Annotated in this window: 90 protein-coding genes and 1 tRNA gene (2 of these 91 running past the window's edge); 56 read left to right on the top strand and 35 right to left on the bottom strand. The window is 39.2% G+C overall.

The window, feature by feature from the left end; all coding sequences use genetic code 11:
* The 4 genes in view from RCC89_17480 to RCC89_17465 are tightly spaced (at most 13 nt apart) and all read right to left on the bottom strand, a layout consistent with a single transcriptional unit that may run on beyond the window.
* On the bottom strand, window positions 1–668 hold the beginning of the coding sequence (locus tag RCC89_17480; GenBank protein ID WMJ74940.1) for a proton-conducting transporter membrane subunit. Its footprint begins 880 nt before the window's first position; the window shows 668 of its 1548 coding nt (coding positions 1–668); the start codon lies at window positions 666–668; its stop codon lies beyond the left edge, outside the window.
* 13 nt (window positions 669–681) lie between these two features.
* Entirely contained in the window at window positions 682–1032 is a 351-nt protein-coding gene (locus RCC89_17475; protein WMJ74939.1) for a Na+/H+ antiporter subunit C, read from the bottom strand.
* 3 nt (window positions 1033–1035) lie between these two features.
* A complete protein-coding gene (locus tag RCC89_17470) occupies window positions 1036–1443 on the bottom strand; it encodes a Na+/H+ antiporter subunit B (protein ID WMJ74938.1) in 408 nt (135 codons plus the stop codon).
* Window positions 1440–3767, bottom strand: coding sequence for a putative monovalent cation/H+ antiporter subunit A (locus RCC89_17465; GenBank protein ID WMJ74937.1), 2328 nt, complete (start codon window positions 3765–3767; stop codon window positions 1440–1442). Before RCC89_17465 ends, RCC89_17470 begins: the two co-directional genes overlap by 4 nt.
* A 132-nt stretch (window positions 3768–3899) precedes the next feature.
* Here RCC89_17465 and RCC89_17460 point away from each other — a divergent pair, with 132 nt between their 5' ends.
* The 3 genes from RCC89_17460 to RCC89_17450 all read left to right on the top strand — a co-directional run bounded on the left by RCC89_17460 (window position 3900) and on the right by RCC89_17450 (window position 7062).
* A complete protein-coding gene (locus RCC89_17460; protein WMJ74936.1) occupies window positions 3900–4574 on the top strand; it encodes a response regulator transcription factor in 675 nt (224 codons plus the stop codon).
* 9 nt (window positions 4575–4583) lie between these two features.
* Complete coding sequence (locus RCC89_17455; protein ID WMJ74935.1) at window positions 4584–5951, top strand: HAMP domain-containing sensor histidine kinase; 1368 nt, start codon at window positions 4584–4586, stop codon at window positions 5949–5951.
* A gap of 184 nt (window positions 5952–6135) precedes the next feature.
* Entirely contained in the window at window positions 6136–7062 is a 927-nt protein-coding gene (locus RCC89_17450; GenBank protein WMJ74934.1) for a hypothetical protein, read from the top strand.
* Between the two features lie 56 nt (window positions 7063–7118).
* On the opposite strand, the gene RCC89_17445 is transcribed toward RCC89_17450, so the two are convergent.
* The 3 genes from RCC89_17445 to RCC89_17435 all read right to left on the bottom strand — a co-directional run bounded on the left by RCC89_17445 (window position 7119) and on the right by RCC89_17435 (window position 11745).
* The gene (locus tag RCC89_17445; protein WMJ74933.1) at window positions 7119–9815 is read right to left on the bottom strand and encodes a glucosidase; all 2697 of its coding nucleotides are present in this window, start codon (window positions 9813–9815) and stop codon (window positions 7119–7121) included.
* A gap of 299 nt (window positions 9816–10114) precedes the next feature.
* The gene (locus tag RCC89_17440) at window positions 10115–11302 is read right to left on the bottom strand and encodes a phosphoglycerate kinase (protein ID WMJ74932.1); all 1188 of its coding nucleotides are present in this window, start codon (window positions 11300–11302) and stop codon (window positions 10115–10117) included.
* Window positions 11303–11397: 95 nt separating this feature from the next.
* Window positions 11398–11745 (bottom strand): 4Fe-4S dicluster domain-containing protein, encoded by a 348-nt coding sequence (locus RCC89_17435; GenBank protein WMJ74931.1) that lies wholly within the window; start codon window positions 11743–11745, stop codon window positions 11398–11400.
* Window positions 11746–11833: 88 nt separating this feature from the next.
* Here RCC89_17435 and RCC89_17430 point away from each other — a divergent pair, with 88 nt between their 5' ends.
* Window positions 11834–12829, top strand: coding sequence for an acyl-CoA reductase (locus RCC89_17430; GenBank protein WMJ74930.1), 996 nt, complete (start codon window positions 11834–11836; stop codon window positions 12827–12829).
* 94 nt (window positions 12830–12923) lie between these two features.
* Here the strand turns inward: RCC89_17430 and RCC89_17425 are convergent, their stop codons facing one another.
* Window positions 12924–21410: a gliding motility-associated C-terminal domain-containing protein gene (locus RCC89_17425; GenBank protein ID WMJ74929.1), complete on the bottom strand. Its 8487-nt coding sequence runs from the start codon at window positions 21408–21410 to the stop codon at window positions 12924–12926.
* A 9-nt stretch (window positions 21411–21419) separates the two neighbouring features.
* Window positions 21420–21962, bottom strand: coding sequence for a hypothetical protein (locus RCC89_17420; GenBank protein ID WMJ74928.1), 543 nt, complete (start codon window positions 21960–21962; stop codon window positions 21420–21422).
* Between the two features lie 281 nt (window positions 21963–22243).
* On the opposite strand from RCC89_17420, the gene RCC89_17415 reads away from it, so the two are divergent.
* Window positions 22244–24514 carry an aconitate hydratase gene (locus RCC89_17415; GenBank protein WMJ74927.1) on the top strand — a complete coding sequence of 757 codons (2271 nt, stop codon included), beginning with the start codon at window positions 22244–22246 and terminating at the stop codon, window positions 24512–24514.
* Window positions 24515–24563: 49 nt separating this feature from the next.
* Here the strand turns inward: RCC89_17415 and RCC89_17410 are convergent, their stop codons facing one another.
* A complete protein-coding gene (locus RCC89_17410) occupies window positions 24564–25472 on the bottom strand; it encodes a DUF58 domain-containing protein (GenBank protein WMJ74926.1) in 909 nt (302 codons plus the stop codon).
* A gap of 200 nt (window positions 25473–25672) precedes the next feature.
* On the opposite strand from RCC89_17410, the gene RCC89_17405 reads away from it, so the two are divergent.
* From RCC89_17405 to cas6, 3 genes are all read left to right on the top strand, one after another.
* On the top strand, window positions 25673–26011 hold the full coding sequence (locus RCC89_17405) for a DUF3276 family protein (GenBank protein ID WMJ74925.1): 339 nt from the start codon (window positions 25673–25675) through the stop codon (window positions 26009–26011).
* A 217-nt stretch (window positions 26012–26228) separates the two neighbouring features.
* Window positions 26229–27326 (top strand): redox-regulated ATPase YchF, encoded by a 1098-nt coding sequence (gene ychF / locus RCC89_17400; GenBank protein ID WMJ74924.1) that lies wholly within the window; start codon window positions 26229–26231, stop codon window positions 27324–27326.
* A gap of 89 nt (window positions 27327–27415) precedes the next feature.
* On the top strand, window positions 27416–28207 hold the full coding sequence (gene cas6, locus RCC89_17395; protein ID WMJ74923.1) for a CRISPR-associated endoribonuclease Cas6: 792 nt from the start codon (window positions 27416–27418) through the stop codon (window positions 28205–28207).
* 28 nt (window positions 28208–28235) lie between these two features.
* Here cas6 and RCC89_17390 read toward each other — a convergent pair whose 3' ends face one another.
* Window positions 28236–29591, bottom strand: a complete 1356-nt coding sequence (locus tag RCC89_17390; protein WMJ74922.1) for a DUF5103 domain-containing protein — start codon at window positions 29589–29591, stop codon at window positions 28236–28238.
* Entirely contained in the window at window positions 29536–31455 is a 1920-nt protein-coding gene (locus RCC89_17385; GenBank protein ID WMJ74921.1) for an ABC-F family ATP-binding cassette domain-containing protein, read from the bottom strand. Before RCC89_17385 ends, RCC89_17390 begins: the two co-directional genes overlap by 56 nt.
* A 236-nt stretch (window positions 31456–31691) precedes the next feature.
* Between RCC89_17385 and RCC89_17380 the strand changes: the two genes are divergently transcribed.
* Both RCC89_17380 and mgtE read left to right on the top strand, forming a co-directional pair.
* Window positions 31692–32180, top strand: coding sequence for a dCMP deaminase family protein (locus RCC89_17380; protein WMJ74920.1), 489 nt, complete (start codon window positions 31692–31694; stop codon window positions 32178–32180).
* Window positions 32181–32199: 19 nt separating this feature from the next.
* Complete coding sequence (gene mgtE / locus RCC89_17375; protein ID WMJ74919.1) at window positions 32200–33591, top strand: magnesium transporter; 1392 nt, start codon at window positions 32200–32202, stop codon at window positions 33589–33591.
* A gap of 53 nt (window positions 33592–33644) precedes the next feature.
* Here the strand turns inward: mgtE and murB are convergent, their stop codons facing one another.
* Window positions 33645–34661: a UDP-N-acetylmuramate dehydrogenase gene (gene murB / locus RCC89_17370; protein ID WMJ74918.1), complete on the bottom strand. Its 1017-nt coding sequence runs from the start codon at window positions 34659–34661 to the stop codon at window positions 33645–33647.
* A 2-nt stretch (window positions 34662–34663) separates the two neighbouring features.
* A complete protein-coding gene (locus RCC89_17365) occupies window positions 34664–36511 on the bottom strand; it encodes a sodium:solute symporter family protein (protein ID WMJ74917.1) in 1848 nt (615 codons plus the stop codon).
* Window positions 36512–37196: 685 nt separating this feature from the next.
* Between RCC89_17365 and RCC89_17360 the strand changes: the two genes are divergently transcribed.
* The 18 genes from RCC89_17360 to RCC89_17275 all read left to right on the top strand — a co-directional run bounded on the left by RCC89_17360 (window position 37197) and on the right by RCC89_17275 (window position 61036).
* Complete coding sequence (locus tag RCC89_17360; protein WMJ74916.1) at window positions 37197–38420, top strand: c-type cytochrome; 1224 nt, start codon at window positions 37197–37199, stop codon at window positions 38418–38420.
* Between the two features lie 41 nt (window positions 38421–38461).
* Window positions 38462–41536, top strand: a complete 3075-nt coding sequence (locus RCC89_17355) for a TAT-variant-translocated molybdopterin oxidoreductase (GenBank protein ID WMJ74915.1) — start codon at window positions 38462–38464, stop codon at window positions 41534–41536.
* 9 nt (window positions 41537–41545) lie between these two features.
* Window positions 41546–42913, top strand: a complete 1368-nt coding sequence (gene nrfD / locus RCC89_17350; GenBank protein WMJ74914.1) for an NrfD/PsrC family molybdoenzyme membrane anchor subunit — start codon at window positions 41546–41548, stop codon at window positions 42911–42913.
* Between the two features lie 2 nt (window positions 42914–42915).
* On the top strand, window positions 42916–43443 hold the full coding sequence (locus tag RCC89_17345) for a DUF3341 domain-containing protein (GenBank protein WMJ74913.1): 528 nt from the start codon (window positions 42916–42918) through the stop codon (window positions 43441–43443).
* A gap of 19 nt (window positions 43444–43462) precedes the next feature.
* A complete protein-coding gene (locus RCC89_17340; protein ID WMJ74912.1) occupies window positions 43463–44071 on the top strand; it encodes a cytochrome c in 609 nt (202 codons plus the stop codon).
* 29 nt (window positions 44072–44100) lie between these two features.
* Window positions 44101–45396: a quinol:cytochrome C oxidoreductase gene (locus tag RCC89_17335; protein ID WMJ74911.1), complete on the top strand. Its 1296-nt coding sequence runs from the start codon at window positions 44101–44103 to the stop codon at window positions 45394–45396.
* Window positions 45397–45442: 46 nt separating this feature from the next.
* The gene (locus RCC89_17330; protein ID WMJ74910.1) at window positions 45443–46654 is read left to right on the top strand and encodes a cytochrome c oxidase subunit II; all 1212 of its coding nucleotides are present in this window, start codon (window positions 45443–45445) and stop codon (window positions 46652–46654) included.
* Between the two features lie 42 nt (window positions 46655–46696).
* Window positions 46697–48559, top strand: a complete 1863-nt coding sequence (locus tag RCC89_17325; protein WMJ74909.1) for a cbb3-type cytochrome c oxidase subunit I — start codon at window positions 46697–46699, stop codon at window positions 48557–48559.
* Complete coding sequence (locus tag RCC89_17320; GenBank protein WMJ74908.1) at window positions 48546–49628, top strand: COX15/CtaA family protein; 1083 nt, start codon at window positions 48546–48548, stop codon at window positions 49626–49628. Before RCC89_17325 ends, RCC89_17320 begins: the two co-directional genes overlap by 14 nt.
* Window positions 49625–50524 carry a heme o synthase gene (cyoE, locus tag RCC89_17315; protein ID WMJ74907.1) on the top strand — a complete coding sequence of 300 codons (900 nt, stop codon included), beginning with the start codon at window positions 49625–49627 and terminating at the stop codon, window positions 50522–50524. Before RCC89_17320 ends, cyoE begins: the two co-directional genes overlap by 4 nt.
* Entirely contained in the window at window positions 50521–51111 is a 591-nt protein-coding gene (locus tag RCC89_17310; protein ID WMJ74906.1) for a cytochrome c oxidase subunit 3, read from the top strand. The genes cyoE and RCC89_17310 overlap by 4 nt, the downstream gene beginning before the upstream one ends.
* A 19-nt stretch (window positions 51112–51130) precedes the next feature.
* Window positions 51131–51853 carry a cytochrome c oxidase subunit 3 gene (locus RCC89_17305; GenBank protein WMJ74905.1) on the top strand — a complete coding sequence of 241 codons (723 nt, stop codon included), beginning with the start codon at window positions 51131–51133 and terminating at the stop codon, window positions 51851–51853.
* 18 nt (window positions 51854–51871) lie between these two features.
* Complete coding sequence (locus RCC89_17300; protein ID WMJ74904.1) at window positions 51872–52231, top strand: cytochrome C oxidase subunit IV family protein; 360 nt, start codon at window positions 51872–51874, stop codon at window positions 52229–52231.
* A gap of 47 nt (window positions 52232–52278) precedes the next feature.
* Window positions 52279–52941 (top strand): SCO family protein, encoded by a 663-nt coding sequence (locus tag RCC89_17295; protein ID WMJ74903.1) that lies wholly within the window; start codon window positions 52279–52281, stop codon window positions 52939–52941.
* Window positions 52922–53515: a DUF420 domain-containing protein gene (locus tag RCC89_17290; protein WMJ74902.1), complete on the top strand. Its 594-nt coding sequence runs from the start codon at window positions 52922–52924 to the stop codon at window positions 53513–53515. Before RCC89_17295 ends, RCC89_17290 begins: the two co-directional genes overlap by 20 nt.
* A 40-nt stretch (window positions 53516–53555) precedes the next feature.
* Window positions 53556–53858, top strand: coding sequence for a hypothetical protein (locus RCC89_17285; GenBank protein WMJ74901.1), 303 nt, complete (start codon window positions 53556–53558; stop codon window positions 53856–53858).
* An 18-nt stretch (window positions 53859–53876) separates the two neighbouring features.
* Window positions 53877–57572: a HAMP domain-containing sensor histidine kinase gene (locus tag RCC89_17280; protein ID WMJ74900.1), complete on the top strand. Its 3696-nt coding sequence runs from the start codon at window positions 53877–53879 to the stop codon at window positions 57570–57572.
* A 119-nt stretch (window positions 57573–57691) separates the two neighbouring features.
* Window positions 57692–61036 (top strand): hypothetical protein, encoded by a 3345-nt coding sequence (locus RCC89_17275; protein ID WMJ74899.1) that lies wholly within the window; start codon window positions 57692–57694, stop codon window positions 61034–61036.
* Here RCC89_17275 and RCC89_17270 read toward each other — a convergent pair.
* The 3 genes from RCC89_17270 to RCC89_17260 form a co-directional block, all read right to left on the bottom strand.
* The gene (locus RCC89_17270; protein ID WMJ74898.1) at window positions 61028–61768 is read right to left on the bottom strand and encodes a hypothetical protein; all 741 of its coding nucleotides are present in this window, start codon (window positions 61766–61768) and stop codon (window positions 61028–61030) included. The two genes, RCC89_17275 and RCC89_17270, sit on opposite strands and share 9 nt — an antisense overlap.
* Before the next feature lie 169 nt (window positions 61769–61937).
* Complete coding sequence (locus RCC89_17265; GenBank protein ID WMJ74897.1) at window positions 61938–62702, bottom strand: ATP-binding cassette domain-containing protein; 765 nt, start codon at window positions 62700–62702, stop codon at window positions 61938–61940.
* Between the two features lie 3 nt (window positions 62703–62705).
* Entirely contained in the window at window positions 62706–63434 is a 729-nt protein-coding gene (locus RCC89_17260) for an ABC transporter permease (GenBank protein ID WMJ74896.1), read from the bottom strand.
* An 83-nt stretch (window positions 63435–63517) separates the two neighbouring features.
* Between RCC89_17260 and RCC89_17255 the strand changes: the two genes are divergently transcribed.
* A complete protein-coding gene (locus RCC89_17255) occupies window positions 63518–64225 on the top strand; it encodes an SDR family oxidoreductase (protein WMJ74895.1) in 708 nt (235 codons plus the stop codon).
* Window positions 64226–64631: 406 nt separating this feature from the next.
* Window positions 64632–66638, top strand: coding sequence for a (E)-4-hydroxy-3-methylbut-2-enyl-diphosphate synthase (gene ispG / locus RCC89_17250; protein ID WMJ74894.1), 2007 nt, complete (start codon window positions 64632–64634; stop codon window positions 66636–66638).
* 130 nt (window positions 66639–66768) lie between these two features.
* On the opposite strand, the gene RCC89_17245 is transcribed toward ispG, so the two are convergent.
* The 3 genes from RCC89_17245 to RCC89_17235 are packed head-to-tail and all read right to left on the bottom strand — an operon-like array spanning window position 66769 to window position 69972.
* Window positions 66769–67980, bottom strand: a complete 1212-nt coding sequence (locus RCC89_17245; GenBank protein ID WMJ74893.1) for an alanine dehydrogenase — start codon at window positions 67978–67980, stop codon at window positions 66769–66771.
* Window positions 67970–68413 carry a tRNA (adenosine(37)-N6)-threonylcarbamoyltransferase complex ATPase subunit type 1 TsaE gene (gene tsaE, locus RCC89_17240; protein ID WMJ74892.1) on the bottom strand — a complete coding sequence of 148 codons (444 nt, stop codon included), beginning with the start codon at window positions 68411–68413 and terminating at the stop codon, window positions 67970–67972. Before tsaE ends, RCC89_17245 begins: the two co-directional genes overlap by 11 nt.
* Entirely contained in the window at window positions 68410–69972 is a 1563-nt protein-coding gene (locus RCC89_17235; GenBank protein ID WMJ74891.1) for a bifunctional response regulator/alkaline phosphatase family protein, read from the bottom strand. The genes tsaE and RCC89_17235 overlap by 4 nt, the downstream gene beginning before the upstream one ends.
* Before the next feature lie 69 nt (window positions 69973–70041).
* On the opposite strand from RCC89_17235, the gene RCC89_17230 reads away from it, so the two are divergent.
* The 9 genes from RCC89_17230 to RCC89_17190 all read left to right on the top strand — a co-directional run bounded on the left by RCC89_17230 (window position 70042) and on the right by RCC89_17190 (window position 78007).
* Window positions 70042–71271, top strand: coding sequence for an HD domain-containing protein (locus RCC89_17230; GenBank protein WMJ74890.1), 1230 nt, complete (start codon window positions 70042–70044; stop codon window positions 71269–71271).
* 17 nt (window positions 71272–71288) lie between these two features.
* Window positions 71289–72329, top strand: coding sequence for a UDP-3-O-(3-hydroxymyristoyl)glucosamine N-acyltransferase (gene lpxD, locus RCC89_17225; GenBank protein ID WMJ74889.1), 1041 nt, complete (start codon window positions 71289–71291; stop codon window positions 72327–72329).
* A gap of 9 nt (window positions 72330–72338) precedes the next feature.
* Window positions 72339–73742 (top strand): bifunctional UDP-3-O-[3-hydroxymyristoyl] N-acetylglucosamine deacetylase/3-hydroxyacyl-ACP dehydratase, encoded by a 1404-nt coding sequence (locus RCC89_17220; protein ID WMJ74888.1) that lies wholly within the window; start codon window positions 72339–72341, stop codon window positions 73740–73742.
* A 3-nt stretch (window positions 73743–73745) separates the two neighbouring features.
* Complete coding sequence (gene lpxA, locus RCC89_17215; GenBank protein WMJ74887.1) at window positions 73746–74525, top strand: acyl-ACP--UDP-N-acetylglucosamine O-acyltransferase; 780 nt, start codon at window positions 73746–73748, stop codon at window positions 74523–74525.
* Window position 74526: 1 nt separating this feature from the next.
* The gene (locus RCC89_17210; protein ID WMJ74886.1) at window positions 74527–75141 is read left to right on the top strand and encodes an ATP-binding cassette domain-containing protein; all 615 of its coding nucleotides are present in this window, start codon (window positions 74527–74529) and stop codon (window positions 75139–75141) included.
* 3 nt (window positions 75142–75144) lie between these two features.
* Window positions 75145–75831: a hypothetical protein gene (locus RCC89_17205; GenBank protein WMJ74885.1), complete on the top strand. Its 687-nt coding sequence runs from the start codon at window positions 75145–75147 to the stop codon at window positions 75829–75831.
* Between the two features lie 268 nt (window positions 75832–76099).
* The gene (locus RCC89_17200) at window positions 76100–76261 is read left to right on the top strand and encodes a hypothetical protein (GenBank protein WMJ74884.1); all 162 of its coding nucleotides are present in this window, start codon (window positions 76100–76102) and stop codon (window positions 76259–76261) included.
* A gap of 138 nt (window positions 76262–76399) precedes the next feature.
* A complete protein-coding gene (locus tag RCC89_17195; protein ID WMJ74883.1) occupies window positions 76400–77266 on the top strand; it encodes a hydroxymethylglutaryl-CoA lyase in 867 nt (288 codons plus the stop codon).
* A 3-nt stretch (window positions 77267–77269) separates the two neighbouring features.
* Window positions 77270–78007: a (Fe-S)-binding protein gene (locus RCC89_17190; protein WMJ74882.1), complete on the top strand. Its 738-nt coding sequence runs from the start codon at window positions 77270–77272 to the stop codon at window positions 78005–78007.
* Between the two features lie 90 nt (window positions 78008–78097).
* Here the strand turns inward: RCC89_17190 and RCC89_17185 are convergent, their stop codons facing one another.
* Window positions 78098–81328 carry a M1 family aminopeptidase gene (locus RCC89_17185; protein ID WMJ74881.1) on the bottom strand — a complete coding sequence of 1077 codons (3231 nt, stop codon included), beginning with the start codon at window positions 81326–81328 and terminating at the stop codon, window positions 78098–78100.
* A 585-nt stretch (window positions 81329–81913) separates the two neighbouring features.
* Between RCC89_17185 and RCC89_17180 the strand changes: the two genes are divergently transcribed.
* The 9 genes from RCC89_17180 (at window position 81914) to RCC89_17140 (ending at window position 91039) form a co-directional block, all read left to right on the top strand.
* Window positions 81914–82111: a hypothetical protein gene (locus RCC89_17180; protein WMJ74880.1), complete on the top strand. Its 198-nt coding sequence runs from the start codon at window positions 81914–81916 to the stop codon at window positions 82109–82111.
* Window positions 82102–82413, top strand: coding sequence for a type II toxin-antitoxin system RelE/ParE family toxin (locus RCC89_17175; GenBank protein WMJ74879.1), 312 nt, complete (start codon window positions 82102–82104; stop codon window positions 82411–82413). The genes RCC89_17180 and RCC89_17175 overlap by 10 nt, the downstream gene beginning before the upstream one ends.
* Window positions 82414–82598: 185 nt before the next feature.
* A complete protein-coding gene (locus RCC89_17170; GenBank protein ID WMJ74878.1) occupies window positions 82599–85781 on the top strand; it encodes an RHS repeat-associated core domain-containing protein in 3183 nt (1060 codons plus the stop codon).
* Window positions 85782–86467: 686 nt separating this feature from the next.
* A complete protein-coding gene (locus RCC89_17165; GenBank protein WMJ74877.1) occupies window positions 86468–87067 on the top strand; it encodes a hypothetical protein in 600 nt (199 codons plus the stop codon).
* Window positions 87064–87495: a hypothetical protein gene (locus RCC89_17160; GenBank protein ID WMJ74876.1), complete on the top strand. Its 432-nt coding sequence runs from the start codon at window positions 87064–87066 to the stop codon at window positions 87493–87495. Before RCC89_17165 ends, RCC89_17160 begins: the two co-directional genes overlap by 4 nt.
* Before the next feature lie 37 nt (window positions 87496–87532).
* On the top strand, window positions 87533–87706 hold the full coding sequence (locus tag RCC89_17155; GenBank protein WMJ74875.1) for a hypothetical protein: 174 nt from the start codon (window positions 87533–87535) through the stop codon (window positions 87704–87706).
* Window positions 87706–88758, top strand: coding sequence for an RHS repeat-associated core domain-containing protein (locus RCC89_17150; protein WMJ74874.1), 1053 nt, complete (start codon window positions 87706–87708; stop codon window positions 88756–88758). Before RCC89_17155 ends, RCC89_17150 begins: the two co-directional genes overlap by 1 nt.
* A gap of 15 nt (window positions 88759–88773) precedes the next feature.
* Window positions 88774–89349 carry a hypothetical protein gene (locus tag RCC89_17145; GenBank protein ID WMJ74873.1) on the top strand — a complete coding sequence of 192 codons (576 nt, stop codon included), beginning with the start codon at window positions 88774–88776 and terminating at the stop codon, window positions 89347–89349.
* 352 nt (window positions 89350–89701) lie between these two features.
* Window positions 89702–91039: a transposase gene (locus RCC89_17140; protein WMJ74872.1), complete on the top strand. Its 1338-nt coding sequence runs from the start codon at window positions 89702–89704 to the stop codon at window positions 91037–91039.
* Window positions 91040–91391: 352 nt separating this feature from the next.
* Here RCC89_17140 and RCC89_17135 read toward each other — a convergent pair whose 3' ends face one another.
* The 6 genes from RCC89_17135 to rfaD all read right to left on the bottom strand — a co-directional run bounded on the left by RCC89_17135 (window position 91392) and on the right by rfaD (window position 97212).
* A complete protein-coding gene (locus RCC89_17135) occupies window positions 91392–91574 on the bottom strand; it encodes a hypothetical protein (protein WMJ74871.1) in 183 nt (60 codons plus the stop codon).
* A 119-nt stretch (window positions 91575–91693) separates the two neighbouring features.
* Entirely contained in the window at window positions 91694–92011 is a 318-nt protein-coding gene (locus RCC89_17130) for a transposase (GenBank protein ID WMJ74870.1), read from the bottom strand.
* A gap of 526 nt (window positions 92012–92537) precedes the next feature.
* A complete protein-coding gene (locus RCC89_17125) occupies window positions 92538–92909 on the bottom strand; it encodes a hypothetical protein (protein WMJ74869.1) in 372 nt (123 codons plus the stop codon).
* Between the two features lie 604 nt (window positions 92910–93513).
* Window positions 93514–94752: a hypothetical protein gene (locus RCC89_17120; protein ID WMJ74868.1), complete on the bottom strand. Its 1239-nt coding sequence runs from the start codon at window positions 94750–94752 to the stop codon at window positions 93514–93516.
* A gap of 257 nt (window positions 94753–95009) precedes the next feature.
* Window positions 95010–96245, bottom strand: a complete 1236-nt coding sequence (locus RCC89_17115; protein ID WMJ74867.1) for a M48 family metallopeptidase — start codon at window positions 96243–96245, stop codon at window positions 95010–95012.
* 1 nt (window position 96246) lies between these two features.
* Entirely contained in the window at window positions 96247–97212 is a 966-nt protein-coding gene (gene rfaD / locus RCC89_17110; protein ID WMJ74866.1) for an ADP-glyceromanno-heptose 6-epimerase, read from the bottom strand.
* A gap of 191 nt (window positions 97213–97403) precedes the next feature.
* On the opposite strand from rfaD, the gene RCC89_17105 reads away from it, so the two are divergent.
* From RCC89_17105 to lpxB, 4 genes are read left to right on the top strand one after another with little or no spacing between them, the layout of a single operon-like run.
* The gene (locus tag RCC89_17105) at window positions 97404–98198 is read left to right on the top strand and encodes a helical backbone metal receptor (GenBank protein ID WMJ74865.1); all 795 of its coding nucleotides are present in this window, start codon (window positions 97404–97406) and stop codon (window positions 98196–98198) included.
* On the top strand, window positions 98188–99204 hold the full coding sequence (locus RCC89_17100) for an iron ABC transporter permease (GenBank protein ID WMJ74864.1): 1017 nt from the start codon (window positions 98188–98190) through the stop codon (window positions 99202–99204). Before RCC89_17105 ends, RCC89_17100 begins: the two co-directional genes overlap by 11 nt.
* 1 nt (window position 99205) lies before the next feature.
* Entirely contained in the window at window positions 99206–99622 is a 417-nt protein-coding gene (locus RCC89_17095) for a 6-carboxytetrahydropterin synthase (GenBank protein ID WMJ74863.1), read from the top strand.
* A 27-nt stretch (window positions 99623–99649) separates the two neighbouring features.
* On the top strand, window positions 99650–100762 hold the full coding sequence (gene lpxB / locus RCC89_17090) for a lipid-A-disaccharide synthase (protein ID WMJ74862.1): 1113 nt from the start codon (window positions 99650–99652) through the stop codon (window positions 100760–100762).
* Between the two features lie 48 nt (window positions 100763–100810).
* On the opposite strand, the gene RCC89_17085 is transcribed toward lpxB, so the two are convergent.
* From RCC89_17085 to RCC89_17050, 8 genes are all read right to left on the bottom strand, one after another.
* Window positions 100811–101758: a hypothetical protein gene (locus RCC89_17085; protein ID WMJ74861.1), complete on the bottom strand. Its 948-nt coding sequence runs from the start codon at window positions 101756–101758 to the stop codon at window positions 100811–100813.
* Window positions 101759–102020: 262 nt separating this feature from the next.
* Window positions 102021–104081: an OmpA family protein gene (locus RCC89_17080; GenBank protein ID WMJ74860.1), complete on the bottom strand. Its 2061-nt coding sequence runs from the start codon at window positions 104079–104081 to the stop codon at window positions 102021–102023.
* A gap of 3 nt (window positions 104082–104084) precedes the next feature.
* Window positions 104085–105464 carry a DUF5723 family protein gene (locus RCC89_17075; GenBank protein ID WMJ74859.1) on the bottom strand — a complete coding sequence of 460 codons (1380 nt, stop codon included), beginning with the start codon at window positions 105462–105464 and terminating at the stop codon, window positions 104085–104087.
* Window position 105465: 1 nt separating this feature from the next.
* Window positions 105466–107073 (bottom strand): hypothetical protein, encoded by a 1608-nt coding sequence (locus RCC89_17070; GenBank protein WMJ74858.1) that lies wholly within the window; start codon window positions 107071–107073, stop codon window positions 105466–105468.
* A 564-nt stretch (window positions 107074–107637) separates the two neighbouring features.
* Window positions 107638–108867: an ATP-dependent Clp protease ATP-binding subunit ClpX gene (gene clpX, locus RCC89_17065; protein ID WMJ74857.1), complete on the bottom strand. Its 1230-nt coding sequence runs from the start codon at window positions 108865–108867 to the stop codon at window positions 107638–107640.
* Window positions 108868–108891: 24 nt separating this feature from the next.
* Window positions 108892–109587 (bottom strand): ATP-dependent Clp protease proteolytic subunit, encoded by a 696-nt coding sequence (locus RCC89_17060; GenBank protein ID WMJ74856.1) that lies wholly within the window; start codon window positions 109585–109587, stop codon window positions 108892–108894.
* A gap of 106 nt (window positions 109588–109693) precedes the next feature.
* Window positions 109694–111034 (bottom strand): trigger factor, encoded by a 1341-nt coding sequence (gene tig, locus RCC89_17055; protein ID WMJ74855.1) that lies wholly within the window; start codon window positions 111032–111034, stop codon window positions 109694–109696.
* 78 nt (window positions 111035–111112) lie between these two features.
* Window positions 111113–111194: transfer RNA gene (locus RCC89_17050), tRNA-Leu, on the bottom strand.
* 194 nt (window positions 111195–111388) lie between these two features.
* Between RCC89_17050 and RCC89_17045 the strand changes: the two genes are divergently transcribed.
* The 4 genes in view from RCC89_17045 to RCC89_17030 are tightly spaced (at most 52 nt apart) and all read left to right on the top strand, a layout consistent with a single transcriptional unit that may run on beyond the window.
* Window positions 111389–113575 (top strand): bifunctional (p)ppGpp synthetase/guanosine-3',5'-bis(diphosphate) 3'-pyrophosphohydrolase, encoded by a 2187-nt coding sequence (locus RCC89_17045; protein ID WMJ74854.1) that lies wholly within the window; start codon window positions 111389–111391, stop codon window positions 113573–113575.
* Between the two features lie 52 nt (window positions 113576–113627).
* A complete protein-coding gene (locus RCC89_17040; GenBank protein WMJ74853.1) occupies window positions 113628–114095 on the top strand; it encodes a transcriptional repressor in 468 nt (155 codons plus the stop codon).
* The gene (locus tag RCC89_17035; GenBank protein WMJ74852.1) at window positions 114095–114436 is read left to right on the top strand and encodes an STAS domain-containing protein; all 342 of its coding nucleotides are present in this window, start codon (window positions 114095–114097) and stop codon (window positions 114434–114436) included. The genes RCC89_17040 and RCC89_17035 overlap by 1 nt, the downstream gene beginning before the upstream one ends.
* Window positions 114436–115343 carry the 5' portion of an adenylosuccinate synthase gene (locus RCC89_17030; GenBank protein WMJ74851.1) on the top strand. 379 nt of this gene lie beyond the right edge of the window, so 908 of the gene's 1287 nt are visible here — the first part of the coding sequence; its start codon is at window positions 114436–114438; its stop codon lies off the right edge, out of view. Before RCC89_17035 ends, RCC89_17030 begins: the two co-directional genes overlap by 1 nt.

Below are 115343 nucleotides of genomic sequence, written 5' to 3'. Positions count from 1 at the left end.
ATCCCAAATGTAAGCAGGAACAACATGCCTGCTACTGTAATCATGGTCTGGTTTTCCGCCTCTGCTACTTTGATATGAAGGTCTGCAAAATTTAATGTTCCGGTGACTCCGTATAAAATACCTATGGCCGCCAGAAATATGGTGGACGAGATAATGTTGATGGTTACGTACTTGATTGTCCCTTCTAACTGCGCCTTTGTTCCGCCTAGTGATAGAAGCACAAATGAGGATATCAGCATTACCTCAAACCATACAAACAAGTTGAAGATATCTCCCGTTAGTACAGAGCCACAAATGCCCGTAAACATTATGTTGAGCAGTGGGTAAAAGCCAAATTTGGCTCTTTTGGTATCTATAGAAATAACGGCATATATGGCAATTCCAAATGCCAGAAGCCCCGTCATAAGTACCATAATGGCACTAAACATGTCTGCTACCAATGAGATACCAAAAGGTGCTGGCCAACCTCCTGACTGTATGGTGATAATGCTTTCCTGACGAACGGTATGCACTAACACTAGCCCTGAAACCAGAAAACCAAAAGATAAAATGATGTTTAGCCACTGCTGCACTTTTACATGCTTTAAGAAAAACATCAATAGGACTCCTGTTATTAATGGAGCTAAAACAGGTGTTAAAAGTATGATATGTTGATTAAGTATGGTCAATTTTTTAGTAAAGTTAAAAAGTATCGGTAGAAGTCATTTTGTCTAGGTCATCGGAGCCTGTAGCTTGATATACCCGCTTGATCAAAATGATGGAAAATGCAATAAGGCCAAAGCTGATTACAATGGCTGTCAAAATCAGTGCCTGCGGTAAAGGGTCTGCTAATGCACCTTCTATTTCTGTTTTTCCGGCTGGGATAATAGGTGTTTTACCCCTTGTTAGTCGGCTGCATGTAAAAATCAAGAGGTTGGTGGCATTGGATAGTAATATAAAGCCTATAATAAGCTTTACAATGCTGCGTCTCAGTAACATGTACACTGCCATGGCATATAAGCCACCTGTCATTATCGCAAAAACTAACTCCATAAACTATTCTTCTGCAAGTGTAAATACTATATTCATTGTGACTCCGATTACTACTAAAAAGACACCAATGTCAAACATCAGCGGCGTGCCCAGTGGCCCGACAACCGGAAAGTCGAAGTTAAGCCATTCGCCTTTAAAAAAAGTTTCATTGGTAAAAAGGCTGACCAGTCCACTGCCAAGTGCTATGACCAAACCTGTTAGCGTCAACTTTGAAGGTCTGGCAGGAAATAAATCCCGTGCTTTTTCGACTCCATTGGAGATGGTATATAGTGCAAAAGCTGCTGCTGCTGCCAAGCCTCCTACAAAGCCTCCTCCTGGCTCATAGTGTCCCCTTATAAGCATAAACAATGCGAACATGATCAATATCGGCAGGAGGTATTTAGTTGCCGTTGATAGTATTAATGAAATCATTTTTTCCCTGTTTTACTCAAGCGAAGTTTTAACAATGTATATACCCCTATAGACGCAACTGCCAACACCACTATTTCTCCCATAGTATCTAAAGCCCGAAAGTCTACCAGTATCACATTGACGATATTTCTTCCTTTTGCTAAAATATAACTGTTTGCAGCAAAGTATTCGCTGACTTGTGGTTCCATGGGCTTGCTTATGGTGAACAATATAAGAAAGGTCGCAATAAGTCCTGTTAAAATGGCTATGGCTCTGTCTCTGACCCGTAGCATCTTACTGGATATGTAGGAGAGTTTTGGCAGCTTATAGATGACCAATACAAACAAGATGACTGTCAGCGTTTCTACAGATAGCTGCGTCATGGCCAAATCGGTGGCACCATAAATAATAAACAACAATGAAATTCCATACCCGACGATGCCAAGTGCAGCTATCGCAGCTAATACTGATCGTGAGGTAATAGCTACAAAAGCTGCTAGCAAGACTACCAAGCATAGCACTACCTCATAAAAATAAATGTCCTCAAAACTAAGAGTGACTATAAAGTCTTCGATTCCAAAATTGAAAAGTGCCAGAAATACCAAAAATGCAAGCATGACCAGTACCCAAATAATGTAATTCCTTAAGTATCCACTTTGGAAAATTTTGGTTTGAAACCTCGCAAAGTTCAGCATGCCCGACAAGGCTAATTGATACAGGTTCTCAGGGTCAATTTTCCTGAAAAAGGCATTGTAGGTAAATACTTTGCTATAGCTGTTTCTGAATGCATAAACCAATATGCCTGTGCCTAAAGTAATCACACTTAGAAATAAAGCAAGGTTTAGTCCATGCCAAAGCTCTAGTTTTACTGTAGTAGGGGCACCTTTGATGGACGATACGGCCGGGCCTACCAAATAGGTGGAGGCAAACTGTGGAAATACACCAAAGACTAACCCAATAGTCCCTAAAACCAAAGGACCGAACCATAAGCTAAATGGTCCTTCGTGTGGTTGCTTGGGTGTGCCGGTATACTTTCCTGCAAAAGGTTTATAAACTGCAATCAGCGCTGTGGCTACGATAAGCATATTGGTTAGGACTGTCACTGTGGGAATAAAACCTCCCAGGTCATTCTCAAACCTTAAAGATGCTTCATAGATTAGTTCTTTTCCTATAAACCCAAAAAATGGGGGAATGCCTGCATTGGATAAGCCGGCAAAGATCGCTGCTAATCCCAAAAGGGGCATGTATTTGTATAAACCTCCGAGCTTGGATATTTCTCGTGTGCCTGTTTCATGGTCTATGGTGCCTGTAACCATGAAAAGTGTACCTTTATACAGGGAGTGTGTCACAAGAAATCCCATGGCGGCCATCATGGCAAAGGGCGTGCCCATTCCTATTAAAAACACCAATATACCTAGTGAGCTAATGGTGGTATATGCCAGTACTTTTTTTAAGTCGGTATGCCGAACAGCGATAATGGCGCCTAATAGCATCGTGATACCGCCTGCTATCATTAAAATATATTGCCATTGCATGGTGCCACCCAGCATGGGGTTCATTCTTGCCAATAGATAAACGCCTGCTTTTACCATGGTCGCAGAGTGCAGGTAGGCGCTCACAGGAGTAGGGGCTTCCATGGCATTGGGTAGCCAATAATAAAAAGGAAATTGAGCTGACTTGGTAAAGGCTCCTAAAAGTATGAGTATGAGAAAAACATTATAAGCAGGGTGTGCTTGAAGCGTGCCCGCAAGTGCTGATAAATCGGTAAGTAAGAAAGAACCGCCTGCTTGCGATAATAATATGAACCCGGCCATCATGGCTAATCCTCCACTACCAGTGGTAAGTAATGCTTGCAGCGATGCATACCTTGACCTTTCCTGTTCGTGGTTGAATCCGATTAGTAGATAAGAGCTGATACTGGTCAATTCCCAGAAGATAAACAACAATATTAAGTTGTCTGCTATTACCAAACCGAGCATGGCAGTCATGAACAATAGCAGGTAGCACAAAAAGTTGCCTAGTTTCGGATGTCCATAAAGATAGCCCCAAGCGTATAAAACGATCAATGTTCCTACACCACTGATGAGCAGTACAAAAGTAAGGGACAGCCCGTCCAAGAAGAAGTCGAAGTTGATCCCCATATCTGGAAACCAGTTGACTGAGTAGGAGATTGGCTCATGGTTTGCAATAGATGGTAAAAAGAAGCAACTGACCGTAAAAATAGCCAGAGGGAATAGTGTAAGAATGGCTCCGGAAAATTTAGGTGCTGCTTTTTGTAGGTAAGGCGCTAAAAATGCAGCGACTAAACCTGGTAAAATTATTGCTAAAATCAGAGAGTCAGCCATTAGGGGAATAACGTTAAAAATGTCCCGACAAAAATCAGGTTTATTTTCGGAACTTCCAATTTATTCAATTTAAACTCATTTAGAAATATATTGTTAATTAAATATGGAAGGACTTTATTAAATTTTTTTTACATGAAGATACTTGTAGTTGAAGATGAACCCAAAGTAGCGTCTTTTATTAAAAAGGGACTTGAGGAAGAGCTGCACGAAGTGGAAGTCGCTTATGACGGTTTTGTGGGTAAAGAAATGGCTTTGTCTAATAGTTTTGACCTGCTTATCCTTGATATAAACCTGCCCCATATGAACGGGATTGACTTGTGCAAAACCATTAGAAAAGAAAATGTAAAAGTGCCCATACTAATGCTTACCGCCCTTGGTACGACAGATAATAAGGTATTGGGGCTTGAAAGTGGGGCTGATGACTATTTGGTAAAACCTTTTGAGTTTAGGGAACTTGTTGCACGTGTTAGGGCTTTATCCAGAAGAAGCGCTCAAGAAGATAGCAAAGTATATAAAATTGCTGACTTGGAAATGGATCCTTCGGCAAAAGTGGTGAAACGCAGTGGAAAACAAATTGATTTGACAGCTAAAGAGTTTTCCCTGCTTGAGTATTTGCTAAAAAATAAAGGAAAAGTAATTTCACGTGTTGATATTGCAGAAAAAGTTTGGGATATAAAATTTGACACAGGCACTAATGTGATTGATGTTTATATCAACTTTTTAAGAAAAAAGATAGATAAAGGGTTCTCCCCTAAGTTGATTCATACCCTTGTTGGAATGGGGTATGTTTTGAAAGAGGGGGATTGATATTGGTTTATGCAAATAAGAAACAAACTTACCCTTCAGTTTACAGGGATTGTTGCTTTAATTTTACTAGTATTTTGTGTTGCCGTTTATAATCTTTCTGCACGGTACACATCTTATCAGTTTGAAGAAAGGCTTAAAGAGAAGGCTTTGAACACTGCTCAACTACTTTTGGAAGTTGAGGAGATTGATGAAGGCCTGCTTAAATCAATCCGGCGGAAGTACCTTCAGACTTTGTATCAGGAGTTTGTACGTATATACGACAAAAATAACGATCCTATTTTTCAGGATGATGTATATACCGTTGATATTGATGAAGAAGACCTTAATTACATCCGATACCATGGTGAACTGGGTATTAACTTAAATAACCGCCAGATTTATGGGGTGAGCTATATAGATAGGCAAAAAGAGTTTGTGGTGATTGCTTCTGCGGTGGACCGCTATGGAATTACGAAAATCAAAAACCTTAAACTGCTGCTTATATTTGGATATATAGTTTCCTTGATCATTATCTACATAGGAGGGAAGCTTTTCTCTTTTGCCGCCTTGCGTCCAATAGCTAAAGTGGTAGACCAAGTAGAAAAGGTGGATGCTTCTACTTTAGATACCAAACTGGATGAAGGAAAAGGCAAGGATGAGGTAGAAAAACTGGCTGTTACTTTCAATAAAATGTTTTTAAGGCTTAAAAAGGCCTTTGACTTGCAGAAAATGTTCGTTTCTGGAGCTTCTCACGAACTGCGGACGCCTCTAACGGCTATAACCGGGGAGGTTGAAGTTGCTTTGATGAAAGACCGGGAAAAGGATGAATATAAGCGGGTACTGCATTCGGTTTTGGATGAAACCCGAAAACTTACCTTTCTCTCCAATGGCTTATTGGAACTTGTTCAATCTGGCGCTGAAGATAAAATGGTTACTTCGGAGCCTATAGATGTAAAGTCACTGGTTAAGGGTACAATTAAAGAAATTGAAAAAAGAAGCGCAGGGTGTCAGGTATGCATTAGGACAAAATTTCAAGAGCCTAATGTTGAAGAAGGGCTGAAAGTCTCAGGTAGCCAACCTCTGCTTCAGGCTGCACTACTGAATGTCCTAGAAAATGCCTGCAAGTTTTCTGATTATAAACCTGTTTTCATTACCTCTGAAAGGATCTCTGAAGATAAAATAAGAATCACTATAGAAGATCAAGGTATTGGGATGTCTGAGGGTGATATAAAAAATGCGTTTCAGCCTTTTTATCGCTCTGAGAATGTTCAGTCTATTCCTGGGTACGGAATAGGAATGTCACTGACCGATAAAATTGTTCGTCTTCACAAAGGAGAAATTAAAATTGACTCTTCGCCAGGCAATGGCACAAAAGTGGAAATGATTTTTCCTGGTTAACAAAGGTCATTGCTAGTGCATTAGATTATGTCATGAGGAGTAAAATACCAAGCGGATGATTTGGAGTTATTTTGCTTATTAATAGAAAGTTATACTGCATATTTCAGGTTAAATAACCTTTTAATTTTGATTTAATCAGACCTTAATCTGCCTACTATATCTTTGGCACATAAATAAACTGTACATGGACCATAATCTAAAATCACGAAGAGCGCTTGCCTACTCGGGCGGCGGAATATTAGCCGGACTTTTATTGATCGGCAACACCTATTTTTATTTAGGTAATAGTGAGTTAAAGGAGGAAAACCAGAAGCACCTCTACAAAGTAAATTCCTTGTCTGCCAGTAATAATCGCTTGGAGAATAACCTTAGCAATAAAGTGGATGAGGTGGAAAAGTTATCTGCCGAAAAATCTAAGGTTGAGTCGCTGTTGGAAAAAACTACGAAGTCTCTCAAAGAAAGCCAAGCCAAAGTTGCTGCCCTTACCAAAGAAAACAATGCATTAAACTTTCTTAAAAAAGAGGTGGCTGACCTAAAACGGGAAAAACAAGGTTTCCTTGGCCAGATTAGTGATTTGCATAAAAGGGTTATGCAGCTTAACGCTAGTGTGTCTATTTTGAATAGTGAAAATGCAAGTTTAAAGGAACAGATTGAGGAACTTCAAAGTAGGAATGGGACTTTGGAGAAGAAGGTTGCTTTGGGAGCGGTCATAAAAACAGAAAACATTGTTGGTGAAGGACAAAGGTATACCAGAGGGGATAAGCTTGTAAGCGTAAAAAGAGCTAAAAAGGCAGCGCAATTAGCTGTTTCTGTTGATTTGGCTGAGAATTTAATTGCCGATCCAGGTGCTAAAACTGTTTATATGCGGGTAATTGATCCAAGAGGAAAACTAATTTATAACTTGGAGAACAATTCTGGCTCTTTTGTAAATATGGATGTTGAGAAAGAAATGGATTATACAGGCAAGCAAGTAATTGACTATGATAATGGCAAACAAAGCATTGATTTTTTCTATGCTCCTAAAAATAACACTTTGGTAAAAGGGGAGTACAAAGTAGAAATTTACACGGACGGGTATTTGTCAGGGGTTTCTAGTTTTTCTTTAAAGTAACAACATAAAAAAAAGCCTCCTATTCTGGAGGCTTTTTTTATGAAATGGCTTTAAATTTATTTTGCACTCGAAATTATCTTCTTCAGAATTGCGTTTTTCTTCTTCACTTTCTCGCTAATAACTTCTTCTTTTTTGTGATAATGGAAATGGATAAGGTCGGCAACCAAGGCAGTCCAGCCTGTTTGGTGCGATGCGCCTAAACCTCTTCCGTTATCTCCGTGGAAATATTCGTAGAAAAGAATATTATCAACAAAATGAGGATCTTTAAACTTTTCATGACCGCCAAAAGCAGGGCGTTTGCCTTCTTCATCTTTCATAAAGAGCTTAATTAAGCGAAAACTCAGTTCTTCAGCTACTTCTTTAAGGTTCATTAGATTGCCAGAACCTGTAGGGTGTTCTATCGTAAACTCTTCCCCATAGTAGTTGTAAAACTTCATGAGCGACTCAATGATCAAATAATTGATAGGGAACCATATTGGTCCACGCCAGTTAGAATTTCCGCCGAACATGCCACTGTCAGATTCACCCGGATTATAGCTTACCGAATAAGTGCCATGCTCTGTATGGAATTCATAAGGGTTGTCTTTATGGTGTTTGGAAAGTGCCCTGATTCCATACTCTGACAAGAACTCGTTTTCGTCCAGCATTCTTGACAAGATCTTTTTAAGCTTGGCTTCCCGTAGTAAAGAAAAGCGTCTTCTTATTCCGAGGTAAGGCACTTCTCTTGTAGACACCAAAGAGTCCAGATGCGGACGGTAATTTAGGAACCACTCCAGCCTTCTTTTGAAGTGTGGATACATTTCTATATTATGTGGCTCTAATGTCTCCACAGCAAAAAGAGGTATAAGCCCAACGATAGACCGGACTTTCATAGGGATATATTCTCCATGGGGTGTGTGGAGTACATCGTAGAAGAACTCATCTTCATCGTCCCAAAGGTTCAGGCTTTTATTGTCCAAGTTGGCAATGGCTCCTGCTATATATAAAAAGTGCTCTAGAAATTTTGAAGCGGTGTCTTCGTAAGAAGAGTTGTTTTTACTAAGCTCCAGGGATATTCTTAGCATATTTAGAGAGTACATAGCCATCCAGCTAGTAGCATCGGCTTGCTCTATATGTCCACCTGTTGGCAAAGGACTACTTCTGTCAAATACACCTATGTTATCAAGTCCAAGGAATCCCCCTTCAAAGATGTTATGGCCTTCACTGTCTTTGCGGTTTACCCACCAGGTAAAGTTTAGCATGAGCTTATGGAATACCCGCTCAAGGAAGTTGGTATCTCCCTTGCCATTGTTCATGTCGCGTTCAATTTCGTATACCCGCCAAGTAGCCCAAGCGTGCACAGGAGGGTTTACATCACTAAAGCTCCATTCATAAGCAGGTATTTGTCCATTCGGGTGCATATACCACTCTCTTAAAAGTAAGATGAGCTGTCTTTTAGCAAAGTCTGGATCTATACTGGCATAAGCGATGCAGTGAAACGCCAAGTCCCAGGCTGCGTACCATGGATACTCCCATTTGTCAGGCATGGAAATAATTTCCATGTTGTTGAGGTGCTTCCAATCTTTATTCCTACCGTGCAACCTTTCTGGAGGCGGCGCTGTTCCTGGATCGCCATTGAGCCAGAGGTTGACATCGTAATAATAAAACTGTTTGCACCACATTAAGCCTGCAAAGGCCTGCCGCTGGATCATTTTTAGCTCGTCGCTATCCACGTTTGAAGCGTATTCATTATAAAAAACGTCGGCTTCATTTAACCTAGTCCTAAATATATAAGGATGGTCCTCTAATGGCTTTTCATGTGTTTTGTCGCTCAGGCGCAAGCAAACTTCTTTTGTTTCGCCTGGGTTTAAGGTAAGTTTATAATGAGCGGCTGCTTTGGTTCCTGTTTTCTCAGGGTTGACAGCGTCCTTATTGCCCTCTACCACATAATCGTTTATGCCGTCTTTCCAGTATCCTGGCTCTGGTGGATGGTGGTAAACTTTATGGTGGTTGGTTTCGTTGTTGCAAAACAAAGTCTCATCTGCGCCTTCAAAATAAAGCTGGTAATTCCCTAATTCCCTATGCTCTACATTAATACAATTATCCCCATCTGCTGATAGGGAAGGAGTGTAGTCTTCTTGAGCAAAACGCCAAAAGTTCCTAAACCAAATAGTTGGAAGGACATGCAGGTTGGCCTTTTCTGGCCCTCTGTTATGAATTGTTGCTTTGATACATATATCATCGGTGTCTGCTTTTGCATATTCGATGTATATGTCAAAGTATTTGTCGTCTTTGAATAAATCGGTGTCAACAAGTTCATACTCAAGTTCATGTTTCCCCCGGATTTTGTTTTCAAGTACCAGGTTAGAATATGGGTACTCTCCTTGAGGATACTTGTAGAGCATTTTCATGTAGGAGTGGGTAGGGGTAGAGTCTAGGTAGTAATAGTACTCTTTAACATCCTCTCCATGATTGCCTTGATTTCCTGTAAGACCGAAAAGACGTTCTTTTAAAAAAGGGTCTTTTTCGTTCCAGAAGGCGAAAGCAAAACAAATCCATTGCTTGTTGTCACTTATTCCCCCTAGTCCATCTTCGCCCCAACGGTAAACCCTGCTTCTTGCTTGCTCATGCGGGAAATTTTCCCATGCTGAACCAAACGGGCTGTAATCTTCTCTTACAGTTCCCCATTGCCTATCGGATAGGTAAGGACCCCATTTTTTCCATCCTCTGTTGCTTCTCGTCATCGAGACGCGGTCTTTTTCGAAATTAGACATTCTGCTGTATCTATTTATTATAAGCTTGTTGTGTTAATAATATTATGTAAAATGTTCAAACTTAACCTGTTTGATAGAAAAATAATGACAAAAGAACTTTTTTATATCCCAAATGCTTGGTTTTTAGTTTGGTTTGTGGACGTATTATAGTTGGAATTTTCAACGATAATAACGGATAAAGGTTCTTTGGCACTGTAAAACCTGAAGACTTTTTTTGAAAATTTTATAAATATATCATTATTAAATAAAAAAGCCGGAAGAGTTTCGTCCGGCTTTATATTTATAGCTGAGTGCTTACATTATGACTGTAAAGCGGCAACTCCTGGCAATGTTTTTCCTTCCATATACTCCAGTAGTGCGCCACCGCCAGTAGAAACATAAGATACTTTGTCTCCAAAACCAAGGTTGTTAATAGCAGAGGCAGAATCTCCCCCTCCTATAAGTGAGAACCCTCCTTTAGTAGTGGCGTCAACTACAGCTTCTGCAATAGCAATGGTTCCTTTAGCGAAATTGGTCATTTCAAAAACGCCCATAGGACCATTCCAAAGTACAGTTTTAGAGTTGCTGACAACATCTTTAAACAATTTGATGGTTTCAGGGCCAATATCAAGTCCCATCCAGCCATCAGGAATGTTGTTTTTGTCTACAACCTGGGTGCTAGCATCATTTTTAAAGGCATCTGCAATAACAGTGTCAACTGGAAGTATTAGGTTTACACCTTTAGCTTTAGCTTTTTCTATTAATTCAAGTGCTAGAGGCATTTTATCTTCTTCAAGTAGAGAGTCTCCTATATTGCCGCCCATAGCTTTGGTAAAGGTATAAGACATACCACCGCCAATAATAAGGTTGTCAACTTTTTCAAGAAGTCTTTCGATGATAAGGATTTTGTCTGAAATTTTAGCTCCTCCCATAATGGCAGTAAACGGCTTATCGGCTTTTTCCAAAACCTTTTTGGCATTGTCAAGCTCAGCTTGCATTACATAACCGCATACTTTTTCTTGGAAAAATTTAGCTATAACAGCGGTAGATGCATGGGCTCTGTGTGCTGTACCAAAAGCGTCATTTACATATACATCGCCATACTTAGAAAGCTTTTCAGCAAAGGCTTCGTCTCCCTTTTCCTCTTCTTTGTAAAAACGTAAGTTTTCAAGTAGGAGAATTTCACCTGGCTGTAGAGATGCAGACATGGTTTTAGCATCTTCTCCGATACAATCAGAAGCGAATTTTACTTCTGTGTTGAAAGTTTTTTTCAAGTACCCTGTTAGGTGTTTTAGTGAGAATTTTTCAGCAGGACCTTCTTTAGGTCTTCCAAGGTGAGACATTAATATGGCTGAACCACCATCTTTTAAAATTTTGTTAACGGTAGGTATAACTGCTCTTAGACGAGTATCATCAGTAATTTCAAACTTGTCGTTTAGAGGGACGTTAAAGTCAACTCGAACAAGTGCTTTTTTCCCAGAGAAGTTAAAAGTATCTAATGTTTTCATAAAAATGAGTTTATTTAATTCCTAATGAAGTTCAATATTAAACAAAAAAGGTGATAAATGAATTATCACCTTTTTTGTTTTTGCATAAAAAAACATTATTCGCCGTGAAGCCATGCTTTTTTATTGAGAAGCTCTTCTTCTGTTTCCCTCACGTCAGGGTCATCTACACAGCAATCTACAGGGCATACTGCGGCACATTGAGGTTCCTCATGGAAGCCTGTACACTCAGTACATTTAGTGGAAACTATATAGTAAAATTCTTCTGAAATCGGATCCTGCTGAGCATTGGCATCCATTGTACTGCCGTCTTCCAGTTGTATTTCCGTAAGACTAGTACCGCCTGCGTATGTCCATGGAGCACCGCCTTCGTAAATAGCGGTATTCGGGCATTCCGGCTCGCACGCTCCGCAGTTGATGCACTCATCTGTTATGATTATTGCCATAATACCTGTATATTTTATTTTTTTGTAACTGCAAAATTAACTACAATTACATTCAGTACAAATCAAAAGTTTTAAAAAATATTATTTTATGGATCTTGATCATAGGATAAAGGCCTTTGCGGAGTTAGGTGAGCAATTGAGAACGGAAGGGCTTCCTGAAGAATATATTAGACAAGCTGTGAATGTAAATAATTGGTTTACATTTGGTTCTGTTAAGGATGCTGTCGCCTCCATAGGTGAATGGCTTACATTGGAAAATCTAAAGAGGTGGGTTGAACCTTATGGTATTTCGGATAAGGTAAATCCTCAAAAAGTTGGGGTGGTGATGGCTGGAAATATTCCTTTGGTTGGATTTCATGATGCTCTTTGCGTTTTGTTGAGTGGACATAGCTTATATGCCAAATTGAGCTCGGACGACAGGGTGCTGCCTGATAAAATTTTTGGTATGCTAATGAAAATTGCTCCAGCCTTTGAAGAAAAGGTGAATGTGGTAGACAGAATGAAAGGCATGGATGCAGTCATTGCTACAGGAAGCGACAACACTTCTAGGTACTTTGAATATTACTTTAGAAACATACCCCATTTGATTCGAAAGAACCGAACATCTGTAGCTGTTTTGACAGGAAACGAAACACCAGCACAACTTGAAGCTCTAGGAAAGGATATTTTTCAATATTACGGCTTGGGTTGTAGAAATATTTCTAAGCTGTTCATTCCATCTGATTTTGAACTCAAGCATATTTTCGAAGCGATAGAACCCTTCTGCTATGTAGCCGATCATCATAAATATTTTCACAACTATGAGTATAACCGTGCCATTTACTTGCTAAATAAGGATGTCTTTTGGGACAATGGCTTTGTAATGCTTAAAGAAGACGAGGGTATAAGTTCGCCAGTCTCTGTCTTGTTTTTCGAAAGGTATAAAGATAGTTCCGATGTTGAGCGTGTGTTAAGGAATAATGAAGAAAAAATTCAAGCTATAGTAGGTGAAGAGCATATTCCTTTTGGGGATGCGCAATGTCCTGGAATTGATGATTATGCTGATCGGGTTGATACGATGGAGTTTTTGTTAAAGCTTTCTTAGGTATAGTCTAACATGCTAGAATAGGCTATGGGTCTAAAGTATCAGTGTATTGATTATTCAAATACACTGATACTGATTTTGGGCCGATTTTATATTATCTTTTAACTTCTACCCATCCTTTGACCAAACGTTTGTCTGGGAAGGTAATGTCATAGTAGTAAACCCCATCAGGAACACCATCTCCATCCCAACTATTGTTATAGTTTTCGTCATGGTATACTTCAGAGCCCCATCTGTTGTAGATAGTTACTGTCGTATTACGCGGTATTGAAACGATTTCAAAATAGTCATTTAACCCATCGTTGTTAGGGGTGATAAGGTTCGGTATCAGTATTGGTTTGTCAACAAAAACGCTTAAACTGATGGTACATTCGTTTGAATCCTTCAGAAAAACAGTTTGCATACCTCTGTCAAACCCTGACACAATAGCTGTATCACTTGTTACAGGGCTAAACTCTTGGTTGTCGCCACTGAAGTAATATGGTTCTATTCCACCCGAGATATCAATTATCCCAACAGTTCCATTAGATTGGTTTCTGACTGAAGGTGTCGAGAATACCGCAGCTTCAAGCTGGTTTGGTTGTCCCAATACAAAATAGTCCCGTTTTAAGGTGTCCCATTCTTGTGTTGCATTGTTGAACGAATAGAATGGGTGCTTGTCCAAGTACACGCACTCCTGGTCTTTGATAAAGAGCTGGAAGGTGTCTGCGGCAAGCCCTGTGAACAAGGAATCTCTGATCCAGTTAATGCTGTCAAGACTGTACTCAAAATATGGTTTCTCTGTTTGTGCGTCCATAAAAGGCAGGCCGCCAGAAACAGAATCTATGACTACCGACCCGTCTTCTAAGTCAAAACAGGTAACGTCATTCTTGGTAATATGAACGTCAGGCCCTTCTTTTCTTCTAACGGTATCTGGCTGGCCGGCACTGCACCCTTTGGAATCCATTACAGTTATATTGTGGTAAGTTCCTGCCGCTAACCCAGTAAATTCTGGGTTGTTGCCAAAAGATGATCCATTTACACTATAGGTGTAAGGAGGAGTACCCCCTTGTGGATTGTTAATAGTGATCTCACCATCTCTGTTTTGACAAGACTCTTTGGAGGTTCTGGTGAAAAAGGTGATAGGCTCTGGTTGTCCTATGGTAAACGGATGCCTAAATTCACAGCCATCACTGTCGGTTATTACTATATTAAAGTCGCCTCCAAAGATTTCAGTAAACTCAGGAACTTCTTTGGTTTCTCCGTCAAAAGTATACGTATATGGCGGTTTAGCACCTGTTACCGAACTGGTGTCCAAGGTGATCTCTCCCTCTTTTTTCCCATGGCAGACATTATCTTTGATATCTGCTGTAATCCCATCAATTTTAACAGCGTCTGGTTCTTCTATGAGAACTGTTTGTTCTGCAACACAGCCATTTTGGTCTATGACCGCTACCGTATGTTCATAAGCTGGTACTTCTGTAAATGTTGACTCCTCTTGTGGTTCTTCACTGTTATTTATTGTATACATGTACGCAGGAGTTCCTCCCGAAGCTTCCAAGACAATTTCTCCATTGTCATCTCCTGCACATGGGCCAACGTGTGTTACAGATAATACCTCTAGAAGTAATGCTTCTGGCTCTGTTATAGTTACTGGTAATAAGAACCGGCAATCAGCATCATTAATAATGGTTATGTCATAGTCTCCAGCAGCCAAGTTTGTAAAGATATTGTCAGGCTGAAACTCTGTGCCATTTATTGAAAATTGATATGTGCCTGTTTCGCTTCCAGATACTTCAACAATGGCAGCACCACTCTCTTCCCCAAAGCAGGATACTTGCTCATGTTGCGATGCTGTTGCGTCAATGCTTTTAAGGTTAATTTCATGTTCAATGGTATCGCTGTAGCATTCATTAGAAGCAAGTAATAGGATGTTTATGATGGTATCTGAATATACATCACTAATGAATAGCTCGTTGGTGTTTTGGAAGGTTTGTCCACCATCAAATGAATATGCCATGCTTTCGTGTGGCGTAAACCCTTCGTTGAAAGATGCGCTGACAGTTATTTCATCACCTAAACATAAAGATTCCGGGTTGTTGGTGATACTACCTTCAGGTAAAGGTTTAATATTTACCTGAACACTATCTATGTTTTTACAGCCATCTTGATCTATGACAGTAACAGTATAAACAGTGGTATCTGTCGGGGTAACTTTTATTGTTTCTCCTTCATAGTCTCCTGGTGTCCAAGTATAGGAGGTGCCACCAGAAGCAGTTAATTCTGTAGAGTCTCCAAAACAAATGTCTTGGTCTGCTCCTGCATCCACTTCTATATAAGTTACATATATAGTTACCTCATCCGTATTGGTACAGCCTAAGCTATCTGTTACAGAAACAGTGTAGGTGGTAGTAGTATTTGGTGATGCTTCTGGATTTTCGATATCATACTCAGATAAGCTTTCCTCTGGTGACCATAGGTAAGTTTCTCCGCCCGATGCTTGCAGTTCGGCGCTCAACCCATTACAAATAGTTTGGTCTTCCCCTGCATCTGCAATTGGAGGGTCGGTAATGTATACGGTCATGGTATCTGTGTTGATACAGCCATTTTCATCTGTAACAATTACTGAAAAGTCTGTAGTTTCGGAAATGCTAGCAACAGGTTCCTGTATATTGTTGATATTGACCAGTTCATCAGGGAACCAAGTAAAGCTAACTCCGCCCGAAGCAGACAGTTGTACAGAGTCGCCTGCACCTTCACAGATATACTGGTCTGGTCCAGCGCTTACTTCAATGAAGGTTACATTGACACGCACCGTGTCTGTGTTGACACAACCCTCGGCATCGGTAACAGTGACAATGAAGTCTGTGGTGTCGGAAGGGGCGGCTGTAGGATTGCTTATGCTGTTGTCTGACAGCTCGTCTTCAGGTGACCATAAGTAGCTGGCGCCTCCACTGGCTTCCAGTTGTACTGTGTTTCCAAAACAGACATCTTGATCTTCGCCAGCACTTACTTCTATATAAGTCACGGAGACTATAATTGTGTCAGAATTTATACATCCATCTGCATCGGTTACCTCTACTGCATATTCTGTGGTTTGTTGAGGGGTTGCCACAGGATTGGCTGTAGTTGGGTCTGATAAAGTTTCAGAAGGTGTCCAATTATAGGAAACCCCGCCAGAGGCGTTTAGCTGCGCTGATACACCGTTACAAATTACTTGGTCTTCGCCTGCGTCTACTTCAATAAAGTTTACGCTGACGGTTACAGAGTCGGTGTTTTGACACCCGTTAGCATCTGTCACGGTCAAGGTGTAAACAGTAGTTTGTGAAGTGGTGGCTACCGGGTTTTCAATATCTGTAGCGGAAAGGGTTTCCTCCGGTGCCCAAAGCAGGTCACCGTCACCAGAACCGCTGAGCTGGGCAGAAAGTCCGTTGCAAACTTCCTGATCGTCTCCCGCATCTACCATTGGCAGTTGATTCACCGTTACAGTCAAGGTATCGGTATTCATACAGCCATCTTCATCAGTGATGGTAGCTACATAATCTGTAGTAGTTTCCGGCGAAGCATAAGGGTTGCTTACATTGGCATCCGAAAGGGTTTCTTGGTTGTTCCATGTGTATGTTGTTCCGCCAGTTGCCTCGAACTGAACAGAATCCCCAAAACAAATGGTTTGGTCCTCGCCAGCGTTCACTTCAATTTGCTCAATGGTTACAGTAACCTCATCGGAGCTGGAACAACCATTTTCATCGGTAACGGTTACCGTGTAGGTAGTGGTTTCTTGCGGTGTAGCTTCTGGGTCGGCAACGGAGGCATCAGACAAGGATTCAGCCGGTGACCAAGAGTAGGTATCTCCACCGGTGGCATTTAGCTGGACAGGTACGCCTTGGCAAGATACTTGGTCGTCTCCCGCATCAGCTACAGGAACAGGGTTTACCTGTACCGTAATGGAATCCATATTGACACACCCTTCAGCATCGGTAATGGTCACGATGTACTGGGTGGTTTCCGTAGGGTCAGCGACAGGGTTGGCAATTTCAGCATTGTTCAATGAGCCTGCAGGAGTCCATGAGTAAGTCTCGCCGCCAGAAGCTTCAAGCTGTGCCGAATCCCCAAAACAAATTACTTGGTCTTCGCCCGCGTCTACTTCAATATAGTCTACGTTGACAGTTACAGAATCAGTGTTTTGACACCCGTTGGCATCTGTCACGGTCAAGGTGTAAACAGTAGTTTGTGAAGTGGTGGCTACCGGGTTTTCAATATCTGTAGCGGAAAGGGTTTCCTCCGGTGCCCAAAGCAGGTCACCGTCACCAGCACCGCTGAGCTGGGCAGAAAGTCCGTTGCAGACCTCCTGATCGTCTCCCGCATCTACCATTGGCAGTTGGTTCACAGTTACGGTCAAGGTATCGGTGTTCATACAGCCATCTTTATCAGTGATGGTAACTACATACTTTGTAGTAGTTTCCGGCGAAGCATAAGGGTTGCTTACATTGGCATCCGAGAGGGTTTCTTCGTGGTTCCATGTATATGATGTGCCGCCTGTTGCCTCGAACTGAACAGAGTCCCCAAAACAAATGGTTTGGTCCTCGCCAGCGTTCACTTCAATTTGCTCAATGGTGACAGTGACCTCATCGGAGCTGGAACACCCATTTTCATCGGTAACGATTACCGTGTAGGTAGTGGTTTCTTGAGGTGTAGCTTCCGGGTCGGCAACGGAGGCATCTGACAATGATTCAGCCGGTGACCAAGAGTAGGTATCTCCACCGGTGGCATTTAGCTGGACAGGTACGCCTTGGCAAGATACTTGGTCGTCTCCCGCATCAGCTACAGGAACAGGGTTTACCTGTACTGTAATGGAATCTGTATTGACACATCCTTCAGCATCTGTAATAGTCACGATGTACTGGGTGGTCTCCGTAGGGTTAGCGACTGGGTCGGCAATTTCAGCATTGTTCAATGAGCCTGCCGGAGTCCATGAGTAAGTCTCGCCGCCAGAAGCTTCAAGCTGTGCCGAATCCCCAAAACAGATCACTTGGTCTTCGCCCGCGTCTACTTCAATATAGTCTACGTTTACAGTTACAGAATCAGTGTTTTGACACCCGTTGGCATCTGTTACGGTTACAAAATACGTGGTGGTATCCGAAGGAGTTGCTATAGGGTTAGCAATATTTTCATCAGAAAGTGTTGGGTTAGAAGACCAACTATAGTTATCGCCGCCAGTTGCTTCAAGTTGAGCAGAGGTGCCATGGCATATAGTTTGATCTTCGCCTGCGCTCACTTCAATATATGTAACCTCTACAGTCACCTCATCGCTATTGCTGCAACCATTATTATCTGTTGTAATAACTGTATAGGTTGTTGTTTCTGATGGGGTAGCAGTAGGGTTAGAGACTTCTGCATCAGAAAGACCGGTAGCAGGTGTCCACAGGTAGTTATTGCCACCACCATTTGCGTTTAGTTGGGCAGAAGTTCCAAAGCATATACTTTGGTTCTCCCCGGCATCCAATACAGGTATCGGATTGACAACTACAGTTACAGAATCATAGTTTACGCAGCCTTCTGTATCTGTTATGGTCACATAATAAGTGGTTGTTTCCTGTGGTGTTGCTATCGGATCCTCTATTTCTGCATTGTTTAAAGTCTCAGTGGGAGTCCAAGAGTATTGAGACCCTCCTGAAGCTGTAAGCTGCACAGAATCACCAAGGCATATTTCCTGATCGTCTGAGGTGGATACTTCTATAAGTGTTACCTGTACTTCAACACTATCCTTATTCTCACAGCCGTTTTCGTCAACCCCCAATACGGTATAAACAGTTGACTGCTCAGGAGAAGCTATTGGGTCAGCAATGTTGTCTTCAGACAAAGTTGCTGATGGAGACCATTGGTAATCAATACCACCTGTGGCTGTTAGTTGTGCAGAGTTTCCATAACAGATTTCCTGATCTTCCCCCGCATCAATGGTAGGTTTAGGGTTGACAACTACAGTGACGGTATCATAGTTGATACAGCCTTCTGCGTCTTCTACTGTGACTATATAAGCGGTTGTTTCTTCAGGAAAAGCAGAAGGTGTAGCAGTATTTTCATTTAACAAGCTTTCAGAAGGAGTCCAAGAGAAATTTGTGCCGCCAGTTGCTTCCAGTTCTACGGTATCTCCTTCGCAAATAGTCTGGTCATCACCTGTGGTAATATCTATAAAATATACATCAACGGTAACAGTGTCACTGTTGATACAACCATTTTCATCAGTTACGTTCACGATGTATTCGGTTGTTTCCTCTGGTGACGCTTCTGGATTTGCAATGTTTTCATCAGACAGATGTGTTGACGGAGACCATAGGTAATCAACACCACCTGTGGCCGTTAGCTGAGTAGACGTTCCGTAGCAAATCTCTTGATCCTCGCCCGCATCTACTTCTATGTAAGTTACATTTACAGTAACTTCATCGTGAGAGCTACATTCAAATTCATTGGTAGCAATGACAGTATAGGTAGTCGTAACAGATGGTGACGCTTCTGGATTTTGAACATCTGTGGCAGATAAACCTTCACTTGGACTCCAAGACCATGAAGATGCTGTGCCTGATGCGTTAAGTTGTGTCGTAAGGCCATTACAAATTGTTTCATCTTCACCAGCATCAATGTTCGGAACAGGGTTTACCTGAACCAAAACAGTATCGTAGTTAACGCAACCTTCATCATCGGTCACAGTAACGATATACTCAGTTGTTTCTAAAGGTGAAGCTTCTGGGTTATATATTTCTGCATTGTTCAACCCTGCGGTAGGTGACCATGAATATTGAGAACCACCTTGCGCTTCTAATTGCGCAGTGTCACCTTGGCAAATGATAACATCTTCGCCTGCACTTACTTCAATATAAGATACTTGGATTGTAACACTGTCATAATTAATACAGCCGTCTTCGTCAGTGACAGTTACTGTATATGTTGTTGTTTCCTCTGGTGAAGCGGTAGGGTCAGCAACATTGTTTGTAGAGAGTGTACTGCTAGGAGACCATGAGTATTCCACACCGCCAGAAGCTTCAAGTTCAGCCGTTGTGCCATAGCAGATATCTTGGTCTTCGCCTGCATCCACTTCTATGTAATTAACAGTGACCGTTACAGAGTCTTGGCTTACGCAGCCGTTTTCTCCAGTTACTGATACTACATAGGTAGTTGTCTGGTTTGGAGAGGCTACAGGGTTTGCAATATCAGTATCGCTTAACCCTTCTGCAGGCGACCACTCGTAAGCAATACCACCAGAAGCATTTAGCTGGGTTGTTAACCCATAGCAAATAGCTTCATCTTCACCTGCATCTGCTACAGGTGGGTCAAAAACAGAAACCGTCAGTGAATCATAATTGATACAGCCATCCTCATCAGTGATAGTCACCTGATAGGTGGTGGTTTCGACTGGAGAAGCACTTGGGTTGTAAATATCATTTTGGCTTAAAGAGCCGTTGTCAGGAAGCCACTGGTATTCGACACCTCCCGAAGCTGAAAATTGTACCGTGTCGCCTGGGCAAACTTCATGATCATCACCTGCGTCTACATCTATATAAGTAACTTCTACTGTAACAGTGTCAGTGTCGACACAGCCAATATCATCGGTTACTGTTAACACATAATCTGTGGTTTGAGTAGGGGAGGCTACTGGGTTGGCAATGTTTGCATCGCTTAGTGATTCGGAAGGAGTCCAGGAGTAGGAAACTCCTCCAGCGCCACTTAACTCAGTGTTTATCCCATAGCATATACTTTGATCTGGTCCAGCATCAGCCATATCGGGAATGTCGATATCGACCTGTACGCTGTCTTCATCTATACAAGAACCGTTATCTATAGTCAACTTGACCCAGTATGAACCAGGTTCGTCGTAGGTGTGGGTCGCATGTTCAGAAGTATCGGTATTTCCATCGCCAAAGTCCCATAAATAAGACATTTCCCCGGAAGGGTAGGTTGATGTATTGGTAAAAGTTATTTCTCTCCCCGGACAAGAAGGGTTTGCGTCAGGAGAGAAACTAACCTCAATATCTTTAAAGTTCACAGTTCCCCCAAAGGAAAGCCTGAATCCATCACCCGGCCTCGTGTCTACACCATTAATGAATATGACATAAGTATTCCCTTCCGTCAACTCTACCGTAGGGTGCCATGGGTTAACAAGAGAGAAAGAAGACTCCCAACTTTCATACCTTTCTGTTGAAATACCTGTTTGGTTAAAGATATCGTCAGAGGCATTACAGGCGATTTCAACCCAGTTGTCCTTTCCGCAACCGTTGCTTTTGTCATAAAGAACAAAATCCCAGTCGCCCATAATGTCATCTTCAATGAACATTTCGAAAGTTCCTGAGTTTTCTACTGTAAACTGATACCAAAATGGCCTTCTTTCACCTTTGTTTCCAAAGCAAGAGGCGCCTTGACCTGATGGGACATCTAAAACATATCCATATATTTGTTCTGGTGCTACAGGGTTTAAGATCGTATCATAGATCGTTTCGTTAGAACATAGAGTAGTGGCAGTATTACAGTCGCGGGTAGCATGTATCTGAGCTACCGCGTCTGCAGAAGCTAATGAAAGAATTAAAAGCAATATGGAACGTAAAAATTTCATAACTAATGATTAGAAGCGACCTCTTCCATCAAATGTGAGGTTGAAAGAATCTCCTTGACGACAATCAGTGCAATTAAGAAAAAGTATGTAAGTTGAGCCTTTATTTAAGTTAATATCATCGTTAAATGGATTAGACTCATCACACACTTGAGGGTTATACGAGTTCTTTCTTGTCGTGGATGCACCCGTATTGCTACAAATCATGTTTAAAGCCCCATTGCAGGCTAGTTCTATTTTGTTTTCACAGTTGTCAGTGAGTTCATAAATCACCCAATCCCAATTGGTTCCATCGGTACCTTCTATGTTAAATGAAAGAGAACTGTTTTTTGAAGCGGTAAACTGATACCAGAAGGGGTATTTTTCTCCTTTAACCAGACAGCTAGGGCTGTTTTCCCCAGCCAGGTCATTTACTTGTCCACGGTCAATTTTGTCAACACTTTCAGAAATCGAAGATTTATTTTCTAGAATGATGGGGCTGTTGCAGTCTTTTCCCTTGGCATTTTGGGCGTAAAGCAAAGTTTGGGGGGCGAAAGCAAGTAAAAATATTGCCATCCAAAAAAGCCTATTGCTCCTTTGTCTCTGTTTATTAATGCAATATGAACCTGTTTCTGGATGTTGCATAATCTATGCTTTGGTTAATTTTATTTTACTTTTCTTCTTACGCAGTATTACTGAAAGGGGTTTTCGGTGCTTTTATCAGGCGAGTAATTTTTTGTTTGTTTTTTGCATTCCAAAGGCTCATTGTTGAAAAATATTTTATTATTTAATTCTTTTTGTAACTTTGCTTTTTTAGCAGAATTTTATAAATATTTCACAAAACCCCCTTTTACAATATGGCTTTTGATATTGATATGATCAGGGCTGTGTATTCGCGTATTGGTGAACGCGTGGAAGCAGCCAGAAAAATTGTGGGCAGACCTTTGACTCTGACAGAAAAGATTCTTTATTCTCACCTATATGCCGGAAACCCTTCCGAAGGTTATGAAAGAGGAAAGTCTTATGTTGAGTTTTCGCCAGACAGGGTGGCTATGCAAGATGCTACTGCACAAATGGCTTTGCTTCAGTTTATGTCAGCTGGGAAACCTCAAGTAGCGGTTCCTTCTACTGTGCACTGTGACCACCTTATTCAGGCAGAGTCAGGTGCAAAAAAAGACCTTGAAACTGCAAACAGTGTAAACAAGGAAGTGTATGACTTTCTTGCTTCTGTAAGTAATAAATATGGAATTGGCTTCTGGAAGCCAGGTGCGGGTATTATTCACCAAGTAGTTCTAGAAAACTATGCTTTCCCTGGTGGAATGATGATCGGTACTGACTCTCATACTCCAAATGCCGGTGGCTTGGGTATGGTTGCTATTGGTGTTGGTGGTGCTGATGCAGTAGATGTTATGGCTGGAATGCCTTGGGAGCTTAAGTTTCCTAAGCTTATCGGTGTAAAATTAACAGGAAAGCAGAACGGTTGGACTTCTGCTAAAGATGTGATACTTAAAGTGGCTGGTATACTTACCGTTAGTGGTGGTACTGGTGCTATTGTTGAGTATTTTGGGGAAGGTGCTGAGAACTTGTCATGTACAGGTAAAGCGACTATTTGTAACATGGGTGCTGAAATCGGGGCTACTACTTCGGTATTTGCTTATGACAACAGCATGAAAAAATACCTAGAGTCTACTTCTAGGGCTGATGTGGCAGCCGAAGCAGAAAAAGCTTCTGCAAATCTTCGTGCTGATGATGAAGTATATGCCAACCCTGACAAATATTTTGACCAACTGATTGAAATTGACCTTTCTGAGCTTGAGCCTCATGTAAATGGCCCTTTCACGCCAGATGCCGCTTGGCCAATTTCTGAATTCAGTAAAGCTGTTAAAGAAAAAGGCTGGCCTGCTAAGCTTGATGTTGGCCTAATCGGCTCTTGTACAAACTCTTCTTATGAAGATATTACTAGGGCTGCTTCTGTAGCTAAACAAGCTTCTGAGAAAAAGCTTAAGGTAAAATCTGAATATACCGTTACTCCAGGCTCTGAAATGGTTAGGTTCACTACCGAAAGAGACGGATTATTAGAGGTTTTTGATCAAATTGGAGGTGTAGTACTTGCCAATGCTTGTGGGCCTTGTATTGGCCAGTGGGCAAGACATACAGATGATCCTAATCGTAAAAACTCCATCATTACCTCATTTAACAGAAACTTTGCAAAAAGAAATGATGGTAACCCTAATACCCACGCTTTTGTAGCATCTCCTGAAATTGTAACTGCTTTCTCTATTGCAGGTGACCTTACCTTCAATCCTCTTAAGGATAAACTGGTAAATGAAAATGGTGAGGAAGTTATGCTTGATGAACCTAAAGGTGTAGAATTGCCTACGAAAGGGTTTGCTGTAGAAGATGCTGGTTATCAAGATCCGGCTGAAGATGGTAGTGGGGTAGAGGTGATTGTTAATCCTGACTCTAAGAGGTTACAGCTTCTTGAGCCTTTCTCTCCTTGGGATGGCGCTGACCTGAAAGGTATGAAGCTTCTTATTAAAGCTAAAGGAAAATGTACTACTGACCATATTTCTATGGCTGGTCCTTGGCTTAAGTTTAGAGGTCACTTAGATAATATCTCCAACAACATGTTGATCGGTGCCGTTAACTACTTTAACGAGAGCACAAACTCGGTTAAAAACCAATTGACTGGCGAAACAGGTGAGGTTCCTGCTACTGCGAGAGCTTATAAAGCAGCAGGTATAGGTTCTGTGGTTGTAGGTGATAACAATTATGGTGAAGGTTCTTCCAGAGAGCATGCCGCTATGGAGCCTCGTCATTTAGGTGTTAGGGCAATTATTGTTAAGTCATTTGCTAGGATCCATGAAACAAACCTTAAGAAGCAAGGTATGCTTGCTTTGACTTTTGCTGATCCGGCTGATTATGACAAAGTTCAAGAAGATGATACTATCGACATCGTTGGATTGACTTCTTTTGCTCCTGGTAAGCCGTTAACAGTAGTGCTTAACCATAAAGATGGTTCTAAAGACGAAATTACTGTAACCCATACCTATAACAAAGGACAAATCGAGTGGTTTAAAGCTGGTTCCGCGCTTAACTTAATTAAGATGCAGGAAAAAGGAGCTTAATCCTTAAAATTGTATAAATAAAAAAGCCCCTGTTTTTCAGGGGCTTTTTTTATGCTTTCATTTTTTGTCTTTTAATCAAATAGGAGAGGAGTACCTGGTCAAAGCCTTCCCTAATGTCAGCAGGTATAAAATCAATTTTATATTGTCCGCACTTTAGCTTCAACTCTTCATAATATGCTTTAATAGCTTTTTGATAATGCTCCCTTACCTGTGAGGGCTGTACTTTGAGTTTCTCGCCTGTTTCTATATCCGTAAACTCATAGGGCCTGTCATCAAAATTGAATCGCTCCTCTGTTTCAGAGTCTTTTACATGAAAGAGCAGCACTTCGTGCTTATTGTGCTTTAAGTGTTGAAGGGCAGAAAACAGTTCATCCTGATTTTCGCTGTTGTCAAACATGTCGCTAAAGATTATAACCAAAGACCTTCTGCTGAGTTTATCGGCAATATGGTGCAAATTTTGGGCTACAGAAGAAGTTTTACCCTTAGGTTTGCTGCTCAAGAGGTTTTCCAATTGCAAAAATAAAGAGTGCACATGCCCAGGTTTTGATTTGATAGCGGTCTGAAGCTCTATTTCATTGGAAAATGTGGTTATTCCGACCGCATCCCGTTGTCTTTGAAGTATATATGAGAGACATGCTGCTGCCATTATGCTAAAAGTTAGCTTGCCTGCATCTTTTTCTGGATAGTACATGGAGGAAGAAGTGTCTATTAAAAGCATGCACCGTAGGTTCGTCTCTTCTTCATACCTTTTGGTGTATAGGCGGTCGGTTCTTCCATACACTTTCCAGTCAATGTGCCTGGTACTTTCACCTGTGTTGTAAAGACGATGCTCGGCAAACTCTACCGAAAACCCGTGGTAAGGAGACTTGTGCAAGCCTGTAATGAAGCCTTCTACCATTTGCCGGGCTAGAAGTTCTATATTGCCTGTTTTTTTGATTTCAGAAAAAGATATTTTCATTAAACAGTTTTAAAAGTTTTGTAGTTATTGTTGATTAATTTTATGATTTTATTTCTGAACTTTCAATGATTTTTATAATCTTTATGTTCAAGAAAAGAAGAATTAAATGAATGTAATTTTTTTTGTCAATAAAAACTTTTTTCTTTGAAACTACAATTAATTAATATAAATTTACTTTACTAAACAAAAATTATAGGACTGTGGAAGAGAATAAAGATCAAGAAAAAGTAGAAATTTACTCACAGAGGGTCAGAGCTGGAAAAAGAACGTATTTTTTTGACATTAAGTCTACCCGTTCAAATGATTACTACTTAACCATCACTGAAAGTAAAAGAAGGTTTAAGGAAGATGGGTATTTTTATGAAAAACATAAGATCTTTTTATATAAGGAAGACTTTAATAAGTTCCTTGAAGCCCTGAACCAAACAGTTGAACATGTTAAGACTGAGTTACTTCCTGATGTAGACTTTTCTCAGTTTGACAAAGGGCCAGAGAAGACTGAAGGAAGCGATGATGATGATGAACTGAAATGGGACTAATCTAAAAGCTAATATTTTGAACAAAAAAGCTTCTGGAAACCGGAAGCTTTTTTGTTTTTATTACATTCCTGCGATTTTTTGTTCCGTCCGTTATATCTTTGCACTTTTAACCCGGGATTATATAAAGTCTTAGTACATTTTCCGGTTTTGAGGAAGTTTCTTAGTAAATTTTGATTGTTTGAGGAATTTTTCTGCCTAAATAAGTTTTTTATACCTAATGGGATTACAATGTGGAATAGTAGGGTTGCCCAATGTAGGCAAGTCTACCTTGTTTAATGCTTTATCTAATGCTAAAGCCGAAGCGGCTAACTACCCTTTTTGCACTATTGAACCAAATGTGGGTGTTATCACTGTGCCTGACGAGCGGCTTGACATACTCGAAAAAATTGTAAAGCCTCAAAAGGTTATACCTGCTGTAATTGAGTTTGTTGATATTGCCGGTCTGGTAAAAGGCGCTAGTAAAGGGGAGGGCTTAGGCAATAAATTTCTAGCCAATATTAGAGAGGTAGATGCCATTGTGCATGTTATCCGTTGCTTTGAAGATGAAAATGTAACGCATGTTGCTGGCAAGGTTGACCCTGTCGCAGACAAGGAGATTATTGATACAGAACTTCAGTTAAAAGATTTGGAGTCTGTGGAGAAAAAAATCCAAAGGGCGGAAAAAATGGCTAAATCTGGCGATGCAAAAGCCAGAAAAGAGGTAGAAATCCTAAAAAAATATAAGGATCATTTTGAGGGTGGAAATAGTGCCCGGACTATTGATCTTGATGAGGAATCGCAAAAAGTAGTTGCAGACTTACATTTGTTGACTGCCAAACCTGTGATTTATGTAGCCAATGTAGAGGAGTCTTCCGTAAACACTGGTAACAAATATGTAGAGGAACTAAAAGCTTCAGTGGCAGATGAAAATGCAGAGGTTATAATTGTATCTGCTTCGATAGAGGCGCAGATTGCTGAGCTGACAGATCCTGAAGATAAAGCCATGTTCTTAGATGAGTACGGTCTTAAAGAATCAGGGCTCTCTAAACTGATCAAGTCTTCGTTTAGGATTTTAAACCTTATTACATATTTTACAGCCGGTGAAACCGAGGTTAGGGCTTGGACTATCAAAAGAGGGTGGAAGGCGCCTCAGGCAGCTGGGGTGATTCATACCGATTTCGAAAAAGGCTTTATCAAAGCTGAAGTGTTGAAACTTGAGGATTATCAACAGTATGGATCTGAACATGCTTGTAAAGAGGCTGGTAAGATGTCTATAGAAGGTAAAGAATACATCGTAAAAGATGGTGATATTATGCATTTCAGGTTTAATGTCTGAAACATTTTCTGCTTTTAGGCAGTTAACTCATTAAGTTGATTTTTAAAGAGTAAAAAGAATTTATTAACTTTTTCTAAAATTTTTAAGAATTGAGGGTAAGAATCATATTCGGTCTGACAAATAAAGGAGCTACAGTTCCTTTTCATCATCAGTTTCTGCTTGCGAACCTGATCCAATCTCTTGTTGACAGAACTGGCGGGAAATACCAAAACTTCAATATGTTTAATTTTTCCGGCCTAAAAGGACAAACAAAGGTTGGTAAAGAGGGATTGCATTTTTATTCCAATAAGGTAACACTCGTGTTGTCAAGCCCTGAGGAGGAGTTTATACGAAGTTTTGTTGATGTTTTGTTCAAACAACCTCAGGTGGAAATCGGCAAGCTTCTCTTGGTTCCGCTCAATGTAGAAACGGAGGCAGCTCCTGATTTAAGTTCGGGAGAGGTGAAGTATATTTGTATTTCTCCATTGGTGATTATCAATCCCCTTCCTGAAGGGGCTGACGCTAAAAAGTTTATTAGCCCATTAATGGATGTTTTTTCAGATATGCTTTACGAAAGCACCATGTTCAGGATGGAGAAATCAGGAATGTTTACTACGGAAGAAATCGCTTCTTTTTATAAGTTCCAGGTATTGCCTGATAAAAACTACTTGTCTAAAATTAAAGAGGAGGAGAAAAAGTTTGCCAGGATTTTTCCTGTATTCCATAATAGGGAGAAGTATGAAGTCCGGGGATACACGTTCCCTTTTACTTTATATGCTGATCCTAAAGTACAGCAATTTGTTTGGGATTGTGGTTTGGGGATCTTTACTTACAAAGGTTTCGGAATGGTGGATCTTGCCAATGCCGATCCTAACCAAAGAACAATTCCTTATGAATTTTGATTAGGACCGGGATTAGTTTAGATAATTATTAAAGTTCGTTAAAGTTGATGTTTTTATACCCTATGAGCTGATCACTTCTGAATCCCATAGGGCGATAGTATACTAATACCTCATAATGATTTTGGGTCAGGCTATGAGAACCTTCAAAAAAGGTATCATCGCGCTGGCCCTCTTCGATTAAGGTGTACATGTAATTGTAAAAACCTTGCTTAAGCAATGCTTTTCCTCTATACTGCTTTTTGTCTTCGTCGTAAACCAATTTGAACTCCTCTTTAGGCTGCCAGTCATTCATACCGCCTACTACATACACATTTCCTTCACGTGGATAAGGGTAGTTTAAGGCAAAATTTACATATACATAATCAGGTTCAATCTTCGTTCCCTGCGTTTCATGGTGCTGGGTGTAAAACTTGCCGTCAGCGTCTTCATATTGGCCATAAGCCCTTTTTGCCCTGCTTTGGTCTCTAAGAAGTGAAACTTCTATGGGTGTCGTCTTTAAATCAATTTTGTCTATGTGCTGTTGGGCATATTGGGTGCTTCTTATGTCAAACATCCTGAATTCATTGCCCCCAGGGAAATTGTTCTCTCCACTAAAGAATGAATAGTCTAGACTTTTCTCAAACTCGCGCACATATAATGGCTTTAACCCAGTAATCATGTTGTCCCAACGGTGGTTTTGCCTGATTACTACTTTTATTTCATCCGTTGGGTTTATCAGTTCTAGTCCACTATAATTGATCTTGAAGTCAACCTGTTGGTGAGAGTCCCGTTTTTTGGTCACATTTGAAAACTGGACTTTAGGTGCTATAGAAAGTTGATCTTCAAAAACGATAAACCTACGAGTTAAAACTAAATCATCGGGGTTGTCTTCGTCATATACTACCAAGAGGTAATTGCCACTAACTTTTACCTTAGGTACTTTAAAAGAGTAATGGACAAAAGGAATTCGGGTGTTAAAAGAGAACTTCCTTTCAGTAATTAGGTATTCGTTATAATCGCTGAGGTACTGCATTTCTGGAAGGTCCGATACCTCCCAATTAGCGTCGCAGTTAATAATCTTTACCGCATAGTTTTGTGCATCGTCTGTTAGTTCATCAAAGTGTAATATTAAAGGGGTACTTTTTTTTAATGAAATAACCGGCGGTTGGATCATGTCATGAATTTGCCCTGTATGGGGGAAAAGCATGACAGTCCGCACGTTTTTGTTATATATATGGTCTTCTGTTACTAAAGCAGGCTTAGAACTGCTTGAGCTGTTGCCCGACTGACTGTGGCCACCTGGTACACATGCTTGCATTAGCATTATTAGCCCTAAACATAGTTTGATATTATGCCTCCAAGCTATCAATTTGTTCTGCCAGTTGCTCCCACTTATGATTTTCATTGTCAAGTTCTTTTTTCAGTTGTTCGTATTTCTGTGTGTGCTCTGCCAAAATATCTGGGTTGCCGAATACTTTGGGGTCTGCTAATTTCTCTTCTATGTCTGCCTTTTTCTGTTCAAGTTCAGCTATTAATGCTTCACATTTAGACAAGTCGTTTTGTACAGATTTAAGCTCTTTGTCTTTTCCGTTAGATGATGCTGTACTAGGTTTAGGCTTACTTTTCTCCTGGACCACTTGTGGTTCACTTTCCGGAAGTGCTTTTCTCTCTGCCTCTCTTTTCTGCATCCAAGTAGAAAATTCATTGAAAGAGCCGGGATATTCCTTTAAAACTTGGTCTTCTATAAACCATATTTTATTGGCCACTTGAGAGATGAAGTGCCTATCGTGAGAAATAACGACATAAGAGCCTTCGTATTGTTCAAGTGCTTGAATAAGAATGTTTACTGATTGGATGTCCAAGTGGTTGGTAGGCTCATCCAAAAGCAGGAAGTTAGCTTCTGATACTAAAGTTTTTGCCAAGGCTACCCGCGATTTTTCACCACCTGATAATATTTTGATTTTTTTGAAAACATCATCACCGGAAAAAAGGAAACACCCCAGTATGCTACGTAGCTCTGTTTCGCTTTTGGCAGTTCCCATGGTTTTAAGCTCATCCAAAATGGTTGACTCAAGGTCTAAAGCCTCTAGTTGGTGCTGTGCAAAAAAGCTTGTAATGACATTATACCCCTCAGAACGTTTTCCTTGGATGTCTTCATCGCCAGCTATAATTCGTAGCATGGTAGATTTACCTTTTCCGTTTGCCCCAACAAGCGCTATTTTGTCACCTCTTTCAATGCTTATATTGGTGTCTTTGAGAATGACATTTTCGCCATATTTTTTCCCAAGGTCTTTGAACTCATAAAGGATTTTTCCTGGCTGCGTGTTGAAGTTAAAACGAAAATGGACTTTTGCGTTTTCGTCAATGACATCTTCGATCATGTCCATTTTTTCTAAAGCTTTTACCCTTGACTGTACCTGGCGTGCCTTGGATGCTTTAGCTTTAAACCGTTCTATAAACCGTTCGGTCTGTTTTATTTTTGACTGTTGGTTTTCATAAGCGTTTTTCTGGATTTCAGAGCGTAGGGCTTTTTCTTCCAGATAGAAGGAGTAATTTCCTGCATAAACATTTAAGCTTTGCTGTGTTACCTCTACAATTGTTTTGACAGTATTGTCCAAAAACTGTCTGTCGTGCGAGACTACTATAACAGCTCCTTCATATTTCTCCAGATATTGTTCTACCCATTGAATAGATGGTAAGTCTAAGTGGTTGGTAGGCTCATCCAGCATGAGTATGCTTGGTTTCATAAGAAGTAGCTTGGCCAGCATAACCCGCATTCTCCAACCACCGGAAAATGTTCTGAGAGGCTTTTTTAAGTCGTTTGTGCTGAATCCGAGCCCTTCTAGGATTTCCTCGGCTTTAGACTGAATGGTATAGCCATCTAGGGCCTCAAACTCTTCTTGATATTTAGCTAGTTTTTCTACTAACTCATCTTTGTAGTCCTTTTCCATTTCAAGAAGAACCTTGTCAATCTTTGATTGCAACTCTAGTTCGCGCTCAAAAGCTTGCATGGCCACTAGCAAAATGCTATCGTCCGTCTGGTAGGAGAGTAGATCTTGGTTTAGAAAGCCAATGGAGCAATCGTTGCTTTTGGTGATCTCGCCACTGTCTGGAGTATAGTCACCGGTAATTAGTTTTAGAAGTGTTGACTTGCCAGTACCATTTGCCCCTATTAAACCTATTTTGTCTTTAGGTTTAATATGAAGAGAAACATTTTCGTATAATGGTCTGCTGCCAAAGTAAAATGATAAGTCGGATATTGAAAGCATAGTGCAAAATTAACCCTTAATAAGAAAAAAACTTACCTTTCTGTAAGATACTTTTATGGTATGTACAACATTCAGATGATTTTATTAATTCGTTGTTGATCGGAATCATGCAAACTTCCTATTTTATAGCTGGAAAAGTTAACACCTTTTAACATATTCATACATTTATTCTAAAAAAGAACTTATATAGGGTGAAAAATATTTTCTACCTTTGAAGTGGAATAATTACAAAACAAATGAAAAAGCCGGCCTTTGAAGATATTTTTATGGAATTGGCTGTGAACTTGGCCCGTAGATCACACTGCATCAAAAAGCATGTAGGAGCGGTCTTGACCAAAGATACCAGGATTATTTCTATAGGCTACAACGGACCTCCTGCTGGCACGCACAATTGTGATGAAGAATGGCCAGAAAAAGGTTGCGCTAAAGATATGAAGGGAAGTTGCTCCCTGGCATTGCACGCTGAAGAAAACGCTATAGTGTATGCAATGAAAAATGGGTTCTCAATTGAGAATTGTACACTTTATATCACCTTGTCTCCGTGCCTTTCCTGTGCCAGGTTAATTTATAGTGCAGGTGTTGAGCATGTTATTTTTCTAGAGTCTTATGCGCATTATAAAGGTATAGGGGTGGATGAAGGAGTGGAATTTTTAAGAAAATTTGGTGTTAAGGTAGAGCAGTACAAAGGCGAGCTTCTTAAAACCTTGCCTGGAGAACCACTGTAATTTATAATCAGTCAGTTGGATGCAATTATCGGATAGAGAAGAAGAAAAGAAACTTAATCTTATACGAGATATTTTTCAGGCAGGCGATGAGGATAAACTCAGAGATCACTTGCAAGATACTCCTGTGGTAGAAATTGCTGACTTTGTCCGCGAATTAGATCTTGATGATACTGTCAAGGTTATTAATATGCTGGATGAGGAAAAAAAAGGCTGGCTTTTTACCGAGTTTGATGAGGACCAACTTTATGAGCTGTTTGTCCATATTGACAAAAAAGAGTTTGCCGAGATTTTTTCTCAAATGTCTTCAGATACCCGGGCTGACTTTTACCAGTACCTGGATAAAGATGAACAGATAATTTTACTTCCCTATCTTGAGAAAAAGATCAGGGAAGACGTGATCTCCTTAAGTGCATATCCACCCGAAACGGCAGGGGGGATTATGAATACAGACTTTGCCACTGTTCTGATTAGCATGTCTGTTAAGGAAGCTATTTCTAAGATCAGAAAAGATGCCCCTTCAAAAAAAATGCTCTACTATGTTTATGTAGTAGACCACCATCGTCGTATGCTGGGCTTTGTAACCCTTAAGGATTTGATTCTTGCAGACCCTGAAGATACGGTAAAGGAGGTTTTGCATGACAACTTTATTTTTGCCAGGGTTGATGAAGACCGGGAATCTGTGGCAGGTAAGATCGAGAAATATGACCTTGTGGCTATACCTGTGCTGAACCCTGCTGAGCAATTGGTGGGAATTGTTAGCCACGATGACGCAATTGATGTTATTCGTGCCGAGCATACAGAAGACTTGGAAAAATTTATGGGTATTATTCATACCAGAGATGAAGTTGGGTATTTAGATACGAATGCTTTTGAGCATTTCAAAAGAAGGGTAGTGTGGGTAACCGGGCTGGCTTTTGTAGGCATTATTTCTGGCGTGATACTGCATTCTTATGAAGGGGCTTTGGAGCAGCTTATGATATTGGCCTTGTACCTGCCTATGCTGGCGGATACGGGCGGAAACTCTGGTAGCCAAGCTGCAACTGTAGTGGTTCGTGCATTGGCCCTAAATCAAATAAGTGTAAAAAATTGGTTTATGATCCTTTTTAAGGAGGCCAAGATTGCTATACTTTTGGCCTTGTGTTTAGGGGCTTTGGCTTATTTAAAAGTCCTTTTCCTGTCTTGGGAAACTGACATACCTGATGGCTATAACCTGTACAATATAGCCCTTATCATTTCTTTGGCTTTAAGTTTGCAGGTAATTACAGCGACTGTTATTGGCGCCAGTTTACCAATGATTGTGAAGCGGTTTGGTGGCGACCCTGCCGTAGCTGCAAGTCCGGCTATTACTACTGTGGTGGACATTACAGGGCTTTTAATTTATTTTACCATGGCCACTACCTTTCTTTTGTAAAGCTACCAGTCCATAGGGCACTGCATGTCCTTGCATAAGGGTGTAAGCAGGTCTTAAATAATATTTACTTCCGGCTCTAGGTTAATATTGAACTTTTCTTTTACCGATGCTTGAATGTCTTTGGAAAGCTGCACTATATCAATGCCTTTGCCGCCTCCATAGTTGACAAGTACCAGTGCTTGTTTTTTGTGCACTCCTATATTGCCAAAGGTTTTCCCTTTCCACCCACACTTTTCTATGAGCCATCCCGCAGGCACTTTAACCAAGCTCGGACTTACAGGGTAGCTTACGATGTCATGAAACTGTTTTTTTAACTGCTGAAATTGAACCAATGGTATTTCAGGGTTTTTAAAGAAGCTTCCGGCGTTTCCAATTTCCTTGGGGTCTGGCAATTTACTTTGTCTTATATGGATTATTGCATTGCTGACATCTTTGATGGTAGGGTTTGCGATGTTCATTGCTTTTAAAGTGTCCGAAATAGCCCCATACGAGACATTGATCAGGGGATTTTTGCTTAACCGGAGGGAGACGTGTGTAATGATGTATCTTCCCTTGAACTCTTTTTTAAAGATGCTGTTGCGGTATCCAAAACAACACTCCTCAGGGGTAAACTCTTTGGTTTCACCTGTCAAAGCGTCAACGGCTTTGAGGCTTTCAAAGATATCTTTTATTTCGACTCCATAGGCACCAATATTTTGCATAGGGGAGGCCCCTACGGTTCCAGGTATTAGGGATAGGTTTTCTATGCCTCCATACCCTTTCTCTACGCAATATAAAACAAGGTTATGCCATATTTCACCGGCTCCTGCCGTAAGAATGACCTTGTCGCCTTCTTCCTTATTTATTGCGATACCTTTAATGTTGTTTTTTAATACCAGGCCTTTGAAATCTTGAGTAAAAAGGACGTTGCTTCCGCCTCCCAATATTAGCTTATTGTTGTCTTTGTAAATCGGACTTCCTATAATTTCCTTAAGCTGTTCGACAGAATGGAAAGTGGTATAGAAATCAGCATATGCTTCAATTCCAAATGTATTAAGCTCGTGTAAGGAATATTTTTTTTCAATGTTCATTTTTAATCTTCAAAGATTTTAATCTTCCGTGAGAGGATCGTTAATACAGTCAAAGAAACTATAATAACTATTAATAATGGCCAAACCTCATCCCATTGTTGAAATATCATTCGGCCTATAATAAATAATATGGAGTAGCAGAAAAGTATGGCTGATAGCCAGCAAACTACTAAATAACTTAGCGCATGCTTCTCTTGCTTTTTGTTCAAAATCTTTTCTACAGGTTTCCAGGCTCCCATAGGCCTGATTTTTTCATAGAAAGTTTTTAAAACAGCCATGTCTGTAGGCTTTGTCAAATAAGTTACCAAAAGCCATCCCAAAGTAGTTGTTCCCAATATGAGGAAAAAGCTTTGTGGGTGTGTGGAGTAATTTGTCACAAAGTTAGCCATTCCCGAACCAGGTTCAATAGCTCCTGTAGTTACAAAATGTGCTAATAGCCTTATAATAGCTAAAATAAATAGCGGGATGATCGTTGCCGCAAGCTCGCTCCAGGCATTAACACGCCACCAGTACCACCTTAGAATGAGCACAAGACCTAAGCCAGCTCCTCCTTCAATAATAAAAAGCCATACCCCAGAAATAGTTTCAATAAAGCCCGTGATTATTAAAGCGACCAGCATAATGAAAACCGTTGCCAACCGGCTAATAAACAAATAGTTTTTGTTAGCCGAAGCATCTGAAGAGAAATCTGTTTCTGCCGAAATAAAGCGGCTGTAAAAGTCTTTGACAAGATAGCTGGCACCCCAGTTCAATTGGGTAGAAATCGTGCTCATGTATGCTGCAAGGAAGGCAGCTAACAAAAGCCCTTTGAGGCCTGCAGGTAAAAAGTCGCGCATGGCCATTACATATCCCAATCGTTTGCTGTCTTCGTCTAATTCAGGATACAATATAAGGGCGGATAGTCCCACCAGTATCCACGGCCATGGTCTTATGCAATAATGGGCAATCTGAAAAAAGAAAGTAGATATAATGGCATGTTTTTCATTTTTAGTACTAAGCATCCTTTGCGCTATATAGCCACCGCCCCCGGGCTCTGCGCCAGGGTACCAGCTTGCCCACCATTGCATACCTGCCATGGCAAGAAAGGCTCCTAATGATAGGGTGAATACCTCTACTGTATCTTGAACATTTGTTTCGGTACCAATACGTGGAAAAAAGTTCAAAGCAGCAGGGGCGATTTCTTCTAACTGTTCTTTTAAGCCAGTTGTACCACCTATTTGCTCCGAACTTACCACCAAAACTGCTAATATAATAGTGCCAGCCATTGCTATAAAGAATTGAAAAAAGTCATTGATCGCTACACCTAATAAACCTGAAAGGCTTGAGTAAACCATCGTGACTACCATAGCTCCCCCTACATACAATAAAGCCGTTTCATCGGGAATATGAAAAAACACCTGAAGGATGGCCATTAAAGCAAGGTTGACCCAACCTATAATAAGGCTGTTCATGAAAAGCCCAAGATAAATGGCTTTAAGGCCTCTTAAAAAAGCAGCTTCTTTGCCTGAATACCTTAGTTCAATAAACTCCACATCGGTAAGGATGCCCGAGCGCCTCCATAGTTTTGCAAAAAAGAAGGTCGTGAGCATGCCTCCAGCTAAAAATGACCACCATACCCAGTTGCCAGCTATGCCATCTTGGGCGACCAGTTCTGTTACAGCTAGAGGGGTGTCTGCAGCAAAAGTAGTTGCTACCATAGAAACGCCTGCAATCCACCAAGGTAGGTTTCTGCCTCCTAGAAAGAAGGCCGCCAAGCCTTTGCTCGCCCTGCCTGTAAAGTAAACACCTATACCAAAAGAAATAAAAAGAAAGACTATTATGACAGCCCAATCAGAAAAAGCAAGTTCCATAAATAAAAGTAAAACGGTGAAAAAAACACACCATTGGTCTTTTTAACACAGATTAAAGAATAAGGTTGTAAAAATCTTAATCAGCTCAACAGAATTTAGTAAAAACTCCTGTCTGAGCATTTTTTTAGGAAAATAAAGGTTTTTGAGCGTCTTTTTCAAAAATATTTAATGTTTTCATAAAGTATCTAATAAATGGTATTTGAATAAGTTTTTTGGAAGCATTTTTTTACCGTTTTTTTTTCTGTTTGTTTGAAATTTTTTAGCAGATTTATGTATTAATTATGTAAGTTTTACAGTAATAATACATGGAATTTGTTGTTGGTAGGCCACCTATATTGGCAAGTATGGCCATGTTTAATTTTTTTTGTTCCTATAAATACATTGAATAGTACAATATTTTATTATGATAACTATCAAGTTGGGCTGTGATATGTTATAAAACTTCTATTGAGATATATCATTGCGTGTAATTTAAAATAATTCTAAATAGCGCCTATAAAGTTTTTTATATAAGTTAAGTGTTTGTTTTATAAGTTGTTGCGATTTGTTTTTAAAGGTAGGTATCTTTTAGCATAAAATTGCCTCAAAAAGATATTTGAATAATACGGTTCGCATATTAGATTTGTGCGTCTTTTAGAGACAGTCCAGAAAAATTCAGATAAAATTTAACTCTAACATGTCCTTAGTGAGAACATTAAATCGTTTCGCGAATCTTTCAATTGCATTTTTACTGGTATTATTTATCTCTTTTTCCACTGTAGCTGATGAAATACCAGATGATCCTGGTGTAATCAGTGCAGGGCAAGCGTTATTTAATTCCAACTGTAAGCAGTGTCACAATTTTGAAAGATCTGGTGTTGGCCCGAACCTCAGAGATTCACATGAGAGATGGGAGCTTCCTAATTTGATTGCTTTTATAAGAGCTCCTCAAAGATACATCGAGACAGCCAACGACCCTTATGCAAAGCAATTATATGAAGAGTATAGGCAGTATATGCCTAATCATGCGTTTTCAGATGATGAGATCATCTCTATTATTGCTTTCATCAAGCATAGAAGTGAAGAGGTACCTGAAGAAGCAGCAGGTGCTGATCCTGCGTCTGTTCAAGTGTCAGCACATGAAGATACGCAGCAGAACTTGTTGATCATGATTTTGGTGGTTATCACGCTTGTGTTGGTACTCATCTTACTTTTTGTATTCCTTTCTGTAATCAGAAAATTCCTTAAAGATAAAGAAGACCAATTAGAGCCAGAAGACAAAGATCTTGTACATCAGAGGTTTGATGTTGGTAAGGTTCTTAAAAGTAAAGGCTTTATAGGTATCTTGTCAGTAGTTTTTGTGGTATTCCTTGTAAGAGGATGCTGGATGGGAATGATGGCTGCTGGTGTGGATCAAGGCTATGCACCTGTTCAACCTATTCCTTTTTCACATGCGCTTCATGCTGGCGAGTATGGTATTGATTGTAATTACTGTCATACGGGTGCTGTAAAAGGCAAGCAAGCTGGTATTCCATCATTGAATATATGTATGAACTGTCATGGTCAGATTAAATCTGGACCTGAGTTCGGTGAAGAGGCAATCGCTACCTTGGTCAACGCTTATGAAGAAAACAGACCTATTCAGTGGGTAAGGGTTCATAACCTTCCTGATTTGGCTTATTTCAACCACTCACAGCACGTTGATGTTGGTGGTATCAAGTGCCAAACTTGTCATGGCCCTATAGAGGAGATGGAAGTTGTTTACCAATATTCTCCATTAACCATGGGATGGTGCATCAACTGTCATAGGGAAACCGAAGTGAACGGAGCAGACAATGCATATTATGACAGACTAATCCAGGTTCATAATAAGCAAAACTTTACAGTGGCAGAGATTGGTGGTTTGGATTGTGCAAGATGCCATTATTAATATCAAAAAAATTCGTTTAAGAGCCTATTTCAATTGTTAATATGAAAGATAAAAATAAAATATACTGGCAAAGTATAGAACAATTATCACAGGATCCTGAATTTCAGCAAGATGGCGAAAGGGAGTTCCCGGAGTCAGCTGTTCCGAGCAAAGGCTCAGAAACTGAGGATAAAGGTCCTGACCGTAGGGATTTTCTTAAAGTAATGGGTTTTAGTGTTGCGGCAGCATCTTTAGCTGCTTGTGATACGCCGGTTAAAAAAATTATCCCTTACGTAAACAAACCTGAAGAAATAGAACCAGGAATTGCAAACTGGTATGCTTCTACTTATTTGGACGGAAGTGACTATTGTAGTGTATTAGTTAAGACGCGTGAAGGTCGTCCTATAAAAATAGAAGGCAATAAATTATCTAGTGTTACAAAAGGTGGTACTAGTGCGAGAGCACAGGCTTCTGTTCTTTCTTTATATGATGAAACAAGGCTTCATTTCTTTACCGTTGAGGGTCAGCCTCAACGTGTAAAAAACAATACAGAATATAGATCCATCGATAATGATATTATTGCTGGACTAAATAATGCCCAAAACGCTGGTAAAGGAATTAGAATAGTATCTTCTACTATTATGAGTCCTTCCACGAAAGCTGTTATTAACGACTTTATTTCGAGATACCCTAATGCACAGCATGTACAGTATGATGCTGTTTCTGCATCAGGTATACTGGCAGCTAATGAAGCATCTTTTGGCAGAAGGGTAATTCCTTCATATGACTTCAGCAAAGCAAACGTAATTGTAAGCTTTGGAGCAGACTTCCTAGGTACTTGGATTTCTCCTATAGAGTATGCGAAACAGTACGCTTCTACTAGGAAACTAAGCAAGGACAAAAAGTCTATGAGCCGTCATTACCAATTTGAAACTACGCTTACTGTTACAGGTAGTAATGCCGATTATCGTCAACCTGTTAGACCTAGTCAGGAAGGTTTATTTGTTGCAGCGCTTTATAACAAATTGGCTTCTAATAGAATTAACGTTCCTGCGGTAGAAAGCGATCTTGTAGATCAGGCTGCCCAGGATTTGTTAGCTAATAGAGGTAAATCTTTAGTAGTTTCTGGTTCAAATGATGCTGCTGTTCAGACGCTGGTTAACGAAATTAACAACATCCTTGGAAATTACGGAACATCAATAGACATCAATACCCCTTCTAATCAGAAACAAGGTAACGATGCTGCTATGGCCAATTTCATCAGTGATGTTGAAGGTGGTAATATTGGAGCTGTTATTTTCTACAATGCAAATCCAGTATATGATCACCCTAAAGGTCAAGCATTAGCTAATAGTTTAGAAAATGTTGACCTTAAAATATCTTTCTCAGAAAGAGCAGACGAAACTGCTGCATTGTGCAACTACGTTTGTCCTGATAGACATTTTCTTGAATCATGGAATGATGCTGAGCCTAAGCAAGGTTTTTACAGCTTAGGACAGCCAACTATATCTCCTTTATTCAAAGGTACCAGACAAGCTCAAGATAGTTTACTGATTTGGGCAGGTAGAAATGTAGATTATTATACTTATATCCAGAACCACTGGAGAAATAATATTTTTGAAGGAGGAAACTTCCAATCACAATGGGACAAAGCGCTTCATGATGGTATATATGAAGTAGCTCAAGACGGTGGTGAGACTCCTTCTATTAATACAGACCTATCAGGTGTTCAACAAGCAATTAGGAACAACTATAGTGCAGAACCTCAAGGTTTAGAGATTTCTTTTTATGAAACTGTTAGTGTTGGTAATGGTAAATTTGCCAACAACCCTTGGCTTCAAGAATTGCCTGATCCACTTTCGAAGGTAACATGGGATAACTATTTGGCTATACCGATGAGTATTGCCAATGAGCAAGGTCTTAAGCAAGGTGACCTAGTTAACCTAACTGTTGATGGAAACAGATTGAATAAGGCTATTCCTGTTTTGGTTCAACCAGGTCAAGCAAACGGTACTGTTTCTGTAGCACTAGGATACGGTAGGGTACGGTCTGGTAGTGTAGGAGATGAAATAGGAGTAGATGCCTACCCTCTACTTTCAGTGACTAGCGACACTGTAGCATATACTGGTCTTAACGTTACATTTGAAAAAACTGGCGAATCGCAAAAACTAGCTCAAACACAAACGGCGTTGACCTCTATGGCGCGTCCAGTGGTTCAAGAAGCTACTTTGTCAGAGTACCAGAGCGATCCATATGCTGGAAGGTTCAAACCAATGATCCATACCTCAGAAGGACATCGTAAACCTATGGATGTTACACTTTGGTATGAGCATGAAATGCCTAACCATTTATGGGGTATGAGCATTGACCTTAACTCATGTATAGGATGTAATGCTTGTATCATTGCTTGTAATGCGGAAAATAATATCCCAGTAGTTGGTAAAACTGAGGTTCTTAACAGAAGGGAGATGCACTGGTTAAGAATTGATAGATATTATAGCAGTCCTGCAGAGACTGGAAAGTATTTTGATGGAGATCAAGTCGCATTAGAGAATCCTGCAGAAAACCCTAGGGTAACTTTCCAACCTATGTTATGTCAGCACTGTAACCACGCACCATGTGAGACAGTATGTCCTGTGGCTGCTACCACACACAGTTCTGATGGACTTAACCAAATGGCTTATAACAGATGTATCGGTACAAGATATTGTGCTAACAACTGTCCTTATAAAGTAAGAAGGTTTAACTGGTTTAAGTATTACAATAACCCAGGACACTTTGACAAAAACACGCCAATGAATACTGCATTGGGTAGAATGGTTCTTAATCCTGATGTTACCGTCCGGTCGAGAGGGGTTATGGAAAAATGTAGTATGTGTGTACAGCGTATCCAAGAAGGAAGATTGCACGCAAAAAGAGAAAGAAGAAGACCGGTTGATGGGGAAATTGTTACAGCCTGTGCTGGAGCATGTCCTACCGATGCTATTGTATTCGGAGATCTTAATGATAAAGAAAGTCAGGTATATAAGACTATTGCAGAACAGAATAAAGAAAGATCCTTTACTGTACTGGAAGAGATTAATGTCAGACCGAATATCGCCTATTTAACGAAAATCAGAAATATCAATAAAGCTTAATTTAGAATTATGCAAGTTACTTCACCCGTAAGGCCGCCATTAGTAACAGGTGGTAAGACTGTTTCCGATGTTACTGTTGATATATGTAAGCAGGTAGAAGGGAAACCAACCAAGTCTTGGATGGTTGCCTTTACAATATCTGTAATTACCCTTGCCTTTGGTTCATACTGCCTGTTTTGGACATGGTGGGAAGGTATAGGTGTTTGGGGACTAAACAAAACTGTAGGTTGGGCCTGGGATATCACCAACTTCGTATGGTGGGTTGGTATAGGTCACGCTGGTACCCTAATATCAGCAATCCTTCTTCTATTTAGACAGAAATGGAGAACCTCTATTAACCGTGCTGCTGAAGCGATGACTATTTTTGCTGTTTTGTGTGCAGCGAGTTTTATTTTGGCGCACATGGGACGTCCTTGGTTAGCTTTTTGGGCTATACCTCTCCCTAATACATTTGGTTCTTTATGGGTTAACTTTAACTCTCCACTTGTATGGGACGTTTTTGCTATTTCTACTTACTTGACGGTATCTCTGGTTTTTTGGTATGTTGGACTTATTCCTGACTTTGCTACCATTCGTGAACGTGCTACAGGAATTAGAAGAGCTATATACGGTGCATTAAGCCTTGGCTGGGATGGTTCAGCAAAATCTTGGTCAAGATATGAAGCTGTCAGTCTTGTACTTGCAGGTCTTTCTACACCTCTTGTACTTTCGGTGCACACTATTGTATCAATGGACTTTGCAACTTCTGTAATACCTGGTTGGCACACAACTATTTTCCCGCCATACTTTGTGGCTGGTGCTATTTTCTCAGGTTTTGCCATGGTATTGACCTTGATGCTTATCACTAGGGTAGTGTTTAAACTTCAAGACTATATAACAATTAACCACATTGAATCTATGAACAAGATCATTGTTCTAACAGGATCAATTGTGGGTATTGCTTATATCACCGAGCTTTTCATGGCTTGGTATTCAGGTGTATATTACGAACAATATGCATTGTTCTATAACAGAGCTTTTGGTGGTGATTACCTATGGGCTTACTGGGCTATGATGACTTGTAACGTAATTTCGCCTCAGCTTTTCTGGTTTAAGAAAGTTAGAACGAGTATCTACTGGACTTTCATCCTTTCAATTATTGTAAACATAGGTATGTGGTTTGAGCGTTTTGTAATTATTGTTACCTCGCTTTCAAGAGACTTCTTACCTTCAAGTTGGGCGTATTTCTCGCCTACAATATATGACGTAGGAGATTATGTGTTCTCTTTCGGTCTATTCTTTACTCTCTTCCTATTGTTTACCAAGTATTTTCCAGTGGTAAACATGGCCGAGGTGAAAAGTGTACTTAAATCATCTTCAAAACAACAGACTAAATAATTATGGCAAAGGGCAAGAATTTTTTACTTGGTATTTATAAAGATGAGGATGTCCTGGTAGGGGCAGTATCCAAAGTCCGTGTTGCCGGGGTTAGAATTCATGAGGTATATACACCTTTTCCGGTTCACGGTTTAGATGAGGCATTGGGTTATAAGCCTTCAAACCTACCTATAGTTGCATTTATTTTTGGACTTACAGGTACAATTTGTGCACTTTGTCTTACTATACTTACCATGGGATATGATTGGCCAATGGTGATAGGTGGTAAACCTTTTATTCCATTGCCAAACTTTATACCAGTTACTTTTGAACTTACAGTTCTTTTGGCCTCCCTAGGTATGGTAGGTACCTTTTTTGTCATTAGTGGATTAAAGCCTTGGGGTAGACCTTTTATGTTTGACCCTAGAAGTACTGATGACTGTCACGTAATGGCTATCGACCTTGACAGAAACAAGCTTTCTAAAGAGGAGATCAGTCAGTTGCTTACAGAAAGTGGTGCCAGTGAGGTAAATAGCAAAATTGTTGAATAATTTTAATTACTACATAGTTATGTCCTTTAAAAAATATATTATTTTCATTTTTGTTCTGGGGCTGCTGTCTTCCTGTAACCACGATTTCAGTCACATTGGGATTCACCAGGAACCTAGGTGGGAATTTGCTCCCAACATGTATTATTCTGTTCCTTATGAGCCTCTTTCCCAGGTAACAGATTCAGTTAATCACCCTGAATATTATAACTCAAATCCTTATAATCCTCATGGGATGACAATGAGGGAACCTGTTCCTGGAACTATTAGCAGGCACCCTAAAGGTATTTTGCCTATGCACATGCACCCTGACAGCCTTGAGGCTGCTGGTTTAGTTCCTAATCCTGTACCTCTTACTGAAGTTACACTTGAGGAAGGTCGTGTTCTTTACCAAAGGTTTTGTAGCCCTTGTCATGGACAGACTGGTGAAGGTGATGGTGCCGTAGGTGAAGTTTATGGTGGTGTACCTTTATTTGCTAGTGCAACACTTAAAGATAAACCTGCTGGACATATTTACCATGTCATTACTTATGGATACAATCGTATGACTTCTTACGCTACTCAGTTAAGCCCTGAAGAGAGATGGAAAGTTGTACACTTTGTACATACTTTACAACAAGCAGATCAATAGGAAATAAGATTTTAAATTAATATATAGTCATGACCGAAGAAAAATTTGTTTTTACCAGTCTTGCCCGAAAAAGGATTTTTACTGTGATAGGGATTGGTATAGTTCTTTTAGTGGTAGGTATGCTATTATTATCGGGTGGAGTCGGTATTGATGAACCTGAACATACTAGAATATACCCTGAAGATATACATCATGACCATCCTCAATTTGAACATGTGGATTGGACCTATAGGGTTATCAAAAATCTCTGGCACAACAACATCTTCTTTGTAGGAATTGCAATTATTGGTGTATTTTTTATAGCTTTTAATTATGTTGCATGGGCAGGTTGGAGTGCCGCCATTAAGAGAATTCCCGAATCATTCGGTTACTTTCTTCCTGTTGGCGCTGTTTTAACCATTCTTACTTTTATAGCTTTTAACCACGAAATCTTTCATTGGACTCATGGGTATTTGACAGACCCTGATGATCCTAGGTATGATGAACTTATAGCTGGAAAGAGTGGGTACCTTAATGTAGGGTTCTTCCTTGTAAGAACTATTATCTACTTTGCCCTGTGGATTTTAGTTTGGTATATGTTAAGGAAGTTCTCTCTTGCAGAAGACCTTGAGGGTGGCGTTACTTACTATAACAAGAGCATTGTTTGGTCAGCTCTTTTCCTTGTAATTTTCGGAGTTACTTCTTCTACATCAGCATGGGACTGGACTTTATCCATTGACCCTCATTTCTTTAGTACAATGTTTGGCTGGTATGTGCTTGCTAGCTGGCTTATTAGTGGTTTAGCTACCATTACACTAATTGTACTTTTCCTTAAGGATGCAGGTTATCTACCATATGTTTCTCAGCATCACTTGCATGACTTGGGTAAGTTTATGTTTGCTTTCAGTATTTTCTGGACTTACATCTGGTTTGCTCAGTTCCTTCTTATTTACTATGCAAACATTCCAGAAGAGTCTGTATATTTTGTAGAGAGATTAAAGGCTGATGCTTATACGCCAATCTTCTTTTTTAATTTGATTATCAACTTCTTGATTCCTTTCTTAGTATTAATGACCAGAGATGCTAAGCGTCAGGGAATTATTCTTAAAGTTGTAGCTATTGCTATCCTTATTGGACACTGGAGTGATTTTTATTTAATGATGACTCCTGGTATTTTGGGACCTCATGGTGGTTTTGATTATCTTTTCTTCTTTGTTGAACTTGGTATGACAATGATTTTTGCTGGTATATTTGCTTTCTGTGTATTATTTGGATTATCTAAAGCAAGTCTGATAGCCAAAAATCATCCAATGCTGGAAGAAAGTACGCATCATCACGTATATTAATGGTTGTCGATTATATATTAACTGTAGATTATAAATAATTAAACTCATGGTAATAGAACTTATAATAGGACTTGCTGTAGTTCTTATACTAGCTATCCTGTTAGTCATTTTCAGGGTCCATACCCTCATATCGGTTATGCGAGGAGCATATACCAAAAGGGTAGGACGGAGCAATAGTATTAACGCAATGATGATGATCATCTTCATGGTTGTTGGACTACTTGCTTTTGCCTGGTACTCTAGTGTTGCTTCGGAACATTATTTACCTGAAGCTTCTACTGTTCACGGGGTACGTACTGACAGGATGTTCTGGATTACTATGGCAATTCTGGTAATAGCCTTTGTTGTTGTAAATATCTTCCTTTTGTTTTTTGCCTATAGGTATCAATATAGGGAGGATAGAAAAGCATATTTTTATCCAGAAAACCATAAACTTGAAGTGGTATGGACTGTCATCCCTGCTATTGTTATGGCGATCCTTGTTTTTTACGGGTGGCGAGAGTGGTCTGAGATAACAAAAATGGAGCCTGAGGATAGTGTGCAGGTTGAAATTATGGGTAAACAGTTCGCTTGGCAGGTAAGATATCCTGGTAAAGATGGTGAACTAGGACGTTATCACTATACCCTTACAGATGCTACCAATGAAATGGGTGTTGACTTTGAAGATGAAGCAAGTTTGGATGATTTCCAACCTATGGAAATTCGGATTCCTAAGGGACAACCTGTAGTATTTCACATAAGAGCTCGTGATGTGCTTCACTCCGTATTTGTACCACACTTTAGGTTAAAAATGGATGCGGTTCCGGGTATGCCTACTAAGTTTTGGTTTATACCTACCAAAACTACCAATGAAATGCGTATGGAGCTGGGAGACCCATCTTTTAATTATGAATTAGCATGTACTGAGATTTGTGGCCGTGGCCATTTCGGTATGCGTTTTATCGTTGTTGTTGTCGAGCCGGAAGAGTATGAAAGATGGCATGATGCGCAACAGCCTTTTGCAGCACTTAATGCTGATTATGTTAGACCTTTGCTTCCTGATCATTTAAAAGACAGATTAGAGCCAGCAGATGTTCCTGATACTGCAGATGTTCCTGGGCCTGGAGCGGTACAGCAAGATATCGACGATATCGATCCTGACGTTCCGACTGAAGAGGATGTGACGGCAGCTGACGAAATATTAGATGGTGATGAGGAAGAGGATGAAGGTGATGTTTCTGATGAAGTTCAAACAGAGGACGATGAAAATCAGGATTAGTAATCAGTAGTTTTAAAGAATTTAAAAAGTAAATTTACAGATATGTCTGCATCTCAAATAAATTTAGATCACAGCGCTGCTCACGATCATCATGATGACCATGATCACCATGATCAGAGTTGGATAAGGAAATATATATTCTCCGAAGACCACAAGATGATCGGTAAACAATTTCTTGTAACTGGTATCTTTTGGGCATTGATAGGAGGGTTCTTTTCTTTGGCTTTCCGTTTACAACTTGGATTCCAGGAACTAGATGTTTCTTTCCTTGAGCCTATCTTTGGACGTTGGATTGTCAATGGAAAAATTGACCCTGAATTCTTCCTTGCATTGGTTACTATGCATGGTACTATAATGGTCTTTTTCGTATTAACTGCGGGACTTAGTGGTACCTTCGCAAACTTCTTAATCCCTCTTCAAATTGGTGCCCGTGATATGGCTTCTGGGTTTATGAACATGCTTTCTTACTGGTTCTTCTTTGCTTCCAGTGTTATCATGTTTATCTCTCTTTTCCTATCAACTGGACCTGCTTCTGGAGGTTGGGTTATTTATCCACCATTAAGTGCTTTGCCTGAGGCTATGTCAGGTTCTGGCTTAGGAATGACTTTGTGGTTGGTGTCAATGGCTTTGTTTATTGTATCTACTTTATTAGGTGGTATTAACTATATTACTACTATCATTAACCTTAGAACAAAAGGTATGTCTTTCCTTAGACTTCCTTTGACTATTTGGGCACTATTCTTTACTGCTATTATTGGACTTCTTTCTTTCCCTGTTCTTTTTTCAGCAGCTTTGCTTTTGATTTTTGATAGAAGTTTTGGTACAAGTTTTTACCTGTCTGATATTTATATTGCCGGTCAGGCATTATTGCACGAAGGCGGTAGCCCTATTCTTTTCCAGCACCTTTTCTGGTTCCTAGGACACCCTGAAGTGTATATTGTTATTCTTCCTGCTTTAGGTATTTCTTCTGAAATTATTTCAACTAATTCAAGAAAACCTATTTTTGGATACAAGGCAATGATCGGTTCAATGGCTGCTATTAGTGTGCTTTCGTTCATAGTTTGGGCACACCATATGTTTGTCAGTGGTATGAATCCTTTCTTAGGTTCAATATTCATGTTCCTTACTTTGATTATTGCTGTTCCTTCAGCAGTAAAAGCCTTTAATTATATCACAACACTTTGGAGAGGAAATATCATATTTACCCCTGCTATGTTGTTCTCTATCGGCTTGGTATCTTTCTTTGTGTCAGGTGGTTTGACTGGTATTATTCTAGGAAACTCAGCGGCTGATATCCAATTGCATGATACTTACTTTGTGGTAGCTCACTTCCACCTTGTAATGGGTAGTGCGTCTTTCTTTGGTATGTTGGCAGGTGTTTACCACTGGTTCCCAAAGATGTTTGGTAGAATGATGGACGAGAAACTTGGTTATATACATTTCTGGCTTACATTCATTGGGGTATATCTTGTATTCTTCCCATTACACTATATTGGTATTGCGGGTTTCCCAAGAAGATACTATGCGTTTACTAGTTTTGAATTCACAAATAAGTTTGTAGACCTTAACTTATTTGTAACGGTAGCAGCTATTATCACTTTCGCTGTACAGTTTATTTTCCTTTTCAACTTCTTTTATAGCATGTTTAAAGGTAGAAAAGCCACAGCTAACCCATGGGGTTCTAATACCCTTGAGTGGACGACGCCTATTAACCCAGGACATGGTAATTGGCCAGGAGAGATTCCTACGGTTTACAGATGGCCTTATGACTATAGTAAACCTGGTGCTGATGAGGATTATATCCCTCAAAATGTTCCTTACTCAAAAACTATGAGTTCTAACTTCCCTCATGAAAACGAGCGTATGCTAATTGATGAGGCGGAAGAAGTAAATGAGAAAAAATAATAAACTATCATCTTTCGGTACAATTGGTATTATTACCATTTGTACCGTCTATTTTCTGATTTTAGTAGGGGGAATTGTAAGGAGTTCTGGGTCTGGCATGGGATGTCCAGACTGGCCTAAGTGCTTCGATCAGTGGGTGCCTCCTTCTAGCATATCAGAGCTTCCTGAAAACTATAAAGAAATTTATGTAGAGAAAAGACGGCAAAAGAATATAAGGTTTGCCTCTATGCTTGAATTTCTTAACTATAACGAATTGGCTCAGACCATTAGGAACGATCAATCGATTTATCAGGAACATGAATTTAATCCTACACATACTTGGATTGAATACTTGAACAGGGTTTTGGGAGTTATTACTGGGTTTCTAATTCTTATCCTGTTTGTAGCTTCTTTTAAATTTAAAAGACAAGATTTCGGCATAGTAATTCTTAGTCTTAGTGTTCTTTTACTTGTTGTGTTTCAAGGTTGGCTAGGTTCAGTAGTAGTTTCTTCTAACCTCATGCCTTTCCTTATTACATTGCATATGGTTTTGGCTGTTGTAATCGTTTGCCTACTTATTTGGGTTGTTACTAGATCACAAAAGCCTAACCTTTTAGTCAAGCATGTAGATCAAAACCAATACATACAGATTATTGTATGGGTTCTTTTGGCTGGATCTTTATTTCAGATCATTACCGGTACTCGTGTGCGTGAAGAAATAGATATGATTGCTGTGTCATTAGGTAATGAAAATAGAGCGCAATGGCTTTCTGAAACAGGTATAGCTTTTCTAATTCATAGAAGCTTCGCACTGGTTTTGTTAGCTTTGCATATTCTATTGTTTTATAAGGTTCACAAATACAATAGAGATCATAAATTGATTTATAATAGTACAGTATGGGTACTTGGTTTATTAATTGTTGAAATTTTATTGGCACTTATTTTAACTTATGGAGGGTTTCCTGCTTTTGCACAACCGCTACATTTGTTTATTGGGTGTTTACTGATGGGTGCACAATATTATTTGGCCATTTTACTTTACTATAATAAAACTATTACGCTTCCTAGCGGAAAACTTCAAAATGTATGAATGCAGATAAATTAAATATTCCGGTAAACCTGAGTATTTCTGCCAAAATTAAGGCTTATTTTGACCTTGTTAAATTTAGACTATCCTTCTTGGTAGCATTTACCGGAGGAATGGGATATCTTTTAGGGACAGATTTACTGGTTTGGAGTACTTTCATTGCTTTTTTGCTTGGAGGCTTTTTAATGACGGGAGCTGCTAATACAATAAACCAAATTATTGAAAAAGATTTGGATAAGCTTATGGTCAGGACTTCAAATAGGCCATTGCCTACAGGTAGACTTTCTGTAAGCGAAGCTATTGGTTTTTGTGTTACATCAGGTTCGTTAGGTTTTGCTTTATTGTACAGCTTCACAGGCTTACTACCTGCATTACTTACTTTAATTTCACTTATTTTATATGGATTTGTTTATACCCCTCTAAAGCGGAAGAGTTCTGTGGCTGTTTTGGTTGGCGCTTTTCCTGGCGCTTTACCACCTCTTATAGGTTGGGCAGCGGCTACAGGAGGTATATCCATTGAGGGACTTCTTCTGTTTGGAATTCAATTCATGTGGCAGTTCCCTCACTTTTGGGCTATAGCGTGGGTGTTGGATGAAGAATATAAGAAGGCTGGTTTTAAACTTTTACCATCCGGTGGTGGTAAAGATCTTAATACTGCTATTCAGATTATGATTTATACCCTTATGCTTATACCTTTGGGGTTAATTCCAGCAAAGCTTGGAATTACTGGTATAAACTCGGCCATCATAGCTACTGTATGTGGTGTGGTTTTTTTAATGCAAACATTTTCTCTGATGAAGAGTGGTACTAATAAGGCTGCCCTTAAGATTATGTTTGGCTCATTTTTATATCTTCCGATTGTACAAATAGCATTTGTTTTGGATAAAATAATAAAATGAAACAACAAGAACTAGTACTCGAAAATCAGGATAAGCCTTATACTGTTAATCCTGCTAAATTTCTTACTTGGCTTTTTATAGTCAGTATTGTTATGATGTTTGGTGCATTGACCAGTGCGTATATCGTAAGGAGGGCTGAAGGCAATTGGCTTGACTTTCCTTTGCCAAACGAATTATGGCTCAGTTCCCTATTTATAGTTGTAAGTAGTTTTACCCTACACTGGGGGTATGTTGCTGCTAAGAAGAATAACTTCCAGCATCTTAAGCTGGCTTTGCTTAGTACCTTGGTGCTTGGTGTTATCTTCCTTTTCAGTCAGTTTAAAGCTTGGCAAGACTTGGTTGAAATGAACGTGTTCTTTGCGGGCAGTAAAAGTAACCCATCCGGATCATTTTTATATGTTCTAACGGGGCTTCATGGCTTTCACATAGTTTCAGGGCTTGTATTTCTCTTAGTTACCATATATAAAGCTTTTACGCTTAAGATACATTCTAAGAACTTGACTGCAATTCAGACTTGCAGCACCTATTGGCATTTTCTTGGCGGGCTTTGGATTTATTTGTTTGTATTTTTATTGTTTTACCGTTAATTTTCCAAAAATATAATTTATGGCAACAACAACTACAATTGATCAGAATAAGCGCAACATCTGGTATGGAGGTGCGGAACCATTAAAAGCCAGCTACGGTAAGCTGATGATGTGGTTCTTCCTTTTATCGGATGCTCTTACTTTTTCTGCATTCCTTGTCGCTTATGGAATGAGCAGGTTTGCTTATCCTGCATATGACCCCAAAGTTCACGGCGAAGAATTTGTACCTTCAGTAAACTATTGGCCTATACCGGAAGAAATTTTTACACACATTCCTTTCTTCCATGTGTATGCTCCTCTAGTGTTTGTAGGTATTATGACCTTCATCCTTATTATGAGTAGTGTTACTATGGTGTTGGCTGTGGAAGCAGGGCATAGAATGGATAAAAATGACTGCCAGAAATGGTTGTTATGGACTATCTTTGGTGGTATCGCTTTTATTGGTTGCCAGGCTTGGGAATGGACTGTATTTATTGCAGGTACGCCAGATGGAATTGGTGCCAATTTGATTAGAAACGAGTACGGGCCTCCTTTGTTTGCAAACTTCTTTTTCTTCATTACTGGTTTCCATGGTGGGCACGTAGTGAGTGGAATCATACTAAATATCATCGTGTTTTATAATGTAGCTATTGGTACATACCAAGCTAGAGGACATTATGAAATGGTTGAAAAAGTAGGCCTTTATTGGCACTTTGTAGACCTTGTATGGGTATTTGTATTTACATTTTTCTATCTGGTTTAATTTAATGTAAGGGATATTATGGGAGCACCTACTAATCATGATAATGTGGTTATGACCGCACAGCCTAGAGATAAGGCAAAAATTTTAAAGATTTGGAAGACTGCAGGGATACTTGCTATCGTTACAGCTATAGAGTTCCTTTTTGCATTTACTATTGAAAGAGGAGCTTTACTTATAGCCATATTCGTAGGACTTACTATTATCAAGGCTTACTATATTGTGGCGGAGTTTATGCACCTTAAATATGAAGTAAAAACTTTGATATGGTCAGTAATTCTTCCAATGATTTTCGTTATCTGGCTTATCATTGCTTTACTTGTAGAAGGGCAAACTTTATACTTACTTAGAAACTGGTTCTATCATTTTAGCCATTTCTAGGATTTATTATTGATCAAATTGTTTAATTATATTAATTTACTGTAGTTATGAGAAGGAACACTAAAGCATTCATGGTATTTTCAATTTTAGGTTTACCAGTTTTAGTGTTCCTTTTTTTAAAGGGATGCGGTACAAATGAGTTTAAGCTCCCTGTTTATTTTCCATATGATTCTGTGTTAGTAGATGGTAAGTACGAAATTACTGACGCACATACTATTCCTGAGTTTTCCTTTGTCAGTCATACTGGTGACTCGATTTCTTTAAGTGACATTAAAGGTAAAATTACCGTTGCTGACTTTTTCTTTACTCGCTGCTCTGGTATTTGTCCTGAAATGACCTCTGAACTAACTAGGGTTCAAGAGAACTTCATAGATAACGAGGACATTAAAATAGTATCATTTACTGTGGATCCGGAAAATGATGATGTAGAGGTTCTTGCTAATTATGCGGCCGAGTATAAAGCCGATAGTAGAAAATGGTCTTTTGTAACTGGAGAAAAAGAAGAATTATACTCATTGGCAAGAAAAGGTTTTTTCGTTACTGCAATGGAAGAGGTAGATATTGAAGATGACTTTATCCATAGCGAAAAACTTATTTTGATTGATAAGGAAGGACGAATCAGGGGATACTACACTGGTACCGATCGTGAAGATGTTGACAGACTAATTACAGAAATTAATTTACTCCTCCATGAATACAATAAAAAGTAATGAAGTAAGGAATAACAATCTTTACTTATCTATTATTGGAATCCTTTCTATAGCCATTCCTGTTGTAGTGGCTGTTTTGTTTTACTTGCCTGAAAGCGGAGGGTTGGGTGACTGGAACGTAAGTTTTATCCCGCACTTCAATGCCATTTTAAATACGGGAACCACTTTATGTCTCTTAGCAGGATTTTATTTTATTAAAAATAATCAACAGAAGAACCATATCCGGGCTATGGTTACAGCGTTTGTTTTGTCTTCGCTGTTTTTGGTTTTGTATGTTATTTACCATTATCAAGGCACACATACGCTTTTTGGAGACGCTAATGGTGATGGCGTTGTAAGTCCAGAAGAGTTAGAAGCCGTAGGTAGCATAAGGTTAATCTATGTCTTTATTCTTCTTACCCATATTTTATTAGCTGCAATTGTTGTACCACTGGTTTTGCTAGCTATTTATTTTGCTATTAGCAAGCAGCTTAATAAGCATAAGAAAATTGTTAAATGGACTTTTCCTGTATGGCTTTATGTGGCAATTACAGGGGTTATAGTTTATTTAATGATTAGCCCTTATTATGCCTAGGAACTATATAATCTTTATCATTGTTTAAAAAGTGATTTTAATGCGGGTAATTCAATATTTCTCAATCCTTTTGTTTGTAGTAGTTTCTTTGTTCTCTTCTGCAAATGTCGCTGCTCAATGTTCTATGTGCAGGGCCACTGTAGAAAATAATGTTAAAGAAGGTGGGAGTACTACGGAACGGAAAATTGGTGCTGGCTTAAATTCAGGGATCTTATATTTGATGAGTATCCCATACCTCTTGGTCTCTGCGGTGGTTTTTTTATGGTATAGGGAAAGCAGAAAGAATAAAAAAGAGGATTTAAAAGTGAAGGATATTCTGAAGAGAAAGTTCTTCGGTAATTAATTTAACCGCTTTCTTATTTTGTTAAGGCATAGGTATTGGTTTCTTGTTTCTGGATTAGTTTTAATAACCACAGCAGTCATTTTCGGGTTTTTTCTCTCAGACCGGGACAAGCCAGATAATGAAACCTTACTTCAATATGTTAATGAGAATGTTAATCGTGAGCTACAAGCCGCTCATAGTGAGAATGCTAGGATAAAAAAGCTTCTGAAAGATACAGAGGTTCCTGTTTTTTCAACACTTATACAAGATTCCAAATTCCCTTATTTCATTTTTAGGAATAAACAGCTCTACTTTTGGTCTGATTCGAAGTATAACTTTCATCATGATTTACTACATGGCGATTTTTCCGTTAAATATGCAGAACTAAAAAATGGAAAACACCTTCTTGTAAAGGATCAAATTATCAAACGAGGCGACTTGTTTGAAGTATGCGTTTTGATCCCTCTTACCTCCGAATACCCTGTAGAGAACCAATACCTGCAACCTGGTTTAAACCCAACTATTTTTGAGTCTGTTAATGTTAGCGTCGAAGGACTTTCACCTTTGGGAAAGGTTGTATCCGATAATGATGGAAACTTTTTGTTTTCTATCTCTTTTAATGACGAAGATTTCTCAGAACATGCTTCCTATAAATGGTATGTGCTCTTCCTTACTTTTGCTGGCATTGCTTGTGTTCTTATATTTATCTATTTGCTAGTAACCTGGCTTAACCTTAATCAGCACACCGATCTTTCTTTTGTTGTATTTTTCCTTTCTGTGGTGGCCATTCGTGGCCTTATGCTTATTTTTGATTTTCCTTTTGCAATTATTGAGTTTAAGTTATTTGACTCCAAATATTTTGCTTCCTCTGTGATGGATCCATCTATAGGGGATTTATTTTTAAATGCACTGTTCTTCTTCTTATTTAGCTGTTTTCTTTATAACAACTACTCAAAGTCTGTATTCATTAAAAAGCTTTATAAGCTTTCTGTGTTTAATAAAAATATTGTTTCTGTATTTTTAGTAGTTTTATACTTTCTCGGAGTATTTTTCTTGTTTTTTTTGCTTAGGGTCTTATATTTTGATTCTCTCTGGTCGCTTGATATAACCGCTAGCATTAGCTTTGATGTATTTCGGATAGTTTCCATTCTTATTTTTATTTTATCCTCATGTACCTTCTTTATATACTCCCACATCTTGTCGAGGTTATTTATTAGCATACATAAAGGAAATTTTAAAAGTGGGATAATTAATGCACTGCTCGGCTTTTTAGCTTTTGGTATATTTACACTCGTTATTGGGGTCTTTCACGGATTTTTATTAATTATAGCCTTTGCCTATTTTGTAATCGTAACCTATAACAACCTCCCTAAAATTGACTACTACCTTAGGTATTCCACCTATGTTTACTTGATTTTTGCGGCACTCATCTGTTCTATTATTGGGGCATATTCTATTTATGAAGTTAATGTGCGTACTTCTGTTATTGGCAAACAAAAATTTGCAGGAAGTTTGTTAATGGAAAACGATGTTGTTGGAGAGTTTTACCTTAACCAAGCTGCTAATAAAATAGCAGGGGATCAGTTTATTAAAAATAAATTTTTTGAGCCATTTTCTTCTAATGATATTATTGAGCAAAAAATCCGAAAGGTTTATTTGAACTCATACTTGGATAAATATGATATTGAAGTTCACCTGTTTGATGGTAATGGTGACAACTATAAGGAAGAGACGGAATATCCAAACATTTTAAGTATAACTGAAAAATATCGTAGGGGAGAGTTTCGTACCGAGTATGATAATATTTATTTTATTAATGATCCTGGCGCACATGGTCTTATAAAATATTTTAGCTTTACCGAGATTGAAAAATATGGTGTTACTATTGGCTATGTGCTTATTGAGCTGAAGCATAAGCGCTTTTTACTGCATAGTGTATATCCTGAGTTGCTAATGGACAAAAATCTATTGGAGCCCATGCAGACCAAAGACTATAGTTATGCCATATATAACAACAAAGAACTTGTGTTTTATACAGGACCGTATAATTATAGCCTAAACTTCTCTTCATCAAATTTCAATAATCCTAGAATATTTAATGACGGAATTTTACAAGACGACCACCATCATCTTTGTATTAAGTCTGGTTCTGATAAAATTATAGTAGTTTCTTCTGAGAAATACTTTGTGAAAGATAGTTACTCAAATTTTTCATTTTTATTTCTTATCCTGATTGTATCCGTGCTGGTATTTATTACCTTTTACGGTTTTTATTATAAGTTCAAAAACATTAATACTACATTTTCTACGAAGATTCAACTGTACTTGAACCTGGCTTTTTTCCTTCCTTTGTTCATAGTCAGTATGACGACTTTAAGTGTTATTAGTGCCAATTATAATAGAAATCTTAATAAGTCATTCATTAAAAAAGCAGAGAGCGTGAGTCAAAACCTATCTGTCTTTCTTGATAAATATCGTAAACAAAAGGTTCGGAAGGAATTTGTTGAGCACCTGATGTATGAAATTGCTCAGTACGCCGACTCTGATATCAATTTGTTTAACCGAAAAGGTCACTTAATTTTTTCAAATCAACCTATGATTTATGAGTCTGGCCTTTTTGCCAGATTGGTAAACCCTGCTGCTTATGCTGCTATTTTAGAAGATCGCAACAATGTTGTAATGTTGCCAGAGGAGATTGGAGAACTTCGCTATAATGCTGTTTATGTAGCTGTCAAGTCGCCAGATAGGGGGGAGCTGATGGGTATTTTGAGTATTCCTTTTTTTGAATCTAAGTATGAAATAGAAAAACAGCTTATTGAGGTGTTGACTACTATACTCAATATTTTCACAAGTATTTTTATAGTCTTTTTGTTTATTTCTTATTTTTTCTCAAGTGGGTTGACCTATCCTCTTAAGCTTATTACTCAACGTATAAGAAAAACCTCTTTGAGTGGGTATAATGAGCCATTAGAGTGGAACTCTCGTGATGAGATAGGTTTATTGGTTGGGGAATATAATAAAATGCTCAAAAAGCTTGAGGAAAGTAAAGAAGCTTTGTCTAAAAGTGAAAAGGAGTCTGCTTGGCGAGAAATGGCCCGGCAGGTAGCTCATGAGATTAAAAACCCTTTGACTCCTATGAAGCTTACAGTGCAGCACTTGCAGCGCAAAGCCAAAGAGAACCCAGGTGACAGTAATGCATCGGTAAGTAAATACATGAATGTGTTGCTTGATCAGATTGATAATCTTAGTGAAATCGCCACTTCATTTTCAATGTTTGCCAAAATGCCTATTCCTGTGTATGAAAGGTATGAGTTGGTAAAGGTGGTAAGAAGTACTGCTAGTTTGCATAATACCGCGAAGTCAAAAGTTAGCATTGATTTGCCAGAAGAAGATGTCTTTGTGATGGGGGATGAAAAACTTATGAGTGGGATTGTTACTAATTTGATTCTCAATGGAATTCAGTCTGCTTCATCGGATGTGTTCCCGGAAATTTTAGTGAAGTTGAGGGTTCATGGGAAAAAAGCTATATTGGAAATCTCTGATAATGGGACAGGTATTCCTGATGAAATTAGAGACAAAGTTTTCTTGCCTAACTTTAGCACCAAATACACGGGATCAGGCATTGGTTTAGCTGTGGCTAAACGTGGTGTGGAACATGCACATGGTAAAATTTGGTTTGAAACAATGGAAAGCCATGGTACGACGTTCTTCATAGAGCTGCCCGTTGTTAACTAATGCATTTTACTGGTTTTTGCACAGTTATATTTTTTTTCCTATTGCTTCCTTTTGTTACCTGTGCACAGATAAGTAATAAGAGGTGTAAATGGATAGACTACTCCGAACAATCCTTTGTTTTGGACACGGCACCGGTATTCCCAAATTCTGTTGAAATAGAACTCAAGGATAGAGACGATATAAAAATAACTTATGATATAAACACTGGTAAGGCCTCTTTTAGTTCCGATGAAGCTTTTGATTCTGTAATGGTCTGCTACAGAATTATGCCTTATGACCTTACCAGCGGATATTATAAAAGGAACTTGGCTTCGTATGATTCTAATTTTTATTTTAGGGAAGATTATGGTAAGCCTATAGGTGGCGGCAATTTGCCACAACGTAGGGAGGAGCTCTTCGCAACGCCGGGGTTAAATACCACCGGTAATGTTTCCCGTGGCATTTCTTTTGGTAACAGCCAAAATGTTTTTGTGAATTCTAACCTCAATATGCAGATCGAAGGGCAATTGACCGATGATGTGCGCCTTACAGCCGTAATAAATGACCAAAATATACCTTTTCAGCCAGAGGGTAATACACAACAGCTACAGGATTTTGACCGGGTGTTTGTTCAGTTGGATGCAGCAAACAGTAAGTTGACGGCGGGTGATATAGTGATGCAAAATAGAGATTCTCACTTTTTAAGGTATTACAAAAACGTTCAGGGTGGACAAGTAGAAGTGGGGCTTGGGGAAGATAGTACTAAAAACTCTACGACATTTGGCGGTGCGGCTATCTCTAAAGGAAAGTTTGCCTCCATAGAGCTAGAAGCCCTTGAAGGTGTACAAGGGCCTTATCGTTTGCGAGGTCCTTCAAATGAGCGGTTTATTATTGTTTTGGCTAATTCGGAGCGTGTTTATATTGATGGGAAACTAATGAAAAGAGGGTTTGACTATGATTATACCATAGATTATAACCTTGCGGAAATAACATTTACTCAAAATGTTCTCATAACAGAGTTTTCAGTAATACGGGTTGACTTCGAATTTTCTGACAGGAATTATACTAGGACTATTGTAAATGCAGGGCACTACCAAAACTACGGGAGGGCTACTGGTTATGTGAACTACTATACAGAGCAGGATAACCCAAGAAACCCTTTGTACGAACTTTCTGATCAAGACAAGGAGTTGTTGAGTTCTATTGGTGACTCTGTGCAAGATGCCTATATCTCAGGGGTCGAGGAAGTAGGGTTTAGTGAAAATAAAATCCTGTACAAAAAAGCTATGGATCCGCAGGGTAGGGAGTACTATGAGTTTTCTACAGACCCAGATCGTGCTATTTATGAAATTACCTTTACAGATCTAGGGCATGGGAATGGTAGTTATATCCATGATGTCAGTAAGGCAGTTAACGGAAGGGTTTTTAAATATGTTGGGCCAGGGCAGGGAAGTTTTGAACCCCGGCGGCTTATTCCTACCCCTGTCAAAAAGCAAATGGTAACTGTGGGTGGTGGCTATGAGCTAACAAAGTATGACCATGTGTTTGGTGAAATTGCCTTCTCTCAACATGACATCAACAGGTTTTCTAATATTAATAATGAAAATGATAACGGTATAGCTTTTAAAGGAGGTATTATCTCCAAAGGACGTAAGTCTTTTATTAAAGGGTATGAGTTTACTGGTGGTGTGGACTTTGAATACAATGATGCCAACTTTAGACCGGTAGACCGCTATCGGGACATTAACTTTGAAAGGGATTGGAGTGCTTCGCCCGAAATACGTACCAGCGACCATATTCTTAATGCCAATATTGGGTTTTTGAAAGATGGTGAAAATAATTTTATGTACACTTTTACCAGGCGTTTTCGTGATCAGGAAGTTAATGGACATCAGCAAAACCTTATTTTTAATAAGTCTTTGGGAAGGTTTCAGGTGAACAGCACTGGTTTTATGATGCAAAATGAACGTTTGTTTGACTACTCTGATTGGAAACGTGCTTCTGTAAACTCTTCATACAGGACTAAGTATGTAGTGCCTGGTATAGAATATAATACAGATAAAAATGTTGTTACTGCTTTAGGAGGTGACAGTGTTACTGGTTCTGCCATGTATTTCGATGAACTAAAGCTCTATGTTAGGTCTGCGGATACTTCACGTTTTAACTTTTTTGCAGAGCAAAGTTTCAGAGATGATAAGCGGCACTTGATTTCTGAAGGGGTGCTTGCAAACTATAGTAAAGCCAGGACTACTAATGCTGGAGTCAATACTATAATCCATAGAAACCATGAACTTGTAACGAACTTTACTTATCGTCGCATGACGTATAATAGTGACTTTATGGGTGAGCAATTACCGGATGAAGAAACGGTGCTTGGTAGGTTTGACTATAATGCTGATTTTCTTTCAAGGCATATACGGTCTGAGCTTACTATAACTACTGGTACTGGCCGTGAGTTGCAGCGGGAGTTTATGTTTGTGGAGGTGGCCCAAGGGGAAGGTACCCACGAATGGCTAGGTGACTTAAATGGCAATGGGGTAAAGGACCTGGATGAGTTTGTTGAGTCTGTGTTCTTTGACCGTAGAAACTATATCAAAGTCTTCGTTCCTACCGATAATTATGTCCGTGCTTACACTAATAGTTTAAATTACCGGGTCAATATGTCGGCTCCTAGGAACTGGCGCGACTCAGACAAAGGCCTTATACGTTTCTTCTCCCGCTTCTCCAATGTTTCTGGATGGAATGTAAATAAAAGAATCTTGGACTCAGACATAATGCAAAGGTTTAGCCCCTTTATTAGTGGACTAGCTCCTGAAGATATTTTATCAGTACAAAAGAACTTACGCTCTGCTTTCTTCTTTAACCGCTCAAACCCTAATTATGGCTGCGATCTTACTGTTCAGTCTACCGAAAATAAGCAGTTTTTGAGTCAAGGGTTTGAAACTAGAAACCTCGATGAAGTGCGGCTGCAAGGCCGGTTGAACATAAAAAGATTAGTAAACATCCGCATGCTTACTTTTAGAAACGTCCGTGCAAACCAATCTAATTTTATGCAGCTTAGGAATTATGATATTGAAACTTGGAGCTTTAAGCCTCAGTTCTCTATTCAACCTAAAAACACTTTTAGAATTTCATGTGAGCTTGGGTATTCTGATAAAGAAAATCGGTTGGGCGAGGTTAATGAAAAGATACAAATGTACTCTGCTGGTTGTGAAGTTAGAATCAATAAAGTGTCGAGAAGAACTATCAATGGGAATATTAACTACATCAGAATCGTAGAAGACTTCAAAGAGACGTCTTTTAACTCTCCTGTAGCTTTTGAAATGTTTGAAGGGCTAATGCCTGGAAACAACTTTACCATGAGTGTAAATTGGCAGGAAAGGCTTTCCAATGGACTACAGCTTTCTTTTATTTACGAAGGTAGAAAGTCTGAGTCTAGCAACTTGGTACATATTGGGAGGATGCAGGTTTCTGCTTTATTCTGATTGTGTAAAGCTCTCCCCATCATCATCTTCAATTGGTTGATAAATAGGGTGACTCTTGATCGTTTCCATTATGGTCTCAGGAAACATGTAGCGTTCTCTAGGGTTATGCTCGGTCACTTCTGTTATATCTTCTATTTGGTCTATACCTTGTACATGTTTTGCATACGCTAGCCGCACATGTGTGCTCCATGAGTAAAGTTGCCATCCTAGTCCATGGTCAATAGTCCGGCGATCGGCATCAAACTCTATCCTGTCCATTTTCTTTTTATGGATATTTCCTAAAGCTACGCCTAACAAGCCAATACGGTCTCTTTTTACAAAATCTGCAATATGGGCGAGCTCATGCCCCAGTACTCCTATTTGGGCATCTAGGTGAAGGTTTTCCAGTAAAACTGGAGCCATGTTCTGATCGTTGCTGATGCCTATTATATAGTGGCGTCTTCTTGCATTGCGAAAAACAGCAGAAAAAAATGTTGGCCTGGCCAATAAAGGTGAAGATGCATCATAGATTCGAAAGCTGATTCTGGTGTCCTTCAGCTCTGGAAAATAAAGTAGTGCAGTTGCTATTTGCTCTCTAAACTCGTCAGGTATGTCTTTCTTTTGTCCATACTCTTTTATGACATAATCTATCTCTTCTTCTGTCAACCTATTATTCTCAAAACTTTTTCTTATGTTCTGGGCACTTAGCTCCGAACATAGCACGATAAAAAGTATGTATAAATAATGCTTCATATGCTCAGTCCCTCAATAAAAAAAACGGGACTAAGGGAAAATAGTTTGCATGATAATTGTATAAGCAGTGTTAGGGATACCTGAAAAGCCGGTTTTTAGGCAAAAGAAGGCACTTCAAATAATTGAAAAATAACATTAGCCATATTGATTGGAATGGCTGAAATAAAAATTATTTGAGCTTGTCGGAGAAGGTCTTAAAATCCCTTATCAGTTTATTGGCAAAAATAAAATCTTGTAGAGATTTAACTTCGTTGTCCAATATCGTTTTACTGTTTCCTTCCCACACTTTTTCCCCTTGATGGATAAACATAATGTAATCTCCAATTTCTATTACAGAGTTCATGTCATGGGTAACCACAATGGTGGTAATATTGTACTCTTCTGTAATTTCCTTGATTAGATTATCAATCTTAATGGACGTTTGCGGGTCTAAGCCGGAATTGGGTTCGTCACAGTAAAGGTATTTTGAGTTTAGAACAATTGCTCTTGCTATACCGACCCGTTTTTTCATACCACCACTGATTTCAGAAGGCATCAGGTTGTTCTTGTTCTCAAGCCCTACACGTTTTAAGCAGAAGTTTGCTCTGTCTAGCTTTTCTTCCTTCGACATGTCTGTAAGCATATCTAAGGGAAATATGACATTTTCTTCAACAGTTTTAGAGTCAAACAATGCAGAGTTTTGGAAGAGCATCCCTATTTCTCGTCTTACCTCTTGCCTCACCTCCTGTGTTCCGTTAGAAAAATCCCTATTATCGTATAGTACCTCGCCGGTATCTGGTTGAATTAGGCCAACCATGCACTTCATCAAAACACTTTTACCGGTACCACTGGCACCGATTATAAGGTTGGTTCGGCCTTTTTCAAACTTACCGTCTATGCCTTTTAAAATTTCTACTCCGTTGAAGGACTTGGTTATGTTCTTTATCTCTATCATTTCTTACAATAATAAATTTGCAAGCAAATAGTCTGCTAAAAGAACTGCAATACAGCTATGGGTTACTGCCTGAGTACTTGAGTGCCCTACTTCTAAAGCGCCCCCTTTGGTGTAAAACCCTTGATAGGCAGATATGGAAGAGATTAGGAATGCAAAGACCAGGGATTTGATAATTGCGAAAACAATATTATACTCCTGAAAGCCATATCGGATACCTATTATGTACTCTTGCTCTGTTATTACCCCCGTTAGGGTTCCTGCCAAATAACCTCCCATTATAGAAAGGAAGCCGGCAATAATTACCAACAAAGGGAATGTTATGAGCGCGGCAATAATTTTAGGCAAAATAAGGTATGAGGCACTGTTGATTCCCATTACCTCTAGTGCATCTATTTGCTCTGTTATCCGCATTGTGCCAAGGCCTCCTGCAATGTTTGATCCAACTTTTCCGGATAAAACAATACAAGTAATGGTTGGCGCAAGCTCTAAAATGGTCATATCCCTTACTATCGTTCCTATGATGTAGGTCGGGACTAAGGGACTTACAAGGTTAAAGGCAGTCTGAACAGCAGTTACAGCTCCAATAAAAGAAGATACTATTACTACTATAAAAACTGAGTTTATACCGATCAGCACAGCCTCATCGATAATCAGCTTGATGTACACGCTGAACTTTTCCCTGTTTTTTACAAGGAGTCCTAAAAGGATTATATATTTGCCGAGGGCTTTCATTATTACTTTTAACAAAAAACTCTACGCTAAATTACATTATATTTCAAAAAAATTACAAAATCTTTCATTTTAAACGTAAAATCATGAAAAAGCTTGCAGTAATTACCGGGGCAACTAAGGGTATTGGTAAAGCGCTAGCGGAAGTATTTGCTGAAGATGGGTTTGATATATATGCTTGTGCAAGGTCTCAAGATGACTTAAAAAAAGTTTCTGCTGAACTTTCTGAAAAGTATCCCTCTCAAGAGTTTAACTTCATTAAAGCCGACCTTTCCAAAAGAGAAGAGGTTTCCAAATTTGCTGAAGCGGTTCTGGCTTCTGGGAGAGATATTGACGTCTTGATTAATAATACGGGAATCTATACACCCGGACAGGTACATAATGAAGATGAAGGCGTGTTAGAAAATTTGGTGCAGACAAATTTGTATAGTGCCTACCACTTGACCCGGGCCTTGATCAAGAATATGATAGAGGTTAAAAAAGGACATATTTTTAATATATGTTCAACTGCTAGTATTATGCCTTATGTAAATGGAGGTTCTTACTGTATTACCAAGTATGCACTATATGGAATGAGTAAAGTGTTGCGTGAAGAAATGAAACCTCATGGCATTAAAGTGACCTCTGTATTGCCAGGAGCTACTTATACCGCTAGTTGGGAGGGTGTGGAAATTCCCGAAAGCAGGTTTATGAAATCTGAGGATGTGGCAAAAATGGTTTATAGTACTTATACATTGTCTGAAAACTCTGTTGTTGAAGATATACTGATAAGGCCACAGCTTGGTGATCTTTAAAGTATAACTTTAAATCAGTCATTTCGCTCACATTTGTGGTTTAGCGCTGCTATGTTTTGTGGTCTACAAGTGCTGATTTATGTTGTTTTGCTCTTTATTACCAAATATAATGCATAATGCAGGTTTAAGTAAGTAGATAGGGGCGGGGGATATTCTTTTTGGGGAGGCAAAACTTGTAGACCGCATGACTTGTTTTAAATGTTAATAAAAAAATGAAACCTTTTAATCCAATGTCGGTTATACATGCCAAGTTGAATATTTTAGGGAGTATAAAATGCCCTGGAAATTGTAACGTAGGCATGGGTTGCCCGGGTTTTCTTTTATGGATTGTAAAAAATCTGCCTTTGTTATAATCGGCCACAGGGTAAAATTTTGTAATTTTACATGATTTAAAAACACAAAAGGTATGTCAGGACTTCAATCGGAGATATTGTCCCCATCATCAAACTATACAACAAGTTTAACCAGGTATGTGCGCAGGAAAACCCGAGAAGTGAAAATCGGAGATGTTCCTTTAGGTGGGCTTAATCCTATAAGAGTACAATCGATGACTACAGTAGACACTATGGATACCATGGGCTCTGTAGAGCAAATTCTTAGAATGGTGGAATCTGGTTGTGAGTATGTTCGGATTACTGCACCTAGCATTAAAGAAGCCCAGAATTTAGAAAATATAAAAACAGAACTTCGGGCCAGAGGCTGCCATGTTCCATTGGTAGCTGATATCCATTTTACGCCTAATGCTGCGGAGCTGGCGGCTAAAATCGTTGAAAAGGTGCGGATCAACCCTGGCAACTATGCCGATAAAAAGCGCTTCCAAACGATAGACTATACAGACCAATCGTATAGTGAGGAACTGGAAAGGATTAGGGAAAAATTCATTCCTCTTATCAAAATCTGTAAAGAATATGGTACTGCTATGCGTATCGGTACCAATCATGGTTCACTGTCTGACCGTATACTTAGTCGCTATGGCGATACTCCTTTGGGTATGGTGGAGTCAGCTTTGGAGTTTGTGCGTATTTGCGAGGAGTTTAAATATTATGATATAGTGCTTTCTATGAAAGCCAGCAATACCCAGGTGATGGTACAGGCTTATAGACTTTTGGTTCAGAGACTAGACGCTGAAGGACTTCAGCCATATCCGCTGCACCTTGGTGTTACTGAGGCGGGTGATGGTGAAGATGGGAGGATTAAGTCTGCCGTAGGTATTGGTACTTTACTTGAAGATGGTTTAGGTGATACCGTAAGGGTATCTCTGACTGAAGATCCGGAGTTTGAAGCACCGGTGGCCAAAGCCTTAGTGAATAGATATGTAAAGCGACCTGGACACAAGTCAATTACCGCCATCGATTGTAGTCCAATTAACCCATATCAATATTGCAGGAGACCAACTACGGAAGTCAAAAATTTTGGTGGTGCCAATGTGCCTCGTGTGGTTGTTGATTTTAGTAAATTGGACAGCCTGGAGGTAAACGATTTCAAGTGTGGTGGCCACTACTACTTACCTTTGCTTGACAAGTGGGGCATGAATGATTTGGGTTGTGACTATGTTTATACAGGCAATTTAGAAGTAGATTTTATGCTGCCTAATGGCCTTAAGCAAATTATGAACTATAAGGCTTGGGCAAAATTGACAGATAAGGAGAACAAGTATCCCTTGCTTAAGCTGAAGGATTACCTGTCGGGTAAGAAGCGCCATAAAGAGCTTAATTTTGTTAAACTTGATCTGGATGACTTGAATGATAAGTTGCTTAAGTCCTTGCGCAACGACAATAAGACGGTTATAGTCCTGGATACATTTAACCTTCATGCCATGGCCGAGCAGCGACGTGCTTTTATAGATTTTATTATCAATGATATAAAAGCACCAGTCATTATTTTTAGGAAATATCCTAACATACCTGATGACCAACTACAGCTTTATGCTGCTACTGATTTTGGGGGCTTGTTTATTGATGGTTTGGGCGATGGAATATGGATCAGTACCGAACTCAATCGTTTTGCCAACCGAGATGCTCAGCTTCAGCATTTAAAAATGCTGAACGCAACGTCTTTTGGTATACTTCAGGCTGCACGTACCCGTATGACCAAAACTGAATACATCAGTTGTCCATCTTGTGGGCGTACCTTGTTTGATCTTCAGGAAACTACAGCTATGATCAGAAAAAGGACGGACCATCTAAAAGGTGTTAAAATAGGTATTATGGGCTGTATTGTTAACGGCCCTGGAGAAATGGCTGATGCTGATTATGGATATGTGGGAGTTGGTAAAGGTAAAATTGCCTTATATAAGGGACAGGAAGTTGTAAAAAAATCAGTACCTTCTGAAAAGGCAGTGGATGAGTTGATAAATCTAATCAAAGAGGACGGCGCTTGGATTGAAAAAGCAGCCGATGCTTCTGGTGTATAACACTTAGGCTAATTGTAAAAAAAAAAGAAGCCTTTATTGATAGAACAGTAAAGGCTTCTTTTTTTGTACTTTTTATAAAGTTTGTCAAAGTTGCTATCGGTAGTGGTTATGACCTTCTCTCTATAGCTTTTTAAAACCTTGCTGCGAGCAGTAAGCTTAGGTCTTTGAAACGTAAGCCTGTTTTTTTAGCTATATATGCGTTAGTAAGGTTTCCTTTGTAACAATATACGCCCTTCATAAACCATTCTTTCGCATAAATCAATTCTTCTACACCGCCTCGTTTAGACATTTGCAGGAGAACAGGTGTGAAAATATTGCTCAAGGCAGTAGTTGCAGTTCTTGCCACCCTTGAAGGTATATTAGGGACACAGTAGTGGATAATGTCATATTTCCTGAAAACAGGATTGCTTAAGTTTGTCATTTCAGAAGTTTCAAAACACCCACCTTGGTCTATGCTGACATCGATAATGACAGAGTTAGGTTTCATCTCAGCGACCATATCTTCTGTTACCACACAAGTGGCGCCGTCTTCCAGTCTTAGTGAGCCAATGACTACATCTGCTTCTTTTAGCTCTCTTCTGAGGGTAATAGTGTCTATGGTAGAAGTATAGATCTGGAGCCCTAGGTCATGTTTCAGTCTTCTCAATTTGTAGATTTGATTGTCAAAAACTTTTACTTCAGCCCCAAGCCCAAGCCCTGTTCTGGCTGCATATTCTGCCACTGTGCCTGCTCCCAATATGACAACTTTGGTAGGGGGTACACCTGTAATGCCTCCTAAAATTACCCCTTTGCCGTTTTTGCTGTTAAGGTATTCGGCTGCAATTAGCATAACGGTACTGCCGGCAATTTCACTCATAGCCCTAACTACGGGCATGCCGCCAACTTTGTCTTCTATCCATTCAAAAGCTAGTGCTATGATCCTTTTTTTGTTCAGCGCATTGATATAGTCCTGACGTAGATTGGCTGTTTGTAATGCGGAAATCAGTGTTTTACCCTGTTTCATATATCCTATTTCTTTCAGGGTAGGGGGTTCCACTTTTAAAACAACATCGGCTGCAAAGACCTCTTCTGTTGAATAGGTAATTTTTGCGCCTGCATCGCTATATTCTTGATCTGTGAATTTGGCGGCAATGCCTGCACCAGATTCCACAATGACCTCATGTTCGTTATTGACAAGCACAGCAACAGCTTCGGGTGTTAAACATACCCGGTTCTCAAGAAGCTCTTGTTCCTTGGGAATACCAATGAATAAGTTCCTTTGCCGCTCTTCAACTTTTAGAAGAGACTCTTGTGGATATAAGGCATGCTCCTGTGCCAGTACTTCTAAACCTTTAGTTTTCATAATGCCAGGCTTGGATTTTTCTTTGTTCCTTTTCTGCCGTAATATGAATTTTTAAATAATTGTCAGGTATCAGAGACGGTATCATTGACGGCCATTCTATTAAGCACAGGTTCCCCGAGTAAAAGTATTCTTCGCAGCCTATGTCCAATGCCTCTGACTCGTCTTTGATGCGGTAGAAATCAAAATGGTAAATTGTATCTCCTTCCTTAGTTTGATACTCGTTAACTAGGGAAAATGTTGGGCTTGTCACGTTATCTGTTACGCCTTTGACCTTGCAAATGGCTTTGATGAACGTTGTCTTCCCTGCTGCCATTTCTCCTTCAAACAACCAAATGTTTTTACCTTCGGCATAAGTTATTAATTCTTTTGCTGTTTCGGAAAGCTTATCGAGGTCATTGTTAATTGCCTCAAAACTAACGCTCTGATTTGTCATTTTGGCGATAAAGTTACAACCGGTATAATCATTTCTTCCAGTGAGATACCTCCATGCTGGAATGTATCCTTATAATAATTTACATAATAGTTATAATTATTAGGATATGCAAAGAAATAGTCTTCATTGGTAAATACATAGGCCGTGGAGACATTTCTTTTTGGCAAAAATAACCTTTCTGGTTTTCTGCAGGTAAAAACCGAATCACTTTCTTCAAACCCTAAGTTTTTCCCGTGCTTGTACCTTAAGTTGGTGTTGGTGTTTTTATCTCCTACAATTTTAAAAGGTTTCTTTACCCTGATCGTACCATGGTCGGTTGTGATAACTACTTTGCCTTTGAGTTCTGATATTTTTTTAAGGGTTTCCAATAAAGGAGAGTGTAGAAACCATGAGTATGTCAAGGAGCGGTAGGCCGATTCATCAGGTGCCAGCTCCCGGATCATTTGCATGTCTGTTCTTGCGTGAGACAACATATCCACGAAATTGTAGACAATAGCATTGAGTTTGTTGTGGAACAGGTTCGGTATGCTTTCAACCAGGTCTTTGCCTTGGTTTATATTCAATATTTTATGGTAGCTGTATTTAATGTTTAAGTTGTTACGCTTCAGCTGTTGTGCCAAAAACTGCTCTTCTGAATTGTTTTTGCCCTCTTCTTCATCATCGTTTACCCATAGGTTGGGGTACTTTTTCTCCATTTCCGAAGGCAACAGCCCCGAAAATATAGCATTTCGACTATAGGAAGTGGTAGTAGGCAAAATCGAAAAGTATGAATTCTCTTCTTCTACCCTAAAATAGTTGATGATTGCAGGTTCAAGAATTTTCCACTGGTCATACCTTAAGTTGTCGATGACTATGAGAAAGGTAGATTCAATATCCTTGTTTTTTAGGTGTGGGAAAACCTTGTTTTTCAAAAGTTGGTGCGAAAGCAATGGACGGTCTGCCTTAGGATCGTTTAACCAATCTTCATATTCTTCTGCAATAAATCTGGCAAAGTTCTTATTGGCTTCTGATTTTTGCATTTCGATAATATCCTTCATGCTTTTGTTTTCGGTATTATCGATCTCTAGCTCCCAAAAAATTAGTTTTTTGTAAATCTCAGCCCATTCTTCATAGCTTATGCGGTCATTGTAAGCCATGCTTAGGTTTCTGAATTCTTGTTGGTAGTTGATATTTGTTTTTTCCGATATCAACCGCTTGTTGTCTAATATTTTCTTTACGCTCAGAAGGATCTGTTTGGGATTTAATGGTTTAATGAGGTAATCTGCTATTTTAGATCCTATGGCCTCTTCCATTATGTACTCTTCCTCGCTTTTGGTAATCATAATCACAGGCAGGTTAGGCTTGATGGACTTAATTTGGCTTAAAGCCTCTAGTCCACTCATCCCTGGCATGTTTTCATCAAGAAAAACTAAATCAAATTTTTCTTCATTACATTTTTCTATGGCATCATAGCCACTATAAACAGGGGTGATATCGTAGCCTTTTTCATTGAGGAAAATAATATGTGGTTTGAGCAGGTCAATTTCATCATCTGCCCATAAAATATTGTATCTTTGCATGTAAATTTCAGGGATTTGCTTAAAAAAATCGAATTTCTACTATTATAAGTAATATATTTTAAAAAAGGTTTGAATAGGAAAAAAATATTTAACGACCCAATATATGGTTTTGTTACCATATCCGATGATCTGATTTTTAATATAGTAGAACACCCATATTTTCAGAGGTTAAGGAGGATCAAGCAACTTGGCCTCACGGATTTTATATATCCAGGTGCTTTACATACCAGGTTTCACCACGCTTTGGGGGCCATGCACCTTATGGGTTTGACGCTATCGCACCTTCGTGAGCGCGGGCATGACATTTCTGATGAAGAGTTTGTGTCTGCTCAAATTGCCATATTGCTGCATGACATTGGTCATGGCCCTTTTTCACATACCCTTGAAAGTACCATTTTGCTAGGTATTAAGCATGAACGTATATCCATGCTTATTATCGATAGGTTAAATGAGCAGTTTGATGGTAAGCTGGACATGGCTGTAAAAATGTTCTCAGGGAAGTATGAAAGAAAGTTTTTCCATCAGCTTATTGCAAGCCAGTTGGATATAGATAGGCTAGACTACCTGCAACGGGATTGTTTTTTTACAGGTGTTTCAGAAGGTACTATTGGTGCGGATAGGATTATCAAAATGCTCAATGTTTATAACAATGAAATTGTCATTGAAGAAAAGGGTATTTACAGTGTTGAAAACTTTTTGAACTCCAGAAGGTTAATGTACTGGCAAGTTTATTTGCATAAAACTACGGTGAGTGCAGAAAAGATGCTCGTACAGATTATAAAAAGGGCACGGTTCCTTATGAGGAACAATTACCCGCTGTATGCATCAGAGCCTTTAAAGTTTTTTTTATATAATGATATTTCTTATCATGAGTTTTTAAGTAATGAATCTGTGCTTGATTCGTTCCTCAAGCTGGATGACTATGATATTTGGGGGGCTATTAAAATTTGGGTCAGTAGCGAAGACCGTGTACTTGCAGAATTGTGTTCTATGTTGGTCAATAGACGACTTTTTAAAATACGCTTGTCCAACGAAGAACCCGGAGAGAAAAAAATAGAAGAAATAGCCTCAAAGATTAAGACAACCTTTAAAATAGATGATAATGAAGTCGATTATTTTTTATTGAAAGGAGCTGTAAGTAATGAGGCATATATGGCCGGTGGAGAAGGGATTAACATTCTTATGAAGGATGGGCGGATTCTAGATGTTGCGCAAGCTTCAGACCTTCCTAATATTAAAGCTATTAGCAAAATTGTTAAAAAACACTATTTATGCTACCCTAAACATTTATATTTGTAAAATAGAATTTATTTTTAATGGAGTTTACTGTAAAGCAAATTGCACATATCATTGGGGGAGAGGTAGTAGGAAATGAATCGTTGAAGGTTAGCCAACTTTCAAAAATTCAAGAAGGTACGGAAGGAACAATATCTTTTCTTTCAAACCCCAAATATGAGAACTATATATATTCAACACGTGCCACGGCAGTTATTGTCAGTAAAGACTTTCACCCTAAAAGTGCATTGGAAACTACACTTATTAAGGTAGAGGATCCTTATTCTAGTTTTACTGTGCTGCTGGAAGAGTATCAGCGACTATTAAACTTCATAAAGGAAGGGGTAGAAGAGCCTGCTTTCGTTGGTGAGGGAAGTATTTGTGGGTCGAAAGTTTACCGAGGTGCTTTTTCGTATATCGGAAAGAACTGTAAGATAGGCGATAATGTGAAAATTTACCCGCATGCCTATATTGGAAATAATGTGCGTATTGGCTCTAATACTATTATTTATAGTGGGGTAAAGGTATACGCTGGTTGTGAAATAGGTGATTTTTGCACTATTCATTCAGGGACTGTTATAGGAAGTGATGGTTTTGGCTTCGCGCCTCAACCTGATGGCTCTTACAAAACCATACCACAGGTGGGCAATGTAATAATAGAAGACCATGTAGATATTGGCGCAAACACTGTGATAGACTGTGCTACCATGGGTTCTACGATCATTGGGCAAGGCGTAAAACTGGATAATTTGATTCAGGTAGCCCATAACGTTAAAATAGGAAAAAATACCGTGGTAGCTTCTCAAACAGGTATTTCTGGTTCTGCCGAAATTGGAGATAACTGTATGATAGGTGGCCAGGTCGGGATAGTCGGGCATATAAAACTTGCCAATAAAACCTATATCGGCGCTCAATCTGGAGTTTCTAAGTCTGTCTCTAATGAAGGGCTTTCTATCCAAGGTTCGCCCGCCTTTGATTATAAAGACAATCTTAAATCCTTCGTTGTTTATAAAAAATTACCTGAATTGTCTCAACGAATTGAACAACTTGAAGAAAAAATACTAAATTTGCCATCTATATAGGATGCGGAGATGAACTTAAAACAACATACTATTAAAAATCCGGTAACGATTTCCGGAGTAGGACTTCACACAGGCGTAAAAGTAAATATGACCTTTTTGCCTGCACCCATTGACCATGGCATTAAATTTCAGCGTATAGATTTAGATGGCCAACCCATTATAGATGCTGATGTAGATAATGTAGTAGACCTTTCTAGGGGAACCACTATAGAGCAGCATGGTGCTAGGGTAAACACTGTTGAACATACACTAGCGGCACTTATGGGCATGCAAGTGGACAACATTATCATACAGCTAGACGGTCCTGAACCTCCAATTATGGATGGTAGCTCTTTGCCTTTTGTTCAAGCCATCGAAGAAGCGGGGCTGTGCGAGCAAAATGCCATGAGAAATTATTTTGAAGTTCCTCAAAGCGTTTTTTATGAAGATGCTGATAGGAATGTTGAAATAGCAGCCCTTCCTTTAGACAATTACCGGGTTACGGTAATGGTAGATTACAACTCGCCAGTGTTGGGCAGTCAACATGCTACACTTACTAATATCAATAAATTTTCTAAGGAAATAGCCTCTTGCCGGACTTTCTGTTTTCTACATGAACTGGAAATGCTTCAAAAGCAGAACTTGATAAAAGGCGGAGACTTAAACAATGCTATTGTTGTTGTCGATAGAGTAGTTGAAGATCACGAGTTGGACCACCTAGCTAGCCTTTTTAATAATCCAAAGGTAGAGGTGAAGAAAGAAGGTATCTTGAACAATGTTGATCTAAGATATAAAAACGAGCCAGCAAGACACAAACTGCTTGACTTGATAGGTGACCTCGCTTTGGTAGGAAGACCTTTGAAGGCACAAATACTAGCTGCCAGACCAGGTCATGCTGCCAATGTGGCATTTGCAAAGAAAATAAAGAAGCTGATGAAGGAATCTACACCTAAACATCAGGTGCCTCATTACGATCCTTCTTTGCCACCTATTTTAGATTGCACCCAGATTTATAACGCTCTTCCTCACAGATACCCATTTAAGTTGGTTGATAAGATCTTCCACATGGATGAGAAGTCTGTCGCAGGATTGAAAAATGTCACCATTAATGAACCATTCTTTCAGGGGCACTTTCCTGGAAATCCTGTAATGCCAGGTGTTTTACAGGTAGAAGCAATGATTCAAACAGGAGGAATTCTTGTAATGAACACCGTGCCGGATCCTGAAAACTATTGGACTTACTTTTTAGCGATAGAGAGTTGTAGGTTTAGGCGAATGGTTTCTCCTGGAGATACTTTAATATTTAATTGTGAACTGCTTTCCCCTATAAAAAGAGGAATTGCTAAAATGCGTGGACAAGCATTTGTGGCAGGAAACCTGGTTTGTGAAGCTGTAATGACTGCCAGCATTGTTAGGAAGGAAAGCGAAAAGTAATTTATGAATCAACCTTTAGCATACATCCACCCTCAGGCAAATATTGCGGACAAAGTTGTTGTTGAACCTTTTTCTACTATTCATAAGAATGTAGAAATTGGTGAAGGTACCTGGATTGGCTCTAATGTGACCATCATGGAGGGGGCTAGAATTGGTAAAAATTGTAAGATCTTTCCTGGCGCAGTTATTGCTGCCATTCCTCAAGACCTCAAATTTAAAGGGGAGGAAACAACAGTAGAAATTGGAGACAATACCACCATTCGCGAATGTGTTACAATAAACAGGGGGACTGTAGATAAGTATAAAACTGTTGTAGGCTCCAATTGCTTGATTATGGCTTATGTACATATCGGGCATGATTGTGTTATTGGAAACGCCTGCATTATAGGTAATACTGTACAATTAGCAGGGCATGTTGTTATAGATGACTATGCTATATTTGGAGGCTCTTGTGCTGTACAACAGTTTACTCGAATTGGCTCTCATTCTTATATAGGAGGTGGTTCCCTAGTGAGAAAAGATGTACCTCCTTTTACCAAAGCTGCCAGAGAGCCTTTGAGCTATTGTGGTATTAATTCTGTAGGGTTGAGGAGAAGAGGATATAGCAATGAAAGAATTGCTGAAATACAGGAGATATACAGGACAATTTACCTAAAAGGACTTAATAATACTAAAGCGCTAGATCTTATAGAGGTGAACTTTCCTCCAACCAAAGAGAAGGATGAAATTCTGAATTTTATCCGTAGTTCTGAAAGAGGAATAATGAAGGGTTTTAATCAATAAAATGGAGATTAAGACAGAGAAACTGGGCAAAAGGTTCGGAAACCAATGGATATTCCGTAACCTTGACCTGTTTTTTAAGGAAAATAAATCTTATGCCATAACAGGACCTAACGGCTCTGGTAAATCGACCCTTTTACAAGTGCTTGCCGGTATTATCCCCTCATCGGCAGGTAAAATAATGTATAGTCAAAACAACCAGCCGCTGGCTGAGGAAGAACTTTATAAACATCAGTTTTTTGTTTCTCCTTATCAGGAGTTGCCAGAAGAATTTAGCCTCACTGAACTATTAGATTATCACCTTTCTTTCCGTAAGCTTATTAAAGGAATGGAACGTGATGATTTGATTAATACCCTAAACCTGTGGCCACACCGTTCTAAGCAAATCAGTTTATACTCCTCTGGAATGAAACAAAGGGTTAAACTAGGCTTGGCATTGTTTTCTGAAGCGTCTCTGATCATTCTTGATGAACCTGCTACCAATCTTGATGAACAAAATATTAACTGGTATCGCAATGCTGCCATAGATCGTATGGGCGATGCGCTTATGCTTATAGGTTCCAATCAAAAGTACGAGTACGATTTTTGCTCTGAAATTATCAATATTACACAAGTTTAAGATATGGTATACCCCGAAGGTAGACTCATTGCTCAAAATGAAATTTGCAGCTTGTATAAAACCTGGATGTTTCCATGCCCAGATCATTTGATCAGTGGAGTGGCCAAAAATCTTGATATAAGTAAAACGGTAGTTGGCATTAGGCACATACCCCAATCCGGGGCTTCTGGTTGGTTTTTATTCAATGAAGATAATTTTGATCAAGGTGCCTTTGAACCTGCTCTTTCTTATGAAATACCTTCTGAGCTGGAAAAGTTTTTAGGCTTGCCGCCTGGCTTTACCTTTAAGCTGTCAGGCAGTGACCATGAGGCTATTTACGAACCGGGGTTGATGAAACCCGTAGTAGATTACTATATTTTGGATGAAAAACTGCCTATCGTGAGCCGGTTCGGTTGGTTTTTAGAAGATGTGTTTTCTTTACGTTTTCTTCAACAAAGCCAAGAACCATTCTTTCTCCAACCTTTGCGTAATGACGATATTGTAAAGCTTAATTTTACCATCATTACTATTGGGGCAGAGAAAGAAATGAAAATGAACTTTGAAAAAATGTGGGTGCATGTTAAGGGTGAAGAGAACGGTCTTTACAAAGGGATTCTTGATAATGACGCTGCATGTACAGATGAGCTAAAGACTGGCATGGAGCTTTGGTTTTCTCCTTACCATGTTGATGAAAAGCTAGAGAAAAAATAACTCTTCTTCCACAAGAACTTTGTCACTGGAATCTCTTTTTCAACCTGAAATATGCATTAGAACTTTCTATTGCGTGGCAAAACAACTTCAAATCAGGCGCTTCGCTCGCATTTGGTTTTTAACCATAGCCGCTATCTTTTCCGACTCAAAAGTACTGACTTATTGCTATTTCGCCCCTCATAACGAAATCTAATGCATAATCCAGGTTAAACAAATACCTATACTTCCGGTTTATTAGATATTATTAATGTCTAAAAAAGATGGAGTTATGAGACAACTATATACATTTTACTTATTTGTAATACTAGCTATAACCATGAGTGGCTGTGAAATTATAGCCGATATTTTTGCAGCAGGAGTATGGGTAGGGGTCATTGGTATATTGATTATTGTAGGAATTATTGTTTTTATTATTAGTAAAGTCAAATGATTTAAGTGCAGTGGTTGCTATAAATTGAATAGATTTTTTATACTGACCAAAATTTTTTTGTTTTTTTGACTTTATCTTTAAAAAAAAGCGTATTTCTTAAACGATTATTCTTATAATGCCCCTACTTTTGTACTTATTATGGGTTCTGAATTAAAAATCATAGAGTGTCCCCGTGATGCCATGCAAGGCATTACTACATTTATCCCTACTGAGGTTAAAATAGCTTATATTAATCTTCTGTTGAAAGTGGGGTTCCATACTATTGATTTTGGAAGTTTTGTGTCGCCGACAGCAGTACCGCAAATGAAGGACACAGCCCAAGTTTTGGACGGGTTAGACATAGATACTACCAGAACCCTTTTATTAAGCATTATTGCCAATAGGAGAGGAGCGGAGGATGCCGCATCTTTTGATGCCATAAAATATCTAGGCTTTCCTCTTTCTGTCTCAGAAACTTTTCAACAAAGAAATACCAATAAGACCATAGGAGAAGCTCTGACACTTGTTGAAGAAATTCAAGAGATATGTATACAGAAGCACAAAGAGCAGGTGGTGTATCTTTCTATGGGGTTTGGTAACCCTTATGGAGACCCTTATGAAAAGGAGTATATTGTAGAATTCGTGGGAAAACTGGATAAGCTGGGGGTAAAAATTATATCTTTGTCTGATACTATAGGTGTGTCCGATAAGGATAATATTCATTATCTTTTTGAAAGTTTAATCCCTGCTTTTCCTCATATAGAGTTTGGAGCACACCTTCACGCTCACCCTAAAGATGCCAAAGATAAAGTACGGTGGGCTTATGAAGCCGGGTGCCGAAGGTTTGATGGTGCTTTGAAAGGTTTTGGTGGATGTCCTATGGCAAAGGATGATCTGGTAGGAAATATTGCAACAGAAAATATTATAAGCTTTATGAAGGGCCAGCAAATTGATGCAAGTATTGATCAAGAATGGTTTGATAAAGCTTTGCATAAAGCTTCTGAGGTTTTTTTAAGGTATAAGTAAATAATGAGTAGAAAAATAGAGGTTGATATTTTTATCCCCTGTTTCATAGATCAGGTTTACCCAGAAACAGGTTTTAACATGGTAAAAGTATTGGAAGCGCTAGGCTGTAAGGTTCACTACAACCCTGCACAAACATGCTGCGGACAACCTGCTTTCAATGCAGGTTTTTTTGAGGAGGCTAGAGAAGTAGCTACAAAACTTACCGACGAACTTTCTTTGAACAAACGCTATATCGTTACTCCTTCAGCTTCTTGTGCTGGTATGATTAGGAATAACTACGAAAAATTGCTTGAAGAAACTTCCAGTTTATACCACTACAGAAAGCTTCAAAAAAATATTTATGAGTTTAGCGATTTTTTGGTAAATATTCTCAAAGTACACAAAGTTCCTGGCGCAAAGCTAGATGCTAAAGTTACCTATCATGATGCTTGCAGCGCACTTAGGGAATATGGTATAAAAGAGGCTCCCCGGTTACTTTTGAGAAATGTTGAAGGCCTTCAACTTAAAGAAATGGAAGATGCTGAAACTTGCTGTGGTTTTGGGGGGACTTTTGCGGTTAAATATGAGGCTATTTCTTCAGGAATGGCTGAGCAAAAAGTAGAAAACGCTGTTGCCACTGGTGCAGAAGTGATTGTTTCTACAGATGCTTCCTGTCTAATGCACATCTCTGGCTTTAGCACCAAAAAAGGCGAAAGTATAAAAGTGATGCATTTAGCAGATGTTTTGGCCAGTGGTTGGTAGCTTAGTTGGTGTCGCCATTTTATAGTAGTTTTCAAAAGAGGCAAAATAAACATTATTCCTTGTTTTGCTTCTCTTGAAAACTATATACTGTTAAAATGCCCTACTGATGCCTAGCACATACCTAAACTGAAAGTGGTTTTCTTCTGCAGGCGGAGCATTTAAGAATAATGGCATGTCAAACCTTATGACCAGAGGGTTGATTTTGAGCGGGGTAAACTTGATTTTTAAAGCAGTACCTAGTCCGGCATCCATTCTAAAGCGCCCTGTTGCAAAAGAACCTGTATGGTTATATCCCAATATGCCCGCATCGGCAAAAAGATAGGTGTCCATGCTTAAGTATCTGAAAATCCCCCCTGGTTTAAAGGAAATAAACTTGTCAAAGTCCATTTCTAAGTTTATGGCAGCGCCAGAATTTCCTACGTATCCAAACACAATGGTGTCTGCCCCGTCTACAGTTATTACATCGGGGCTTAAGTAGCCACTGTATCCTCTCAGGTTTAGCCCTCCGCCCATGTGGAAGTTATTAGTTCCTGTACCAAACCCAGCCCATTGTTGAGGAACAATACCTCTTGCTCGTGTTGCTCTATTTTCCAACAACCCTTCCGGGTTGGCTCCTGCCAAATATAAAGCAGACTCAAGAGGGAACTCACCTACGCCCCACTGTCCAAATATGCGTGATCGGAACTCAAGCTTGCTAACTTTATATGAGTTAATCTGATTTAATTGGATATAGCCGTAATTGAAATCCGAACCTATAGATGGTGTTCTTACGGTAAGATTTACCTGACCTGATCCTCTGCTGAATTTATAATTTCTGAAAAAGCCTATGTCTATGAAAGAGTTGATGAATCTGTCGAATTCACCTGCGCGCCCCCAGTGGTTGGGTAGTAACAGGTATTGTTGATAGGAACGGTCGTTCATCAGAAAGCCTGGGCGGAAAAAGATTTGGGAATACCTCGGGTTTTTCATATCTTGGCTTCTGAAAGTTTTTTCTAAACCAATGCCTAGCTTCCAAATTCCTGCATTGTAATAAGCCTCTTGCGAGGTGCTGAGCCCTCTCCACCATTTATTTAAACTCAATTCATTTTCTAGGTCAAAAGCGAAAAGTTGTCTGTTTGCGCTGGGACGGTCTTCTAAGGAACTTCCCCCCAAAGTGGTGTTTACCCAGAATGTAGCACTATAGTTGGACCGGGTCATATAATTGCCTCGGATATTTGCACCTAACTGTAATCCATCAAAGCCATTAAACCACAAATCAGGTCTCCAATAGTTGCGTTGCTCATCCCATCGGTTTAGGTTAGGTACTCTATGGTCAAAACTAAGCGTCCGTATGCCGCTGTTGCCCTTTTTGTTGTCTCTTAGATCGATATCGGCTAAATAGTGTTCTGGGTCTATTTCGACAGTTTCTAGCTCTGCAGGAAGCTTTACCGTTGCAGTATACTCTGGCTGTATCTTGTCCCAACCGTACCATTTGGGTAATACCGTTGCATCTGTCTCTTTTTCAAACCAAGTGTTAGGGATATAGTATTTTAGTTCCTGTCCATCGGTGGTAGTAACTGTAAAATCAATAGGCATTTGCATCCGCCCCTTTCTTTCAAAGGTGATTTCGTATTCAGATTCTCCATTGCCGCTGCGGATATTTTTTATGCCATAATCTATGTTTTTTGTAGTTTCCAGCCATTGGTCGAAAAACCAGTTCAGGTCTGTCTGGGTATATTCCATAATGGAGCGCCTGAAATCTTCAGGGTAGGGGTGGGCAAACTTCCATTGGTTTACATAATGCTGCATGGCCTCCTTAAAAAGTTGCTCTCCTAACACATAACGGAGGTTGTAAAGCATGACGCCAGCTTTGTAATAAACCAGCCCGTAGTTTCCGCCATGTCTTATGGCACCGTTAAAGGCTGCAGAGTGGGTGTTCAAAGGTTCGTCATAACCTTCTGTGGCTGTTAATATATATGGGTAGTACAAGCTCTCATATCGGTTGCTTGATGGATCTAAGTGGCGGGTGACGTATTTGCTGGGGTGTATTCTTTGCCGTTCTTCGCCTACAATTTTGTCCATAGTCCACACCGTTAGGAACTGGGTAAAGCCTTCATCCATAAATGCCCTGTAGGTTTCATTGGTGCCGAGCATGCCATAAAACCACATATGGCCTACCTCATGTGCCAGTAGTCCCTGGTGTCCCGGATAAGTTCCGCCGTTTAGGGTAAGCATGGGGTATTCCATGCCGTCTTTAGCGTCCGCCACAATTATTTTAGGCCAATCATAACTGCCAAAATCCTGTCCATTTACTTGGATTACCATGGCCGTAAAAATAGCAGACTCCTGCCACTTGGATGCATGGGGCTCCTGTGCCAGTGCAATTACCCGAACCCCGTCCAGGTTTACCTCGCCTATACGGTACATAGGGTCGGCGGTGAAGGCAAAGTTGTGCACATTTTTAGCGTGAAATTTCCAAGTTTTTGTTTTCCCTTCTTCTCTGGGAATGATAATAGATGGCGCTTCGTTGAGGGGCTTGTCTTTAAAATTTGAAAGGTCTAATTTTTCTCTTAAATCTGCCGGCATTACTTCTTCCTCGTTCACTAGTACTCCAGTGGCTTCTACAATATAGTCATGAGGGAAAGTAAGCTCTATGTCAAAAGCGCCAAAGTTGTTATAAAATTCCTTGTCTAGGTGCTGTTCGTTTGCCCACCACCCAGCTTTATGATCGTAAACAGCTATTTGTGGATACCAGTGTACGCCGTCATAATGTTTAAAACCATGCTCTTCGAATACTTTCATCCTACGCCGCATGGTCCCTGTATCAAAGTAGGTTTTAAATTGCATGGTGACTTCTAATGAGTCTCCTGGCTGCAATGTCTCGTTGAGCTTTACTTGTAAAGTAGTATTGTCTAGTGTAGCTTCCACACCCTCTCCGTTTACCTGAAGATTCTCAAAAGTAGTACCTAGGCCTTGCGCTTCATATTTGCCAAATTCTACTTTTATCCGATTGTTTTCGTTGAGGCCATGGTAATAAGAGCTTGGCTGAAAAGCATTTTGGTGGAGGTTGAAATAAAGCTCGTTGATTTTATTGGGAGAATTATTGTAATAAATTAAACGGTAATCTTCGCCATGGATAATATCTGTTGAGTCGTCTACCCTCGCTTTAATAAAATAGTGTACGTCTTGCTGCCAGTATCCAGGATATGGTTTTTTATGCCCCCAATAGTGAGGATTTTCCTCACTTCTATAAGGTACATCTGGCGACTGGTGAGCAAATCGTTGAGCAAATGAATTAAAAACACCTAATAGTATTAAAGCAGTGACAAAAAGTGCTCTCATGTTGACTTCCGTAAATTTCTGGCAATATTACAACGAATTTACATTTGAGCAAATTGGGTTGGCGGATAGTTGGACGGATGTTAAATTTATATAGCTTTTTCTTATAAGTCCCCAAGTTGAAATTTGAAGAGTATGTGTCGAAAAGCTGTGTGTTTCTGTAGTTGTGTCTCTTGACCAACCACCATGGAATGTTTATAGTTTGCAACCGGAATGTCTTTTGGAGATGCTTTCTGTTTTTTTATCTGAATCAGAATTTTCAGGATTAGAGAATTAACAGGATGGGTGTGAAGCTCAGGTTATAAAATCAGAAATGAAGAGGGTATATTTAATTTAACATTGCAAGTTGTAATAGACAGTTTGAAATTTGTCGTGATCGCCAACCTGTTAAAAGCCGAAAATGGTTTAAGAGTGGTACAGGTCTGTGCAGGCAATAAATACCCCTCAGCGACTGAGAAATACAAACAGGCCAACGTAGAGCACCTGAAAAAGCAGATCGGTAAATACCACCCTTTGCAGTAAATTGTTAAATCTAAAAAGGATAAAAAACGTTATATTTTACCTATAGGTTTTTAAAATACCAAGACAATGAATATAGAGACCAGAAAATACAAAATCATACAAAAAGTAATGCAGTCCTCTGAAGAACAGTTGGCAAGAATAGAAGAAATGCTACAGGAAGAATCAGAGCTTGATGCCCGTCTGGAAAGAGCCATGCAACAAGTCAGGGAAGGCAAGGTAAAGCCACATAGTGAAGTAAGAAAAAAATATGAAAAATGGCTTTAGAAGTAGTTTGGTCAGAAGAAGCCGAAAACCAGTTAGATGATATAGTTGAATATCTGGAAGAAAACTGGACAGAAAAAGAAACAGAGAAGCTCTTTAAACGCCTGGAAGATGCCCTAAAACAAGTAAGTGAACAGCTTCAACGCTTTAAGAGATCCGAAAGGAAAGAAGGAGCAAGGGAGTTCCAGTTAAGCCTCCACACTACACTTTTTTATAGTTATAATACAGAAAGGCTCGAAGTGTTGCTGTTGTGGCCCAATAAAAACGACCCTGCTAACCTAAGCCGATTAACACCCCACCCCTGACCTGTACCCTGCGCTGTCCCTTGCCGTAGGAGACGAAAGGAATGAGGCCCCGCTAATCCCACAATAATTTCATAAACCAACCTTCGTTACAACGAAGTTTCGGGGTTAAAATAAAGATAAACAGGTGTTTATGTACACTGTTTCTCCTTTTAATCATTAATGCTCATTGTAGCTTCCAGCACCAGTTGAACAGGATCAAATCCAGTAAATTCTATACCCCTGAGGCAAGCACAGGGCAGGTCAATTGGGCGCTTCAGGCCAACCGGTTCAGCACCACCTATTCTTACGATGGGAATGGAAACCTTTACCACCTGGGGCGTCATGGGAGGGACAACCTGATAGACAACCTACGGTACGAATACTATGGCGAAGGTACAGCGGATGCCAAAAACATGCTGAAACGGGTGACGGACGAGCACGATGTGGCCGGAAACGGCATGGAAAACGACCTGAAAGGCTCCATTACCTATAAATATGACCGGAAGGGCAACTTGGTGGCAGAGACAGGAGAGCACCGTTTTATTGACCTTAACGGTGATGGCGAGCTGGAAAGCCATGAAGAATTTGTGTCCACCAAATTAATGGAATGGGATACCTATGGAAAGATTACGGCTGTGTATGATTACCTGGAAAATGTGCAGGATAACAGCAGGATTAGGTATATCCACTACTTTACCTATGATGCCACAGGCAACCGGATCTCCAAACAAGAGATCAAACAAGAAAATTATGAGGGGGCTGCACCGGTTATTGCCGGCGATGGGCCGCACCTTGAAAACTATTATGAGCTTATTGCGGCTGCCCGTGGAGAACACAGCCCCTTGGAAGAGGTGAAAACCACGTACTATGTGCGGGACGCTTCTGGCAATGTGATGAGCGTGTACAAACGACGCATAGAGGCCGGAGAGGTGCCTGATACCTATCTGGCAAGGTTTTCCCTGGAAGAGCAACCGATATACGGTAGCAGCAGGATTGGGCAACATACCCCTAACAAAGACATGGGCGAGGTGGCATTTACTGCCGGTGAGTTTAGCGGCCTTAGCCTGAACGCCATGCCTAGGGCGGCACGGGCTACGCTCCAAAACTGGTTGACGGCCTCTAACCGAATCAGTGAAATAGATGGACAGCAGTCTTGCGCCTGCCGTATAGACCGGATAGACTTTGGTGGAGGCGATGTTGAACCGAAGGGCAGCTTTATGGGTTACAACACCAATAATATAGCCGTAGCGGAAGACTATGACGGCCACTTGCAGTTCTATACTGCTACCACCGAAAGTTATATGGGTAGCGAAAACCCGGTAATGCTGGTCTTTGACAGGGACGGCAAATTGATGGAGAACAGCTATGGCATAATCTCTTCGGCCAAAGGCAAGTCTATTGTCATGCAGTCTCCGGAAAGGAGCCAGTGGTACTATATCTTTACAACCAGTGAGCAAGGTGTTCCGTACTACCATATCGTGGATATGTCTGCCCAAGGCTATGGAACCACCCTTGGTGCGGCAGGAAGGGTCATCAGCAAAAATAATGTGCTTGATGCCAGTGGCCAATATACCTATGGCAGACATTTTACGTTCATTGAGGACAGGATCAGTAACGAAGGCATTGTTTACGCCGTACGCTACCGTGCACCAGAAACGGCAGACGAGCCGGGACTGGCACAGCTGGTATACTTTGAGCTGAGGCAAGGCGAAATGTCAGCACCAGTACTCTTGACTGGCTTTGAAAGTTACGATGCAGAAGGGGCGGGCGAACTTACCCTTTCTGAAGACGGTCGCATTCTTGCTTATTTCAATAGAAAACAGCATATTGCAGGCTTTGGATACCAGTCCATAAGCATAGAACGCTTAGAGCTGGAAGCCGATCACCGGACCGCCACCGTACTTAGCCCTATTAGCGGTACGTTGGCAGGAACCGACGACAAAGGTAGTGTCGACTTTAGTGGCGATGGCAACATGTTGTACTATAACCAACATGGTCTGTACATCCACAACCTTACGGGCAGCCAGTCCAATATTTGGGTATGGGGAAGCAGTACACAGTCGGCACTTGAAGGTGGAGCGTATGGTGATGTTCGTCGCCAGGGCGAAGTGTACATAGGTTCACGCGACGGCATGCAGTTGAAAGACGTGCTTGCGGGAGGCATTACACTGCCAGACGGAGAGGGTTTCGGGCTTTCGGGCTATCTGCCGGTACAAGGTTACCGGATCAGGCCTGCAGGGCGCGAGGTGTTCACCAGGGAAGTGGGCAGAAAGGTGTATGAGCTGGCAGACCACCTTGGCAACGTACAGGTGGTGGTAGCGGACATGCGGATGATGACAGAAGTGCAGACAGGATCAGGCACGGCCGTATGGGAAGACAGGGTGGCCATAGTGTCATCCAGTGAGTACTATCCATTCGGCATGATGATGCCCGGAAGGAACTATAACAGTCAGGATTATAAGTATGGCTTCAACGGCATGGAGAAGGATGATGAATTGAAAGGGAACGGGAATAGCTATGATTTTGGGGCGAGGATTTATGATCCGAGAATCGGGAGATGGTTGAGTATTGATCCGATAGCTGGAGAGTATCCTTTTGTGTCCCCTTATGTATTTGCATTAAATACTCCAATTCAAGCAAAGGATCCAGATGGAGAAAGAGTTTACTTTGTAATTTATTCTGGTGGGGATCCTAGATATGAATCGGCCGCATTAACTCGTGTAAGAGAGATTGAGTCTCAAAGTGATTTTGATTCCTCTAAAGACCATGTTTATTTCATTAATTTGGAGAAGGATAGCAGGTTACTGAAGAAGATAATTCATGAAAAAATCAGTCATGCTCATTCTAATAATTTTGGTTTAACTCTTGAATTATCTGTATATGGTCATGCAGGTTCTGATGGCCCAATAATGGGTATGCAGCACACTGGTTCTGATGATTTGTCTCTAAACTTGTCAAGAAATGCTGATGATAAAGGGCAATTAACTCCAGATGGCTGGTCTTCAATAAAATTTAACTTCGATCCTAAGAGTAGTATAGCCGTTTTCTATGGGTGTAATTCGGAAGCTTTTGCTAGGAAATTTTTGTTGATGCAAAAAGCTAAATTTTCAGCTGGAATGAGTGGCCAGTCAGGGCCTTCTAAAAGTAATGAGAAGCATATAAAAAGTTGGTTTCCTTCTGAGGGAGATGATATTTGGTTATGGGATGGAAATCCTATTAAAATTTATAAACGAGGTGGCAATATTCTTGTAGACTATCGTACAGAAACAGAGAATGGGATAGAGGAGCTAGAGCGTCCTTGGAGAAGGGTTGAAGGGTTTGTAGGTGAAGTGGGAGAAGTTAAACCGAATGTAACTTTACAGAAAGCAGAAGAATTAGATAGTAAATAATATCTTGTTATGAAGAAATATTTAATTATTCTAATGATATGGGTCTTATTTATAGTTACTATCAATGCATTATCTATAAGGAACATTGAAGTTTATTATGAAAGAGTTGGCAATGTTATAGGCTTGCCTTTTCCGATGAGATTTTGTTATCCGTTAGGTGATGGAGAGAATATAGAGGGGTGGTATATTAAGAATACTTTCTATAATTTAGGTTTTTATATCTTAGGATATTTTTTATTTACGTTCATTATTAATAGAATTATCCCCGCTGTCCAGGATGTTCCTGAAAACGAGAACGGCAGTCATTAAGGCAGAAAGCTGACACAATGGGGCTGTTTGGGATTTGTAATCCCGAACTGAATTTTATAAGGATTTACAATCCGCTTGTTTAAGAAGAAGAAATCCGGGAGGCGTAGAGCTTTCCGGATTTTTTGTTGTCTGAATCGGGATTTATGGGATTAGAGGATTAACAGGATTATTAGGCAGAATAAGCATTTTTAGTTTTAAAGTCCCTGATATAAGCACTGATAACTTTCATCAGGGTAGTTTTATCATCCTGATGAAGATGGTAATGTTCTGGCGGTTTATGATGATGGTGATTTGGGTGTTTATAAGCATGAGGGTGCAAAAGATCTGATATTGATGAAAAGTATAGTAGTGACAACACAAGTGCCGGAGGGGAAAAAATGGGGGAAACATATTTTTGGGATGAGTTTGTGAATTTTTCAACAGGAAAAGAACAAGGAAGAATTTTATTTGGAGATTCATTTGATGAAACCTTTAAGAAGTTATCTGCGCAAGCTTTAAAAATGTCTTTATATGAAATTGCTAAGAAATCTTCTTTACATCAAGACTTTGATATAAAACATAAAGAAGAATATGCTGAACATGGACCAATGACGGGTAAGTTGTTTTTTGGTAAATATGTTTCGGCGAGATCTGCGGGAAACTATTTGGCCGGATATAATGGTACCCACAGAGGGAGGAAAGGATTGGCAAGGATAAGATTAGATTATATTGGCTATATGAAGGCTGCGGGGTACTATAATGCAACTGGTAGAAAAGATTTCAAAATGTTTGTAAGTGGTTTAACCGGAAAGTCTAAGTATCCTGGCCCTACTTATGGAGAAGATCTTTATTCTGCAAGATGGATTGCTAGGGGTATACAAAATAACCCCAATATGGTCAAGCTACGTCTGCAAAAGCATCAAGATATATTGAATTATCAATCTGCTATAGAAAATTACGATACTGATACAAATTTGCAAAAGTACTTTAAAAGATGATTAGATCATTATTGGTTGTTGCATTTTTTTGTCTCTTTTCCTTTTGTCAGAGGAAAAGAGACATTATATATTGTTCACAAACTTTGGTTTCTCAAAATTTAGATACACTATATTTGCAGGTAGGATATTGGGGAATTAACGGAAATAATAGGTTATTTGTTATTTCTGGTGATACAAATAGATTATATCATAAAAATGACTATGATCTTGAAAGAGACTATGTTTTTAAAGGGGACTTTCCGATTTTTATCAAACATGAAGGGGATTCGATTTTCGTCTATACATATTTAAAAGCCTTAGAGCCAACTATATTTAATTCGCAGTTTAACGTTAAACAAATTGAGATAGATAATAAACAATCTTTGGTTTTGAGAAGAGATGAAAGTTTTATAAATGTAGATAAGGTTTGTAAAACAAAGATCGACTGATAATAAACTGATATCCACTAGGTCTTGGACGCTAGGGGTGGATGATAATAATGATGGGAAGGCCGACGTTTACTATGCCAGGGTTCAGAGCCTGAACGATTATTATCCTTTCGGCATGATGATGCCGGGCAGGAACTATAGCAGTCAGGATTATAGGTACGGCTTCAACGGGATGGAGAAGGATGACGAGGTGAAGGGCTCTGGAAACTGATGTCCACCAGGTCGTACAGCAGTTCGAGCTATAGGTATGGCTTCAACGGGATGGAGAAAGATGATGAAGTGAAGGGGGCTGGAAATAGCTATACTACCTTTGAAAGGCAATATGACGCCCGTATAGCAAGATGGATCAGTACTGACCCGATTTTCCATGAGTATCAATCAGCATATGCTGCATTTGATAATAATCCAATTTATTACAGGGATCCAAGCGGGGCTTCATCTGAAGGGCCAGATGATGATGATACGAAGGAGATTACTACTCCTGCCGTTGGAGAAGATGGAGATGGGAATAGGATTAACTATAAAGTGAGTATTCCTTCAAGCGCAGATACTGAAACGAATGATGAAGGGGAAGTTACAAGCTTTTCGTATTCTACAGGAAATGCTCTTGATGGTACTTGGGAGTTTCACAGTTATCATTGGGATGAAGACGCAAATGCATATAGAACCCTTTCCGGTATAACGAACAAAGATCATTCAAGAGGAACTTATTATTCGTTAGCACTTTCTGAGAGAAAGGCTAGGCAAGACAACTTGGATCAATTGTTTGGTGCAGGGCCTTATACTCCTGGCTTAAGTACAGACCAAAAAATTCTTACAAGCTACTTTGTCCAAAGTCGTTTATTTATTGCATATGGTGCTTCATTTGGATTAGCTTTAGCTGGTGAAGCATTACCGGCTTTGCCAGCATTATCTGACATAGGAGTTTCTGCTTACTCTTGGTATTTAAGGTTTGGTAGCTTGAGCACTGCTGCATATATCCGGGGTGAAAGGTTTTTGACTAGAAATTATGGGTGGGGATATAGGTTCTTACCAGATGCAGTTGGTAAGTATAGGCTTCAGTTTCTTTATAATAATCCAGGAGCTAGAGGAATTACTTTTGGGTCATGGCAAGGTGCTAATCATATTTTTAGAATCGATTATCATAAAATTAATAATAAGTATATGCTTCATTACCATTGGTCAAATAGAGCTGCAGTAGGAGATGAAGCTTTTAAAAGAATTGGACGATTACATAGAACCTTACACTCTATTTATAAATAATTTTACTTATTTTATATGTTCTTTCGGCGTGAAACTAAGTTAGTAAATAGCATTTGTTTTAATGATATTGAACTTGAAAATCCTATAGTCGAAATTAATGGGAAAAGTTTATTTGAGTTACTTTTTAAGGAGGGCGATTTAATTGTATTTGCTTGCCATAAGGAAGAAACTTTGTTGACATATTCTGAAGCTAAAAGATTAAAAAAACAAATATTTAATTTTTTTGAAATTGAAGGTGAAATACAAAATGTAAATACAATAGATGATCAATTGTTTAATGTTATCTTTTATTTTACCTATGATGCGTATATTTTTAATTCGATATATAATAAATGCTGGATGTATTTTTATGGATTTTCATTTTTTCGGATAGATTTGTCACAAAAAAGAGTAATTAAAAATAAGCCTCATGTTTTATTTAGAAGAGATCCTGGTGGGGTTAAACTGATAGAAGAAGGTATTACTGATCATATATTTATTAAAGAACTTGGAGGTGGGGATTTAAACCTTAGTTATCATAATAGTTTTATTCTTCCTTTTGAAATTCCTGAGAATAAGTATAAAAAACGAAACTGGTGGGAATTTTGGTAATCTATGATGATGTCTCAGGATATACAACCCGCAGATTGCAAAGTTTTTGAGTGTTGACCCGTTAACAGCACCGCTAATCCCACAATAATTTCATAAACCAACCTTCGTTACAACGAAGTTTCGGATTAAGATAAAGAGGAACAGGTATTTGTATTCCCTGTTTCTCTTTTCAACCTTAAACGCTCACTGTTAATTAGGGGATACTGGAAAATTGTTAACTGATTGTCTATTAGTATTCTGAACCGGTCAAAAAATAAAAAGAAACCCCGAAAATAGGCCAAAAAGGCTTTTTTCGGGGTTTTTCTTTTGTTATTTTTGATTTATCAGAAAAAAAACAACTCTTAAAAGTACAATGCAGATATCTATTTTTCAAGACCCGTACCAATATTCTTACAAGTGGCATATTTTTAAGGGAACTGACTTAGGGAAGATATATGATACGATTCCTTGGGATGACCTGGAAGAATGTTTGCCTACTCAAAATAGTCCTGTAGGGGCGCCACGATGGTTTAGCAACAAGGGAATGTTTGCCCTGATGTTTTTAAAGGCCTATTTAAACCTAAGCGATGAAAAGCTGATTGAGAGGTTCAATACCGACTTTAGCCTCCAATTCTTTTGCGGTAAAAATCTTAACAATGAGATTGTTAAAGACAAGACTATTGTAAGTCGGATTAGAACCTATATAGCAGATCATGCCGATATGGATAAAGTACAAGGAGCCCTGGTCAATGCCTGGAAAAAGGATATGGGCAATACCCATGTACTTTTGATGGATGCTACATGTTATGAAAGCTACGTTCGCTTTCCAACTGACGTAAAACTTCTTTGGGAGTGCTGTAAGTTTGTTTTTGAAAAGCAGCTATATAAGTATTGCAAGGTATTAAAGATAGCCCGGCCCAGGAGCAAATACTTTGTCCAGAAGAAGCTTCAGTTGGGTTATGACCGTATAAGGCGAAAGACTTATAACAAAGGGCTAAAGCGAAGAAAGTCATTGGTTTATTTATTAGAAAAAGGGCTTAAGCAGTTAGATGAATTACTGGAAACATACCCATCAATCACATTAAACCCTCTGCAAGCAAATTACTTGTCAACTTCAAAAAAGATACTTGAGCAACAAACTTTTTTACTAAGCAACCCTGCCAAAGAACTAAAAAACAGAATAGTAAGTTTGTCAAAGCCTTACCTTAGGCCGATAATAAGGGGAAAGGAAACCAAGCCTGTTGAATTTGGAGCCAAGGTACACATGATGCAGGTTGACGGAATCAATATAATAGACCACATCAGTTTTGATGCATTTAATGAAGGGACAAGGTTAAAAACCTGTGTAACAAAGCACAAAGGAATATTTAAAGAGTGCCATCAATTAGGTGCGGACAAAATATACGCTACCAATGCCAACCGCAACTTTCTTACAGAAAATAAAATATTTACCTGCTTCCCCAAAAAAGGCCCTAAAAAACACGGCAAGGCTGAATCTGTACTTCAATCAGCAATAGGGGCAAAACGGGCCACGGTTATGGAGGGGAGTTTTGGTGTTGAGAAAGAACACTATGGATTAAGAAAGATAAAGGCAAGGCAGGAAAAAACGGAAAGAGTCTGGATTTTCTTTGGAATTATGACCGCCAATGCTGCCAGAATAGCCAAAAGAAAATCCGTCCAAGACTCACCACATCTACAACAAGTGGCTTAGACTGATAACAAAGTATTAAAGTTACAAGGGATAGGTGCGTCCAATCCTCAAAAAATATAAATTTATCCTAGTCCCTGCCCTCTATAAACATCAAAATTGGAAATTTCAGACGAGTTAAAGAGCGATAACAAAAAGAAACGAAGTTATATGTTATTAGAAAAGTACAATTTTTATTTTTTAATGATTAATTTTCCAAGAAGCCCTAATTATTCCGGCCTCAACTGGGCCACCCAATCCGGACTAAATTGGGCCACTTTCCGGAGTTAACTGAGCCACTTTGTTGCCAGTAAAAATACAATTTCCGGAGTTAACTGAGCCATCCGCTCTTGTTCGGAAAACTGACATTCCGGCATTAACTGAGCCACCCTTTGGATTTGTAACTATCTTCAGCTTTTACCAAAAGCTGAAGCACTATGGCTAATAAACTCCGATAGCCATAATCTGTGTCCGGATCTAATTGTATTCTGGAAATTTCTGCCACCACATCCTCATTTGTACACTCGGTGTGTTCATCATCAACACGCCTGAAGACCACAGAGCTTTTCTTACGGCCTCTGCGTCCTGCCTTAGGTATATAGTAAAACTGGTGCCTTGTAAGTTGTAGAATCTCAAGAACTCTATCCCTTGTTAATCCCTGGCCGATGTACTTTACAGCTAATTCTTTTTTTTCGGACAGGGATACTTCTTTTTTAGCAGATCATCTTTTAAACGGGCTTCCAGCTCCTTTTCAGCTATTATTTTCTTCAGATAGTCATTCTCTTTTTCAAGTCTTCTGATTTCCTTCAGATGTTCCGGGGTCATGCCGTGCCGGAAACCTGCATCGCCCATGCTTTCAAATTTTTTCTTCCAGTTGTAATATGTGGCAGGATATACTCCATACTTGTCAAGGGTCACCTGAACGCCATTGCTTTCAGCTTCTTTGAGGATCTTGACTTTTTCTTCTTTGGTAAATGTTCTCTTTTTCACGGACATAAAATTACTAATTTTAAACGATAATTGTGTCCGATCTTTTAAGGGGCTGAATCATTTAGGGGCTTTCCAGTTTTTTTGTCTGAATCAGAATTTTCAGGATTATAGAATTAACAGGATGGGGGGAGCTTTGGAAGGGTTCAGAGAGCGGCGCTAATCCCACAATAATTTCATAAACAAACCTTCGATACAACGAAGGTTCGGGTCAAAATAAAGATAAACAGGTGTTTATGTGCACTGTTTCTCTTTTCAAGCTTATGGGCTATGCTCACTGTAGCTGGCAGCTACAGCAACGAACTTTCAAATAAATCCCTATTGCTAAAGGTAGCTTGCAGCTACCCAAACGTACTAATTAGTCATTGCTATAAGCCTCAATTCCTCCTTATCTCCCCCTTACGCTCACTGTAGCCTGTGGCTACAGCAACGTACTGCCAGACAAAAACGCACTGCCAGAGGTAGCCTGTGGCTACCAAACGAACTGCCAAACATCAACACCTCCCACACCCATTACTTTTGTTAAAATTAACCCTTACCTCCCTAGCCTGTCTTGTTTTCTCAGTAAAATCCAGATCTGGAAAAACATCAGTATAAGCTTCCAAAGGCGTACGGCCACCAAGAGAACCATGAGGTCTGACAGAACAATAATCCTCCACCGCAAGAGAAAGGCATTCAGAAAGCCTGTCACCGAGTCAGGGTCATAATATCTCAGATAACGCTTCATGACCTTGTTCACCGCCTCCACAGGAGAATTAGAAAAAGCAATATCCTTCAGGGCAACCACTTTGGTAATTTTAGGATCCGGGGTAGTTTCAAGCAATTGCGAAACAGTTACTGCGTGATTTTCACTTCCCCCGTCCGCAACAAGCGTGGCACAGAGAAAATCAGGATAATGAATTTTCATAGCCTGTATCGCCATTGACAGAGCATTTTTAACATTTTCAGCACAGCACCTTTCACCAACGCTCCACCCGATGAATGTTCATCTAGTGAAGCCAACGCCACAGTGCTTGGCTTCTTTTTTTATGGTTCCGTTGGAACCATCCCAAAGAGAATCTAAAGTTCCTGCCTCTGAAAATTCATCTAGCAAGTTTGGATCATATACCTCATTTTTTGGCCCTATGTGGAATACTGTGGGTAATTGAATTTCAATTTAGAGGAAATAAAGTAAACCGCTAATCCCACAATAATTTCATAAACCAACCTTCGTTACAACGAAGTTTCGGGTTAAAATAAAGAGAGACAGGTATTTGTATTTCCTGTTTCTCTTTTCAACCTTAGCTCACTGTAGCTTGCAGCTACAGCAACATACTATCAAACAAAGCCGTATTGCCAAAGGTAGCTTGCAGCTACCAAAACGTATTAACCAGTCATTAATTCCGTCGCTATAATTCTCCTCATTGATTCCCCTTAAGCGCTCACTGTAGCTTTCAGCTACAGCAACGTACTATTAAACAAAGCCGCACTGCCAAAGGGTAGCTTGCAGCTACCAAACGAACTACCAGACATTAACACCTCCCGCACCCATTGCTTTTGTTGAAACTAACCCTCGCCATCCTCGCCTTCCTTGCTTGCTCAGTAAAATCCATATCCGGAAACACATCAGTATAAGCTTCCAAAGGCGTACGTCCACCAAGAGAACCATGAGGCCTGACAGAACAATAATCCTCTACCGCAAGAGAAAGGCATTTAGAGAGCCTTTCATCCGAATCAGGGTCATAATATCTCAGATAACGCTTCATGACCTTGTTCACCGCCTCCACAGGAGAATTAGAAAAAGCAATATCCTTCAGGGCAACCACTTTGGTAATTTTAGGATCCGGGGTAGTTTCAAGCAATTGCGAAACCGGATGGTTTTCACTTCCCCCGTCGGCAACAAGCGTGGCACAGACAAAATCAGGGTAATGAAATTTCATAGTCTGTATCGCCATTGAAAGTGCATTTTTAACATTGTCAGCACAACACTTTTCGGCAATACTCCAACCTAGGATATTTCTGGAAAAATTATCAGAAACAAAAACTATAGCACGCTTCATGCCATCCCTGAGCCTATAAAAAGTAGTGTCAACATGCAGGAACTGATTAGGCCTTTCAGAAACAATCCCTTTCAACTTTTCAGGAGACTTTTTGAATACCCTTTTCAGCCCTAAAAGGTTAGCGTATTTGTACCATGTGCTCAAAGAAACAAGCAGCAAAGAATTTCTCCGCGCATAATGGGCAATGGAAGACACCGGCCAGCAGGGGAAGCTGGACAAAAGGTCTTTCATCGTATTGACCTCGTTTCCGGAAAGCTGTAAAGGATGCCTTTTAAGGCAAAGGCTGAATGGCTGACTGAGGCAGGAAAGTTTAAGTTTTGTAACCCTGTTACTAAAAGCAGCATACGATAACCTGAAAATATTCAGTGAAAGATTAGCGGGCAATATTTTCTGGAGGCTTTGAATTTCATTGGTCAATACCTCCCCGTGGTGCTTTTTCAATACCGGAATGACTATTGCAGAAATGCCAATCCAAACTCTGGCAACAGCAAATAAGACAGATTTTAGCTTTTTATTTTCCTGCAAAAGCTCATACCAATCGAGAGATTCTTTCTGCATATTCCGGAACTGGTGTCCTGTATAAGAACTATAGTCAATCTTTCTCCATGTGGAGGCAGTTGAAAAAGAACCAGGCAGCAGGTGTTCCTTATTGCTGGCATACAGGAAAATGACAAAACTGTCATATTTCGTCCTGACAGGTACATGTTTCATAACTTATAAAGGCAGAAATGATGATTTCGTGTAGCTACAAGCTACATCTGGTATTTCGTCAATAATATACTTGTGTTCCGTAGCTGGAAGCTACGGTTATCAAGGTATGAGTCGAAAAGCTGTGTGTCGGGGTAGTGGAAGGGCGGATAGGTGGAATGGTTTTGTCGCCCCAAAGTAAGTTTCTAGGCACTTCTGAATTAGTTTCAGGAAATGCCTAGAAACAAGATTAGTCGCATACGTTCGTGTGTTGTACTGGACTAATGTTTTTCTAAGTTGTCCAGCCTTTGTACTAAAGGTGGATGTGAATAATGCATAAAAACATAAGCTGGATGCGGGGTAAGGTTGCTTAAGTTGTTTGCAGAAAGATTTTTAAGGGCTGTAATAAGCGGCTTGGCACTATATGTTTCTGCTGCAAAGGAGTCAGCTTCATATTCGTTCTTTCTTGAAAACAGGTTCATGAAAATGCCTGTTAAATGAGAAAAAGGTGTGTAAAGGATACCAAATGCTATAAGGTTTAAGTGAAAAGCTAGTTGATCTGCTCCTAATGCTTCTGAAAGTGAAGTGCTAAACACCATTAGCGAAAGCAAGAATAGCATAAAACCTGTTTGTAGGATGGACAGTGCCATTCCTGATATGATATGCTTTTTTTTGAAATGCCCTACTTCATGGGCCAGGACTGCCACCAATTCTTCAGTGGTGTGTTTTTCTACTAAAGTATCGTAAAGCACTATCTTTTTTTGTTTGCCTATGCCAGAGAAAAATGCATTGGCTTTGGCTGACCTTTTAGATCCGTCAATGACAAAAAGATTTTTAAGTGGAAAATTTACTTTTTTGCAATAGTCCTCAATGGCTGTCCTAAGCTCTCCTTCTGGTAAAGGTGTCAACTTATTGAAGAGCGGTAAAATTAAGGAAGTATAAAACATATTGGTGATTAGCATAAAAAGCACCACCACGCCCCAGAACCATACCCAAAATTGACTTCCTAATTCAGTGATTAATGACAGAAATATCCATAAAAGACCTCCTCCAATAATGATTCCAAGCAGATACCCTTTTAACTTATCTCCAAAAAAGGTAGAAACTTTCATTTTGTTGAAGCCAAATTTCTCTTCTATAACGAAATTTTTGTACAAGGCAAAAGGTAGGTTTATAATGTCTGAAGCCAGAAACAATATGCCGAAAAAGATCAACGCTAGCCAAACAGGGTGTTCGGTTACTGACCGAAGTGTTTCGTCAAGATAGCCAAGAAAGCCAGTGCTTATTACGATAAATAGAAGTAAAAAACTGAATGTAGAGGTGATAAAGCCAAACTTAGCATTGGTTTTATGGTACTCTTGCGATCTTTTGAACTCCTTTTCATCATATACATCCCGCAATTTTTCTGGTAAAACATCCCGTTGATGCTTCATATTCAGATAATCCAGTATCTGATCCAATAAAAAATCTATGGTAATGATGGCTAAAATTATATATAACAATGTTTGTGGTGACATTCTAGTAGTACTTTTGGTTTTGGAGGTATTCTTTTACATAATCTTCTACACCCTCTTCTAGTGTGTGAAAAGGCTTGTCATATCCAATATTGCGTAGCTTTTCCATAGGAGCTTCTGTGAAATATTGATACTTGTCTCTGATATCTTCTGGAATGTCTATATATTCAATATTAGGCTCCTTGCCTAAGGATATGAATACATTTTGAGCTAAAGAAAGGAAAGTTCTAGCTTCCCCGCTCCCCAAATTGTAAAGTCCGGAATCTTTGCGGTGGTGCATCAGAAACATCATTACCTCTGTAACATCTTTTACATACACAAAATCCCTTTTTTGCTCTCCGTCTTTAAAATCATCTCTGTGTGAGCGGAAAAGCTTCATCTTTCCTGTTTCTTTTATCTGGTTGTATGCATGGAAAATTACAGAAGCCATTCGTTTTTTATGGTATTCGTTCGGACCGTATACGTTAAAAAACTTTAACCCTGCCCAAAAGAACGGCTTGTTTTCTTGTTTCAGAGCCCAAATGTCAAAATCGTTTTTAGAATCGCCATACGGGTTCAGTGGTTGTAATTGCTCGATGATGTCTTCCCTGTCTTCATAACCTAGTTCTCCGTTTCCATAGGTGGCAGCAGACGACGCATATACCAGAGGGATTTGATATTTGCTACAAGCTTCCCATACTTTTTTCGAATATTCGACATTTAATTTGTCAAAAATTTCTTTATTAAATTCAGTTGTGTCTGTCCTTGCTCCTAAATGGAAGACAAACTCCATAATCTCGTGGTTCTTCTCCAAGACTTCAAAAAAATCATCTCTGTGAACTTTTTCTATGTATGCTTTGCCTTCAAGGTTTTTGTTTTTTTCAGGTGTAGAAAAGTCGTCTACAGCTAATATATGGTAATAACCGTCTTGATTTAACCTGCTGATCATACAGCTTCCGATAAAACCGGCTGCCCCAGTTACTGCAATCATTCTTAAGATTTTTAACTATTTATAAAAGGAATACGTATTCTGGCGTTAAATTTACAAAAATATATGAACCCTTTTGTGTCAAGAGGTAATTATACATTATTATGATGAGGTATATATTCTTTATTTGTTTTCTTGCTCCTTTCTTATTCTCGTGTGACTCAGCAACTTTGGAACGGGAAAAAAGGGCTACTGTGAATTTTAAGGATGCTTTGGGTAGGGAAGTGGAGGTGCCTTTGCAACCTGAAAGGATTATGGGATTGTCTCCTTCTATGACAGAACTTTTGTATGCAGCGTGCGGACCAGAAAAGGTGGTGGCAAGAACGCAAAATTGCAACTACCCTGAAAGTGTGTCAAAGCTACCGGTAATCAACAATTATCCGCTCGACTTGGAATTGCTTATTATGCTTGACCCTGACTTGGTATTTGCTATTGATGGAATTAACAACCCAGCAGATATTGCGGCCATAGAAGGGGCAGGTATCCCTGTGGTGTGCTTAAGCTTTAAGAGGGTGAAGGATATTACAGCCAATATTCGTGTGGCGGGTACTTTGACTGGAAATACGGTAAATGCCACAGCACTTGCTGACTCTTTAGACAGGGAACTTGCTCTTATCAAAGAGGCTTCCAAAGATCTAGATACTGTAAAGGTGCTTTCGGTAATCTGGACAGACCCTATCTATATTCATGGTTTCAATAGTATTATGACTGATAAACTTAGCTATATTAATGTGGTAAATTTAGCTGATAGTGCCATGACCAAGGAGTCCCCTGAGGTTTCTCTTGAATATTTAATTAAGAAAGACCCTCAGGTAATAGCCGGTACTGATTTGGTGAACCTTACGGCTAAGTGGCCACAGTTGAAAATTTTAACTAGTGTTCAGGAAAAAAAGGTTTATCCGCTCACTGATGACTTGCAGTCACGGCCTGGACCTCGTATTGTGGAGGCCATTAAAGAACTAAATCGGGTAATAAGGAATGAAAACTAATCTTTCCTTTTATATATTTCTTCCTGTTTACCTGACCTTGTTGGCGCTGCTTTGTTTTGTGGCTATTAACACTGGCTCTTTAGAAATCGATTTTTACCAAATCAGGGAGGCTATTTTTCATTACGATGCAAGTAATAAAGTTCATTTTGTAGTTGCGAACCTGAGGCTTCCCAGAATATTTACAGCCTTGGTTGCAGGGGGCAGTTTGGCTTTGGCTGGTTATTTGATGCAAGCCATGGTCAATAACCCTTTGGCAGACCCTTATATTTTAGGAACAGCATCAGGAGCTTCTTTAGGTGTGAATATTGCTTATTTATTGGCTGGGTCTGCAGTTACCTTAGGGATTTTTTCCATTTCAGCCGCAGCTTTTATTGGGGCTATTGGCATTACCATGCTTGCTGTTTTTATTGCTATGAAGCAGGGAGGACTGGTTCCCGACCGGCTTTTGCTTACAGGTATTGCTTTGTCTTCTATGGCAACTGCTATTATCAGTCTTTTAATTTACCTGTCAGATAACGACAACAAGCTGAAATCAGTGGTATATTGGAGTCTTGGTAGTTTTGAAAAGTCCAGCTGGCAACAACTACTTTTTCCTGTTTTTGTACTTATAGCCGCACTTTTGCTGTTCGCATTTTTGTCCAAACATTTGAATGTTATGTTAATGGGGGAGCATAGAGCTAGCAGTCTTGGACTAAATCTGGCGACTTTGCGTTGGTATATAATGATTACAGCTTCTTTGTTAACCGCATCGGCTGTGGCTATGGCAGGGCCGTTAGGCTTTGTTGGGCTTATGGTGCCCCATATTATACGAGGGATTTTTGGTGTACATAATAAATATAACGTAACTTACACAGTATTAATGGGTGGTGTGTATCTTTTAGCTTGTGATATACTTTCTAGACTATTGTACCCACCTGTCGGAATTCCGCCTGGAATAATTACTTCCTTTTTAGGTGTTCCTTTCTTTGTATATTTGCTGAGTAAAAAGAATTACAAGTTTAGCTGAGATGGTTTACATATGCAGAAAAGAGCACTTCAATGCTGCTCATAAGCTCTACAATCCTAATTGGACAGAAGAAAAAAACAAAGAGGTTTTTGGCCCGTGTGCCAATACTAATTGGCACGGACATAACTTTGAACTCATAGTAACAGTAAAAGGTAAGCCTGACCCTGACACTGGGTTTGTTATTGACTTAAAAAAACTTAGCAAACTTATCCGTGAAAAGGTTATAAGCAAGCTTGATCATAAAAACCTAAATATGGATGTGGAATTTATGAAAGGGAAAATGGCCAGCACGGAGATTCTTGCTATGGAAATATGGAAAATATTGGAACCTGAAATTGGTACCATATCCAAAGGTCAATTGCATAAAATCACTTTATATGAAACCCCACGCAACTTTGTAGAATATATGGGAGAATAAGTTTTACACCTGTTAATACATTTATAAATGAGATATTTTATTGTTGCCGGAGAACGCTCCGGTGACCTTCATGCATCAAACCTTGTAAAGGCGCTAAAAAATAACGACCCCGAAGCAGAGGTTTTTGGTTGGGGCGGGGAATTAATGGAAGCTGCTGGCGCCAAAGTGTTACGGCATTATAAGGATATTTCATTTATGGGGTTTGCAGAAGTAATTACCCATTTTACTAAAATTGTCAAGGCCTTAAAACAATGTAAAAAAGACATTGAAAACGTTAAGCCTGATGTTTTTATACCTGTCGATTTTGCAGGCTTTAATATGAAAATAGCAGGATTTGCGAATAAGCGGAATATCCCTGTTTACTATTATATTTCTCCGAAAGTATGGGCTTGGAACCAGTCTAGGGCTTATAAAATTAAGAAGCTGGTTCAGCACATGTTCGTTATTCTTCCTTTTGAAGTAGGTTTTTATAAAAAGTATGGAGTTAATTCCCACTACATTGGAAACCCTATTCTTGATGCCATTGCTAGCTTTCGGCCTAATCCTTCTTTTGGCAAAAATCTTCCTGCCCCTGTTATCGCTATTTTGCCTGGTAGCCGTAAGCAAGAAGTTAGGTCAATGGCTTCTGAAGTAACTACTGTAATAAAAAACAACCCACACTATCAGTTCGTCATAGCAGGTGTTTCAAGTTTGCCTCATGAGCTTTATAAGCCTTTTTTGTCTTATGGCAATACTTCTATTGTATACGATAAGACCTATGACCTGTTAAATATAGCAAAAGCGGCTGTTGTTACTTCTGGTACTGCTACTTTAGAAACGGCTTTGTTTGAAGTTCCCCAGGTAGTCGTTTACAAAGCAAACCCTATAACTTACATGATCGTAAAAAGGTTAATTAAAGTTGACTGGATTTCTTTAGTTAACTTGATAGCCGATAAAGGTCTGGTGCCTGAACTTATCCAAGATAAATTTACACCAGACCTTGTAAATGTGGCTCTTGATAAACTCGTTCGAGATACACCCGAAAGGGCTGCACAGCTTTCAGGTTACAAAGAGCTAAAGAAGACTATGGGTGAAAGTGGCGCTTCTGAAAAAGCCGCTGCTCTCATGGTGGATCTTTTAAGAGACAGTTTCAAAAATTGACCTTAGCAGTTGATAGAAGCCGTTAACTCCAACTCCTATATCTTTCAGCTAAAAAGTCCTATGGTAGCTAAAGCCTAAACCTACACCACTTTGACTGTACTGGTCAGGAAAACTGTAAAGGTTAAATGAATAACGCTTTCCAGGTTTGTTAACCACAAGATTCCATACCGAAAGTAGGGCAGTAGCTGTACCGACACCTATGTTTACCGTTGATAAAGCTTTTTTTAGTTCATTGGTTGTTGTTTGCCCTTCAATAGTTTCATACATCTGGTAGTTAAGGGCTCCATATATTATAGATCCTGTTCCAGTAATAAGACCGATATAAGGTACTGTTTTGTTACCTTTCCCAAAGGTTATCTGCTGAGCATTTAACATTCCCATAGAAAGGTTTACGCCTCCTAATACCGCTGAACTAATACCATATTCTGTAGAAATATAATTTCTGTTTATGTTTGGTTGCCCTGAATAGTTTGGTTGTATCATGGCGCACTCTTCTTTGGTAAGTCCGCTACTGGCTATCCATTCGTCTATTAGCGGGTCGTCCATGTCATAAATCTTGTCATACTTAAACTTACTGTTTATGTACTCTGCAACTTCTCTCCCAGCTGTTTTTTCTATCAGGTAACCTACTGCGCAAATTCTTCCGTCCTTATCAATAAAACATGGCATCCGCTTGTCCGAAAAATCATAATTTCTAGGGAAAACACCTGACGTATGGTATTCATGGAGCAGGTCGAGCATTTTTTTCCTGTTTTCTTTTAAATTTTCAGGAAGTTTTTCGGAACTTTTGTTTCTAAGCAGCGCCTCTACATATTCAAGGTGTGTAGATAAACGGAGATCTTCATCATCCGATTTGTCCGGGTTCCTGTTAAATTTTTGATTAAAGCTGATATTGCCTAATACAGAATTTACTGCTTCATCGCTGGCTTTCTTATGGGTGCACTCTATGGAAACAATAGCCAGAAAAAATATTAATACTAAAGATACCTTGTTCATGGAAAAGAATAGTTTTTGGTTTTAAGCAAATTATAGCAAACTATTGTCTATAAATATACTGCTTTCCATTTTTTTTAAAAGTTCATGCCTTTTTCTAAAAAAAGAAATTGGAAAAATGTTTGAAAAATACATGCTTTGCCCCTGAATGATATGACGCATTTGTCATAAAAGTCAAAAAGCATTAGGACAGCGCATCTGGGCTATGACTAAGACACGAAATGCACTGATTGAAATCTTACTATTTCATATTTTAGGTCCAATTTTATTTGTCAATAATTGTAAACTCTACTCTTCTGTTTTTACTCCTGCCTTCTTCTGTTTCATTAGACGCAATAGGTTTTTCCATGCCATACCCTTTGGACGAAATTCTCTTTTCATCAATTCCTTTTTGTTTAAAGTAGTTGCTTACAGCTTTAGCTCTATCCAATGATAGGGCTTTGTTAAAATCTGCATTGCCAACATCGTCAGTATGTCCTGCTATTTCTATATTTATGGAGGTGTTTGTTTTGAGCAACCTGACAACCCGGTCTAGTTCTTCATAAGACTCTTTTCTTAATATTGCCTTGCCTGTTTCAAAAAAGATATTGTCAAGGTTTATTGACTTGCCCACTTCTAGTGGCGTAATATATAAATCCTGATGTATGGTGTCAGGTAATAAGTTTTGTTGCAGGTCTATAGTGTCTATTACCGGATAATAGCTGTCCACGTCTGCATATATTAAATATGAGGCTTTTAAAGGTAGTTTTATGGAGTAGTGCGAACCAACCCATTGAGTATTTTTAGCTGGATAGTCGCCGATCATAATATCAATCGACAGTGCTGAATCAGCAGGCTCTTGGGTAATGGTGTTTATGACATTGCCTTGGACAACAATCTGTTTAACTTTTTCTTTCTTCTTAGTAACCTCAAGGTCAAGTTCCACCTCTTGGTATTCATAAACCTGCTTTAGGTCTAGGCCACTTTCTACTGGTAAATATCCCTTTACTTGAGCTTCTACAATATACGATTTCCCGTGACTGACCAATGCTTCATAGTTGCCTGCACTATCTATGACAACAGAGTCTAAAGGAGTCCCATTGATAAGGATATTTTCAAAGTTAGATGAGTCGATTGGGGTTTCTTCTTCTGTAAGTATTTTTCCCCTAAGGCGGACGTATGGTAAAGGTGTTAAATAAAGGTCTCTTTGGATTTCCGTATACTCATAAATATCTCTTGCATCTAGGCTGTCAGGTACAGAAGTCCAATTTTCTTTTTTTAGCCCAAACTTGTAATTAGCTTCTAGTGGTAATAAAAGGCTATAGGTACTATTGGCGCTATCCATATTAAACTCAAGGTCTTCTAAGCCTTCAACCTCAATGGTTATACCTTCCGTTGAAACAGGTTCTCCCGATTTTTCATTAAGGACTTTGCCTTTCAGTAAAACATAAGGGTTTTCTTCGAATAGTTTTACCACATAAATATCATTGGAGTTGTTTTCAGTAGAGGTAGCTGAGAAATAGGCATGGCTGCCATTTTGAGACGTAGTAAAATATCCGTTAAAAGCTGATTTATTTATTTCAGTATGTAGCTTTTTTGTGTTTCCCCACTTTTGATATGAATCTGTTTTTCGCTCCGCGGCATAAATATACACTCCTTCAGGGGTTTTCCTGGAGAAGTATAGGGTAGTGCCGTCAGCAGATAAAGATGGGCTAAACTCTCCATGTTTGGTATTTACGCCTTGCAATTTTTTAGGTTTGTCCCACTTATTTTTTCTTTTGTGAGATACATATATGTCGCTGTTTTCCCCATCCCATTTTCTGGAAAAGCTTAACAACATAATAGTTTCCTCTTCATTAACGGATATGGTTGTGTATCTTCCTTTGTTTATCCTGTTATATGCTTTTATTTTCACCTTTTCCGGTTTGGAAAAAGAGCCATTTGAGTTTTTAGAAATTACAGATACCCCTCTACCTCTCCAAGAAAGGTCTTTATAGAACCGTCCATTTATGTAAAAGCGGTTTCCGTCTTGGCTTATGCCTAGTAAATTGTTAAACCTGATACTGTTAAATGGTTTGGGCATTTTTTGAGCAAGCGTCCAATTTCCACTATCCGATTTTTGGGTAAACCAAATTTCCTGAGCCTCTTCTTTTTCTTTTTTGTTATTAGGGTGATTAGTCCTTATAAAGAAAAGTGTGTTTTCGTCAGGCGATATAACCGGGTTGATTTCATGGTTGCCTGAATTGACTGAATCTCCTAGGTTTTCGGGTTTAAAAATATGCTGTGCCAGCCCATGTGAACCTAGCATGACTGATAAAAATAACAGATATATTTTTAGGTAAGTCATAGTTTATTGATTAGGAACAGGAAGCCTATCCTGACTTTTAATTTTCTTTAATACGATGTTTATGCCGGTCCTTATTGTAATGAATTTGGCATTAAACGGAGCAACTATTGCAAAATCATCGGTTTCTAGCTGCGTCCATGTACGAAATGTGTTCTCTCCTGCTATATAGAATTGGACAGGGCCTGGTTTAAACATTAGTGCAAAACCTATATTGTCAAAGGTCCTGTACATGGCAGAATAAGTGAGCACACCTTGAAAAAACCTTCCAGCTTTTTGGGATAAGGACAAGGTGAGTCCCGGCCTGATGGTTTGATAATAGTCAAAGTAAAAGGACAAGCCTGCCTCGGTTCTGTTTGAAAGTTTATATCTTGAGGTTAAGTACATCTGTGGTACCAGCCAAGTCGTGTAATTATCGGTAGTTTCTTCATAATTGGTTAGTTTATAAAGAGAGTCTAAAAAATTGTCTTCATCAGGAGGATTGAAGAAATCTACCCCCTCATAAGTGACTGTGCCATTGGCACGGTAGTTCCTGACGTTGCTTCTCCAGCGGATAAAGCCTAAGTTAAGTACTGATGCTGAAAAAGTCAGCCTGTTATTAACTTTATAAGAAGCACCTAAGTCTGTACCAAAGCCGTTGTTGCTAAAATTAGTGAAATAGCCGGCGGGGTTAAACTCTTGATCATTTTCTCCTTCAATAAATGATGGAGGGTATGATGTGTTAAGCGATCCATTGGCATAGGCTTCAAGGCTATACATGTCATTGTCTGTATACAAATAAAAGCCTCTGTTTCTTAAATGAACATTAGACATGCCTTGTAAAAACTTAAAACTGGCACCGTAAGAAAGTTTACTGTCTTCGGGAGCTTTATAAAAGTTTATCGCATATTCCCTATAATGAGTCGCAGAAATGTTTAGTGAAGAAAAATCCATTCTTTCTCCTACATAGGGTGCGTTACCTTCCAATGCTAAAGCAAAAAGTGCTTTAGGGTATGAAAACCTGACATCGGCATGTTCCTTTATATGAAAAGAATAGAAGGTATTTTTGGCTTTCATCCTAAAGTGAAACAAATCCACACCTGCATTTACTGCCAAATAGTTTCTGTTTCCCAATGCACCCATTAGTTGGTCTGTAGAGAGGTGCAATGTTTCATTTGTTCTTTGGCTGATTAACTGGTTTAGTGTAAATCCTGTATTAACAGCACCTAATCTTAAGGATGATATGCCAGGAAGACCGATGCTGTACTTATGGTCAGGGTCAGCCGTTGGGTTTACATAGGTCGATTGGTAAACCGATTCCAGGTAGGGGAGTGTTAACTCTTGGGCAAGTGCACCTGTCGCCTTAAGAATTAAAAGTAAGATAGATGTATATGCAACTCGTCTCAATTTATTCAAAATTTAGCTTTGCTTTAGAGAGTATAGACAATCGAACATGGATAAAGTCGTGGTAGTAAAACCTTACATTTCTTTCCCCGCTATCACTACTTTGCAACCATCCCCTTAGGACGAGCCTATCTGCTTTTCGGATATGGTCATAGGCAGGGGCTTCCACTTCAAGAACAGTTTCTTTGACGGTAGGTATAATCCCATCGTTAGTATTTCTGTTTCCTGCTGCAATTAACTCTCTTTCATTTATAAAAAGTGAATCTAATACTTGGCCATTTGGAGCTAACCAATAGCCTTGCAAGACTGCTCCAAGAGGAAGTGAGTTTTCGACATTAAGCCGGATTTTTGCAAAGTTTATGTCTGCAATCTCTAGCACATCGCGAGCGGGAAGTTCAATACCTCTAATAGTATCTGAAAGGGAATAAAGACTGACCCTGCCTTTTGCGGGGATTTCAGCTTTTAGCTGTAGCTCTACTGTGCTTAAGTCTTTTACAAAATAATTGCTGCCACCTTCTTTCCCAAAACGTGCGCTTATACGATAATCTATTTCAGATGGAGAGGTATTGAAAATATCTCTAACATTGCTATTGTATTTATGCGCTTCGTATAGTGTTTTTGCAAATGCACCCCTTTGACTGTACCTAGGGTAATTTAAATTATTGGGACCTGGTATAAAAGGAGCACTTAGGGTAACACTTTCGTTGTTTAGGTAATTATTAGAAATGACATGATCTATGTTTAATGATACTGGCATCCCAAAGGAGTTGGCCAATGTAAAGTTTATTCTTGGGTCATCCAGGTAGATATCGCCTTCTATAGGTGCTTGAAAAAGTTTAATGTCTAATTGACTAGTCTCATTGTTTACTGACACCTCCCCTGGATTTCCATACATTAAACTATAATGTAGCTGTTCGAAATTTAACTTAAAATCAATATCTTCTAAAAATTGATCTCTTCCGCTTGCCGTTGCTTTTAGATGTATAGTGTAGTTAAAGGTATTGTTGTTATTGCCATGTTTTAACATGAGCTGGTAGCCTTTTAGGTCGACAATGTCTCCAATGACTGTAGGAGATCTTCCTGAGTATTCCATAGGAAACGTTTTAGAGTATGGAACTCCATTTTTTACAAGACTGTTTAAAACTACTGTTACTTCTAGATCATGTTTTAATTCTGTTTGTAACATAAGGTTTAAATATCCTGCTTTTAAATTAGCATACTCTATATAGGCATCGTTTTCAAACAAAAAGGTGAAATTGTCCTGATATTCTTCTTCAAAGGTTTGCCCTTCTAAAGGAAGGGGGGGGGCATTGTTAAAACCGTAAGACTTTTGGTAAGCTGGCTGGTTGGGTATCTTTATTAACTCTTCAGACCTAGGAAATTGCAAGGTGTCATGGTACACAAAAATGATTGAGCCATCACTCCCTGCTGTAAAAAGGTCATTGCTCCCATGTATATTGTATGCAATATCTTCAACTGTCATTTTACTGTTTGCTATAGGGATAGCAAAACCTACATCACTACCTTCTATTTCTACGTTTGAGTATTTCTCTTTTCGTAAGCAGGAAGATATTGCAAAAGAAAGAAAGATTAATAGTAATGCTTTTTTCATAGTGATTTCAGCAAGAAGGCCTATGGTTAAAAGGTGATTTTACCGCCTAAATTTATAGAAAATTTGTAAACTTTTGTTAAGTGTACCTCTGAAAGTATAAAAAAAAATATTTTTTGTGGAGGCATGGGTGTTACTGGTCGATTTGCTAGGTTTCGATAAATATCGGTTAACCATGTAATCCCACCCTACCAGTCGTATTCTTACGGAAGATTTAGGGAAACGGTTATGCTAATGTACTTATTTTGAATCTGAATTATGCGATAGATTTAGTTATTAGGAGTAAAATTTAGTAAATCAGTATTTTACTGAATAGGATGATTTGATTTAATTTTGCTACATAATAGAAAGTTCTATTGCATTTTCAGGTGAATAAAGTCTAATGTTTATACCTGACGGTTGGGTAAAATATATGTGCTAAAATGAATGGTGTGTGTCGTGTGAATGACTTCACATAAAAAGCATTATTTGTATGTGAAGGGTGATGTGTTTTTAGGTAAATAGGGGAGGGGAAGGGGAAAAAGGTAAATGAACAGAAGTCTATTCATTTACCCTTGAATTTTTTGGTCACGATGCCACTTTTAATTTACTAAATCTGGACTTTTCAATTTTTTCTTGAGCGTACTCCTTTTTGACTACAAACTTTTCGACATTCTCTTTTGAAGGAAGTTCAAACATGGCATCGGTCATAACTGCTTCGCAAATTGACCTGAGACCTCTAGCTCCCAATTTATAATCCATAGCTTTTTCCACTATATAGTCAAGAGCACCTTCTTCGAACTTCAAATCTATGCCTTCCATTTTAAACAGTTTTTGGTACTGTTTAATAATAGCATTCTTTGGTTTTGTAAGAATTAGCTTCAGTGTGTCTTTCGTTAAAGGATCCAAGTAGGTTAACACTGGAAGCCTTCCTATAAGCTCAGGGATAAGACCATATGACTTTAGGTCTTGGGCCGTAATGTACTGCAGTAGGTTTTCAGTGTCTATAGTTTCCTGCTTAGCTTTAGAGCCTGTAAAACCAACTGGGTTGGTATTCATCCTTTTGGCAATCTCCCTTGATATACCATCAAATGCTCCTCCACATATAAATAAAATATTTTCTGTGTTAATAGAAATCATTTTTTGGTCAGGGTGTTTTCTGCCACCTTGGGGAGGTACATTTACAGAGGTGCCCTCAAGTAATTTCAATAAGGCTTGCTGTACACCTTCTCCGCTAACATCTCTTGTTATGGAAGGATTGTCACTTTTTCTGGAAATTTTGTCAAGCTCATCGATATAAACAATGCCACGTTCAGCAGATTCAACATCATAGTTGGCTGCTTGAAGTAATCTTGTTAAAATACTTTCCACATCTTCTCCAACATAACCAGCTTCTGTTAGCACTGTAGCGTCGGCAATGCAAAAAGGAACCTGTAGTATTTTGGCAAGTGTACGGGCAATATATGTTTTACCCGTACCTGTATCTCCTGCCATTATTATGTTAGATTTCTCAATGACTATATCATTGTCCGTTTTGGTCTGCATTAACCTTTTATAATGGTTGTATACAGCCACTGACATGACTTTCTTAGCCTCATCCTGACCAACTACATATTGATCTAGGAACTTTTTCATCTCTGCTGGCTTTACCAGGTTAAATTTAGGTGAGGCATTTTTGTTTTTAATCCTGTTTTCTTCAGATAAGATCTGTTGTGATTGCGTGATGCATTTGTCACATATATGGGCATGAATCCCACTGATCATTAAAGAAACATCTTTTTTATTTCTGCCACAAAACGAACAAGTAATAGCTGCCATTAATATTTTCCTTGTGTTAATTTTTTACTTTTTCCTTATCAGAACCTCGTCAATGAGGCCGTATTCTTTTGCTTCTTCGGCAATCATCCAATAGTCACGGTCTGAATGCTTTTCTATTGTTTCGATATCTTTCCCTGAGTGCTTAGATAGTATCTCATATAGCTCTCTTTTTAGTTTCAGGATTTCACGAGCTGTAATTTCGATATCAGAAGCTTGCCCCTGAACGCCTCCTAATGGCTGGTGAATCATTATTCTTGAGTGAGGCAATGCAGCTCTTTTTCCTGCGGCACCTCCACATAATAATATGGCACCCATAGAAGCTGCTAGTCCTGTACAAATAGTGGCTACGTCAGGGCCTACATATTGCATGGTGTCATAGATCCCATAACCAGCATATACCGAGCCGCCCGGGCTGTTCAGATAAATAAGAATATCTTTCTTTGAGTCTACTGATTCTAAAAATAATAGCTGTGCAGTAATTATGTTAGATATATGATCATCTATACCCATTCCTAAAAAAATGATGCGGTCCATCATTAGGCGCGAAAAAACATCAATCTCTCTAAAGTTCGTTGGACGCTCTTCAATTACAGACCTAGTCATGTTTTCTACATAAGGCCTTGTATGATCTTCTACCTTATTTATAAACTGATCCACTACATTGCTTCCAATTCCCTGACCTTTTACCGCATACTTTCTGAATTCGTCTTTATTAATCATGTTCAAAAATTTTTAGATTCCAAAAATACATAATGTTAATACAAAATAGACAAACATTTGGTTTATACAAAATGAAAAAAGTCCTTAAATAAGGACTTTTTTCATTTTATTTCTCTACGGCTTTTTTAAAGCCTTCGGAGTCTGTTTCTTTTTCTTCTATTTTGACCTTTCCCTTGAGGTATTCGAAAATTTTCTCATTGTACGCCTGGTCGAAGACCCTGTAATAATTTTTGCCGTCTTCTTGCTGTAGGTAATTTTCAGCAATTTTATTGAGTGTTTCGTTCATCTCAGGATTGTCGTCTCCTATGCTTACACCTCCAAGCTGTTGCATAAACAATTCTCTTGATTTTTTGATCACATCTTCATGCTCAACCTTAAGCTCATTGTCTTTGCCAAGTTTGTTTTTGATAAGAGACCACTTAAGCTCTTTCTTATAAGCGTCAAACTCGTTTTCTATTTGCTCTTTTGTGAATTTGCCTTTATTGCTGTGGAATAACCAATCTTTTAAGAATTCGTCAGGAAGCTCAATGTTCGTGTTTTCAACCAGTTGGTCTTGTATTTGACGGTCAATGAAGAACGCTCCTTCTTTGTTGAAGTTCTCGTTCATTAACTCTTTAACCTTAGCCTTAAACTCCTCTTCAGATGATACAGTGCCTTGCCCAACTATTTTGTCAAAAAACTCTTGGTCTAAATCTGCCGGCTCTTGTCTGTTAACGTTTTGTACAGTAAATTCAAACGTCCCCTCTTTCTTTTCAGCTTCTTCTTTGCTAAGTCCAGTAACATGAGCAATGGCTGCTGAGTCAGCAAACGCTTTTCTGATGTCAAATGAAATTGTGTCGTCTTTCTTAACACCTATGAATTTTTTTAATTCACCCTTTTCAACTTTTGAAAGGGGGATCAACGTGGTGGTTGTGAAGTCACCATTTTTCTCCTTCAGTTCCCCATAAATAGAATCACCTTCCTTGCTTTCTTCAGGATTGGTCATTTTTCCATGTTGAGTCCTAAGGTTTTCTATAGTTTCGTCTACCTCTTTATCTGAGACACTAATTTTATAGTGAGTAGCTTTTATAGCTTCTATATCAGGTTTAAACTCCGAAACAAGGCCGATTTTGTAGCTAAATTCGAAGTCACTCTGGTTTTCCCAATCAATTTTTTCAGCACTTTCAACATCTGGTAAAGGATCGCCCACAACAGGAAGCTCGTTTTCTTTAATGTATCCGGTTACAGACTCTGATAGCATTGAGTTGATTTCATCAACCATAATGCTTTTGCCGTACATTTTCTCAATTAACGATGCAGGAACTTTGCCTGGTCTAAATCCTTTGATATTGGCTTTTTTGCTATATTCCTTTAGTTTCTCAGCTACCCTTGGCCTATAATCGTCCTGATTAAGGTTTATTTTTATGGTAGCATTAGTGGTGTCCTTTTTTTCTAGAGTGATTTCCAAGGGAATTAACTTTTACGTGAGTGAAACCTATTTAAGTTAAAAAACCCTCAACACCTTTACAGGTTTTGAGGGTCGTAGTGCGGATGGAGGGACTCGAACCCCCATGCCTCGCGGCGCTAGATCCTAAGTCTAGTGCGTCTACCAATTTCGCCACATCCGCTTTTCTTTATGATTAAATAAAACCTTTGTTTTAAGGTTTACGTTCCGTTGTTAACTCGTCCTGTTTTCCGGTAACGCGTTGCAAAGGTAGATAATTTATTTTATTAATCAATAGCAAGGGCGAAAATATTTTTAAAAAAAATTTTAGTTTTAATTATTGTTAGAATATATAGCCGTGCTGGTTAATTTTGGAACATGCAAACTATAGATCTTGAAAAGGAGAACCAGGAAATAATACGCCGTTATAGGAAATTGCTGCGTTTGGCAAAACCTGTTTTAAAAGACGATGATGCTAAAATTATCAAAAAGGCTTTTTATACCTCTTTGCAGGCCCATAAAGATATGCGCCGCAAATCTGGCGAACCTTATATTTATCATCCACTAGCTGTTGCACAAATCGCCGTTGAAGAGATTGGGCTAGGTACAACTTCTATTGTGGCGGCGCTTTTGCATGATGTCGTTGAAGATACCCACCTCGAATTAAAGGACATCGAAAGGGATTTTGGCACCAAAGTTTCCAAAATTATTGATGGGCTTACCAAGATATCTGGTGTTTTTGACCATGGATCTTCTCAGCAAGCAGAAAACTTCCGTAAGATGCTGCTTACCTTATCCGATGATGTGAGGGTAATTCTTATTAAGCTTGCGGATAGACTTCACAATATGAGGACGCTTGGGAGTATGCCTAGAGATAAACAGCTTAAAATTGCTTCTGAAACGATTTATCTATATGCGCCACTTGCTCACAGACTGGGCTTGTATGCTATAAAAACTGAACTAGAAGACCTTTATCTTAAATATACGGATCCTGAAACCTATCGCATGATAGCGCGAAAGATCAAGCAGACAAAAGCTGCACGTGATAAATTTGTCAAAGATTTTATTAAACCGTTACAGCAGGCCTTGGATAGAAATAATATGGACTTTCTTATTAAAGGAAGACCTAAGTCCATTTATTCTATATGGAATAAAATGAAAAGGCAAGGTACTCCTTTTGAAGAGGTCTATGATTTGTTTGCCATCAGGGTTATCTTAAGAACACCTTTTGAAGCTGAAAAATCTGCGTGCTGGAAAGCCTATTCTATAGTTACTGACTATTACAAACCTAACCCTGACCGGTTGCGCGACTGGATAAGCACACCTAAAGCTAATGGGTATGAGTCTTTGCATACTACAGTAATGAGTAAAACCGGACAATGGGTCGAGGTGCAAATCAGGACGGAAAGAATGGATGAAATTGCCGAGAAAGGCTATGCCGCTCATTGGAAATACAAAGAAACGGTAGCGGCAAACCCTGAAACGGGACTTGAGATGTGGATTAGGAAAGTTCGTGAACTGATTGAGCAAAATGACTCCTCGGCACTTGAGTTTATTGACGATTTTAGAACTAACTTATTTAATGAAGAAGTATTCGTATTTACTCCGCGCGGAGATTTAAAGGTGCTTCCTCATGGTGCTACGGCCTTAGATTTTGCTTTTGAAATACATACGGATATTGGCCTTCACTGCTTGGGGGCAAAAGTAAACCAAAAGCTGGTTCCGCTAAGCTTTATTTTAAACAATGGAGACCAGGTCGAAATTTTAACCTCAGTAAAGCAAAAACCAAGCGAGGATTGGCTTAAATTTGTAGTTAGTTCCAAAGCAAGGTCTAAAATTAAGGATGCCCTTAAAGAAGAAAAGAAAGTAATTGCTTCTGAAGGTAAAGAGATTGTCTATAGAAAGCTGCATCAGATTAAAGTTGACCTGAATAATGAAACCATAAACCAGTTGTTGGCTTACTTCAACAGCAAAACCCCCTTGGATTTTTATTATAATGTAGCCAAAGGGGTAATTGACCCAAAAGATATCAAGAAGTTTAGGGATGTCAAAGAAGTAAAAAAGGTCGAGAAGCGGGAAGAAAAATTGGTGCCAGAAAAGAAAATCTCGAAAACGGACATGTTGCTTATTGGGGATGACATGGATAGGCTAGACTACAAACTTGCGGCCTGCTGTAACCCTATTCCTGGAGATGATGTTTTTGGTTTTGTTACTGTTAATGAAGGTATTAAAATACATAGAACTACTTGTCCTAATGCCATTGAGCTAATGTCCAATTATGGGTATCGGATTGTTAAGGCTAAATGGACTTCGCAAAAGCAACTTGCTTTTCTTGCTGGTTTGAGAATTCTTGGAGCTGACAGGGTAGGTATTATAAATGATGTTACAAGGATAATATCCAATGAGCTTAAAGTAAATATCCGTTCTATAACTGTTGATACCACCGATGGAATGTTTGAAGGGCATATTATGTTGTTTGTGAATGATACTAAGCATCTTGACAAGCTTATAATGAAGCTAAGCAAAGTGCCAGATGTTATTAGTGTCATGCGTGTGGATTCATAAAAACTTGTCCCCATAATTTTTCTATATATATTTGTAATATAGCTTTAGCATTATGACCAGTAGCGAATCAGTTTTTCCAGAGGTAAAAAAAATATTTACTGCCTATCTTGAAAGTAAAGAGTTGCGGAAGACACCGGAGCGTTTTGCTATTTTAGAAGAAATTTACTCAAGAGAAGGACATTTTGATGTGGAGTCTTTGTATATCAGCATGAAGAACAAAAACTACCGGGTCAGCAGGGCAACTGTGTATAACACCTTGGATATTCTTGTAGACTGTGATTTAGTGGCCAAACATCAATTTGGTAAAAACCTGGCACAATATGAAAGGTCGTATGGGTTTAGGCAACACGACCATCTCATTTGCACAGAATGTCATAAAGTAATGGAATTTTGTGACCCGAGGATATATAATATCCAGAAAATGGTCGGAGATTTGTTAAATTTTAAAATTATGCATCATTCTCTAATTTTGTACGGTAGCTGTACAAATGATGATTGTAAAAATAAACCTAAGAAATAATGATCTATACCACAAGAGAATTAGACAACACACTTTTTATCCATTTGCAGGGAGACCTGATTGGCGAAAGCAACGGAATGGAACTTGTTGATCTTGTTAATGATAAAATTAATCAATCAATACTTTCTTGTGCCATAGACTTGTCTGAAGTCAGGTACATGAATAGTAGTGGTATTGGTGTATTGATTACTCTGCTTACCAAATTCCGTAACAAAGGAGGAGAGGTGATCTTGATTAACCCATCTGAACAGATTAAGAAATTACTAATTATAACTAAACTCAATGCTATATTCACAATAGTGGATACAGAGCAGGAAGCAAAAGAAAAACTAAAAAAATAATGGCGGTAGATGTTTTGTTAGGGCTACAATGGGGTGATGAAGGAAAAGGTAAAATAGTCGATGTACTGGCTCCTTCCTATGACGTTGTTGCAAGGTTTCAAGGTGGACCCAATGCTGGTCATACCTTAGAATTTGATGGGATTAAGCATGTCTTGCATCAGATTCCCTCTGGAATTTTTCATTCCAATATTAAAAACATCATCGGGAATGGTGTCGTTCTCGATCCTGTAATTTTTAAAAAAGAAATAGACGGGCTTAAAAAGTTCAATATTGACTTTAATAAGAACCTATTTGTTTCCAAAAAGGCTCAAATAATAATTCCTACTCATAGGCTATTAGATAGGGCTTATGAAGCCGCCAAAGGGAAAAACAAAATTGGGTCTACCCTTAAAGGGATTGGCCCTGCTTATCAAGATAAAGTTGCTCGCTGTGGTTTAAGAGTGGGAGATATTATCGCTAGTAACTTTGAAAACAAATACAATAAGTTAAAGCAGGAGCACCAAACAGTTCTTGATTTTCATAAAGCGGACTGCACTGAGTTGGATGCCTTCGAAAAAGAATTTTTTGAAGCTATTTCTTTTCTCAAAAGCTTTAATCTGATAGATAGTGACTATCTAATTAACGATTGTATAAAAAATAATGAGTCTATATTGGCAGAAGGTGCCCAAGGTGCTTTGCTCGATATAGATTTTGGCTCATATCCTTTTGTTACCTCTTCCAATACTATGACAGCAGGCGCATGTACAGGTTTAGGTGTGGCTCCTGCCAAGATTGATCAGGTATATGGAATATTTAAGGCTTATTGCACAAGGGTAGGAGGGGGACCTTTCCCTACAGAAGAACTGGGTGATACTGGAGAGACCTTAAGAAAGGCCGGAAATGAGTTTGGTTCTACTACTGGCCGGGC

It is taken from the genome of Cytophagaceae bacterium ABcell3, from assembly GCA_030913385.1.
In the GTDB taxonomy this organism is placed as follows: Bacteria; Bacteroidota; Bacteroidia; order Cytophagales; family Cytophagaceae; genus ABcell3.
Note: the sequence above shows the minus strand (reverse complement) of the source record. Positions and strands in the feature narration are given on the sequence as shown.

Excerpts from the sequence above, each read along its gene's own strand:
- RCC89_17470 (WMJ74938.1), bottom strand. The coding sequence starts at position 1,443 with ATGATTTCATTAATACTATCAACGGCAACTAAATACCTCCTGCCGATA.
- RCC89_17120 (WMJ74868.1), bottom strand. The coding sequence starts at position 94,752 with ATGAAACATGTACCTGTCAGGACGAAATATGACAGTTTTGTCATTTTC.
- lpxA (WMJ74887.1), top strand. The coding sequence starts at position 73,746 with ATGAATCAACCTTTAGCATACATCCACCCTCAGGCAAATATTGCGGAC.
- nrfD (WMJ74914.1), top strand. The coding sequence starts at position 41,546 with ATGCAAGTTACTTCACCCGTAAGGCCGCCATTAGTAACAGGTGGTAAG.
- RCC89_17165 (WMJ74877.1), top strand. The coding sequence starts at position 86,468 with ATGGGGGAAACATATTTTTGGGATGAGTTTGTGAATTTTTCAACAGGA.
- RCC89_17450 (WMJ74934.1), top strand. The coding sequence starts at position 6,136 with ATGGACCATAATCTAAAATCACGAAGAGCGCTTGCCTACTCGGGCGGC.
- RCC89_17080 (WMJ74860.1), bottom strand. The coding sequence starts at position 104,081 with ATGACTTACCTAAAAATATATCTGTTATTTTTATCAGTCATGCTAGGT.
- RCC89_17175 (WMJ74879.1), top strand. The coding sequence starts at position 82,102 with ATGGCTTTAGAAGTAGTTTGGTCAGAAGAAGCCGAAAACCAGTTAGAT.
- rfaD (WMJ74866.1), bottom strand. The coding sequence starts at position 97,212 with ATGATTGCAGTAACTGGGGCAGCCGGTTTTATCGGAAGCTGTATGATC.
- RCC89_17070 (WMJ74858.1), bottom strand. The coding sequence starts at position 107,073 with ATGAAAAAAGCATTACTATTAATCTTTCTTTCTTTTGCAATATCTTCC.
- RCC89_17410 (WMJ74926.1), bottom strand. The coding sequence starts at position 25,472 with ATGAAAATATCTTTTTCTGAAATCAAAAAAACAGGCAATATAGAACTT.
- RCC89_17345 (WMJ74913.1), top strand. The coding sequence starts at position 42,916 with ATGGCAAAGGGCAAGAATTTTTTACTTGGTATTTATAAAGATGAGGAT.
- RCC89_17365 (WMJ74917.1), bottom strand. The coding sequence starts at position 36,511 with ATGGAACTTGCTTTTTCTGATTGGGCTGTCATAATAGTCTTTCTTTTT.
- RCC89_17045 (WMJ74854.1), top strand. The coding sequence starts at position 111,389 with ATGCAAACTATAGATCTTGAAAAGGAGAACCAGGAAATAATACGCCGT.
- RCC89_17385 (WMJ74921.1), bottom strand. The coding sequence starts at position 31,455 with ATGCTTTCAATATCCGACTTATCATTTTACTTTGGCAGCAGACCATTA.
- RCC89_17115 (WMJ74867.1), bottom strand. The coding sequence starts at position 96,245 with ATGTCACCACAAACATTGTTATATATAATTTTAGCCATCATTACCATA.
- RCC89_17430 (WMJ74930.1), top strand. The coding sequence starts at position 11,834 with ATGGATCTTGATCATAGGATAAAGGCCTTTGCGGAGTTAGGTGAGCAA.
- clpX (WMJ74857.1), bottom strand. The coding sequence starts at position 108,867 with ATGGCAGCTATTACTTGTTCGTTTTGTGGCAGAAATAAAAAAGATGTT.
- RCC89_17235 (WMJ74891.1), bottom strand. The coding sequence starts at position 69,972 with ATGCAAAGATACAATATTTTATGGGCAGATGATGAAATTGACCTGCTC.
- murB (WMJ74918.1), bottom strand. The coding sequence starts at position 34,661 with ATGAACATTGAAAAAAAATATTCCTTACACGAGCTTAATACATTTGGA.
- RCC89_17255 (WMJ74895.1), top strand. The coding sequence starts at position 63,518 with ATGAAAAAGCTTGCAGTAATTACCGGGGCAACTAAGGGTATTGGTAAA.
- RCC89_17295 (WMJ74903.1), top strand. The coding sequence starts at position 52,279 with ATGAGAAGGAACACTAAAGCATTCATGGTATTTTCAATTTTAGGTTTA.
- RCC89_17460 (WMJ74936.1), top strand. The coding sequence starts at position 3,900 with ATGAAGATACTTGTAGTTGAAGATGAACCCAAAGTAGCGTCTTTTATT.
- lpxB (WMJ74862.1), top strand. The coding sequence starts at position 99,650 with ATGAGATATTTTATTGTTGCCGGAGAACGCTCCGGTGACCTTCATGCA.
- RCC89_17355 (WMJ74915.1), top strand. The coding sequence starts at position 38,462 with ATGAAAGATAAAAATAAAATATACTGGCAAAGTATAGAACAATTATCA.
- RCC89_17140 (WMJ74872.1), top strand. The coding sequence starts at position 89,702 with ATGCAGATATCTATTTTTCAAGACCCGTACCAATATTCTTACAAGTGG.
- RCC89_17440 (WMJ74932.1), bottom strand. The coding sequence starts at position 11,302 with ATGAAAACATTAGATACTTTTAACTTCTCTGGGAAAAAAGCACTTGTT.
- RCC89_17145 (WMJ74873.1), top strand. The coding sequence starts at position 88,774 with ATGTTCTTTCGGCGTGAAACTAAGTTAGTAAATAGCATTTGTTTTAAT.
- RCC89_17390 (WMJ74922.1), bottom strand. The coding sequence starts at position 29,591 with ATGAAAATCATAAGTGGGAGCAACTGGCAGAACAAATTGATAGCTTGG.
- RCC89_17330 (WMJ74910.1), top strand. The coding sequence starts at position 45,443 with ATGGTAATAGAACTTATAATAGGACTTGCTGTAGTTCTTATACTAGCT.
- RCC89_17190 (WMJ74882.1), top strand. The coding sequence starts at position 77,270 with ATGAGTAGAAAAATAGAGGTTGATATTTTTATCCCCTGTTTCATAGAT.
- RCC89_17270 (WMJ74898.1), bottom strand. The coding sequence starts at position 61,768 with ATGAAGCATTATTTATACATACTTTTTATCGTGCTATGTTCGGAGCTA.
- RCC89_17335 (WMJ74911.1), top strand. The coding sequence starts at position 44,101 with ATGACCGAAGAAAAATTTGTTTTTACCAGTCTTGCCCGAAAAAGGATT.
- RCC89_17095 (WMJ74863.1), top strand. The coding sequence starts at position 99,206 with ATGGTTTACATATGCAGAAAAGAGCACTTCAATGCTGCTCATAAGCTC.
- RCC89_17300 (WMJ74904.1), top strand. The coding sequence starts at position 51,872 with ATGGGAGCACCTACTAATCATGATAATGTGGTTATGACCGCACAGCCT.
- RCC89_17310 (WMJ74906.1), top strand. The coding sequence starts at position 50,521 with ATGAAACAACAAGAACTAGTACTCGAAAATCAGGATAAGCCTTATACT.
- RCC89_17465 (WMJ74937.1), bottom strand. The coding sequence starts at position 3,767 with ATGGCTGACTCTCTGATTTTAGCAATAATTTTACCAGGTTTAGTCGCT.
- RCC89_17085 (WMJ74861.1), bottom strand. The coding sequence starts at position 101,758 with ATGAACAAGGTATCTTTAGTATTAATATTTTTTCTGGCTATTGTTTCC.
- ispG (WMJ74894.1), top strand. The coding sequence starts at position 64,632 with ATGTCAGGACTTCAATCGGAGATATTGTCCCCATCATCAAACTATACA.
- RCC89_17260 (WMJ74896.1), bottom strand. The coding sequence starts at position 63,434 with ATGAAAGCCCTCGGCAAATATATAATCCTTTTAGGACTCCTTGTAAAA.
- RCC89_17160 (WMJ74876.1), top strand. The coding sequence starts at position 87,064 with ATGATTAGATCATTATTGGTTGTTGCATTTTTTTGTCTCTTTTCCTTT.
- RCC89_17380 (WMJ74920.1), top strand. The coding sequence starts at position 31,692 with ATGAAAAAGCCGGCCTTTGAAGATATTTTTATGGAATTGGCTGTGAAC.
- RCC89_17125 (WMJ74869.1), bottom strand. The coding sequence starts at position 92,909 with ATGAAAATTCATTATCCTGATTTTCTCTGTGCCACGCTTGTTGCGGAC.
- RCC89_17100 (WMJ74864.1), top strand. The coding sequence starts at position 98,188 with ATGAAAACTAATCTTTCCTTTTATATATTTCTTCCTGTTTACCTGACC.
- RCC89_17060 (WMJ74856.1), bottom strand. The coding sequence starts at position 109,587 with ATGATTAATAAAGACGAATTCAGAAAGTATGCGGTAAAAGGTCAGGGA.
- RCC89_17420 (WMJ74928.1), bottom strand. The coding sequence starts at position 21,962 with ATGGCAATATTTTTACTTGCTTTCGCCCCCCAAACTTTGCTTTACGCC.
- RCC89_17195 (WMJ74883.1), top strand. The coding sequence starts at position 76,400 with ATGGGTTCTGAATTAAAAATCATAGAGTGTCCCCGTGATGCCATGCAA.
- RCC89_17245 (WMJ74893.1), bottom strand. The coding sequence starts at position 67,980 with ATGAAAACTAAAGGTTTAGAAGTACTGGCACAGGAGCATGCCTTATAT.
- RCC89_17320 (WMJ74908.1), top strand. The coding sequence starts at position 48,546 with ATGAGAAAAAATAATAAACTATCATCTTTCGGTACAATTGGTATTATT.
- tsaE (WMJ74892.1), bottom strand. The coding sequence starts at position 68,413 with ATGACAAATCAGAGCGTTAGTTTTGAGGCAATTAACAATGACCTCGAT.
- RCC89_17290 (WMJ74902.1), top strand. The coding sequence starts at position 52,922 with ATGAATACAATAAAAAGTAATGAAGTAAGGAATAACAATCTTTACTTA.
- RCC89_17445 (WMJ74933.1), bottom strand. The coding sequence starts at position 9,815 with ATGTCTAATTTCGAAAAAGACCGCGTCTCGATGACGAGAAGCAACAGA.
- RCC89_17035 (WMJ74852.1), top strand. The coding sequence starts at position 114,095 with ATGATCTATACCACAAGAGAATTAGACAACACACTTTTTATCCATTTG.
- RCC89_17210 (WMJ74886.1), top strand. The coding sequence starts at position 74,527 with ATGGAGATTAAGACAGAGAAACTGGGCAAAAGGTTCGGAAACCAATGG.
- RCC89_17200 (WMJ74884.1), top strand. The coding sequence starts at position 76,100 with ATGAGACAACTATATACATTTTACTTATTTGTAATACTAGCTATAACC.
- RCC89_17150 (WMJ74874.1), top strand. The coding sequence starts at position 87,706 with ATGTCCACCAGGTCGTACAGCAGTTCGAGCTATAGGTATGGCTTCAAC.
- RCC89_17340 (WMJ74912.1), top strand. The coding sequence starts at position 43,463 with ATGTCCTTTAAAAAATATATTATTTTCATTTTTGTTCTGGGGCTGCTG.
- ychF (WMJ74924.1), top strand. The coding sequence starts at position 26,229 with ATGGGATTACAATGTGGAATAGTAGGGTTGCCCAATGTAGGCAAGTCT.
- RCC89_17455 (WMJ74935.1), top strand. The coding sequence starts at position 4,584 with ATGCAAATAAGAAACAAACTTACCCTTCAGTTTACAGGGATTGTTGCT.
- RCC89_17220 (WMJ74888.1), top strand. The coding sequence starts at position 72,339 with ATGAACTTAAAACAACATACTATTAAAAATCCGGTAACGATTTCCGGA.
- RCC89_17185 (WMJ74881.1), bottom strand. The coding sequence starts at position 81,328 with ATGAGAGCACTTTTTGTCACTGCTTTAATACTATTAGGTGTTTTTAAT.
- RCC89_17325 (WMJ74909.1), top strand. The coding sequence starts at position 46,697 with ATGTCTGCATCTCAAATAAATTTAGATCACAGCGCTGCTCACGATCAT.
- RCC89_17285 (WMJ74901.1), top strand. The coding sequence starts at position 53,556 with ATGCGGGTAATTCAATATTTCTCAATCCTTTTGTTTGTAGTAGTTTCT.
- RCC89_17130 (WMJ74870.1), bottom strand. The coding sequence starts at position 92,011 with ATGTCCGTGAAAAAGAGAACATTTACCAAAGAAGAAAAAGTCAAGATC.
- RCC89_17475 (WMJ74939.1), bottom strand. The coding sequence starts at position 1,032 with ATGGAGTTAGTTTTTGCGATAATGACAGGTGGCTTATATGCCATGGCA.
- RCC89_17180 (WMJ74880.1), top strand. The coding sequence starts at position 81,914 with ATGAATATAGAGACCAGAAAATACAAAATCATACAAAAAGTAATGCAG.
- RCC89_17435 (WMJ74931.1), bottom strand. The coding sequence starts at position 11,745 with ATGGCAATAATCATAACAGATGAGTGCATCAACTGCGGAGCGTGCGAG.
- lpxD (WMJ74889.1), top strand. The coding sequence starts at position 71,289 with ATGGAGTTTACTGTAAAGCAAATTGCACATATCATTGGGGGAGAGGTA.
- RCC89_17265 (WMJ74897.1), bottom strand. The coding sequence starts at position 62,702 with ATGATAGAGATAAAGAACATAACCAAGTCCTTCAACGGAGTAGAAATT.
- RCC89_17205 (WMJ74885.1), top strand. The coding sequence starts at position 75,145 with ATGGTATACCCCGAAGGTAGACTCATTGCTCAAAATGAAATTTGCAGC.
- mgtE (WMJ74919.1), top strand. The coding sequence starts at position 32,200 with ATGCAATTATCGGATAGAGAAGAAGAAAAGAAACTTAATCTTATACGA.
- RCC89_17305 (WMJ74905.1), top strand. The coding sequence starts at position 51,131 with ATGGCAACAACAACTACAATTGATCAGAATAAGCGCAACATCTGGTAT.
- RCC89_17425 (WMJ74929.1), bottom strand. The coding sequence starts at position 21,410 with ATGAAATTTTTACGTTCCATATTGCTTTTAATTCTTTCATTAGCTTCT.
- RCC89_17415 (WMJ74927.1), top strand. The coding sequence starts at position 22,244 with ATGGCTTTTGATATTGATATGATCAGGGCTGTGTATTCGCGTATTGGT.
- RCC89_17040 (WMJ74853.1), top strand. The coding sequence starts at position 113,628 with ATGACCAGTAGCGAATCAGTTTTTCCAGAGGTAAAAAAAATATTTACT.
- cyoE (WMJ74907.1), top strand. The coding sequence starts at position 49,625 with ATGAATGCAGATAAATTAAATATTCCGGTAAACCTGAGTATTTCTGCC.